We start from the raw sequence: 108,566 nt of genomic DNA, 5'->3' as shown, positions 1-108,566 counted from the left end.
CCGTCAATTCGGCACGAGACATGGCGGTGCTGCGCCGGCTCGTCGCCTCACGCAAGCCTGTTCGAAAAAGCGAACTCGAGAATCCCGCACTCGAACTGAAGCGCTTACTCGCCGCCTAGGGAAGAGGAAACCACAATGAACGCAGAACAGCCACAGCCCGCGCTGCTCGTCGATCCGGCCCAGCGCATTTTCAAGGTCGCGCGCCGCAATTTCGTCGAACCCGACATCTTCAGGGCCGAAAAGGAAATGATCTTCGACCGCTCGTGGCTCTACCTCGGGCACTCGTCCGAACTCCCGAAACCCGGCGACTTCATCACCCGCAAGGTCGCTGGCCGCGGCATCCTGTTCACCCGGGACAGCAAGGGACAACTGCGCGCCCTGCTCAACACCTGCCCGCATCGCGGCGCCCAAGTCTGCCGCGAGCGCAAGGGCAATGCCAAATCGTTCCAGTGTTTCTACCACGGCTGGGTGTTCGGTGCGGACGGCAAACTGCGCAGCCAGCCCGGCGAGGCCTCCTACCCCGAGGGCTTCAAGGGCCGCGACACCTCGAACATGCAAGCGGTGCCGCGATTTGAAACCTACCGCGACTTCAACTTCATCTCGTTCGACAGCAACATCATGCCGCTTGTCGATTATCTCGCCGGCGCAAAGGAATTCCTCGACGTCATCTGCGACCAGACCGACGCCGGGCTGTCGATCGTCGCCGGCAGCCAAGAATACTCGATCCGGGCGAACTGGAAGCTGCTGACCGAGAACAGCATCGACGGCTATCATGCCGCGACCACGCATGCGACCTATTTCGACATCCTGATGAGTTCGACGGACAACCTCGCCACCGGGATGGGTTCCGGCGGCTACGGCTACGACCTCGGCAACGGTCACGCCGTCCTCGAATACGGCGCTCCCTGGGGACGACCGGTCGCGCAGTGGATCCCCGGATGGGGAGAGGCTGGCAAATCCGAGATCGGCCAGATCTACGACAACCTCGTCGCACGCCACGGGCAGGAGCGCGCCGATCGGATCGCGCGCAAGAACCGCAACCTGTTCATTTTCCCAAATCTCGTCGTCAATGACATCATGGCGCTGACCGTGCGCACCTATTTCCCGATGGCCCCCGACTACATGGTGATCAACGCCTGGGCGCTGGCGCCAAACGACGAATCGGCATGGGCGCGGAAGTACCGCCTCAACAATTTCCTCGAATTCCTCGGCCCCGGTGGCTTTGCCACGCCTGATGACGCCGAGGCACTGGAGCACTGCCAGCGCGGCTTCGAGAACTCCAAAGAAGCCCTTTGGAACGACATCTCGAAGGGAATGGGCAGGGACAAGCCGCTCTACGACGACGAACTCCAAATGCGCGCGTTCTGGACGCAGTGGAACAAGCAGATGTTCCCTGCGCCTGCGTCGGGCATCAAGAGCGTCGCGGCCTGAGGAGGACAAGATGCAATCCGCCAACCGAGCCGAAGTGGAAGACTTTCTGTTCAACGAGGCCGAGCTGCTCGATCAGTGGCGATTGCCAGAGTGGCTGACGCTCTTTACCGAGGATGCCAGGTACGAAGTTCCCTGCACGGACCTACCCGCGGATGCCTCGTCGGACACCAATCTCTTCTACATTGCCGACGATCGCATGCGGCTCGGCGAGCGGGTCAAGCGACTTATGAAGCGCACCGCGCATGCCGAGTTTCCACATTCGAAGACGAGCCGGATCGTCGGCAATGTCCGGATTCACGCACGGCATGAGGACGAGATCGACGTCACCTCAGTGTTCCACACGCTGCGGACCAAGGACGGCGTCACCGATCTATACTTCGGGACGAACAAGTATCGCCTCGCGCTGCGAGACGATGGCTTCCGCATCCGCGAAAAGCGCTGCCTGCTCGGCGGCGAAGGCCTGCGGCCGAGCGGCCGCATCAGCATCGTGCTCTGACGGATCAATCAGATGGGTTCTCGTTTCGACGGACAGACAGTCGTGGTGACCGGCGCCGCCAGCGGCATCGGCGCCGTCATCGCCCGCCATTTTGCCGATGCCGGCGCCAACCTCGTGGTATCCGACGTTGACGAGGGCGGCCTCGGTACGGTTGCCGACGAGATCGCCGCAAGCGGCGCCAGGCGTCCAGTCGTGAAGGCCGGCGACCTCTCGCAGGAGGACGTTGCAGGCAGCGTCATCAAGTCGGCGGTCGACAATTTCGGTGCGCTCGATATCCTGGTCAACAACGCAGGCGGCGGGATCATCAAGCCGTTTCTGGATCACACGCCTGATACGTTGCGGACCACGATTGATCGCAATCTCTGGACCGCGCTGTGGTGCACCTGGCACGCCGTCAAAGTCATGAAGGCCCGTGGCTACGGTCGCATCGTCAATATCGGCGCGGACTCGGTCCGCAACGGTCTCTGGGATCACGCCGCCTACAACGCCGCTAAAGGCGGCGTGCATGCAATGGCGACCGGACTGGCGCGTGAATTCGCCAAGGACGGCATCACCGTGAATGTCGTCGCTCCCTGCATCGTCGAAACGCCCCAGGTCAAGCAGATCACACTCAAGGCGCCGAAAGCGCTGCAGCGCTTTGTCGACGTGGTGCCGATGGGGCGCCCGGCCGAGATGGACGAGGTGGCATCGATGGTGTGCTATCTGGCTTCGAAGGAAGCCTCGTTCGTCACGGGACAGGTCATCAGCGTCAATGGCGGAAGCACGATGCTATGACAACCACGATCAACGGCATTCTCATCGGCCCGGTCCAGGACTTTCCGGAAGGCGAGATCCGTCCCGCGACGATGCCCGATGGCACGAACCTTGCGGTTTACAATGTCGGCGGCACGATCTACGCGACGGCCGATCTCTGCACGCATGGCGAGGCTTCATTGTCCGAAGAAGGTATCCTGACCGGAAATATCGTCGAATGCCCTTGGCATTTTGGTACATTCGATGTCACCAGCGGCGCACCGACCGGCATGCCGTGTACGGTTCCGTTGAAGACCTTTCCGGTCAAGGTGATAGATGACAGCGTCTATGTCGAATTCTGACGAACCAAAGCCCTCCTCCCGCCGTGGCGCCCCGGCATCGCGCGGGCCTGCAACCCGACAGAAGCTGAGATCGCGCCGGGACAGCACTGCTGAGCCGAAATACGCGCCGCGACGAACCCAGGCTGAGCGCAGCGAAACCACGCGCAAGCAAGTGATGGATGCCGCGGTCAAGCTCATTCGCCGCAACGGCTATGTCGGGCTGCGGACGATCGAGGTCGCCGACCTCGCTGGCGTTTCGCGCGGCGCCTTGATGCATCATTTCCCCAGCAAGCACGAGCTTGTCGTGGCCGTGCTGGCCTATGTCAACGAAATCACCTTCACCCAGAGTATGCGCCGCGCGCAGTCGGCGCGGCATGACTGTGGCGATCCGATCGACAGCATCATCAAGGACGCAGAGGACTTTTTCTTCGGCGATTATTTCTTCATCGAGCTCGCCATCGCGATGAGCGATGACAGCACCCGGCAGATCAAGCGCGAGACCCGGCAGTTCGCCCGGCAGACGCGCTTCTCGATCGAGGCGACCTGGCTCGACACGCTGATTTCGTCCGGAATTCCTGAACAGCTCGCCAAGGATGTGCTCGCTTTGACGCTGAGTGTGGTCCGCGGTTTCTCGGTCAGAATGTTGATCGAGAACGATCCCGAGCACTTCTCACGGCTGCTCGGTGTCTGGCGCCAGATCGTGCGGCAGCACATCGAGAGTTCGATGCCAAAGCAGTCGAGAAAGCGGACATGACGGGTCAAAGTTCATTCGAGGGGGCGCTACAACGCTCCCTGATCGGGCTCTGCTACGTAAGATTGGCCGTCCGCGAGCCGCAACCGGCAGCGGCGTTCGCCACCGATATTCTGGGCTTGCAACCAGTACCCGACAAACAGGCCCTACTCTTCCGATCGGACGATCGCTATCACACGCTGTCGCTGATATCGGCAACGAACTCGTCCTCAATCGGCATCGAGGTTTCCGACGAAGCGGTGCTCCAACGCGTCGAGCACGCGCTACGGAACGACGGCTTCACCGCACGTCGCGGAAGCGCCGACGAGTGCAAGCAACGGTTCGTCCGAGATGCACTGATGGTGCAGGATGCCAGCGGCAACGAGATCGACCTGGTGCTGCGGCCCGCGCAAAGCGGTCGTCGCTATTTCCCTAGCCGCGACGCCGGCATCACCGGGCTGGAGGGCGTGGGGCTACGCAGCGTCAAGCCGAAGGACGACCGGAAATTCTGGACCTCGATTCTCGGTGCACGCATCAGCGATTGGGCCGGCGACGTCACTTATCTCAGGATCGACCAGAAGCATCACCGCATTGCCCTCTATCCATCCGATCGGCCCGGCATCCTCTATATCAGCTATGGCGTCGAGAGCCTGGATGCGATCATGCAGGGCCACTATTTCGCGCAGGAACGTCAGATCAAGATACTGCACGGCCCCGGACGCGAGCCGGCGTCCGGACAAATCTTCCTCAGGTTCGAGGGGCCTGAAGGATACGTCTTTTCCTACACGCACGGGATCAAAGATATTGAACCCGATCATCGTCCCCGGCAATTCTCGGCTCATCCCTCCTCGCTGTGCGAGTGGGGCAGCCAGTGCCAGGGCATTCCCGAACTGCGGCCAGCCGGCGACTGACAAAGCCAAACAGAATGGAGACGCCACATGATTGAACTGCGCGATCTCGCCTATGTACGGCTCGGCGCCTCAAACCTCGAGGACGCGCGGAGCTTTGCCACCAGAAGCCTCGGCCTGCAGGTCGGCGAGCAGGCAAAGCAAGCGCTCTATCTGCGCTCCGACGATCGGGCGCACACGCTCTGCTATTTCGAGGGCGATCCGCAGGACCAGACCGTCGCCTTTGAAGTCGACGATTCGGACAAGCTCAACGTCGCCGGCGCAACGCTCGACGCGCTCGGCCATGCCGTCCATGGCGGCACACCGGGCGAATGCGCGCTCCGCAAGGTCAAGGCCTTCATCGCGTTCAAGGACCCGACGGGCAACCAGATCGAGCTCGTCGTGCGGCCCGAGCGCAGTGGCAGGCGATATTTTGCGACCCGCGATGCCGGGATCACCGGCTTCAGCCATGTGGGCCTTTTCACGACGGACCCTGTACGCGACGAGCAGTTCTGGACTCAGGTCTGCAACGCCCGCGTCAGCGATCGCATCGGGGACATTGCGCTCATGCGAGTCAACGCGATCCATCACACAGTGGCGCTGGCCCCCGGCCGTCGGCCCGGCGTGCATCACATCAACCACCAGGTCGAGAGCAACGACGACGTGCTGCGCTCGTACTATCATTTGGCGGGCCAGCGCGTCCCAATCGTCTTCGGTCCGGGTCGTCACCCAACATCCGGCGCGCGATTTCTCTATTTTCAGGGTCCCGACGGCATGGTGTTCGAATATTCCGTCGGAGTAGATGAAATCGAGGACGAGGAAACCCATCGGCCGCGGCAGTTCGGCTTCGAACCATCTAGCCTCTGCATGTGGGGCGCGAAATCAGCACGTCCGCGTTAGCTCGTCCGGCGGCGTCTCAACGCCCCTACTCGCCTTCTGAAGGCCCGCCCAAGTTGGCAGCGAGATTTTCCCAGATCTCCCGGTGCACACTTGACCTTTTAGCCAATTGAAAAACTGAACTCTCGCTCCAATCCATCATGGGCCGATTTGGGCTAGCTAGCTCCCAGCAAAAAGATCAGGGCGAGTAAATGGTGGTCAACTTTGCCCCAATTGCTGGACTCTCTAGTCAGGGCTTCGCCTCTCGGGGCTCTGGCCGTTCTGCACGCTATAATGCGCCACAATACTCTGGTCGCGGAAGCACGTGGAATTCACACACCGAACCGGATTAAGTGGAGGCCACAACTCGGGTCAACGCTCGGATATGGGAGGAAGTGAGAACAGCCTCACCAAACTACGCCAAATTGCGCGACGGCCGCCGGCCATCCTGCTCCCACTCGATCATTTGGGACGACGCTTCGTCGTTGATCTACAAGTACAATTCCTCGAACTTGACGGACAAATCCCGACGGCATATCCGCCGCAATCTTTTTCACAGAATAATTTTGCACCTCACAAGCACCAGCAGTTCCGCTACCTATCGGAGTGTATCGACTGGATGGCGCGCCGCACGCGCAACAAGCACTGACAGTGCTCGCACTGACACAAATCTTCAAATAACGTCAGATGTCTAGGGACACCTCCGGGTTGTTAAGTGCCACAGCAGTTCGATCCGTTATCGGAGGGCGAGTTCGATGCGGCTGTATTCTGATCGGATAGACAGTGTGGAGATTGCCCTCGCCGGCATGGTGGCGGTGTCGTTCATCGCGCTTCTTGCCAGCATGTCGTGGCTACTGATGGGATGACCCAGGAGGGGAAACGAGGACACTGTTGCCCGCAGGCTATTGCGGGAGGATCAGAGAGGGTCGCAATATCGAAGCTGCCGACCTCCAAGAGATAAATCGGCGGATCAGGCAACGGCCCCAGCACCGGCCCTCCCCAGGCCCCCCAGAGGTGCTTGGGGCCGTTTCTATTTGGAACATGGGAGCGTGATTACGGTTATCTTGGGTTCGGTGCCCGGCCTGCGGTGCCGGACGGATTGAAACACCTTGGCCCCGGCGCGTTCCCCGCGTTGGGGCCATTTAGTTTGGCACTGGCGACGGGGGAAGGACACTAACTCCGGGAACAAGTGCCAATCCCAAAAGTTGTCCACGTCGTTATGGAGTGGGATACTTGCGACGGCCTCAGCGCTCTCCCCAGGGTGCTGGGCCGTTGTTTTTTGCGCGAGTGTCACGCCCGCCGGATATTGAACCGGCGGGCCAAAATATAATCCTCAAGCCCGCCGTCGTCCTTTTTCTCCGCCGGAGGGCGTAGCCCGGCGGGCGGCTTGGTCATCGGCCTGTGGCATAGGCCCTGCAATCTAAGCTGTGCTGGGGATTTCAGCGTCCCAGTTTAGGAAGAAAACGCCGCCGGGCGTGTATTTGTGAGACCGGCTGCGTCTTTTCTTGGGACTCGGATCAGGCGCAGTCGCCGTCCCTGATCAAGGTGACAACGGGTGCGGACTTCTTCGGCGGCTCGTCGACGGAGAGAAAGTTCGTCACGAGCTGAGTTGCCAAGCGCAATACGGTCAAAGCGTCATCAGTCTTTTCCGGTAGCTGAGCAGCCAGCATCACGGCCTGACGGCGATGCCAAGATTCCTCTTGCGCCATCAGACCATTCCCCCGGGCTGCAGCGCTTCAACGGCTCGCGCTGCGGTTTGCCGGAGTTGGTAATGCCACCCATCGGGGCCGATCGCATCGGTGCACGGCCACTCGTCGCCGTTGTCCTCAAATTCGTTGGCGTATTTAAGCAAGGCAGCGACACCAGCCAGGGACGTTGGCATGGTATTGGCCAACGTCCACCCTAGTTCCCAGCAAAGGTCGCAAAGCTGTTCGACGCGCTCTTCGGCGTCAGTTACGCCGATTTCTTCCAGCGTCGCGAAGAGCTCAGTCCTGTCGCGATCGAGCTCGGCATGAAGCCGAGCCTTGATCTCGGGGGAGTGGCGATCTCCGGCGACTAGGCAATCGTCGATCGCCTCGTGCGAATGCAAATAGTGCGGCTTACCCGCCTTCATGCCCCACTGAACCCGTCCCGAGGGCCGCTGGAATTCCTCCGGTACGATTTGTCCGAGTTCGTCACGAGCCACAAGGGCGTCACTGTAGGCCTGTTGCTCGGCACGGTGCCGGGCGATCACCTCGAAGACAGGGTCGGCTTCAGGGCGTGCTAGCGCGGCCACAGGCTCCGCGGCATCGGCCGTGGCTGAAGCGGTCGCCAGCGCCAGAATGGCCCCACCAGCGGCTACGCCAGCGGCCTGGGATATGAAGCGACGCCGCGACGTGTCGGTGGGCGGCGCCTGGTCAATTGCAGACGTGTTTGCGGGTGGCGTGCTATGCACGCTATCAGCCTGGGTCATTTGGATTTGCGTCCTTCGTGGTCTGGGTTGGAGCTGAGGCGGAAGCTGAACCCTTCCCCTCAGCTTGCTTTTAAGCTAGCATATAATCAGAATGCAGCAAGATAAAAAGATAGCAAAAAAGCGCGGACGACCGGCCACCGGTACTGGCCGGACAGTCGGCGTGCGCATTCGGCCGGATTTATCAGCTCAGATCGAAACATGGCGGGCACAACAGCGGCCAATCCCCTCTGAGCCGGAAGCCATCCGCCGGCTGGTCGAGATCGGGCTAAGGGCAAAGAAATGACGATGACCGAACCTTCGGGAGCTCGAAGAAATGGCTGTGAAGCTAGAAGCCGGCGCTCGCAAGCTTCCGCAGGGCTCCGGCCGCGATGATCTACTTCGGGATATCGCGAATTTTCGCGCTCAGTTAGTCGCCCGGCTATCAAGCGAACGGCTCAAGGTGAAGCAGTAGATTGGATACGATCAAGACTGCGATGGGATGGCTGGAATTACCGCACTGGCCGATGCTCGCGGGACCCGTGCTGGTAGTGGTCGGCCTAATTGGCCTTGCGATCAGCCGCAGGCGCCGGGCCCTCGAGGGCCTCTATCGCGACTTAATTAAATAAGACAAGCTGGCTGACCTTCATATTTTAATGCGAACGTCCGAGCGGAAATGTAAAATGGCGTTGTGTCTGATCGTCACCCTGGACGTGGAGTACGGCTTCCTCGGCTTTGCCGCGGCGTCGTTCCTCCGCACTTGTCGTCAGCGTCGGCTGGTCGGGTGACGATCCATCGTCATGGATGACTGTACCTTTGGCCTCAGCTTGTTCCCCCTCACTGGGCCGCTCTTTGGTAATGAGACCCGCATGTGAACTGGTGGAAAAATTTTGGGCAGCAAAGGTTGACGCTGGCCAGCGAGGCGCCCCAGTCTCAGATCAAGGCGCCGTATCAAATCACTAGCGCGAAGATCACCAGCAAGACGATGGTGATGATTTGTTCACCGATGGGTATTGGTTGTTTAGCCATGACCCGCGCTGAATCGAAACGGCCCCGGCAGGGCTTGGGGAGCGCACCGGGGCCGCTTCGTGGCGCGCCCCTTTCCGGAGAAGCGCTATTCACAGTATCGGGAAAAGTGGCAATCGGTACTGCGCTAGCGGGCTACTCCGGAAGGTGTCCTAGTTCGCGCCGCCAGTGCGATAGAAAGAGCCTCAGGGCGTTGGAGCACTGGGGCCAAGTTTTCCTATGCATCAATGAAAATCGGGGCGTGACACCCGAAAGGCAACTACGACAGAAGGCTGAAATTCGCCGCTGTGACCGAGCCAGCGGTCGCTCCGTTCAGCCAGACCGCCGTGGCGCCGTCAACTTGGATGACGAAATAGGCGCCGTTCTGGTAGGAGTGTGACAGCAGATCGGAGAATGAACTGAAGCCGCTGCCGGTGAACTGCACGACGTCCGTGGCTGAGTTCCAGTCTTGAACGACTTGGACACTCGGCACTCTTTGGGAGACGAATGTATTGCTGCCGCCGCCACCGAAATAGTAGTTCACGCCGCTGCCGCCATCGAAGTAATCATTGCCAGCACCGCCGATCAGAACGTCGACGCCGTCACCGCCATACATGGTGTCGTCGCCATTGCCGCCGTAGAGGTAGTCGTTGCCGAACTGGCCGTACATGACGTCGTTGCCGTCGTCGCCGATCATGATCGCCCGACCATTGGCGACGATGACGTCGTTGCCTGCTCCGCCGTAGGCCGTGCTGCCGTCGCGGACGCTCATGTAGATCCAGTCGTCGCCAGCGTCGCCTTCGAGCAGATCGACGCCGTCATCTCCGGAGAGCGTATCGTTGCCGTTGCCACCATACAACGTATCGTTGCCGGTGCCGCCATACATTAGATCACTGCCGTCGCCGCCGAACAGGAGGTCATCGCCGCCGCCACCTGCCAGGACATCGTTGCCGCCGCCGCCGTACAGGCCCGGCGCAATGCTGATGCCGAGCGCGACCGTGATGTTGGCCCCGCTGTCGTTGCCATCGCCGCCATAAATCGTATCATTGCCGGCCGAGCCATACAGTGCGTCGCGCCCGAGACCGCCGTCGATGTAGTGGGACTGCGTTGTCAGCGTGCCGCCATCCTGAATATAGTCGTCGCCGTTGCCGCCATACTCGTATGACGTGTTGACCGAATTGCCACCCTGAATCCAGTCATTGCCAGCGCCGCCATACATTTCGCCAAAGGCCAGGCTGGTCCATTCCGCACTCAGGAAATCATCGCCCTGGCCGCCGTCCCAATAGTCGTTGCCGGCAATGCTGCTTCCCAGCGCGTCATTGCCCTGACCGCCATAGAGCGCGTCGAAACCAGCGGATGAGAGGACACTGTTATCGGTGCTATCGCCGTAAAATGCAGTCATGAAATACTCTTCCCGTCTAGGCGCGCGAATGGACACGCGACCTTTGTATAATCACATCGTAAATCGACAAAAGACCGCGGCAATTGCCATTCCGAACTAGTCCTAACCAACAGAGAGGCGGGGCAGATCGCGTGCGCAAAAGTAGTAGCGCCCCGCAGCAATAGCGAATCCCAGTGGAAAAGCCCGCCAGGGATGCAGCCGGCGCCGGACGGATCGACAAAAACGACGGTCGCGCCTCCTAAATGACTGGGGCGGCCAAACATCGCCGCCGGTGCACCTGATGCTGCACCGGCTGGGAAAGCAGCAATCGACCTCTGGCCATAGTGGCGGAGAGCCTCGGCGACGAGGTTGCCGGACGCCGCAGACAGACAATTGACCAACCAATAGCGCAACGGCCGGTTTGACCGGCAAATCCTGGCGGGCTTGCTTCGTACGCGATCGGCGCGATCATGGGCGCATGCCCTGGCGCACGAAGCCCGCTTGTTTCCTCAGATATTGGTCCGGCCCCGTCGACCGAAACGCCGGCTTCAACATCTTCGCCAGCGAGGAAAGCGGCGAACCGGTGGCTCGCGGAGCACGATCCCGAAGGCGTCGCGTTCCGCTACGAGGTCCGGGACTGAAGCGCCCAGGATTGCAGGTGCTGTCCAGGTAGGACCATGACACCGAGACGTGCAGTCCAATTCGGTCGCTTTCGCAGGGGAACTTAGACACTTGTCAAATGTAGGTAACTCGAGAGGGGCCGTCTACCGTTCGTGCTTTCCCTGTACGGTGACCAGCGATCTCGTCTGGAGCAACGCCTAGTATGGCGTTCCGGATCGGTGATCGCGAAGAGGCTCTGGCGCGCTAGCCCCGTCGGGGCTTTTTCGTTTTGCTGGGCCGCCAAACGCACAAACGCCGCCCGCTTAAAATACATGCGAGCGGCGTTAGCTCTAGCCCCAGGATGGATGTGCAAAATCCTGACGAGGATAGGTCGCGCAGGACGCACAAAGGTTTAATCGTCTGAAGAGGTAGTCCGGATGGATGGGCGGAACTAGCTACGGCTACGCGCGTTCATTGGACGTTGAATTAAGCTTGCCTTCCCTCGTCGCCTGCCGTCAAAAAGGGCGATATTTCGCGCTCATCAGCGAACCAGGAAGTATCACCTTAGGTGATTGGAAAGTCCCGATCGACTCCCGCCGAAAAATCTTAGGCAAACAACTATCCGGCGGCGCTGGCGTAAGCGCGTGGCATTTCCCCTTTCCCACTTTGCGCTGCCAGTCGCGTCTGTCGGCGGAGCAAACAACACCCGTCGTTGCAATCGTAACGTAGCGCGGCCCTTGGCCGAATAGATCCTGCAGCCAGCCCATTACGCGGCAACCTTTTGGATTTCATCAGCTGAGGCGTCACGCCACTGCCTCGCGGCAAAATCGTAGATCCGGCACCCTTCTTTGGTTTCGCCGCCGATTTGGCGCTCCTCAACCCGGAAAGGCAGTTTGTCAATCGGCTTGCAAATTTGGCCCCTCATCGGCGTCCAATTTTGACCCCTTTGCGCGGCGGGGTTTGCTGGTAGCGCTCGTCTCGTCGGAGCTGGCCGGGATAGCGGAGGCGAGACGAGCGCGGGTGGCGTGATCGTCGTCTCGGCTTTTGAACCGCCAGCTATCGTTGCCGGTCTCGACGATGTCGCAGTGATGGGTCAACCGGTCGAGCAGCGCGGTGGTCATCTTGGCGTCGCCGAACACGGTCGGCCATTCGCCGAATGCGAGATTGGTGGTCACGATGACGGAGGCGCGCTCATAGAGCCGGCTGACGAGGTGGAAGAGAAGCTGGCCACCGGACTGGGCGAAGGGCAAATAGCCGAGTTCATCCAGCACGATGAAGTCCATCCGGGTCAGATGCTCGGCGAGCCGACCTTGCCGTCCATTGCGAGTCTCGGTCTCGAGGCGATTGACGAGGTCGACTACGTTGAAGAAGCGGCCGCGGGCACCGGATCGGATGCAGCTTCTGGCGATGGCAATGGCCAGATGGGTTTTGCCTGTGCCGGTGCCGCCAACCAGCACGACGTTGCGTTGTTGGGCGATGAAGCCGCCGCCAGCGAGATCATTGACGAGAGTCTGATTGATCGGCGTGCCGTCGAACTGGAAGTCGGCGATGTCCTTGATGAAGTGCTCGCGCCGGATCCGGGCAATCGTCTCCACGATCAGCATCCCCCACCACCTGCTTCGTTCCAAAGCAGGCAGCGCAACAGACCAATCTGTAGGGGGTCAATTTTGGACGCCGATCCCCCGGCTTAGGGGGTCAATATTGCAGGCCGAATGACAGGGAGAAAAGAAGAAGCGCACGAAGTTCGCTTCGAAGCGGTGAAGACCGGCCGATGAAAGCAGCCGGTCAAAGAGGGTCGGGAGCAACCGTAAGAAGGTCGAACGTCGGCTCAGACGCTGGGGGCAGGACAGCGCTAAGGGAGGCCTTGACCAACCTTAGGGGGCGCCGCGGAACGCTCATCGCTCCAGCGATGCTTACGGCCAGTCGTTCCAGATATATGAGGACTGAATGCGGCAGCGCCATCGAGAAAGCGAGCGACCACGCCGACTTTTCGCGTCGATTGCGAACAGGGCATCGCAAGCGGCCGGCCGTGCATCGGCCTTTATTCTGGCCTGCACGGTGATTGTCATCTGGGCTGTTACAGGGCCTCTGTTTCGATTCTCCGACACTTGGCAGCTGGTCATCAATACCGGAACGACCATCGTGACGTTTCTGATGGTCTTCCTGATCCAGAACTCACAGAACCGGGACAGCGCAGCCATCCAGGTGAAGCTAGATGAACTTATCCGAACAGGCGCCGTCCAGAATTCATTCGTCGGAATCGAGCATTTAACCGCGGACGAACTCGAGGATCTGCGCAAGCGTTGCGAGGAACGCGCGAAGGCTGTCGCCGCGAACAGACAGGTCGAGCGGAGAACCGAGAGAGCACGCAAGGCGCACCGTGGCGCGACGGATTAGTGTGCTGTTCGCCTCGTCGTCGGCTTGTGGAGCGGGTGTTCCTTGGACTTCGCGCGCCACTTGCTCGGCGTGTTTTTAAACCTTGTTCGGGCGTAGGAAGACTAGGTTATGCGACGGCGCAAGCCGAAAATACCGTTGAGCAAGCGGCCGCCCGAATTCACGCATGCGACTGCTTTCACGCGGAAAGACGTGTGAGGTCAAGAAGCAGAGAGCTCTCATCGTCGGGATTAAGACCGCCGATCCAGACTTGGTAGATTAGCCGCCCGCCAGATGCTCGAGTCCATCCTGCCCGAACAGACGTAGGCGAGACGACGGTGCCCGCCCCTTTGGAACAAACGCCTCCAGCTACGGTTGGTCGGCACAATCCAACGGGCCGCGCGCACGCGCGGCATGGCTTAAGAGGATGTGACGCATGAAACGCACCATGATCGTCCTGGGCTGCATTCTGCTGGCAGGCCCGGCGCTCGCTCAGTCGGTCGGCGAAAAGACCGGCGTGAACTCCGTGCTCGGGGTCGCACCGACAACGGCCGATTTCGTCAAGGAGGTCGCGATCAGCGACATGTTCGAGATCGAGTCCAACAAGCTGGCCGAGCAGAAGGGCAATGCGCAGGAGAAAACATTCGCGCAGCAGATGGTGACCGATCACACCAAGACCAGCAACGATCTGAAGGGACTCGTGACGAGCGGCAGGGTCAAGGCCGAGCTGCCGACCGTGATCGACAGCTCCCACCAGAGCAAGCTCGACAAGCTCAGGGGCGCTTCGGGCAAGGATTTCAGCTCCGACTTCGACTCCTATCAGGTCAGCGCCCACAAGGACGCGGTATCGTTGTTTGAACGCTATGCCAAGGGCGGCGATAATGCCGATCTCAAGGACTGGGCCGGCAAGACGCTTCCCGCCCTCAGGCACCATCTCGAGATGGCCCAGGAGCTCGGCAAGGCCCCGAGCGTCGGCCAGTCCAGCAAGTAATAGTCTATCGGGACGACAACTTGGTGCCGGCGATCTGCCGGCATCTTTCTGCCGGTAGCACCCGCGCAACTCCGCCCACATCGACGGCGTGACGCGTACAGAGATCCCTCATGAAGACCAGGCAACCATTCTCGCGGCGGACGATGATTGGCGCGACCGGGGCCACTCTCCCGCAGCCGTCGGACAGCATTGACACGATGACATGTCTCGCCGAGATTGCCGTTGCGCACGGAGCCAGCATCAGCCAGGTCGCACTGCACGTGCTTCCCATCCCCGGCGCGACCGATCGCGCCGGGGCCAAGCTCGATGCATTCGGTTGGCGCTGATGCGCGCCGCGCACGGACCGGCAGCCTGTCACCACCATTCGCAACTCTCATCGCCGCACTGGCGCGGCTGGTTCAAGCCTGAGAACCGGCTGTCCAACCAGGTGGTCTTGCAAACCAATAGGTCGCGCCCACCTTTCTCGAATTTTCCAAATTCGATTAGGAATGAGCCGTCGATTACTTCTCTTTGATAACGGTCGTGCTGCTGCTACCAACCGTGCCTTCCTCGCAGACCTTGGTCTGCTTGATGCGGTCTTCAGCTTCCACGCGGCTCTTGAAGGCCATCGGACCGATCTGCGTCACGACTTCCTTGTCCGCCGGGCGTGTGGTGGTAATCGTGCATTGATGGCTCGGACCTTGTACGACGTAGTACTCATCGGCTAGTGCTGGGGCGGCGCATCCGATGATTAATGCGCCAGCGAGCAGAAGTGGTGCTTTCATGGTCGTCTCTCCATTTAAGTACTACCGAACAGAGGACGTGCGGGATCACGAGAGATGCCGCGTGCCACTGCGGCTCACGACCGCTCATCCTTCAATCCTTTCGGCGGTTCTGTAACGCGTCCGAGAGTTCAGAGTTCCCCGATTTCCGGTGCATGCAGGCCAGCACCAACTCTGCTGAGAGGTTGGTGCGACGATCTAAAATGGACCGCCTTCGTGTCCAAGCGCTGCGAGGCGGCGTGGCGACAAGAGCGCGATTGGGCGGCGCGGAGGTCACCTTGCCGGACAGACGTAGAGATCGCGTTGCTGATCGTAGGCGAAGTCTTCGCGGGAGAACGTCCCATCCTCGCGGGGCCGATTTATCGAACACTAGAATATGCGGCTTGATCGCAAGCTCGTTAACGAGCCGCCCCAGCATCTCGGCCGAACCGTAAGCACTGTCGGCGGCTAGGCGAGCCGAGGCGCCTGTCGGTGCGTTCAATCATTGGGCGCGCCGCACCGACCTCGGCCTGCTGATAGCTCGCGCCGCCTCGACATCGATGATGATCGCGGCCTTCGGGTCGATCAGGTAGTTGTCGGCGTAGGCAAAGTAAGGCATGCCCTTTGCAACCGCCGGTCCATTGTGCGACTGGATCCGACTTGGAGATAAAGTTCACCTCGCTCGCCGCGCCCCACACAGCCTCATCTAGGATGTCGAGACATTCGCGGACGGATCGGCGCGTCCTGGCGATTGCCTCCCAGTCAACATCGTCTGACCCAGCAGCAGAACGCTCTTTATTGGGATCGGCGGCAATCAGGCTGGCATCGACCGCAAAAGCGGCCCCCCACCCCTTCTGCCATGCAGGGCCGGGACCACGGTCGCGAACAGCTTTCGTAGCAGATCGCAATCGCGGAAGCGGCCATCTACTCTCGGTCGGGGTTAGTTGGGGGCTTAGGCCGGTGGATCAGATTCCCCCTCAATCGCTTAGAGGCTTGTTCACGCACGACTAGCTACGCAGCATGACCGATTTCGCCCGCGGCATCTGCATCGATATCGCTCCGCTTGAGCAGGTAGTCGAGGCCGCCGACACGATACCAGCGATAACCATAAGCTTCGAGCAGCAGCGTATGCCGGCCGTGTTCAGTGGCGCGGCTGTGGTCTTCCGTCAATAAATTGACCAAAAGATTACCAGCCTTGCCGGGAAGACCTACGGCGAAGGAGACCTCGCGCGGCGCCTCGTCGAGATTGTGCACGAATAGTACCGAGTTGTTGCGCCAGTCGTAGCGGATCGCCAGCACGGCCGGGTCACGCGTCGCGATTATCTTGAAGTTGCCCCAGCCAACTTCCGGGACCTCCTTGCGCATGCGGATAATGCGCTCGGTCCAATTTAGCATCGAGTTGGGATCGCGCCGTTGCTTGGCCGCATTGACGTGTTTGTATCCGTAGGTCCCATTGTCGATCACGGGCGTGCATGGATGGTTACTTTCGGTGAAGCCGGCCTGCGGTTCGGTCGACCATTGCATCGGCGTGCGCGCGCAAGCTCGCTCGGGCAGATCGAGACTGTCGCCCATCGCGATTTCGTCGCCATAGCGAATGACCGGCGTTCCCGGCAGCGTGCACAGCAGGCTGTAGGCGAGCTCGAGCCGCCGCCGGTCGCCCCCGAGCATCGGCGCAAGCCGCCGCCGGATACCGCGGTCGTAAAGCTGCATGCTCGTCTCAGGAGCGAACGCCTTGAATACGGCCTCGCGTTGCGCCTGGGTCAGGCGACCGAGATCGAGTTCGTCATGGTTGCGCAGGAACAGGCCCCATTGGGCGGTCGCAGGCCGCGGCTTGGTCGCCGTCAGCGATTTCGCAAGCGGCCGGGAGTCCGCGGAGGCGAGCGCATAGAAGAGATGCTGGTTGACGTGAAAATTGAACATCATGTGCATCCGATCGCCGTCACGGCCGAAATATTCCATGTCGGTTTCCGGCAATACGTTGGCCTCGGCGAGGATGATGGCGTTGCCCTGCCGCCATTGTAGGAATTCACGAAAGGCGCGCAGCATGTCGTATTGCTCAATGGGCTTGCGTACCTTGGCGCCTTTGGTCGCGATCACGAACGGCACGGCGTCCATGCGAAAGCCGGAGACGCCGAGCTGGATCCAGAAACCCATGATCTTGAGGATCTCGGCCTGCACATACGGGTTCGCGGTGTTAAGGTCAGGCTGGAAGTCGTAGAAGCGATGAAAATACCAAGCGCGGGCTTCCTTGTCGTGCGTCCACGTCGATTTCTGGACGCCGGGAAACACCATGCCCTTGTCGGCATTCGCGGGTTTCCTGTCGGACTAGACGTACCAGTCGCGATAGGGCGAATCCTTGTGACGCCGCGCCTGACGAAACCATGAATGCTGGTCGGACGTGTGATTGACGACGAGATCGATGATGACGCGAATACCGCGCTGCCGGCAGCCATGGGTAAATTCGACGAAGTCACCGAGCGTACCGTAGCGCGGATCGACGCCGTAATAATCCGAGATATCGTAGCCGTCGTCCCGGCCGGGCGAGGGCTGGAACGGCATCAGCCAGATCGCTGTGATACCGAGCCCATGCAGATAATCCAGCCGCCGCAACAGCCCTTTGAAATCGCCGATGCCGTCGCCATTGGCATCCATATAGGTGCCGACGGAAAGGCAATAGAAAACGCCATTCTTGTACCAGAGGTCGTCGATCAAAGGCTGCCTCGTTGGTCCAGCCGGATGTCTTGGCGGCCACGGGACAATCAGTGGCCGGTCAATGGGTTCCGCGCGAACCAGTCCCGCTCCCGCGCAAGCTTTCTCGCGAGAGGTTCCGGATAGGACAGGAACTGGGGCGGCAATTTCGACATTTTATCATCTTATAATCGGAGGAAATCACATGGACTGGAACCAAGTGGAAGGAAACTGGAAAGAGGTCAAAGGTAAGGTCAAGGAGAAATGGGCCAAGCTGACGGACGATGATCTGACCGAGATCAATGGCAAGCGCGATCAACTCGAAGGCAGCCTACAGAAGCGGTACGGCTATGCAAAGGATCAAGCCCGCAAGGATGTTGATACTTGGATTTCGACATTGCCGTAAGGATGGTCTGAAACGCCCGATCTGTGAGCCGCGCGGGGTTCGGGTGTAGCGTCCTTGAGCTATCGTGTGGGATGTCTGCCGCCGCGCTCCAAATTTCGAAGCGAAGTCATGTCTGCTTATTCGGCACGTGCAGTTTTCCCGCATCCAGCTTTCCGACAGGCTTCCTCGCGAGGCACGCGTCGGGGACATTTGCGCACGCATTTCAGCATGAGCACGCCAGGGTTCCCATAGATTTCACGAGAGAACGGTCTGACGCCACGGCTGGGCGTACTTGGCGAAGCCCATTGACGAGGTCTGCCGCCGGAACGTGGCACCCCCATCGAGGAGGCCAAGGATGGACAATCTTAACAAGAAAGGACAGTCCGACCGCAGCAAGATCAACATGAGTGAAGATTACGAGGCCAAGCACTGGACGATGACACAACTGCAAATGGCGATCGGGGAGGAGGCGCTGGACTGGTGCAAGCGCCACGTCGCGGACGTGCTGGTCACCGACGTCAGGCTGCCCGGAAACATCGATGGCTGGCAGATCGCGGAGCGCTGCCGCGAAAGCGATCCGGAACTGCCGGTGATCTACGCCACAGGCTACTCGCCCTCTGCACCTCACCCCGTGCCGGGCAGTCGAACCCTCAACAAGCCCTACCATCCGGACGGAGGTCGTCCGCATGGTGAGGGAGCTCGGCGGGCAAAGGGGGATGCCGCCGAACTAGGAGCATTCCCCGGCATCAACCGCCGGGCTTCCGCATCACTTGCGATCGGACTCCTTGGCCGGCGGACCGCTCTTGTTTCCCGGCAAGCCTTTGATGTTGGAAGTGTCCTGCTGCCGCACCGTCGGATTCTGCTGGCTCGAGCTCGAGCTGGCGCCGACGGTCTCTCCCGGCTTGGCGGCTGGACCATTCTTGTTGCCTGGCTGACCGGCGATGCCGGCACCCGAGTTCTGCGCGCTCGGAGCGCCGGAGACGTCCGGCTTCGTGGTCTGGGCAAGTGCGACGGGGCCGGAAAGCGCCAGAGCAAAGACCAGCGCGCTCGCGATGGATCTCATGGTGAACCTCCTCTGAACGGAATTCGGAAGCGCGGGGTTGCGGCTACCTTCAAGTGGAACGTCGCACTGGCTTGCGCGTTCCTGGCATTCGCCGTGAGCCAGTTCTTCCTTGCGCTGGGCCGTCAGCCACCACCGGCGTCGTCCTTGCGTGGGCGGCACCCGCCCGAGCCTCTTCTCTCTGCCGCGACCGCCTTGGCGCGCTCCTCGCAGCGGGCGCGCAGCTCCTCCAATTCGTCGGCGGAGAGATGCTATATGCCGACGAAGGAATTCTGGACGCTCCCGGTTCGGATGAGCTCATCCAGCTTGACCTGGACCGCAGCGCTGTCCCGGTTCTGCGAGTTCTGGATCAGGAAGACCATCAGAAAGGTCACGATGGTCGTGCCTGTGTTGATGACGAGCTGCCACGTATCGGAGAATCGGAACAGAGGTCCCGTAACGGCCCAGATGACGATCACAGCGCAGGCCATGACGAAGGCCGATGCCCGGCCGGCCGCCTGCGAGGCCTTGTTTGCGATGGACGCGAACCACCGCCGCGGGTGCCGCTCGCTTTCCTGGTGGCGCATGCAATCCTCCTTCTATCGAACCGTAACCACACACCCTGAACAGCGCCGCTCAGGGGACGAGCGGAGACGCGGGCGTGCCGAGGTGTTCGGAGACGACCGAGAGGTGCGCTGGCCTGGCGGCGAGAAGCCGCCGATAGTGGGTCTCGTAGGCTCGCGCCATCCGGTCGGACGTGAAGCGCTCCTCGAACCGGGCCCGGACCTTGCGTCGGTCTAGACCTGGCAAGTCTTTGACCGCCTGTACCGCTTCCGCTTCATTCTCGAGGATGAAGCCCGTCAGCCCCTCATCGACGACCTCGGGCACCGATCCGGCCCGGTAGGCGATGACCGGAGTGCCGCACGCCATGGCCTCGATCATCACCAGGCCGAACGGCTCCGGCCACTTGATCGGAAAGAGCAGGCCGCGGCATCCGAGAGAAACGGCTGCTTGCCGCGTTCGTCCACCTCGCCGACGAGCTCGACCCGCGTCCCGTCGATCTCTGGCTGGATCTGCCTCTTGAAGTAGCCGGTTTGGCCGCGAGGTACCTTCGCAGCGATACGCAACGGCATGCCGGCCGCCCTCGCGATCCGGATGGCGTCCTCGGGCCCCTTGTCCGGCGTGAGCCGTCCAAGGAAGGCGAGGTATGACCCGGGAGCGTAGGACGGCCGAAACAAGCCGGCCGGCAAGCCGTGATGCACTGTCCCGCACCGTTCGCGTCCTCGAGCGGAGCGGGCTGGTTGTCGGAAATCGAGACGAAGCACGCCTCGCGAAATTGCCGAACCACCTCGCCTATGCCAGGCAGGTCGAGGCGCCCATGCAGGGTGGTGAGGAACGGCACCCCGCTCCGGCTGAGTGCCGGCAGATGCAGCCAGTCGATGTGCGCATGGACAACGTCGAACTCGCGGGCACGACGCGAGACCGCTTCGATCAGGAGCGCGCAGGCCGTGTTCGGGTCGACGCGCGGGCGCCCGAGGCGCAAGGCGCGCGGCCACACCGCATGCAGCTCTCCGCGCGTCCTGGAATCGGAATCGCCGCTCGCGAACAGGGTCACGTCATGGCCGAGCTCAACCAGCTCGTCGACCAGCCAGGCCACGACCCTTTCCGTGCCGCCATAAAGTTTCGGAGGCACGCTTTCGGCTACTCACCCGGCGTGGCCACGACTGGACGCACCGCTTCAAGAAGGTCGCCCACGATGCCTGGCGCATCAAGGCGAGCTCGGCCGTCATCGACGGCGAGATCGTCGTCCCCGCCGCCGACGGCAGCACCGATTTCTCGGTGCTGCAGAACGAGCTCAAGGGCAAGTCGACCAAGATCGTGCTGGTGGCGTTCGATCTGCTCTATCTGAACGGCCGCGATCTCCGGAAGCTGCCGCTCATTCAGCGCAAAGCCGAACTCAAGAAGATCCTAACCGGCACCGACGTCCAGTTCAGCGAAAGCTTCGAGATCGAGGGGCGCGAGATGTTCGCGCACGCCTGCAAACTCGGCCTGGAAGGTATCGTCTCGAAGGTGCGAGACGGTCCCTATCCGAAGGGCCGTACAAGCGACTGGGTCGGCCGCCTCAAGGGCGACGATCTGATCTATGCGGGCAAGGTCGATCATGGCTTCGACAAGACGTCCGCCGCTGACCTCCAGAAAAGACTGAAGCCGCTGATCCGGAAGACACAGCCGTATACCAAGCGCATTGGACACAATGGCATCTGGGTCGAACCAAAGTTGCTCGCCGAGATCGAATACCGCGCGAAGTCGGCCGAGGGAAAGGTCCGGCACCCATTCTTCCGAGGCGTGCGCGAGGATTTGTGATGGATGCCTTCGATCGCTTGGCAGTGGGCGAACAAGCCGCTGGGTAGTCTAATGACGCTGCCTGCTGACCTGCATCGGGCGGTCATGGAGCTCGCGCCCGAGGACAGGCGGGACCGGGGAAAAGTGAACCAGGCCGCAGGGCGTGTCGATCGCCGATTATGAATGCTCGGCGCGTCATGTGGCGCTCGCCTCCAGCGGTACATCAAGCCGGACGGTCACGCCCGTTGGCGTGTTGGAGGCCACATCAATGCGTCCGTCGAGTTGAGCGAGCAGGCTCTTGATCACCTTGAAGCCCAGGCTTGCCCGGGGCTGGTCGATATCGAAATCCTTCGGAAGGCCTATTCCCCGGTCCGACACCTCCACGTGCAGGTCGGTGCCGCGCCGCTCGCCCAAAACCTCGATTTCCCCGGGGCCATAGGGGTAGGCATGCTTGGCGGCATTCGTCACAAGCTCGTTGATCAAAAGCCCGAGCGGGATCGCCTGGTCGGCCGAAATCATCAGGTGGCCGAAGGTATAGCGAACCGTGTGAGAAACCGTCTCCTGTAGCTTCCGGCAAAGCTCGCCGGCGAAATCGGCGATATCGACGTATCCGATCCTGGCGCTGCGCCATAAGTGGTCGTGGACCTGCGCGATCGTGGTGATGCGCGAAGCCGCGTCCTTGAGCGCGTCCCGGACTTCCTCCGACTGCGCGCTGCAGCTCTGTACGCGCAGCAGCCCTACGACGGACGCCAGGCTGTTCTTGACGCGGTGGCTCATCTCCCGCGTCAGCATGGCCTGGTGGTCAAGGGCCTGGCGGAGATCAGCGTCGGCATGCTGGCGCTCGATGGCGATGCCGAGCAGCCCGGCGAAACCGGCGAGGAAGTCCGCATCGGCAGGGTCGAATTGCCCGGGTTCGGGACTGTCGACCTCAAGGACTCCGAACGGCAGACGACCTTCGCCGCCGCGCGCGATCAGCACATTAATGGCGCGCCGGATCCCATGATCCGATAGGAGCTTCGGCGTCCGAAACCGGGTTTCCTCCTGGAGGTGATTGGAAATCACTATCTGTCCGGTTTGGAACGCGTAGCCGGCGGGGGAATCCAGATCGACGCCAAGTGACACCTGGCCAATCACCTCCGATTCCCAGCCGACGCCGGCACGCAGCAGCAGCCGTTCGTCGTCGGGCATATACTCCAGGACCTTGGCGAACGGGGTTTCGAGGCCTTGGGCGCAGAGCTCGGTTGCGCGCTGCAGGATTTGCTCGATGTCGCGGGTCTGCAACGCGGAACGGCCGAACGCTCCCAACAGGGACTGCTGTCGCAGGCGATATGGAAGTTCCTGCCTGGTCGCGTCGGTCGCTTTGGCAGGGGCCGACATCGACTCTTTCCCAGATGGAGCTGGCATGAAAATCCTTCAGGCAATCGAGGTCGAGCTCTCGGCGTTCCGAAACCTAGCACGATGCCGATGCGACGGCAGGGATTTCGGGTTCTGGACCGGTCCTGCGCGGCCTTCCCCGGCCCGTGGAACGATGCACCCCCGGCGCACTTAAGCTCGGCAAAGGAAGGTGCTGTGGATGGCGTCAGCAGTCGGGCGGCCGGTCGTTCTCGTTGTGGAAGACGAGTCGCTGCTCCGGACCAGCGGGGCGGAGATGGTCGCTGACGCGGGCTACGAGGTGGTCGAGGCTGGCAACGCCGACGAGGCGATCGCCATCCTCGAAGCCCGAGCCGATATCCATATCGTCTTCACTGACATCCAGATGCCTGGATCGATGGACGGCCTCAGGCTTGCGCGGTTCGTGCGCGACAGATGGCCCCCGATCAAGCTTGTCGCCACATCGGGACGCGTGACCATCAGCGATGGCGATCTTCCGGAAGGCGGGGTGTTCATCCCTACACCGCCGCAACGATCGCCGAGGTCCTCGGGAGCCTGACCACCCCACCTTGACGACCGTCAATCCTGACGGTTCACGGAGCCTTCACGTCCGCAGTTCGACGTCGCGTGCTGAGCGAGCGGAGTATCGCACGAAGATCCGGACCTACGTCACCGAGCACAAGATCCGTCCGGCCGAGAGCCGGGAGAAGATCGTCGTCGACTCGCCTTTGACGTCACGTCGAGCTCGAAGCGGTGCCGACCAAATAGGGCCCCTCGCTCACCAAATATCGCTATGTCTATTCCGGCGAGCCCGTTCTGCTGGGGATCCGAGAGCCGGACCGTCGTCTAAGAGATGGAACGATTCCACCGTTTGCTGCGGAACAGGCGGCCCAACATTCGTTGCGCCGACTCAAATTGACCGCGCCGCCGCAACGCGCCGCGAATTCGCCCACTGGCGACTCTCCTCGATCGGCTCGGTAATCTCAGGCCGCCGGCCAAGTCAGGCCCCGGTCAAACTCGAGTGTTCTATCCGCCTTCGGCGGCCGCAGGGATCCCTCCAACAGCCGCCGGACCTGCGGTGATCGGATGGGATCTTCGTTTCCGCGGCAGTACCGTGCAACCGGCTGTGGCCGGCCGTCCAGCATCTGCGCGAACATGGCCGTCCATCGGCGCTCGAACCGGTTCACGACGTGATGCGGCACTATGATTTCGTCCATCGCGTCCCTCCCTCACTACGCGGCCAGGGCCCTGGACGTCGAACGCAGACGATTTGGCTTGCCGCCCGGCGGATTGCGGGGACCGCCATCCAGTTCGCACAAGGCCTCAAGAATCTCGTCGATGGAGACGGGCGCCTTGAGGCCGGCTGGTGCCCGCAAGGCGGGGCACGAAGCGATCGCCGATACGCCCGATGCCCAGGATGCCAGAATAGCGCGCTTCTCCGAAACCGACAGGGAAGGATCCGCGAGGACGTCCTTCGGATGATCGAAGACCGTGCCGGAATGCAGCAGCGCGTTGATGTCGAAGACGTTGTCGTGGAAAGCGGTCGTCGGCCGCATGTTCTCCTCCATTCCTAACGATGTCCGGTGCCGCGCGTCGGGCGACGCGCGGCAATCCTGCAGTGGATGGATCAGGCCGCCTTGGCCTCTATCTGATGGACGCTGTCGGCAGTCGATGCGCCGTTGATGGGGATCCGCCGCGGCTTCATGGCCTCGGGGATTTCCCGGACCAGTTCGATCTTGAGCAAGCCGTTGTCGAAGCTCGCGCCCTTCACCTGGACATAGTCCGCCAGGTTGAACTGCCGCTTGAAGTGCCGGGTCGAGATTCCCCGGTAGAGGAACTCACGCTCGGCTTTTTCGCTTTTGCCGCCTTCGATCGTCACCACGTTCTGCTCGGCCGTGATCGAAACCTCGTCGGGCGAGAAACCCGCAACCGCCAGCGTGATCTGGTAGCGGTCTTCGGCCAGGCGTTCGATGTTGTAGGGCGGGTAACCTTCTTCCGTGGCCCGCTGCGCCGTCTCGGCGAGGTCGAACAGGCGATCGAAACCGATGGTCGATCGGAACAGGGGAGAGAAGTCGTAAGTGCGCATAGCCAAATCCTCCAAAGAGCAAGATGGATATGAGGCACCGGACACGACCGGTGCCCGTCTCGATCCCGAGGCCCAGAAGGCACCGCGGGAGCCACTTCCAAGGTGGCGCCAAATGAATTAGCAAAACCGTTTTTTGTTTCAAGTGCAGGAACGAAAAAATTTCGAAGATGCGGGTCGGGCCGGCGCCGGGGTGGTTATCGTCTCCTCCAGCGGCTTCGACGTGGGACGCAGACGATCACGAAGCTTGCCCACCAACCGTTGCCCGCCCCCATCAGTCTCGGGCTCGCCGGAGAACTTTTTCGAGTTGACGTCTCTCCTTCTCCTAGCGGGCGTCCTCGGCCTGCGATCTTCTTTCGAGAGCCTCCATCTGGGCTCGGATGCTCTCCGCCTGCTCGGCGTGCTCCCGCGCGGCTTCGTCCAACGCCGCCTGTGCCTTGTCGACGGACGCCCGCCGTCGTTCACGCTCTTTTTCCCTGGCGGCCTCTTCCTTTTCCCGTTCGCGATCGCGGCGCTCCTGCTCGCGTTTGTACGCGAGTGCCGCCTTTCGCTCCGCCGCTTTGTCGGCGGGCCGCGATGAACTCTTCTTCGGTCTGCGGGCTTTCGACTTGCGGGTGACTTTGGCCGGTTTGTCGGTGTCGTCCAGATCGGTTGGTCGTTCGGCATGCTCTCCGAAGGGGCCGTCGGATCCGACGGGGCGCTTGAGAACGACGCCCGGCTTCGCCATGGTGGCGGCGACGACATCCGGATCGTAGCTTTCCCTGGCCGCGCCCTGATGGAAGAGGTTGCTGTGAGCGCCCCACGCCTGCAGCGCCGCCTTCATTGGGGGGAGCGGCCATCGCCAGATCAAAGAAGCCCAGCGAAGTCTGATAGGTTTTCAGTTTTCTGGCCATCCGACTGATCCGCCCTCCCCGATCGATCGTCAACGTCGCGCACGCCACGGCGCCTGCGGAACATGTCGAGGCCTCGTAGCGTTCCCTAATCCTTGAAGGACGTCTACCCATGAGAGGCGCCCGTCACTCGATAAGAAGCATGCCCACGCCGACAACGAGGGCGACGAAAGACATTCCCGCGAGGGAAAGAAAGCAGAGGTCTAGGCCGTCAATGCGATGCTTAAACATTTGCGAGGATTACGCCTTTGTACCAGTGGCCCGCATTAAAGCATGCATGTCAGTGCGGTTGTCCTAATCCCCGAGTGCTGCTGGGTTTAGCGGGGTCGCGTCCGTCACTGGACCGGAATCTTGCTGTTTCACTGACCGGAAAAGTGGGAGACAGGGCCGCGATCCCAGCTCGGGGTTGAGCTGGAGCTAAAGCGGGCATAGGAGGCTGAGCGGCCAACCTCCGCCACGATGTTACGACTTTTCCGAATTTCAACTACATTGATCGCAATTGCCGCAGCGCGCTACTACTTGTGCGCTGATGGCTTAGCGCTATATCGCTATCTCGAAGTGAAGTGTCTCGGCTGCGAGACCGTCAGACGGTCGAGCTCGATATCGTGTGGCGACCGAAGTGGACGCCTGTCCACGAGCTTGAGCGCCACATGAGGTGCAAGGACTGTTCACGCCAGCAGGGCCATCCATTCAAGCGGAGCCTTGTGGTGCTCCGGACCGACAAGATCTCGGCAATGAACCCGCCGTCTACATGGTGACTTGGGGAGCGGTAGGTCGCGCGTCCGACCGCACAGCCTGCACCATGATGAAACAGCTAAGATGCTTGATCTAGGAGCAGCACATCGAAAGAATGCAATCCTGCTGGCCGGGGGCGCGCCGAGGCGGGACTTCGAAAAATGACCGACAAAAGACGCGGGAAGCTGGCGACCGAGTACAGCCCCGCCTTCGTCATTTTGGTGGATGGCTATATCACCCAAGGCAATTTAACCGCGCTTCAGAGCCTTCGGTCTATCTACACCGCGGCCACGCGCAGGCCACTGGTCTCCAATCGGCAAGACAACCTGGACCTAATGTCGATCTTCAAAACTCGCCTCGATCTCCTGGACGAGGCCATCACAACAGTCAGTCTCGACGCTCTCAAGCTGCATCTCACTCAAGAATGACCATTGTGAAATACGTCGGTGACCGCCCCTACTCCGACCCAGCAAAAGCCTCGCGCAGGATCAGGAGCATGCCCGGCATTCGAACCGATCCAGGATGGCCGGGTCTACATCGAGAAGCTGAACGACCCGTTCTTACGTGACGACAGGGGCCCCGCCGGCTGAGTACGTCGCCGGGCTCAAACTGGCGATCGCGCATGGTTGGCTGGAGCCCTTGCATGAGAGCGGCACCTTCACGCGGATGACTCAGGCAGGCAAAGACCTGTCCGCATAAGCTGTTGCTAGGAACGAACCGGATTTGCAGCGTTTATTTTTGTAGGTTAGCACGCAAGCTAAAATACGACGAACGATGTACAAAGACGCGATCATGGACGAGCTAAGGCAGATTGAGCTCGATGTGGTCGAAGGCGAAAGGCGGCTCGCGGACTATGAGGCGCGGCTCATCGAAGTGAAGCGGCTGAATGAAGACACGACTAAACTTCAGGCCGAGCTTGAAATATTGCGCAAGAATCAGCTCGACCGGGAGCAGAGCCGTCAACGCCTACTTTCGCTTCTGCATCCCTAGCGGTTCGAAAAGAAACGGCCCCCAGCTAGCGGAGATCAGCTGAGGCCGCGCTTCCCATTCGTCCAGAACGCTGGGCGCATGACAACCGTCATCGAACGCGCTTCGTTCCTGCTCTCAAATTGATCGCTCCGCAAAGGTCCTGACGTCTGCAGGGCGCGTCGGCAAAGGAAACGGCCCGAGCACCTTTGGGACCGTGTGGGCCGGTGCTAAGTCCGTTGCCTGACTTCCGAGCCGAGGAGTTCGAGACAGGCGTGGCCAAGCATGCTCACGTCAGCGATCTAACCTATGTGAATCGTCTTGGTCCCGATACGGAGTGTCCTAGCTGCGCCCACAAAGTGCCTCAAACCCAACCCCTCTTCGATGGAACTTTTGGTTTCGTTGCGCCTTCTAATTCCGTTTTTGGATAACCACCAGCTTTGGAGAGAGGAGCCATGAAGCGACGGCGCCGGATTAAGCAAATTTTCCCGCTTGAAGAACGTCTTGCCATAGAAGCCAAAGCGCTACGACAACAAGCTAGGCAACTTCCCCCAAGTCGTGAGCGAGAGGTATTGCTGAGGAGAGCTCGACAAGATGAAACTGCGGCTCATTTGACCGAGTGGCTAACGTCTCCTGGCCTCCGCGGTCCAGAATGATCAAGCAGTAGTCCTTATCCATTACCAATGTATCGAACTCCGATGCTTGGTGAACTACCGGGCGAACGCGCTGGGTGCTGGGTGTGGCGGACAAGGCTTGGATAATTGCACACCTTGTGGACGCGCGATCCGTTAACGAGCAGTAGTCTGTTTTGAAATGGCGAGTGGCCTATTTCAGCCAATCGCCGCCGGTTAGGAACCAGGCACCGGGAGCCTCCGTTATTGGTCCGGCCGCGTTGCTTGGCAACAGCACAGGTTGTGGAAGCTGGCCTTAGCGCGCGCCTCTCGCTGAGGCTGGTCTCCGATGAGCGGTGTCGGCTATGCAGGACGAGCTTCAATATTGCGGTCATCGACTTGTCGTAGTTGAGCAACCCGGCGGTGGATATCTGGTCGAGATTGTCACCCCTTCAGACCGTCAAACCATCAGAACGATGACCTATCAAAGTACGCGGGAAGCGATCGCTGCAGCCAAGAAGACCATCGACAAGCATCCCGAAGACAGGCGATTGGATCGAGGCCGATTCACACCGAGATCGCTTTAGGAACGATCTCAAACACCCGCTGTTTTCCAGTCTGATCTATTAAAGCGGGAAGGAAACGACCAAATGAAAATTGCAAAAATCGCCTTGGCTACCGCATTCATGCTCGGCTCAATTGCTGCAGCAACTGCACAGGGCGCCGGTGGTGGCGGAGGCGGAGACTCACCGTCCGCGACGACCGGTCAGGGCGCGTCCAGCAGCCCGAGTGCGGCAAATCCGGGCGCGACGCAGAATGACCCGAAGATGAGGGAAGGCACGACGGGCAAGAGTGGCACGATGTCCAAAGGCGGCACGATGCCAAAGGACGGCACGACGTCCAAGGACCACATCAAGAAGTAAACCACACGTCGCAAATGGCTCGGCGTGCATGAAATTCGGCCCCAGCATGTCCTTCCGCGGGGCCGTTTTCTTTTCGGAGTCGAAAAAACGGTTTCGGATACTTAGTTCCAGTAGTGCCTATCATGCGAAAGCCGATCGAGATCCCACCCGCGGTCGCCCGCCAGTTTGCCGCCAAGATGCGGCTGTTCCATGCCGAGTGTGTGCTCTGCTTTGACGCTCTTATAGTCTGCTCAGCCTCCTCAGCCAGCGCGCGGTGGTGCGCGGCCAGCTTGGCGAACATCTCCTTCTTGATCTCGTTGGTTGCGAGTTTGCTGATTAGCTCGCACTCCTCAGCCTCAATCCGAAGCTTTTCCAGGCGCGTCTGCATATCCTTCATAGGAAAAAGGATTATTCCATGTGAAAGCTGCCTGGGTACAGATGGTTTTGCGGGGAAGAACGGATACACACGCCCGGTCCTGACGGGCATCAATCACAACAAAAGTGAGACGTTCAATGGCGAAGAAGTCGAAGAAGCCCCTGCGTCTCCCCTATTCGAAGGATGATTTGAAGGCGCTCAAAGCGCACTCCCGGGCGCGAACTCCTGTAGGCAAGATCCCCAAGGAAATGAAGCGCAGCATCCCGGCGCTCCGCGCCAAGGCTCACCTTTTGGGCATCGGGCTTGGAGAAAATCAGCGCTGATGACGTTCAGCATGCGTTGGGGGAGCGGCTTGGTTTAACGGCAAGGTCACTCCCAGGCGTCGGCCGCCACCCAGTACCCCCGTGAGGCGCTCTCACTGTCTCGGTGCTCTCCTAATTAGGACACTCGCGACGGGGAATTAGGACACTTGTCAAATGGAGGTAGCCCGGGAGGGGTCCATTTCCCGGTCGCGCTTTCGCAGTACAGTCAATAGCGCTGCCGTCCGGAACGAGCGCTGAGTATGGCGCTCCGGATCGATGAGCGCAGAGGCCCTGACGCGCTAGCCCCCGTTGGGGCCTTTGCCGTTTGCGATACCCCCCAAACGAACAAACGCCGCCCTCTTAAAATACATGCGGAGCGGCGTTAGCTTCTAGCCCCAGGAAGGATGTGCAAAATCCTGATGAGGATAAGATGCACGAAAACGCGTAAAGGTTTAATACGTCAAAAGAAGTAACTTTGGCGCGCGCATAGGGAGCGAGGTGCAGCGCGGCCAATCTCGGCGGAAACCCTCACCGTTGCCAGAGGGACGCAGTATCGAAGCTGCCGACCTCCAAGGGATAAATTGGCGGATCAGGCAACGGCCCCAGGCCCCCAGAGGTGCTGGGGCCATTTCTATTTGGAACACGGGCGGGACGACTACGGTTATCGCGGGTCCGGCGCCGTGTGGTTTTTGCAGCGCTGGGAAGATCGAAGTACAACTCGGCTCCAGCTGGCACCTCGCTGGGGCCGTTTCTTTGGGACGCTCGCGACGGGGAATTAGAACGCTAGGCTCGTTGTTTTCTCCGGTGCTCAACGAAGCGGCCCCAACCTGGGGGCCGCCAACCCGAACTGATACGGGTTTTCTTCCAGCAGTCGGGGGGCAGCCTTGGCTGGCTGGAAGCTTCGAATAGACGTTCTGTCCGTCCAATCGTTCCTTACCTACCCGGGTGCATCCCGGAAAAAGTGGCAAAGTTTTCCGCCCTACTTGAACGCGCGGCCGACGCCGAGATCGACCTGATGACCCAACCGAGCTGGTCGAGGTGACTTTGTTCGTGCTCGATATCCTGGCGCGGCGGCCGACCCGTGGCGCCAAGCGACCGGCAGCGAGGGTCAAAGGGGGCGGCGCAGCCGCAACGGCCGGCGGCGCACCTGGAATCGTAGCTTGGCTGAAAAGCCGACATTCGTCGGCCCTGATCGGCGAACAGCCACGAGCACCGCACCGCCACAGTCCACTGAACCTCCTCGGCGCGGACGAGGATCGTCCGCAGCATTGCAGCGAAAGGCTGTCGCGACAAATTTATTCTTGCCCTGTACGGTACCCGACAGACAGATTTTCGACAACTGATCAAAAAAAAACGTGTCGAGTGAGGAGACGGATGATGGGCACAACGGGAGCAGGTTTTCAGCCGGAGTTAATCAAGCTAATGAAAGCAGTCCTCGGCGATGCTGCCGCGACGCTTCCGTCATCGAAGCGCACATCGACGATGATGGCCGAAATGGCTTCGCGGATTCTTGCTTGTGCCGCCAAGGGCGAACGAGACCCGGCGGCGCTAAAAATTGCGGCACTGTTGGCCGTGGTTGAGTGTTCGTACTATTTCGAACGACATCTCGCCCGAACGACGTGCAGTATGAGAAGGTAGAGCGCGAGGTGTTGCCTTGAAGACTTGAGATTGAGCCGATTGACTGGCATCAATAATTGAGGTGTCAAATGACCAAAATCGGTGAACGGACAACCGCGAACATGGACATAGTGCTTGAGGAAGCCTGCCGACGTTTGCCGCACGGCGGCGACCACGAAATCCGAAAGTACGTCGCTAAAAAACTCCTGAAAAGCGCAAAAAAGGAAACGTCACCCAGGAAGAACTGCGGCCTGTGGCTAGCCGCGCGTTTTCTGTCCTGTCGAGGCGCAGATCGGTCTAGTCGCAAATCGGCCTAAACAAGCCGGATTTCCAGTCTGGGTCCGGGCTGTGTGAAAATCGCGCAACTTCGGGCGCACCGGCGCATTACGCGGCCGCCGAGCTTCTCATTCGGTGGAATCGACCTCCTGTCGTCTCAGTGGCACCAGGAGCTTCATGTAGGCGCTGATTCGGTCACGCAGAGGCCGGCCTCACGCCTGCATCGCCTCCAGCAATCCGCCTACGCCCACGATCATCATCACGCGCTTCATGTTGTAGGCGAGCACGTTGAGCGCCATCTCGGTGGCCACCTTTGGCAGCCTTTTCGTGAGAAAGTGCGTTGCTCCCATCCAACACTTCATCGTGCCGAACGGATGCTCCGCTGTCTGACGGCGGACACCGACTGCATCGGGGTTGTGGTCGAGCCGATCCTGAACTTTCTCCAGAACGGCCTCGTGCTCACAGCGTGAGATGCGGCGCTCAGGGCCTGTCGTGCGCTGAGCTTTTAGCGCGCAGGTTTTGCAGGTGCTTGTCCAATAGCGGCGCAGTGTCTTTCCGTCCTCTACGTTCGTATAGTGATAAGTCAGCTCCGGGATAAGCATAATCAATGGCTTGCCGGGCGCACCGCAGCGCTTATCCGGTTAAAAATGGGCATCCCGTCGCACGGTGATTGATAGTGGCGCCTTTGCAAGCCAGCTGCTGGTTTGATTCCTCGCTCGAATTTTGAGGTCATCGAATGAAGACAGATGCGTCGCTAGCATAAGGCCCACGATTCTCCTCTCATAAGGGTCGCTTCCTTCGGTAACGACCCGAATATCCGATTGAGCCCCACTGGCCGAATGCAAGGGTAGTTCCCGCTGGAACCGACTGTACCCTCCGTCGATTGACAGTTCGATTGCGAGTCATCGGATGCGCCACTCACGGCACCCTTTGCGTTTCATTCTTGCTCCGATGGCAAGCGTGCTCCTTGCGCTTTCGCTGCTGCCTGTAGCGGGGTCCGCGGCCGTGACGTCGCCGCAATTCGAACAGGCCACCCTTCTGCCTCGAGTGGGAGAGCGATTGCCTCTGCGAGTGCCCCTCACCGACGAATTCGGTGCGACCAAGCCGTTGAAGGCTTGGCTGGGCGACGTGCCGACGATCTGGATCGCTGCCGACTATACCTGCAAGACCCTTTGCGGACCGATAATATCAATCGTCTCCAGGGCGCTCGCCGATACCGGTCTGAAAGCTGGAGCCGCTTACCGCCTGATCGTCTTCGGGCTGGATCCAAAAGATACGGCAGCGGATGCGCAAGTGATGAAGAGTTCGCAGATCGGCTCCCAGACCAATCTCTCTAGCCAGTCTGTCTTCCTGCGAGCAGCTCCGACCGACGTCGCCGACCTGTTGGCGGCATTTGGCATACAGGCGACCTATGATGCCGAGCATGATCAATTCGTACATCCTGCCGCCGCTTTCGTGTTGACGCCCGAGGGACGTATATCGCGGACCCTTTCCGGCATCGCTGTCGAGCCAGGCAATCTCCGGCTGGCGCTTGTTGAAGCAGGCCGCGGTCAGGTCGGTGGATGGTCCGACCAGGTACGCTTGCTTTGCTATGGGTTCGATCCAGCAACCGGTGTCTACATGCTTGCAGTGCGACGAATACTGCTCGGCGCCGGGGTGATCACGATGATCGCCGTCACGACGCTGGTGGCGATCCTGATCCGGCGGGATATCTCGCCCAGGTCAGGCTGAACATGCGACCGTCATTCGCAACGAGCGCATCGTAGGTCAGCCATAGCAGGCCGCCCAGTAAAAGCAGCGCGGCAAGCAGCATTAGAGTTGTCGTCAGCGGTGCAATACGGTGAATCGCCGGCAGGATGAGAACCGCCGCCTCGCAACCGCGCATCGCCAGTGTCACTCCGCACAGCATCATCAGCACGCGGGGATCGGATCGAACCCTTGCGCTCAGCAGTGCGCAGAACGGTAGGACGAGCTGCCCAAAAGCGACCACTGCAAGCAGGTATTGCCACCCTTGCTCCGACCTCGCCTGATACCAGGACACTTCATCGGGGATGTTGCCCGACCAGATCACGATATACTGCATGGCATGGAGGTAGGCCCACAGCAGGATGAGCGAGAGCAACAGGCCGCTGTAGCCGGCGCTGCGGCCGATCCGGCGTCCCGAGAGCAGGCTGACGCCGAGCACGAATGCGAAGCCGCTGAGCAATGTAAAGCTGAGGAAAAGAAGGCCGTAGACCGAGGAATGAAAGTCCGGCTCGAGTGATTCCATCCAATCGATGCCGGCGAGCGAGACGGTCAAAGCGTAGACGACCAATCCGACCGACGCCGCGCGCACCATGGTGGCTTCGTCACGCCATGCCCGGCGGAGCCACACCGCGAGCCCGATCCAGAGCCCAAAATAGATCGCGCCGCGTAAAACAAAGAACCATGGCGCAAGGTAGTACGCTTTGAACGGCGGCAATGCAGACGGTTCGGCCATTGCCGGATAGATATGCTTCATGAAAAGCAGGATGGGCAGCGATGCCAGGGCCATGACCGGCAGCGTTGCCGCCGCGGCGGCGAATTGCGCGTGGAGCGCTTCCGTCCAGACGCGACGGACCAGATAGCTCGTCATCCACAGTGCCAGCGCACCGATCGGGACCGCAGCCCACGCCACCCAGGCCACGAGATAGGCCGATGCCGTGGATCGGCTGTCGAGGATGAAGCCGGCCACAAGGGCCAATCCCGTAACGAGCAGAAAGGCCATCCCGAGATCACGGCGCATGCTCATGGCTGCCCCGTGAGCTTTGCGCGCTCATCTGGCGGCACATCCTCGATCGAGGCGCGGCGGCTGAGCTGCAGGGCGCGGATATAGGCCACGATGGCCCAGCGATCCTGCGGACCAACGCGCGCGGCGTAGGAGTACATTGCGCCATAGCCGTTGGTGATGACGTCGAAGAAATGCTGGTCGTCAGCTGTCACCAGACGGTCGACATGGTAGCTGGTCGGGTGCGGCATCCCGCGATGAACGATGATGCCATCGCCGTCGCCGCCTGCGCCGTGGCACGGCGAGCAGAAGATCGCAAACCGCCGCCGGCCGCGATCCAGCAGCTCAGCCGATAATGCGGGCTTGGTCGTCGCCCTCTCCCGCTCCAGATCGCCGCGCGCCACGGTGTTGGCCGGCGAAGGGCGCAACATGCTGCCGCGGAACAGTGGCGCGCGGGAGTACTCGCTGTATTTCGGCTGAACGTCCATGTTCTGGTCGCAGGCTGCGAGCAACAAGGCGAGCGCGACAGTGAGCGCCCATCTGGTCATGGCGGCACGCGCTCCACCGAGGAGGCGCCCACGCCGGCCAGGAACGCCGCCGTCTCTCGGTCGTCGAACATCGGATCCTCGCTTTTGACGCAAAGGAAGAAGCGATCCTTGCTGGCGAGGTGGAAGCGCGGCGCCGCGAAAACGGGATAGTTGAGCCGCGGCAGACCGTTTTGCCAGAGCATGGCGACCGCCATAGCAAGCGCGGAGAACAGGATGGTCAGCTCGAACGTGACCACGGCGAACGCCGACAGCGCGTAGACCGGCCGGCCGCCGACATTCAGCGGATAGTCGTAGTTGACGAACATCTGCATCAGGAGGGCCGTGCCCGCTCCTGCAAAAGCTCCAATCAAACCGACCAGGGAGATCCATGGACGCTGAAGCTTCAGGATGCGCGCCAGTCCCTCGACGGGGAATGGCGTGAACGCGTCGATGTCACGGTAGCCGGCCGCACGCGCCTGGCGTGCGGCAGCCAACAATGCTTCCGGGCTATTGAACTCTCCAAGCATTCCATAGGTGCGCTCAGCCATGCTGCGCCTCCCGCTTTTCCTCATGGAGAAGCTCCTTGGTCTCGAAGATCGAGATCATGGGGACGAGGCGCACCGCGATCAGGAACGGCACCAGGAACAGGCCGATCGTGCCGAGATAAGTCGACCAGTCCCAGAAGGTCGGCGTGAACTTGCTCCACGACGACACTAGGAAGTCACGATAGAGGCTGGTGACCAGGATCATATCCCGCTCAAGCCACATCCCGATCGCAACCGAGATCGATATCAGCAGCAGCGCCCAGCCGGAGCGCCGCACGCCCCTCCACCACAGCGCCTGCAACGGCACGAAGTTGAAGAGCACGGCACCCCAATAGGTCCAGGCGTAGACGCCGGCGACGCGGTCGATCAGCGTTCGTATCTCATGCGCCTCACCGGAATAAAGCGCGTCGAACACCTCGAACACGTAGCCATAGGCCGTCATCAGCCCTGTCGCCAACAGGACCTTGCCGAGCACGTCGAGATGATCGTCGGTGACGAGATTGCGCAGCCCGAACCAGGAGCGCAGCGCGACGGCGATGATCGCGACCACGGCGAAGCCGGAGAATGCCGCACCGAGCACGAAATAGGGCGGAAAGATCGTCGAGTGCCATCCGGGGATCTGCCCGGATGCGAACAGCAGCGACACCTCGCTATGCACGGACACGACCAGCGGCACCGCGAGCGCAGCGGTCACCCGATAGGCCTGCGACCAGCGCAGCCAGTGCACCGCCGAGCCGCGCCAGCCAAGCGAGGTGATGCCGAAGAAGATCTGCCAGCCGCGCCTGGTTGCGCGGTCGCGCGCCGCGGCAAGATCCGGGATCAGCCCGGTGTACCAGAACACCAGGGAGACCGTGAGATAGGTCAGCACCGCCCAGATGTCCCACTCCAGCGGGCTGCGAAACTGCGGCCAGACGCCCATGGTCGCGGGATAGGGAAACATCCAGTAGACATACCAGGGTCGGCCGAGGTGCAGGATCGGGTAGATGCCGGCGCAGATCACGGCGAACAGCGTCATGGTCTCGGCGAAACGGTTGAGCGAGTTGCGCCATTTGCTGCCAGTTAACAGCAGCAGCGCCGAGATCAGTGTCCCGGCATGGCCGATCCCGAGCCACCAGACGTAATTGTGGATTGCAAATGCCCAGTTGACGGGAATGTTGATGCCCCAGATCCCGACGCCACGCGTAAACAGCTCGGTGACCGAGATCATCAGCAGCAACAGCAGCGCACTCGCGAAGGCCATCGCGATCAACCAGCGGCGCTGCGCCGGGAAGTGCAGCGGAATGCCGGTGAGCTGGTCGGCGATGCCGCCCATGCTCTGCCGCCTCGGCAGGATATCGGAGTGATCGCTCATCCCTGTCCGCTCCCCGACCCGTCATCGCGCCAGCGCGCCAGATAGGTGGTGCGCGGCCGTGTCCCGAGTTCCTCCAGCAGGACGTAGTGCCGGCCGTCGCGCTTCAGCCGCGCCACCTCGGAATTGGGATCCTTGATGTCGCCGAACACGATCGCCTTGGTCGGACAGGCTTGCTGACAGGCGGTCACGACCTCGCCGTCGCACAGCGGCCGGCTCTCCTTGTCGGCGGCGACGTGGGCCGCCTCGATCCGCTGGACGCAATAGGTGCACTTCTCCATCACACCGCGCGAGCGTACGGTCACCTCGGGATTATGCGCCGCCTGCGTCGGGGACTCGACAGGCGCCCGGTAGTCGAAGAAATTGAAGCGCCGCACCTTGTAGGGACAGTAGCTCGAGCAGGTCCGGGTGCCGATGCAGCGATTGTAGACCATCTGGTTGAGCCCTTCCGGGCTGTGCGTGGTCGCATGCACCGGGCATCCCATCTCGCATGGCGCGTCCTCGCAATGCATGCAGGGCACCGGCTGGAAGAAACTCCTGGGCTCCTCGATGCTGCCGTCATAGTAGCGGGCGATCCGCAGCCAGTGCATCTCGCGGCCGACCTTGACCTGATCGGCCCCTACGACCGGAACGTTGTTCTCAGCCGTACAGGCGGCGACGCAGGCATTGCAACCGATACAGGCATCAAGATCGATCACCATGCCCCAGGCGTTCTCCGATGACGCCCATTTCGAATAGAAGCTCGCCTGCTCGGACGATGCCGGTTTCGCGGCCTCACCGGGGGTTAGCTCTCGAACGAAATCAAAGCCTTCCATGCGGTGATGGAGCTGCGTGACCGCGAGCGCTTCGCTACCGCCGATCTTGCGCAGGCTGCCCTTGGCGAGCCACGGCCGGTCCGGCGGCCGCACGTGGTAAGCATCATAACCAAGACCGTCGCCGACCCGCCCCGCCCGTGTCCGGCCATAGCCGAGATAGAGCGCCACCGTGTTGCCGGCCTGTCCCGGCATGATCCAGACCGGACCTGTGACGCTGCGATCGCCAATCCCCACCTCCACGTGATCGCCGTTGGCGACCGCGATGCGTTTCGCCAGATGAGGGGCGATCGCGACGACATTGCTCCAGGTGACGGTCGTCAACGGCTTCGGCAGCTCCTGCAGCCAGCCGATATTGGCGAATTGACCATCCCATACGGTCGGATCGGGCCGGAACACAACGTCGATTTCGTCAAGCATTGGCGGTGCGGCGACGGCTCCGCTGACGGGCTTTGCGTCCACAAAGGCGGCAGCGCCCTCAATGAAACCATCGTTGAGTGCTTGTTTCCAGCGCGTCGAAAACGCGTCGCCGAATGCGGCCTGCCAAGTCGCGCGCACGGCGGCATCGGACGTGGGATCGATCTCGCCGAGCAGCATCGCGAGGATCTGATGAACGGTCCTCACGTCATAGAACGGCGCGATCAAAGGCTGGATGATGGTGGCCGTTCCGTCAACCGCTCGCGCGTCGCTCCAGCTCTCAAGCGCATGCGCGAGCGGAAGTTGCCACTCGCAGATCGCGCCGGTCTCGTCGCGCTGCAGACCGAGATGAAGCGATGTCCGCACGCGCTGTAACGCTTCCGCCGCCTTGAGTTCGCCAGGGGAGCTGTACGCCGCGTTGCAGTCGATCACGATCACGGAATGAACTTGTCCCGCGTTGGTGTCGGAGACCAATTCTGCAAGCGTCCCCGCACCCGCCGGGCCGGCGATCGGGTCGGTGAATTTCAGCGTCCGTCCGGCATTGCCAAGGGCGTCATTGATCCGCGCGCTCCAGATCGCAGCCGCCTCGCCGCCGACCGCGCCGGCGACGACCAAAGATTTACCGCGCGCCTTGTCGCAGGCATTAGTTACGCGCTTGATCCAATCGCGCTCACGCTCCGCGAGTTCTCCCGTGGCAGCGCCGGAAACGCCTAACGCATTTGCCAGCGCTTCCGCTAGAACGGGCATGCGCGACGCATCTGCGATCAGCCGGTTGCCCGCCACCGCGCCGGTGGCCGTCGGCGCGCATTCCGCCATGAACAGGCGATTGCCCGGACGATCGGCAAAGCGATGCCGGGAGGCTGCCCAGGCACGTGCATTACGCACCTGATCGAGGCCTGGGCCGAGAATGTCATCGTCGAGGCTGACAATGACGTCGCACTGCTCGAATGCGTAATGCAGATTCAACGGCTTGCCATACGCCGCGCCGGCAAGTTGCTGCTGCGCGGCAGCCTCCGTGGGAGCATGGAGATGAACGCGAGCCTTGGGAAACTGCTTCAGCAGCGCATCCAGCTGTCGCAACAATGTCGGCGACGTGATCGGGCCGACCAGCAGCCGCAGTCCCTCGCCTCCATCCCGGCCCCATCCCTCGCGGAGCACGCCGATTGCCGCGACCACGTCCTTCCAGCTCACGGGTTCGCCGCGGCGAGTCGGTGCGCGGGCACGGTCGGGATTGTAGAGCCCAAGTACCGCGCTCTGCATGAAGGCGTCGCTACGGCCACCTGTGACCGGGTGCTCGGGATTGCCGTCCAGCTTGGTCGGGCGCCCCGAATAGGTCGTCGCTATCACCGGCTGCGCATGTCCGTCGAACACGACCGCGGTGGCGTAGATGCGTGGGGTTCCGATCGTCGCGCCGTCGGGTTGGTCGACATAGGGCAACGCCGCCACGAACGGGCTCTTCTCGCAGCCGGCAAGCCCGGCAAGCGCGAAAGACGCCCCCATCAGCTTGAGAAACTGGCGCCGGGCGGTCGGCGAAAACTGCTGCGCGGCCGGATATTCGGCATCGACGAAGGCCCGGAACGCTGGATCGTCAGACAGTTCCTCGATAGCTGACCATTGGCGTGGTCCGCCTTGCGGCGGCACCACGTGATTATTGAACCGTCGAAGGTCGCGCTTCATCGGTGACACACCGTGCAGTGGGTGAGTTCGCCGAGGCGGATCTTTTCATGCGCCGCGATCGCCTCGCCTTTGGCGCGAGCGTCCGCGGGCGGCGTCCACGCCATATCGGTGATGTGGTCCGGCGCCCGCAGCCTCGGTGCGGGGTCGCGATGACAATCCAGACAGAACTCCATGGTGAACGGCTTGGCGCGATAGGTCAGCGCCATCTGGTCGATGCGGCCGTGACAGCTTTCGCAGCCGACGCCCTTGGCGATGTGAATGTCATGGCGGAAATAGACGTAGTCCGGCAGCTTCGCGACGCGGGTCCATTGGATCGGTGTGTGGCGAGCAAGGCTTTGTCTGACCGGTTCCAGCATCGCCGCATTGGTCCAGATCTGCGAGTGGCAGGTCATGCACGTTTCCGTCGGAGGCAAGCCGGCCTGCGGGCCCTTTTCGACGTCGCTGTGGCAGTAGCGGCAATCGATCCCAAGTTCGCCCGCATGGTGACGATGGCTGAACGGCACCGGCTGCTGCGGGCGGACATCGGTCGAGGTCATGTAGGCGGACCGCGCAAAACCGATGATGCCAACCGTGCCACCGGCCATCAGCGAAAGACTTCCAACGAGGAACAACCGCATCCACGTATCGGCGGCGGGTGAAAAGAGCTGAGCCATCCGGGCCGACCAGCTGGCGGGTAACCTGATCGTCAATCTCGCCTCAGCCGATTGGTTCCTAGCGGAGGAACACCGGGACCCGTTCCGCATTGACTATGGGCGCAAGGACCCGGGAACACGGCTCAGATGAGCGGCTTCGACTTCGAGCGGTCGGACATCGCAACCAATGCCATCGCCTGGATCGCAGCCGGTCTTGGCGCCTTCGTGTTGATCGTTCCGCTCGCAATGCCGCTGATCTTTCCGCAATCGTTGCACTACGCCAGCCCCGTTGCGCGACCGGCGCTGAGCTCGAACGCTCCACCGCTGGAAGTCGCACCGTCTGAAGAACTTGCACGTGCGCAGCGCGACGATGCCGAGATCATCGGCACCTATGGCTGGGTCGATCGCGACCACGGAATCGTGCGCGTGCCGGTCAAGCGCGCCACCGAACTACTGCTGCGAAAGGGCCTGCCGGGATGGCCTACCCCGTGAATTGCGATCGCTCCGCCAGGCCCCCCGCGGTAGCCTGAGCATGTGGCGCCAGTGGATTCCGTTCTGGCACCCCGGCGTGTCCCCGGAAGGCGGCGACGTCGATCTGCTGTTTGCCGGCCTTCTCATCGCCAGCGCGCTCGTGCTGGGTCTGCTGTTCTTCCTGCTCGCGCTGTTCTGCGTGCGCTATCGCGCCGGTAACGAGGTCGACCGCGAGAACCACGAGGCCAAGAGCTGGCACTGGGAGGTCAGCTGGACCGCGGCATCGCTGCTCTGCTTTCTGGCTCTCTTCGTCTGGGGGGCCAGCGTCTACTTCGAGCTCTACCGCAGGCTCCCCGACGAACTGACGGCTTTCGTGGTCGCCAAGCAGTGGATGTGGAAGGTCCAGCATCCCGGCGGTCAATCCGAGATCAATGCGTTGCATATGCCGGTCGATCGTCCGATCCGGCTGGTGATGGCTTCCCAGGACGTCATTCACAGCTTCTTCGTTCCTGCGCTCCGGCTGAAGCACGACGTGGTCCCCGGCCGCTACCAGGATCTAGAACTCACCGCGCAGAAGACTGGGCACTATCACCTGTTCTGCGCCGAATATTGCGGCACCGCGCATTCCGGAATGATCGGTGAGGTCGTGGTGATGGAGGAATCCGATTTTGCCAACTGGCTCGCACAGCAGGCGCCTGTAAGCGCGCTCGCCGATGAAGGCGGCGCGCTGTTTCGCCAGCTCGGATGCAGCGGCTGCCACAGCGCGAGCAGCAAGATCCATGCCCCGCAACTAGAAGGCATCTACGGCAGCCCTGTCCCGCTCTCCGACGGCAGCACCGTGATCGCCGACGACAAATACATCCGCGATTCGATCCTGCTGCCGCGCAGCCAGATCGCCGCGGGTTACGAGCCGCTGATGCCATCCTTCGAGGGCAAGGTCACCGAGGATCAGCTGCTGCGCCTGGTCCTTTACATCAAATCGCTGGGCCGACAGCCATGACGGAACCCGATTACCTCAACGCCAACTACACGCTTCGTTCGTGGTTCTTCACCACGGACCACAAGCGGATCGCGATCCTCTATTTCGCAAGCCTCACGATGTTCTTCTTCATCGGCGGCGCGGCGGCGACCGCGATTCGGATCGAGCTCGCTACGCCGCAGGCGGATCTGGTCAGCGACGACATCTACAACCGCCTGTTCACCATGCATGGCATCATCATGGTGTGGTTCTTCCTGATCCCGTCGATCCCCAACACGCTCGGCAACTTCATTGTACCGCTGATGATTGGCGCGCGCGACCTCGCTTTCCCGCGGCTCAACCTGCTGAGCTGGTACATCTTCATGCTCGGCGGCAGCGTAACGCTGTTTGCGATCCTCGCCGGCGGCATCGATACCGGCTGGACCTTCTACACCCCATTCTCGACACTCTATTCCAACAGCTACGTCATGGTCGCCGCTGCCGGCGTCTTCATCGCCGGGTTCTCGTCGATCCTGACTGGCTTGAATTTCATCGTCACCATTCACCGGCTGCGCGCGCCGGGATTGACGTGGTACAGGCTGCCCCTCTTTCTGTGGTCACTCTACGCGACCTCGGTGATCCTCGTGCTTGCCACTCCGGTGCTGGCGATCACGCTGGTGCTGATCGCAGTCGAGCGCTTCTTCGGCGTGGGCTTTTTCGACCCGCGCATCGGCGGTGATCCGCTGCTGTTCCAGCATTTGTTCTGGTTCTACTCGCACCCGGCGGTCTACATCATGATCCTGCCGGGCATGGGCGTGATCAACGAGTTGGTCTCGTGTTTTTCTCGCAAGCCGGTGTTCGGCTACAAGTTCGTGGCCTGGGCGAGCCTTGCGATCGCCGCGCTCGGCTTCCTGGTCTGGGGCCACCATATGTTCGTGACCGGGCAATCCCTGCTCGCGAGCCTCGTGTTCTCCTTCATGAGTTTCGTCGTCGCGGTCCCCTCCGCGATCAAGGTGTTCAACTGGACAGCGACCCTGCACAAGGGATCGCTGCGGTTCGATGCGCCGATGCTGTATGCACTGGCCTTCATCGGGCTGTTCACGATCGGCGGCCTGACCGGCCTGTTTCTCGCCTGCCTTGCCTTCGACGTCCACGCCACCGACACCTACTTCGTGGTCGCGCATTTCCACTACATCATGGTCGGTGGCATGGTGACCGCATATTTCGGCGGATTGCACTACTGGTGGCCCAAGATCACGGGCCGGCTCTACTCGGAATACTGGGCGCGGGCCGCCGCGATCCTGATCTTCCTCGGTTTCAATCTGACATTCTTCCCGCAATTCGTGCTCGGTGCCGAGGGTATGCCGCGGCGCTACCACGTCTATCCGCCGGAATTCCAGGTCTGGAACGTGCTGTCGTCGGGCGGCGCCACCATCCTGGCCGCCGCCTACTTGCTGCCGTTGTTCTACCTTGGCTATTCCGCGTTCTTCGGCTCGCGCGCGCCGGCCAATCCCTGGGACGCGCCGGGGCTCGAATGGCAGACATCGTCGCCGCCGCCCGAGCACAATTTCGACGTCCAGCCTGTCGTGACGCGCGCGCCCTATCAATACCGCAACTTCGAGGCGGAGCCGCAGAATGCCTAATAGCCCCGCCGTCGCTCCGCAGTTTGCTTCCGCCAGCCATCGCGATGAGACCGCCGAGCTCGGCATGTGGGTCTTCATCGCGACCGAAGTGCTGCTGTTCGGCGGTCTGCTGCTCGCCTATTTCGTCTATCGGCACGCTCACCTGCAGGGCTTTGCGGCCGGCAGCCGCCACACCGAGATCGTGATCGGAACGGCGAACACTGCGATCCTGCTCACCTCCAGCTTCCTGGTCGCCTGGGCGGTCGAGATCTTCGCGGCGGAGACACGCAGGTTGACCGCTGGGCTCCTCGCCGGCGCGATCTGCCTCGGGCTTGCCTTCATCGTGCTGAAGGGCATCGAGTATCACGGGGAGTACGAGGAACATCTCGTGCCGGGCATCGATTTCCGCTTCACAGGGGACCTCGCCAACGGCGTCCAGCTGTTCTTCATTTTCTACTTCATCGCGACTGCGATCCACGCGCTCCACATGATCATCGGCATCGGGCTGTTGGCGGTGCTCGCGCTGCTTTGCCGTGGCGCCCCTTCGACCCGACACCGCGCGGCACTACATAGCGCGGCACTGTACTGGCATTTCGTCGACATCGTCTGGATCTTCCTGTTCGCGCTGATCTATCTGCCGGGAAGGTCGACCTCATGACGCAACGGCGCCCCTCGCTTCCGCTTGTCGCCGCCTGGCTCGGCCTGCTGGGCTTGCTCGCACTGACCGTAACGGTGGCCTATGTGCCGCTCGGCGCGGCGAACGCCGTTGTGGCGCTCGGCATCGGTATCGCCAAGGCGGCGCTGGTCGCCGCGATCTTCATGGAGCTGCGGCATCGCAATGCGCTGACTCTGGTGTTCGCCGGCGCTGGATTGTTCTGGCTCGGCATCCTGCTCTGGCTCGGCCTGATGGATTTTATGACCCGCACGTGAATCAGTTTGTCCTAGCGTGGAGTGCCGCTCGCTCCGTCCTGACCTGCTCCTCGCTGACCGCTGGACCCTTGCCCCAATGATTGCGGACATAGCTGGCGACGGCAGCGACCTGCGCGTCGTTGAGCTGCCAGGCGAACGCCGGCATCGCCGGGCCTGTCGGCTCCTGATCGGTGGCGACGCTCTGTGCGCCCTGCAGGATCACCCGCAACACCGTCGTCGGGTCGCCGGTATCGACCGTAGCTGCGCGCGAGAGATTGGGGATCAGGTTCGGGACACCGGTCCCGTCCGATTTGTGACAGGCCGAGCAGAGGTCCTGGTAGATCGCGCCGCCGGCAGCGAGCACCTTCTGGTCGGCCGAGCTATTCGCCGCAGCCTTTGGTCCGGTGACATCCTTCAGATACGTCGCCATCGCCTTGACGTCGGCGTCAGTCAGCTTCGACGTCGAGAGATCGACGACCTCACCCATCAGGCCTGCGGCCGCCGCGAACCGATTGTGGCCGGTCTTGAGATATCGCGCGAGATCGTCTGTCGACCACGACGCGAGCGGTCCCTCTCCGCTGGTGATGTCGGGCGCCACCCAGCCCTGCAGCGTGTAGCCCTGCAAGCTCGCTGACGCCTTGTCGCCGCCGAGGAACGTCTTGGGCGTATGGCAGGCACCGCAATGGCCCGGTCCTTGCACCAGATACGCGCCGCGATTCCACTCCGCGGATTTGTCGCGATTGGCGTGAAACTCGCCCGGCGAAAAGTAGAGCTTGTCCCAGGCCAACATCGCCATCCTGATGTTCAGCGGAAATGGCAGCTTGTTGGAAGCCACGGCGTTGTGCACTGGCGCGATCGTCGAAAGATAGGCGCGGATATCCTTGGTGTCCTGGCGCGACATCCGCGTGAAGTAAGGGTAGGGCATCGCCGGATACAGCCGCTTGCCGTCCCGGCGGATGCCCTGTCGCACGGCCGCGTCGAACTCCTCATCGCTCCAGGCGCCGATCCCGGTATCGCGATCGGGCGTGATGTTCGGCGCGACCAGCACGCCGAACGGCGTCTCGATCGGCCGTCCGCCGGCGAAGGGATGCTCGCCGCCCGGCACCGTGTGGCAGCTGCCGCAATCAGCAGCGTTGGCCAGGTAGCGGCCGCGCTCGACCGCCGCGAAGTCCTGCAGACCCGCGCTGACAGCCGCCCCGCCGCTTGCGACGAGCGCGGCAACCATCAGCGCGAGCTGCAGCCCTCTAGCCATTGATCAACTGTCCTGGAGTCTTGAGGTACTTTCCACGGATCGCGTCCGCGGCCCAATAGGCCAGCGCCGCGACCGTACCGGTCGGATTGTAGCCGGCGTTCTGCGGAAAGGCGCTTGCGCCCAGCACGAACAGGTTCGGCACCTCCCAACTCTGCAGATAGCGGTTGAGCGCGCAGGTCGCGGGATCGGTGCCCATGACCGCACCGCCGCACAGATGCGTGGTCTGGTACTTCGTGATGTCGTAGGGCCCGTTGCGATATTCCTTGTGCACCTGCCGCGCGCCCATCGCCTGGAAGATCTCGGCGAACTTGTCGGTCAAGAACCTGTTCTGCTTGATCTCGTTGTCATGGAAATCCATGGTGATGCGCGCCAGCGGACGGCCGAACCGGTCCTTGTAGGTCGGATCGAGGTCGACATACACGTCGCGGTAGCTGTACATGCTGCCGTGCACGCCGGTGCCGGGCTTCAATGCACTCTGATAGTTCTCCTTGACCGCCTTCTTCCACTGTGCGCCCCACAGCGGCGTTCCCGGCGGGATCGGCGTCGTTTCGATCGGCCGGCCGTTGGTCTGCACCTGCCCCATATAGCCGCCGCCGACGAAGCCATGCGGCCCGTGATCGAAATTGTCGCCATTGAATTCGTCGATGCACATCCCGATCGCTCCTGATGCGATGAAGGGATTGAAGACGAACTTGGCCGGGTCGAAGAAGCTGACGACGTCGGAGATCGTCTGATGGGTGAAGTTGCGGCCGATCACGCCAGTGTTGGCCTGCGGATCGTAGGGCTTGCCGATCCCGGACAGCAGGAGGAGCTGCACATTGAAGATCGTGTAGGCCGAAAGCACAACCAGATCGGCCGGCTGTTCCCATTCGTTGCCGTCGGTATCTACGTAGGTGACGCCGGTCGCGCGCTTGCCGGAGCTGTCGAGGTCAATCCGTACCACCTCGCTGTTGTCCCGCGCCGAAAAATTCGGCTTGCGGATTAGCGCCGGCAGGATCGTGGTCTGTGGCGAGGCCTTGGAATAGTTGCCGCAGCCGAACCACTCGCAGAACCCGCAATAGGTGCAGGGCCCGAGGCGCACGCCGAGCGGGTTCTGGTAGGCACGCGACATGTTGCCCGACGGCTGGGGAAACGGCTTGTAGCCGAGGCCGCGGGCCGCTTTGGCAAACAGCGTGGGGCCGAATGGCTGGTCCTGCGGCGGATTTGGATAAGGACTCGAGCGCGGTCCCTCGAAGGGATTGCCGCCTTCGATGATCTTGCCTTTGACATTGCCGGCCTGCCCCGATGTACCGCACAGATATTCGAACCTGTCGTAATGCGGCTCGAGTTCATCATAGGTGATGCCCCAGTCCTGGATCGTCATATCCTCGGGCAGGAAGTTCGCGCCGTAGCGTTCGGTCAGATGCGTGCGCAGCACGAAATCCGAGGGCAGGAACCGCCAGGTCTCCGCATTCCAGTGCACGCCGCCGCCACCGACACCATTCGGCGGCATGAACGCGCCCCAGCTGCGGATCGGCAGCGCCGTCTGGCTCATCTTGTTGCGGAAGGTGAAAGTGGTTTGGTCCGGACGGAGAAACAGCTCGTGACGGATCCGGTAGCGCAGTTCGTCCGCAGCGTAACCCGGCGGGAAATCGGTCGCGGTGTTGCGCCACGGGCCGCGCTCGATGGCGATCACGTCAAGCCCGGCGCTCGCGAGTTCGTAGGCCATGATCGAACCGGTCCACCCCAGACCGACAATCACGACGTCCTTGCGCGGCAGCTTGCGGGCCATTGGTTGGTGCTCACGATTTTGCAGGGGTCCAGTCGGCGCGGCCGGCGATGCTGACCGGTGGATAGGGATAGCGTTCGTTGTGCCGCTGCACCCAATCGCGGTAGTCGTAGCGAATGCCGGGGAAGCCGATCATCTTCCAGCCAACCATGTCGCGGTTGCCGCCATGGATCGGATCCGAGAAGAAGCCTTCCGGAACGTCCTTCAACAGCGCATCGAAAAACCCCTGCGCTTCGACGCCGTCGAATTTGGCCTCGCCGGCCTCGACCTTCTTGAGCACCACGTCCTGCTCGTCGGCGCTCAACTCGGCAAATGGCTTGTCGCTGTGGTTCGAGCGGCAGAAGGCGTCGAGGCCGGCAAGCCCCTTTCGATAAAGCTCTGCATGCGAGATCGGCGATTGGGGCCCCTGCTCTTTGGTGCCCTTGATGTAGGGACCGAGCGTGTACAGACCCTCATTGACGCCGTACGCGCCCTTGAGCTGCCGATCGATAAACACGGCACACCCGGCGTCCTTGCCGCCTGGCGTCTCGGGGTCAGGAGGGATGATCCGGTCGACGATCGCTTCCATCGCGCGCGCCTCGTCCGCCGTGAAGAACTGCCAGGGACCCAGCCGCTCGATCTCCGGCGTCGAGGTCGGGTATGGAGCCCACGGCATATGATCGTGGATCAGGGCCGCTCGGCTCAGCGATGTCGTGCTCACCAAGGAGACTGCAAGCGAAAGCAGGAATGATCGACGCCGCATGGGAAACCTATCGCCCCCTTCCCGGCAACGTGCGTCGCTTGCAGTGGTTCCTATGGCGCGGCTGTCTCAGGGTGATGCCTTCGAACCATGCGAGTTGCGGAGGCCCAGGCGTCGACCGCGCGCCCGACCTCAGTCGTCGAGCCTCCACATCCGCAGGATATCGGTTGTGGACGTCACCTCGATCTGGAGGCTGAATCGTTCGGCATAAAGCCGCAACAGCGCGTCGTGGCTCCGATCGGATGAGCTGCACAGCGCGTCCTCGGCCACGATCACGCGATAGCCGATATCGACCGCCGCGAGCACGGTAGCGAGTACGCACACGTCGGTCTCGCCACCGGAGACAATGATCGTATCCACTCCAAGCGTATGCAAATGGGCATGCAGGCGGCCATTGCCGAATGCGTTGTAGACTTGTCGGTCGACAACGGCAGCCGGCGGGACATAGGCGGCGAGTGCCGGCACGAGCTCAAGCAGCCCCGGATCGAGCTGCTCGCGGGTGACGCATTCCCATTTCTCATAATAGGCACGCCATATCCCGCGCGCGTCATGCTTGGAGCGCGGAGGAATGAAGCGGGTGAACACGGCACGTTCAGGTGCATGTCGTGCCAATTCGACGATCCACGGCAGCACGCGGTTCATCCAAGGTGTTGCCCACGGTGCGCCAGGCTCGAATAGCCGCTGCATGTCGATGCAGAGATGCACCGCATGCGGACCTGGTTGGCTGTGAAGCTGCCCCATCGATCACACTCGCTTGCGGCGGCCATACCCGGTGGCGCGCCGGATCAGCCGCTCAAGCACCACCCCGATCGCCGACCCCACGACGACATCACTCGCCCAGTGCGCCAGCAGCAGCACGCGCGTCGATATCAGGCACGCTCCGATCACTCGAACCATTCGGCGCTGCCCCTCCGGAAGCTGGCTCGCGGCCGAGCTGATGGCGCCGACCTGAATGGCGTGGCCGGACGGAAACGCATCCTTCGCCCTTCCGGAGATGGGAATGCCGTGCAGATGCCCGAGAACGGTGAGCCGGTCAGGCCGCTCCTGGTCGAAGACCGATTTGAGCAGATGTGGAACGAGCGACGCGGCCAGCGCCGTGATCAGAAGATGGTCGCTCGCCAGGCACTGCGGCTCGGGCTTGCGGCGGCACCACAACCACCACCCCAGTGTCAGGGCACAAACCACGTGCTCATCGGCCACCCATGTCAGGATAGATGCGGCGCGCTCGGCCGGCGGCGTCGTGTTGCGCGAGACGGCGCGCGCAATCGCGATATCGGGCTTGGTCGGTCGGACCGTGATCGGCATTGATATCCACGGCTGAATTGATATCCACGGCTGAAGCGACAACAGCATTTTCCAACGTCTCGTATCGGCGTCCGTTCCAAACCGCACAAAGCAAAAGGCCCCGCTAAGGGCGGGGCCTGCTGCGCGGTCTCGCTTACCATTTCTGGCGGCCGTACCAGTCGTTCACTTCCTTCGCGGCCTGGTCCTTGGCATAACCGTAGCGTTGCTGCAGACGGCCCTCGAGCTGATCTTGCTTGCCCGCGATCACGTCGAGGTCGTCGTCGGTGAGCTTGCCCCATTGCTCCTTGACCTTGCCCTTCATCTGCTTCCAGTTGCCTTCGACACGATTCCAGTCCATCGCGATTCTCCGTTTGAAAGGTGAGACCGTCCAACGGATGCGCAGACGCTTCGTTCCTTGATAGCCTTGCGGCAAAGCTGCGCAGCCGCCGGTGACCTACGTGCATCGCAGATAGGAACGAGGAGCCGGAGCGCAGGTTGTGGGTGCATATCAACCCGCACGGAGCAACCCGATGCCGGAGAAAGACCTCAGTGCCCTCTTCCTCGATACCCTCAAGGACATCTACTACGCTGAAAAGCAGATCCTCAAGGCGCTCCCGCGCATGGCCAAGGCCGCCGGCTCCGACCAGCTGCGTGCCGTCTTCGAGAAGCATCACGACGAGACCGAAGGCCAGATCGATCGGCTCGAGCAGATCTTTGATCTGATCGGTAAGCCGGCGCGCGGCAAGAAGTGCGACGCCATCGAGGGGATCCTCGACGAAGGCAAGGAGATCATGGAGGAGTATGCCGACACGCCAGCGCTAGATCCGGGCCTGGTCTCCGCGGCCCAGGCGGTCGAGCATTACGAGATCGCCCGCTACGGCACGCTAAAGGCATGGGCGGCCCGGCTCAGCATGAAGGACGCCGTCAAGCTGATCGACCAGACCCTGGCCGAGGAAAAGAAAACGGACGAAACGCTGACCGAGCTCGCCGTCAGCGCCATCAACGCCGAAGCGGCCTGAGGAGACGCGCGATGAAGGGAACCGTTCTGGCAATTACCATCAGCTGTGTGCTGGCTTCGCCCGCACTAGCCCAATCGGTGAGTGAGAAGACCGGCGTTAATTCCGTACTTGGCGTCGCGCCGAAGACCGAGGACTTCATCAAGGAAGCCGCAACCAGCGACATGCTGGAGATTGAGGCGGCCAAGATCGCCCAGCAGAAAGGCAATGCGGCGGAGAAGAAATTCGCCGATCAGATGGTGACTGACCATACCAAGACCAGTACAGAGCTTAAGGCGATGGTCAGCGGCGAGATGAAGTCGGTGCTGCCGACCGGGCTGGACGACAGTTCCCAGAAGAAGCTCGACGTCCTGCGCAACACCAAGGTAGACGATTTCGCCAGCGAATACGATCCGATGCAGGTCAGCGCCCACAAGGACGCGGTCTCGCTGTTCGAACGCTACGCCAAGGGCGGCGACGATCCGAAGCTGAAGGATTGGGCCGGCAAGACACTGCCGGCGCTGCAGCACCATCTCGCAATGGCGCAGGACCTCGACAGGGACCGAAAGTAGCGATCGACCGCCGGCAGCCGCCGATCCGGCTGCCGGCGGCTGGAGCCTGGAACGAACGGTCCGATCGTGGATGGCCCGCTAATCCGGCTTTATGAGGCAATTCGAATGGCGCATTTCGCCGCCGTGCGCAACCATCGGTTGGAACTTCGGAATACAGCTGCACTAACCGTGGTCGGGATGCTGCTTGCCACGGCCTTCGGCCTCAGCACCCTGATCACGCCGCTGTACCTGATCTATCAGAAGGCATTTGGCTTCTCGCAGATCACCCTGACACTGATCTATGCGGTCTATGCGATCGGCAATATCGCAGCGTTGCTGCTGTTCGGCAGCGCATCCGACCGCGCCGGCCGGCGGGCCACGGCACTATCAGCGATCGCGGTCCTGATCGGCGCAGCCTTGGTGCTCCTGTTCGCCCGCGGTACCGCCTGGCTCTATGCCGGCCGCATCCTCAGCGGTCTCGGCGTCGGGCTTGCCAGCGGCACCGGCAATGCCTGGCTCGCCGAGCTGGTCGGCGAAGCCGACAAGGGACGCGCGGCCATCATCGGCACCAGCACCAATTTCCTTGGTCTCGGTGTCGCGGCGGTGCTGTCGGGGCTGCTCGCGCAATATGCGCCATGGCCGCTGCAGCTGTCGTTTGTGGTCTATCTAGTTATCGCGTGCGCGGTCGCCGGGCTGATCTGGTTCACCCGGGAAACCGTGCAACATCCGGATCGTGGGCAGATCGAGATTCAACCGAAACTGGCTTTGCCGCGTAAGATCCAAGCCCAATTCGTAGCTCCTGCCATCACCGGCTTCGGCTTGATGGCACTGGTCGGCTTCTATGCCTCGTTGATGCCGTCGATCCTGTTGCACGACCTTCGCATCGAAAACCGTGCCGCCGGCGGAGCGCTGCTGTTCGAGCTCGCCCTCGTTGTCGCGCTGGTCATCGTAGCGACGCAGATGCTCGCCAGTCGAACCTCGATGCTGTGGTCGCTGGCGCTGATGATCCCCGCAGCCGCGGCAATCGTCGTCGCGCAGGTTTCGGCGTCTCTTTGGGTCATGCTGGCGGCGACGATTGTCGTCGCCGTGTCCACCGGACTCGGCTATCGCGGCAGCCTCCAGGTGGTCAACCAGATCGCACCTGCGGATCAGCGCGCCGCGGTCGTATCGACCTATTTCGTCTGCTGCTTCATCGGCAACGCGCTGCCGGTGATTGGCGTCGGCGTGCTGTCGAGCCTCACCAATACGACGGTCGCCGACATCGCGTTTGCCTGCACGATTGCAGCGTTCGCGGCGATCGCGCTGACCTTCGGCCTGCTCTATCAGCGTTGATCCGCTGCGATTGCGATCCGTTAGGGATTCCAGCCGCCACTGCCATAAGGACGCGTTATGATTTCGAGCAGATGACCGTTCAACTCCTCGAAGTAGAGCCCGCGTCCGCCATCGTGGTCGTTGATCTCGCTAGCTCTCTGTTGACCGGGATCCGCCCAGTAAGGCAGCTTCCGCTCACCAATGCGTTTGAAGATCGCGTCGAAGTCATCTTCGCTGACGAGGAAGGCGTAATGCTGACGCGAGAAGTCGGCTTGGGTGTCCTTATAATCAAGGTTAGCGCCGTTGGCGGTCGTCACCATCTGGAAGGGTCCCCAATGCCGTGGCGCCGGCAACCCCAACATCTCGGCCAGGAAAATAGCCGAGGCCTTGCTGTCGCGCGCCGACAGGATCGTGTGATTGAACTCGATCGCCATGATGCTCGCCCCGTGGCTTGCTCGGCACGTATGCCCGACGCGTTTGAACTCGAACGCCGCTTTGGACCGCTTGTTCCTATAGCGCGACCGAACCCGCATCGTCCGGCACATTGGAACACCTCGCGGGCCAGGCGGTTCAGGATTGCAAGCGCAACCTTATCCAGCGAGTTTTCATGCCCCAGACCGTCAGCGATTTCGTCGTCCGCCGTCTCCATGACTGGGGTGTGCGGCACATTTTCGGCTATCCCGGCGATGGCATCAACGGTGTGTTCGGCGCGCTCAATCGGGCAAAAGGCGATATCGAGTTCATCCAAGCGCGTCACGAGGAGATGGCCGCGTTCATGGCATCGGCCTACGCAAAGTTCTCCGGACGTCTCGGGGTATGCATCGCGACATCCGGCCCGGGTGCCTCGCATCTCACCACCGGCCTCTATGACGCGCTGCTGGATCACCAGCCCGTGCTCGCGCTCGTCGGTCAGCAGGCGCGCAACGCGCTGGGTGGCCAGTATCAGCAGGAGCTCGACCTGGTCTCGATGTTCAAGGACGTCGCCAGCGCCTATGTCGCCCAAGCCTCCTCGCCGGCGCAGGTTCGCCATCTGATCGACCGCGCCGCGCGTATCGCGCTGGCGCGACGTACCGTGACTGCCGTCATCCTTCCCAACGACCTTCAGGAGGAGCCTTACGACGACCCGCCCCGCGCCCATGGCACGCTGCGCTCCGGCATCGGCTACGCTCCGCCACGTGTCGTCCCGCATGAGACAGAGCTCGACCGCGCCGCCGGGGTTCTCAACGCCGGCAAAAAGGTCGCCATGCTGGTCGGCGCCGGCGCGCTTGGTGCGGCCAATGAGGTTATCGCCGTGGCGGACCGGCTATCGGCAGGGTGTGCAAAGGCGCTGCTTGGCAAGGCCGTGTTGCCAGACGATCTCCCCTGGGTCACCGGCTCGATCGGGCTACTTGGCACCGAGCCGAGCTATGACCTCATGATCGAATGCGACACGTTGCTGATGATAGGCTCCGCCTTCCCTTACGCCGAATTCCTGCCGAAGGAGGGCAGCGCCCGCGGCGTTCAGATCGACATCGACGCCAGCATGCTATCGATCCGCTTTCCGATGGAGGTGGGCCTGGTCGGCGATGCCGCCGAGACGCTGCATGCTTTGCTGCCAAGGCTGAAGCAGAAGCCCGCGGACGGCTGGCGCAACTCGATCGAGAACAACGTTCGTGAATGGTGGAAGACGCTCGAGGATCGCGCCCGACAGCCCGCCAAGCCGGTCAATCCGCAGCGCGTCACGTGGGAGTTGTCGCCCCGGATTCCTGACCGCGCCATCATCACCAGTGACTCCGGCTCCTGCGCCAACTGGTTCGCGCGGGACCTCAAGATGCGACGCGGCATCAATGCCTCGCTCTCAGGCGGCCTGGCATCGATGGGAGCAGCCGTCCCGTACGCGATCGCCGCCAAATATGCCGATCCCGACCGTCCGGTGATCGCACTGGTCGGCGACGGCGCGATGCAGATGAACAACATGGCCGAGTTGATCACGGTCGCAAAATACTGGCGACAGTGGAAGGATCATCGCTGGATCGTCTGCGTGTTCAACAACGAGGATCTCAACCAGGTGACCTGGGAGCAAAGGATCATCAACGCTGATCCGAAGTTCGATGCGTCGCAGCGCATCCCTAACGTCTCCTATTCGCGGTTCGCGGAGATGATCGGGCTATGCGGCATTTTTGTCGATCAGCCTGACCTCGTTGGACCGGCCTGGGATCAGGCATTGGCGAGCGATGTCCCCGTGGTTCTGGAGGTGAAGACCGATCCGGAGGTGCCACCGCTCCCGCCACACATCACGCTGGAGCAGGCCAAGAACTTCTCCATTGCCTTGGCTAAGGGCGACCCCAATGAGGTTGGCGTGATTCGTGGCGCCGCACGGCAGGTGCTGGAGACCATCCTTCCAGGCAAGGAGTAGACGGTCTCTGAACCATTCGCCGCGAACGAAGGCGACGCCCGCTTCTGGCGCTCGACCGCCGCTCGATGCCCGGCTGCAAAGGCTTGGCTGGCAAGCCGGCCTGTGACGCGGCGCGGGTTGCGGCGGCGTGAAAGACAGTTTGATCCAGAGCTCGGACCACAGCATGGCGCGCGTATTGATTGGCACATCCGGCTGGCACTATCCGTCCTGGCGCGGTCCGTTCTTTCCCAAGGGATTGCCGCTCAAGCGACAACTCCACTACTACGCGAGCCAGTTCCGCACTACGGAGCTCAATGGCGTCTTTTATCGCACGCCGACGGAAAAGGCGGTCACGGGCTGGCGCGCTGCCACTGACGAGGATTTCGTGTTCGCCTGGAAGGCGTCGAAGTTCATCACACACTGGAAGCGTCTCTCCGAGAATTCGGTCAACAGTCTCAAATTGCTGGAAGACCGCCGGTCACTGCTGAGCGACAAGGCCGGTCCGGTCCTGTTTCAGCTGCCACCGAATTTTTCAGTCGATGCCGACCGGCTGGCGTCGTTCCTCAAGCTGCTGAAGCGACGGCGACGCTATGCCTTCGAGTTTCGTCACCCGAGCTGGTACGAGACACGCATCCTGAAGACGCTGGCGGCGCGCAATATCGCGCTCTGCATTTCCGATCACCACGACGCGCCCGCGCCCTGGAAACGCACAGCTGATTTTGTCTATGTCCGCGGCCACGGTCCGGGCGGCCGATACCGCGGCCACTACAAGCCGGCCGAGCTCCTGGATTGGGCAAGGCGCATCCGCAGCTGGAAGCGGCAGGGATGTGACGTCTACGTCTATTTCGATAATGATCAGAAGAGCGCGGCGCCAGCCGACGCCAAGATGCTTTGCAAGTTACTCGGATCGGCCGGTCCGCGTCCGAGCGGGGCATAGGAACCAATATTTGCGTCCGGCATTGGCTCTCGAGAAAATGGAACCGATGCGGTGCCGTACGATACGCGGAAATCCACTGTCCTGAACCGCACGCTCAAGCGGCCGGGCAAGGCCCCCTGCTCCATCCACGCATCTTAGGCCCGGAGCGGGACATGCCGCTTCATCCAACCTGGACCGACATCGCCATCCGCCTCGCTTTGACAGTTCTCGCCAGCGCCATCATCGGGTTTGACCGTGGTGCCCGCGGACATGCCGCGGGCCTGCGAACCACGATCCTGGTTGGCCTCGCCGCCTCTCTCTCGATGATCCTGGCCAATCTGCTTCTCACCCTCGAAGGGAAGGATTCGGGCTCTTTCGCGGTCATGGACCTGATGCGGCTCCCGCTGGGGATCTTGACGGGTGTCGGCTTCATTGGCGGCGGCACGATCCTCAAGAAGGGCGACCTCGTCACCGGCGTGACCACTGCTGCTACACTCTGGTTGATCACCGTGATCGGCCTTTGTCTCGGCGCTGGGCAGCTCGCGCTGGGCTGCGTCGCGACCGCCATTGGGGTCGTCACCCTCGCGATCCTCAAATGGGTTGACGTGAATATCCCGCGACGCCACCGCGCGGCCCTGACCGTGAGCTGCGAAGCCAACTTCGACGTGATCGACGCGCTGCCGGCATTGATCAAGCCGCTGCACTACAAGGGCCGATTCCAGGAACAGCGACGCCACGATGGCTCGGTCAACGCAGATTATCTCTTTGAGATTTCGTGGCGACGTCCGGAAAACGCCGCTCCGCCGGTCGATCTGCTGCGTGTTGTCGAGAAACACTTTGTCGTCAGGTCGTTCGAGTTGACCACCGAGAACGGCAGGTAGCGCGGCATAAAGTTAGGAACGACGATCCTGCCCGCCTCGTTGGGCCGTTGAAAAACCAGCCAAATGGAGAGGCGATCATGAAGATATCCGACGCGATGACACCGGAGGTCCAGCTGTGCACGCCCGACGACACGCTCCGCGACGTCGCCGAAGCCATGGGAACGCTGGGGGTTGGCATGCTGCCGGTTGCCGACAATGATCGCCTGGTCGGGATGATTACGGACCGCGACATCGCGGTTCGTGGCATCGGCATGGGCCGAGGTCCGGAGTCACGGATCGGCGACATCATGACCACCGAGGTGAAATATTGTTTCGAGGATCAGGAGATCGAAGATATCGCCCAAAACATGGGGGCGATCCAGGTTCGCCGCCTGCCCGTGCTGGATCGGGACAAGCGCCTCGTCGGCATCATTGCACTTGGGGATATCGCCCAGATCCAGCCGAACGATGGCACGGGCGCGGCTCTGAGCCAGATCTCAAGACCGACGACCCAACACGCGCAACTCTAGATTCCGGATTTGCGCCCCGCTTCGCGTGGCTTTTGCCCGCGGAGCGGGCGCGGAAGGTGAGCCAATGGCCGACTACGTACCGTGGATCGCGATTGCCGCCGCGATCATCGCGCTGATCGTCATTGTGCTGCTCTGGCGCGCCAACTATGTCAGCTCAGATTGAGTTGAACTGACCAGACCGCCCTTAGCCAAGACGGCCACGGCCTGCGTACGGCATCACGTCTCGTTCCGCTCATATCGCTTGCGAACGATCTCATCACCTCTCTGCACCGCCCGCTTATTGCGGAAGTGATGTTGCAGCACCGCGAAAATCAAGGCCGTCAGGAGTATGAGCGCTCCGATGCCGTAGATAATTTCCAAGCCCATATCCATCGGATTCCTCACCCGCTCTTCTCGGCACTGTCGATGCTCTCGCGGTGAATTTCCCGTGCGTCGATACCAATGACGGAGACAAAGTAGCCACGCCCCAAATATTCCTGGCGGGTCTCGGCCAGGTCGATGGCTAGGCGTTTTGCGATCGCAATCGCTTGGTCACGATCGTCGACCGGCTGGCCGGTCTGGTCGATCACACGCTTGTCGTTGACGATCGCGAAGTGAAAGGCAGCCATCGTATCCTCGCCGATTAATGCGTGTTCGATTCATGCCACTTTTCCAGGTCCGGCTTATCGTCTCCGGAGCGCTTCGCGTCGCCGGTGCGCGCGTGTCCGGAGCGCTGCTCCTTCTCGGGATTGCCCTTCCAGGGCTTGTCGGTTTGCGCATGCGACCCCCAGTCGCTCGAACGGCCGGAATCCGGCGTCACGGGTTTTCTGTTCATATCGATCTCCTTGGGAACACAAGCGCAGGCGCGGCGATGGGTTCCTAAGTCGCTCCCGTCATGGACCACCCGCAACCGAGTCTGCGATCACCGTGACCAAGCATCCAGATCGATCGTGCCGTTGACCGCCAGTTCCCCGGCATCCGGCACGCGAAGCAGATCCGGCCGGCCGGCCGCCTGCCGCTTCAATTCGCCGGTGATCGCTTCCCATGGCTGGTTAGGAACACGTGCCGAAATTGCCGGTTGGCCTTTCGGCAATGAAAACCGAAAGGAGAACCGCATGAACCTATTGCACAAAGGGCTAACAATCGCTGCGATCGGCGCCGGGGCTTTGTCGGCGTCCGCGATGAGCGCATCGGCCGCCGTCGTCTGCAGCGGGAACGTATGCTGGCACACCCACGAGCGATATACCTATCCGTCGACAGCCGGCGTGGTCGTTCATGACGATGACTGGCGATGGGGTCCCAACGAGCACTACGTTTTTCGCGAGCACGAGGGACGAGGCTATTGGCGCGGCGACACTTGGGAGGAATGGTAGACCCAGGCACGGACATCGCTTTGGAGGCCACTCCACCCGTGGCCTCCTTGCCCTGCTTGAGCAAAACCCGGCTCGATCCCCAAGGTGGATCAATGTCGCAAGTTGCAAGGTGTCGATCGTTCGTGCGTCCTCCGCTGCGGCGCAAACCTCGATCGGTAGCCGACCGCTATCGGACCCTTGCGCGCTCTCGGAGTCCGCTGAATTTGGATGAGGGATTGAAAATGTCAGTCTGAATGACGATATAATGTTCTTGACGGAGAGCGCAGCGGAAATTGCGCTCGAATATCTCGATCGCGCGGGCGCAATCGATGACTACACCGAGACGCGCGCGCTCGTCGTCAACAACCTGCAGTTCTTGATCGCGCAAGGTCAGCGCAACAAGCTGCTGCTCGCAAATCGTGCCATCGCAGCCTACCAACGTTATCGAGATTCGCGAACGATCGAACTGTCGCCGGGCTCTGGACCAGCGCGAACGGCTAGAGCCTGATGGCCGCGATGTTCTCTGCTCGAAACTCGACACCTACCATCACGGATCCGGAACTGCGCCGATGGGTGGCGATGCCGACGCCTCCGCTGTCGTGGACGGCGGCGGAGCGGTTCGGCGCGTGCAAAGTCTGAGGGTTGTTGATGCTTCGACTTTTCCGGAGATCCCATCGACGCCGACCAACCTCACCGTGATTATGCTCGCGGAGCGAATGGCAAGAGCGATCATCGCAACACGATGACGAATGCAGATGCGAGCGGATGGCAAGATCCGGAATTGAAGGGTTGCGCTTACTTACAGACGATAACTTGATCGCGCAAAGAGCGGGCCCCACGAACCATTGAACCTTGCTTCCCTCCCGCAAGGTTGAATAAGGCGGGAAGGAATTTAGGAACGATCGCGGTTTGGACCGCGTTCGACCAGTCGATGAGCGCCTCCTCGGACGAGGTCGAGTTGCGCTGCGCAACGCGCATCTGACGCGAGGGACGCGTGTGCGGATGTCCAGCGGCGTCAGCCACAATGGGCTGCGCGGCAGTCGCTCACACAGAATCAAGGCTACGCCGGCCCCCGAACCCCGGGCGCGCCGCAACGTGAGTTCACCATGGCGGAAGCAGGCCTTCGGAATTTCACCATCAATTTCGGTCCGCAACATCCCGCGGCCCACGGAGTGCTTCGTCTCGTGCTGGAACTCGACGGCGAGGTCGTCCGTCGCGTCGATCCTCATATCGGCCTGCTCCATCGCGGCACTGAAAAGTTGATCGAGCACAAGACCTATCTGCAGGCGATCGGCTACTTCGACCGGCTCGATTACGTCGCGCCGATGAACCAGGAGCATGCGTTCTGTCTCGCGGCAGAGAGGTTGCTCGGAATCGAAGTGCCGCGGCGCGGGCAATTGATCCGCGTGCTTTACTGTGAAATCGGACGCTTGCTTTCGCATCTTCTCAACATCACGACCCAGGCGATGGACGTCGGAGCGCTTACACCACCGTTATGGGGATTCGAAGAGCGTGAAAAGCTCATGGTATTCTACGAACGCGCATCCGGCGCTCGCATGCACGCAAACTACTTCCGGATCGGCGGCGTGCATCAAGACCTTCCGCTGAAGCTGATCGACGACATCGACGCATTCTGCGATCCGTTCCTTCGCGTGGTGGACGATCTGGACCGGCTGCTGACGCCAAGCCGCATCTTCAAGCAACGTAATGTCGACGTCGGAACGGTAACGCTGGAACAAGCCTGGGGGTTGGGCTTTTCCGGCGTCATGGTGCGGGGCTCCGGCGCAGCATGGGATCTGCGCAAGGCTCAGCCTTACGAGTGCTATCCGGAGATGGATTTCGACATTCCTGTCGGCAAGAACGGCGACTGCTACGATCGCTATCTGATCCGCATGGAAGAAATGCGCCAGTCGGTGCGCATCATGCGACAGTGCATCGCAAGACTCCGGGCTCCCGACGGACAGGGGCCGGTCGCCGCGGAAGACAACAAGGTCTTTCCCCCTCGCCGCGGAGAGATGAAACGCTCGATGGAGGCCTTAATTCATCACTTCAAGCTCTACACGGAGGGCTTCCGCGTCCCTGCCGGCGAGATTTACGCCGCGGTGGAAGCCCCCAAGGGCGAATTTGGCGTCTATTTGGTCTCCGACGGCACGAACCAGCCTTACAAATGCAAGATCCGCGCTCCCTCATTCGCGCATCTGCAAGCGATGGACTTTCTCAGCCGCGGCCATTTGCTGGCAGACGTCTCGGCTATCATCGGCTCGCTGGACATCGTGTTTGGAGAGATCGATCGATAATGTCGTGAAAGGAGATCGTCATGCCGCAGAACCAAGCCGGCCAACAGCCAGTCACCCAAATTACCATCATCGAGGCAGAACCGGGCAAACAGACCGAAGCCTTGTCGCTCATGAAAGAGCGAGCCAAATTCATGCGGGGTCAACCGGGGTTCATTTCGATCAGCCTGCATCGCAGTCTCGATGGTCGTCGTATCGTGAATTACATTCAATGGAAAAGCCGCGACCAGTTGCAGGCCGCGCACCGATCCCCAGAGTTTCGCAAGGCGTGGGGCCAGTTCGAACGGCTAACCGACGACATCGATCCTCATCTGTACGAGGTCGCCGAGTTTCTCACTGACAAATAGCAAGGCGATGCCTGCTGAGCGCGGCTAAAACGCTAGGCGCGGCTTGCCGCAAGAGCGCAGACGCGGCGATGGGTTCGTAGGTCGGGTTCCTAAGTCGCTCCCTCAGGGGCCACCCGCAACCGAGCCCGCGATCACCATGACCAGCGCATCCAGATCGATCGTGCCGTTGACCACCAGTTCCCCAGCATCCTGTACGCGAAGCAGATCCGGCCGGTTGGCCGCCTGCCGCTTCAATTCGCCGGTGATCGCTTCCCTGAGCTTTTCCTCGAGCATGTTCGACACTGTCTGCCTCTAGGATTGGACCTCGTCGCGGCCATGCACCTGCGCCGGCGGCGCGGTGGCTTCGACCGCGGTGAACGGTTCGAGAATGCGATATCGGTGCTGCGCTCCTGCAGGCACGAGCCAGGAATCGCCCGGCTGCAGGCGGATGGTTTGTCCCTCCAGGGTCAATTCGGCGCTACCGCTGATGACATATCCAACCGTCTCGTAGTCGCGCTGATCGGAAACGCCTGGTTGCGGCTGTTCGCTGTCCCAGAGCCGCATCGCAACCCGCTTGCCCGACACCAGATAGATCTGGCCCATAGTCCCCTTCGGGGACGTGCTGACGGAAACTTTCTTGATCGTGCTATCGTTCATGGTGTTCTCCAATCGCTTGCAGGTGCGGGCGAGACCGCCGATGAGCGGTCAGAGCCGCCCCGAGCCGGTCACGCGCCACACCGTATTGCCGACGTCATCCGCGATCAGCAGCGCGCCGGATTTGTCGATCGCCAATCCAACCGGCCGGCCGCGGGACTTCTCCTCCTCGCTCAGGAATCCGGTGACGACGTCCTGCGCCGGCCCGTTCGGATGGCCGTCTGCGAACGGCACGTAGACGACCTTGTAGCCATTGAGCTGCGGCCGGTTCCAGCTGCCGTGCTCGCCGATGAAGGCGCCGTCCCGGTAGGACGACGGCAGGCTATCGCCGGTGTAGAAGGCAAGCCCGAGCGGCGCGACGTGCGAGCTCAACGCATAGTCCGGAACGGTTGCCTTCGCGACCAGATCCGGCCGCGGCGGCTGCACCCGGGGATCGACGTTCTGGCCGAAATAGCTGTAGGGCCAGCCGTAGAAGCCGCCATCCTTCACCGACGTCAGATAGTCGGGCACCAGGTTGGAGCCGATCTCATCGCGCTCGTTGACCACGGTCCACAGCGCCTGGCTCTGCGGCTCGAAGGTCAGGCCGTTGGGGTTTTACGCAGCCCGCTGGCGAAAATCCGCCAACGGCCGGTGGCGCGGTCGACCTCGAGGATCGCGGCGCGGTTCTTTTCCGCCTCGATGCCATTCTCGGTGATGTTGCTGTTGGAGCCGACACCGACATAAAGCAGCGTCCCATCCGGGCTTGCCACCAGGCTCTTGGTCCAATGATGGTCGATCGGCCCGCCGGGCAGCTGGGTCAAGGTCTGACCCGGCTCGGTGATCTTGGTCTCGCCTTCGTGATAGGGGTATCGAACGATGGCATCGGTGTTCGCGACGTAGAGATCGTTGCCGACCAGCGCGACACCGAACGGCGAATGAAGATGGTCGAGGAAGGTGCTCTGCATCTCAGGCTTGCCGTCGCCGTTGGCGTCGCGCAGCAACGTGATGCGGTTGCTTTCGCCGGTATCGCCGCCGGAGGTCGCCCACGACTCCACCCATTTCATGATGAAGTCCTTTGGCCGCTTGATCGGCTCGGTCCCCGGCGCCTTGGATTCGACGACCAGGATGTCGCCGTTGGGAAGCACGTAGATCGAGCGTGGGTGCTGCAAGCCAGTCGCGAGCGCATTGATCTGCGGGCTGTCCGGTACCCTGGGTTTCTCGCCCTGCTTCCAGCCAACCACGGAGGCCACGTGCATGGGCGGCATCAGATACTGCTCCAGCGCCGGCAAATCGGGACGCGCGCCGATCTGGGTTTTCGGGTCTGGCGCTGTCTCCTTGCTGCACCCTGCAACGCACATTGCAGCCATTAGTGCTACCGCGAGTCTGCCAACGCCGTTGTGTGTCAGATCAATCTGCATCACTCTGCCACTCCGACTCGATGACGATAGACCATGGCCCAGCCAAGCCAGCCCGTGCACAGCATGACGAGCACCGTCAGTACCGACAGCACCAGTCCCGTGGGCACCACGGAGGTCCAGGCGTCGCGGCTGTGGATGAAGGCGTTGAACAGCGCGAGCAGCATCACGATCACGTTGCCGATCATGTGAAGCCAGGCATATGTCAGTCCGCGGATCAGGCGACTGCTCAGGAAGTCGATCAGGCCGGCGCTAGCGGCAAGGCCGCCCATGATCAGCCCCGCGAACAACAGCCAGGCGGAAAAATTGGCCCATTGCATCTCGGCCGTGTGCCAGTAGGCAATATCGGTCACCAACGCGCCGACGAAGCAGGCGATCGGAAACGGCACCAACATCGGATGGATGGGGTGCGTGCCAACCCTCGCCGTCGAGGCCGGATTGAGCGAATGCGCTGTGACTGTGACGACCTCTTGCATTGACGTGCCTCCGAAAAGGCCTCAACGGCGTGTTCGGAGCGATGTTCCTAAGCGCAGCCGGCTGGCGCGATCGCTGCGAGAGAAAGACCGACGGTCAGGCCGCCATCTTCCGGCAGGATTCCGCGCACGCACGGCACGTCGCCACGCACTCGTCCATACCGCCGACGCGCTCGCAATCTTCGGCGCATTCGCCACAAATCTCCGCACATTCGCGGCAGGTGTGCTTGTGGTGCGGGGTGTTGATCAACATGAAGTGGGCCGCCGTCCGGCACATTTCCGCGCAGGCCATCATGAGCCGGAAATGAGCTGGCTCGACATGCTTGCCGCCAGTGACGAGGCAGTGGTTCATCGCGGTCGCGAGACAGGTTTTGTAACAGGATAGACAGGTCTCGATGCATCGGTCCATCTCTTGCGAAAATGCCACGGCTGCCTCCTCACGCCGCACTACGCTTGGTATGCCGTCCTTCCCTTACCTCCTCGATGATCTTGGCGCTGAAGGCCTCGAGATCCCCGGGGTTTCGGGATGTGATGACTCCCTGATCGACGACGGCCTCGGCGTCCTGCCAGGTCGCCCCGGCATTCATGACGTCGGTCTTGATCGACTTGTACGAAGTCATCTTCCGGCCCTTGGCGATCCCGGTTTCGATCAGGAGCCATGGCGCGTGGCAGACCGCGGCGACGATCTTCTTCGCGTCGAAAATATCCTTGATGAACTTCAGCGCCTTGGGCTGGACCCGCAGCAGGTCTGGATTGATCTGCCCGCCCGGCAGGACGATCGCGTCGTAATCGGCGGCGGTAGCCTGATCGAGCGTCTTGTCGACCTTGACTGGACGCCCCCAGTCCTTCTTGTCCCATCCTTTGATCTCGCCCGCGGCGAGCGACACGACGTCGACAGCGGCACCGGCCTTCTTCAGGTGATCACGCGGCACTTCAAGCTCCGACTGCTCAAAACCGTTAGTTGCGAGGATAGCGATCTTCTTGCCTTTCAAATCCATGAGCTGCTCCGTTGGCGCTTGCTTGAAGGTTCGGGATCAGCGCGATACGACGGCCACCAATCACCGACGAGCCGCCTGACAGGCACTACGCCGCCGTCAGCAGCCGTCGCAGGTAGCAGAGCCCGTCAAAGGTCAGCTTCGACTCGCTTATCTCGCCCTGCGCGACCCGCGCCTCGAGGAAGGTCTCGAGCTGGGGAAGCGCGCGATCGAACTTGTCCGCGATGCCTGTCAGCTCGCAGGTTTCCTTGATCCGCTCGATCGGTCGTTCCAGCACGTTGATCTCAACCATTCTGGCTAAGCCGCAGCCATGTCGTTGGTTCCTACACAAGGTGCCGCATACAGAGGTCCGGCTAAGGCACCTTGCCGAGCGTGTCAGCCATTCTTGCTCCGCGTGCACCCAAGGGCTTGCGACCCCCCTCGGTCGAATCGACCGCGGTCTGATGCTCGATCTCTGAGTTCAGCTCGGCGCCGCACAACACGATGATGGCGGACATCCACATCCAGGTCATCAGGCCGATGGCTGCGCCGAGGGTGCCGTATGTCGCGCTGTAGTTGCCGAAGTTCGCTAGATACCAGGAAAGCAGCGACGAACCGATCAGCCAAAGGACGGCAGCCGCGACAGCGCCGACGCTCAGCCATTGCCAGCGCGGCTCGGCCCGGCTCGGGCCATAACGGTAGAGCACGGCGAGCGCGATGAGCAGCAGCACCATCAGAATGGGCCACCGCCCGAACCGGACGATGAGTTCGGCCCGCGTACCCAGTCCTAGCTGCTGCAGCAAAAGCGGGACCACGACTACGGCACCGACCATCAGCATGATCGAAGCGAGGGCTGCGATCGTGAACGAGAGAGAGATCAGGTTGAGCTTGAGGAAGCCACGCTTTTCCTTCTCCTCGTAGACGACATTTAGCGCATCAAACACCGCTTTCATACCGGCATTGGCGCTCCAGATCGCGATCAGCAGACCAACCGCAAAGGTAAGCCCGAGCGTCGAGCTACCCTTCGCGAGCACGCGGGCAATCTGGTCCTGGACGATGGCGAATGAGCCTTCCGGCAGCATCAGCGCCAGGCTTTGCAGATTGGACGAGATCGTCGATGGATCGGCGAAAAGGCCGTAGCTCGACACCAGCGCGGTGATGGCCGGGAAGATAGCCAGCAGGCCGTAGAATACGACGCCGGCGGCGGTCGCCAGCAGCCGATCCTCGTCGATCTCCTGATAGGTACGCAGCAGAATGTCCTTCCAGCCGGCGGCCGGAATCTGCAGCGGCGTCTCGGCCAGCCGTCCGCGATCGACCGTTTCCGCCGGCGCGGGCTCGGGGCCCTGCGCTCGTTGGACCGGCGGCTCCGACCGGGACACATGTCGATAGATCGCCAGGGTCGCCAGAGCCGTTGCACCGGCAAGCATCAGGTCGTCTGACCAACTGGAGCGCGGCGCCATCGCTACTCCTGGGTCGCGTCCGGCCGCCGCCTGAAGCGCGATGCGGCGAACCAGCCGACAAGCAGAACAGCAGCTGCGGCCGCCAGTGCCTGTGTCGTGGTATCGACGCCCGTCCCCGCTGCCGACCGGGAGGTAGCGATCAACCGTGCCGCGACGGGCACTGCGATAGCGCGCTTGAGCATTTCGGCCTGCCGGCCGGGCCGCGGCACAGCGGGCGTGGGACGTGCGAGCAGCACACGACCCACTACCAGTCCCATGAGCCCAAAAAGTAGAAAGGCGCCTCCGACTACGGCGTATACGATCCAGATGTCGTAACGCACCTCAAGGGCATGAAAGCCGGCCGCAACGCCTATCCCGATCGCAACCAGGAGCGATGCCGCGCCGACCAGCAGGAAGCCGCATGCCAGCGCGTAGCCGGTCATCACCTGCCCGATCCATTGCCGCAGATCTGCAAGGTAGGAGCGGAAGACCAGGCTCAGCGAAGACGAACGGCTGTTGGCGCCCATAGCGATATCCTTGGCAATGTGCTTGGCGATATCAATTGCAAGTCGGCATCCGACAACCCGGCAGGATGAGCGACGTTCCCTAGCCGGCCGCGCGTGACGGCTCGGGCCAGACAGCGCCAGTGTCGGTAAGCATCGTGCTGACGAGGTCCATGAGTCGCTGCTTCACCGCGTCGGCATCGGCCGGCTTGGCCTTGGCGCTGACCGTGAGCTCGACGATCGGATGCACCGCATCGGAGATGTCGACCACCTTGGAGACATGCACTTCCGGCGGGGGCCGCGGCTCGATCCGGGAGTCCTCGCGCAGGCGCGTCAGAATCTGCTCGCCGATGCGCTCGATCGGTCGCCCGGCGCGGACGGGGAACGAGACCTTGACCTCACCCGTGCCGGGATAGGCGCTGTGATTGATGATCGCACTGCCCCACACCGAGCCGTTGGGCAGTAGGATCTGGGTGTTGTCAGCCGTAATCAGCTCGGTCATGAACAGCGACAGGGCCTGCACCTTGCCGGCCTTGCCGGCGACCTCGACGTCGTCGCCGATCCGGAACGGCCTGAACAGCAGCAGCATCACGCCGGCGGCGAGGTTCGACAGTGTCCCCTGCAAGGCGAGCCCGATGGCTAGCGACGTCGCGCCGAGAACCGCGACCAGGCTTGCCGTCTGAATGCCGAACAGCTGCAGCACGGCGATGCCGACCACCGCGAGCACCGCATAGCGGGCGAGGCTCGACAGGAATACCGTAACAAGCGCGTCGACACGATGCGTGGCGGTCAGCACACGCGACACAAAGCGCTGGGCGATCCCCGAGGCATACCATCCGAGAACCAGGAGCAGGATCGCAAAGACGGCGTTGAGGCCGTAAAGGACCAGCGTCGCCTTCAATGTTTCGAAATTGAGCGCCATCTGCCCTCCATTTGACGAAACCGACCGGTGTGGCCGCCGCAAGCAAGCCAAACCCACCGGAGAAAATCGCGTTCCCGATGGCTTGGCCGGCAGGCCCAATGCCTCTAGCCGGCTGGGCCGAAATGTGCGCGTGGTGGAAGGGAGCTGGGGAACGGCTGAGCCACCCTGAGCGTCGCACGCTCATTGGTTTCCAATGCGATCTTCTGGGCAAGCATCACGTCGCCGGGCACCAGAGAACCGACCGGCCGGAAGCACCAGCCCAGCACAACGCGGTCTCGGCCGTCCATCTCATAGACATTGGTCGATGTCCCGTAGCAAATCCGGTAACGCTTGCCGGAGTCGGAGCCGGTGACGTCGAAACGCCGGTATTTCTCGAATTGCGACCGCTGCTCCGGCGAAAGCCATGCGGACAACAGCACGATCCCGCGTGCCTGATCTTCTCATAGGCATTCCAGCGATCCCGGATCGCAACCAGGATCGCGTGCACCGTGCTGGGGCGCGCCCGAGCAACGACCGCAGGGATACGTCGCACAGACGGACCATCATGGGGTCAGCCGCCGACCAGCCTGGGATAGAACAGGGTCTCCTCCGCGGTCGGATCCAGCGCGCGGACCAGCGCGGCTTCGCCGGATGATCGCCGCACGGCAGCAGTGTAGCCTTCCGCCGTCAGTTCGTTGAACCGCGCGTTCGCCCAAGCCAGCTGTTCGCTGTCGTTCGGATCGAAATGCTGCGTCGTGTCGCCGGTGTGATCCATGACCAAGATCGCTGCCATCATCATCTCCCTTGAAGCACCTTCACCACTTCATCACACGACCGGCACGGCCGTCGTGGGCGCGCCGCCCATCCACTCCGGCAACCAGGCACCGTCGCGGTGCCGGCCGCCCGCGCAGGCCGCCGCCCAGGCGGCGACCGCACCGAACAGCAGCGCCGCGGCAACCGAGAACGCCAGGATCACCGCGCTGCGTCGCGACCGCTGGATGGCGGTCCTGGCATCACCGATGACGCTGTCGACGCGCTTCTCGGCCTCCACAGCGGCCACCCCGGTCGAGGCCGCCACCTGCTGGACCAGATAGGCGCGATCATCGGCGCTGACGCCTCCGTGGCTTGAACTGGTCAGCAGGATGCGCCCTGCTTCAGCGCGTTCGTAGCTGAGATCGATATTGGCCGGACGCCGCAGCGACCGATACAGGTGATCGAGCTCAGCACTCAGTAGCGGCTCAGCAGCCGTCGTGGACGGCCGGTTCTGTACCATCGGGCGCGCGGTCGACAGGCCGACCAGTGCGACAATCGCCGCACCCAGAATGATGGCGAACGCCCACGCTGTCAGGCCATGAAGTCCGTCGCGGCCTTCGGTCACATCGGAAGGTGTCGCACCAATCGCGCGCTGCGCGCGGCCGGCGATGTAGCCACCGGCGCCAAAGCTCACCAGCGCCTGCAGGATCAGATAAAGCCCGGACAACAGCGCGAGCGCGGCCGATGCATCGCGCCATGACGGCGAGCTCGAACTCACGCCCAATCCAACTGCCGCGCCGAAGCTGATCAATATCACCGACAGCGCCGCCGCGACCAGCGCACCGGCGAACACCGGACTCCATTGTAGCCGTAGGCCGGTCCTGTTGTCGGCGGACCCGGCAAACCCTTGCTCGTTATCCATGACGTGCCTATCGAAGTCCGAAGAACGACAGTATAGCGAGAATGACCACGATCAGTCCCACCAGATAAATCAACTGGTTCATGCAAGCCTCCTCCGGTCAATCGTTCTGACAATCTGCCAAAGGAGCCAAAGTTCCTACCGTATAAGTGAGCGCAATACGGACAAGAACGTGGCAAGCGGAGCGTGAGATCTGCGCGGAAAGGTTCAATTCATCTACCTTGATCCACCATATGGCATCAGGTTCAACAGTACTTCCAATGGTCGATGACAAATCGCGACGTGAAAGATGGGAAAGCTCACCACAGCAGGTTAAGGCGTTCCGCGACACTTGGCGTGACGGAGTTCACAGCTACCTCAACTATTCGAGCAACCGGTTCACGGTCGCCCACGATGCGGGCCCACGGAGAGCGCGTGCTTGCAAATGCTATCATTCACGCGGCATGGCCGGTTTTACCCGCGGCATCTGCATCGATGTCGCTGCGCTTGAGCAAGTAATCGAGACCACCGACACGATACCATCGATAACCATAGCCTTCGAGCAGTAGCGTATGACGGCCGCGCTCGTCGGCGCGGCTGTGGTCTTCCGTCAATAGATTGACCAAAAGGTTACCGGCCTTGCCGGTCAGCCCGACCGCAAAGGAGACCTCGCGTGGCTTCTCGTTGAGATTGTGTATGAATAGTACCGAGTTGTTGCGCCAGTCGTAACGGATCGCGAGCACGGCCGGATCATGCGTTGCGATTACCTCGAAATCGCCCCAGCCAACTTCTGGGACTTCTTTGCGCATCCGGATAATGCGCTCTGTCCAGTTCAGCATCGAATTAGGATCACGCCGTTGCTTGGCGGCGTTGACATGTTCATATCCGTATGGCCCCTTGTCGATCACAGGTGTGCATGGACGGTCGCTTTCGGTGAAGCCGGCATGCGGTTCGGTCGACCATTGCATCGGCGTGCGCGCGCATGCGCGCTCGGGCAGATTGAGGTCATCGCCCATCGCGATTTCGTCGCCGTAGCGAATGACCGGCGTTCCCGGCAACGTGCAGATCAGGCTGTAGGCTAGCTCGAGCCGCCGCCGATCACCCTTAAGCATCGGCGCAAGCCGCCGCCGAATGCCGCGATCGTAAAGCTGCATGCTCTTTTCGGGAGCGAACGCATTGAATACAGCCTTGCGTTGCGCCTGTGTCAAACGGCCGAGATCAAGTTCGTCATGGTTGCGCAGGAATAGGCCCCACTGCGCGGTCGCTGGTCGTACTTTGGTTGCCGTCAGCGATTTTGCAAGCGGCCGGGAGTCCGCAGAGGCGAGCGCGTAGAACAGATGCTGGTTGACATGAAAATTGAACATCATGTGCATCCGGTCGCCGTCGCGGCCGAAATATTCCATGTCGGTTTCTGGAAGCACATTGGCTTCGGCGAGGATGATGGCGTTGCCCTGCCGCCACTGCAGGAATTCGCGAAACGCGCGCAGCATGTCATATTGTTCAACGGGATTGCGCACCTTGGCGCCCTTGGTCGCGATCACGAACGGGACGGCGTCCATGCGAAAGCCGGAGACGCCGAGCTGGATCCAGAAGCCCATGACCTTGAGGATCTCGGACTGCACATACGGGTTCGAGGTATTAAGGTCAGGCTGGAAGTCGTAGAAGCGATGGAAATACCAAGCACCGGCTTCCTTGTCATGCGTCCACGTCGATTTCTGAACGCCCGGAAACACCATGCCCTTGCCGGCAGTCGCAGGTTTCCTATCGGACCAGATGTACCAGTCACGATAGGGCGAATCCTTGTGACGCCGCGCCTCACGAAACCATGAATGCTGGTCGGACGTGTGATTGACGACGAGATCGATGATGACGCGAATGCCGCGCTGCCGACAGCCATGGGTAAATTCGATAAAGTCGCCGAGCGTGCCGTAGCGGGGATCGACGCTATAATAATCCGAGATGTCGTAGCCGTCGTCCCTGCCGGGCGAGGGCTGGAATGGCATTAGCCAGATTGCGGTGATGCCGAGTCCGTGTAGATAATCCAGCCGCCGCAACAGCCCTCTGAAATCGCCGATGCCGTCGCCATTGGCGTCCATATAGGTGCCGACGGAAAGGCAATAGAAAACGCCATTCTTGTACCAGAGGTCGTCGATCAAAGGCTGCCCCCGTCCGCCCTGGTGTCTGGGCGGCCTGTGTTGAGAAACCCATCGCACTTCCACGGGACAATCGGTATGGGGTCTATGGGTTCCGAGCAAGCTGCCAAACAGCGGCGGCGTCTGTCTTGGAGGGCTACGGTGGTCCATTCCTGCTGAGGGTATGAAAAAGACCAAAATCCCTCGGGGCCGTGCAGCGATCGCCCTGCCCTACCAGCCGGTCGCGAGACGCTGATCCGCCGTCTCCTGGTAAACCAGCACAACGATGCGGTTCGGCCGATGTCGCCGACGAGCTTCCTCGGCGCTTGCCCGAGTGCCGTTATCTCAGGAAATGAGGAGCGAGGTTGCAGGATGACCGTTTGGCTTTGCGTGGCTTTGGTCCCCACGGACTTCATTCGCGGGAAGATTTGACCCGACTGTTCAACCTTATCCAGCGCCCGGTGTCGGCCCGTTCGCGTCGCACCGAGCAGGACGTTCGCACCCACCTGACTGGTAGCCTACGATAGGAACTATTCCGCAATTCGCCACTTTAGCTTATCACAACGACTGCGCGAGGCGCGCGATGCTGTCGACGATCCTCATTATCATTTTGATCCTCTTGTTGATTGGAGCTTTGCCAACGTGGCCTTACAGCTCTGGCTGGGGCTACTACCCGGGCGGCGGTATTGGTTTGATCCTCATTATCGTGCTCGTTTTAGCGCTCACCGGGCGCGTTTGATTTTGGCTGCTCTGCAAGCTCAAGCCGGCTAGCTTCTCGCCGCCGCCGGTGTTTGCACTGATCTAAGTTGTGAGACTGCTGTTCATTGCTATGGTCCCAGAGACCGCCAATCAGCGAGACCGCCAATCAGCCGCTCGCGCGATAGCTCCAGAGCAGGGACCCGTCCAAGGATCTCATCCGAAGGCGGCAGCCATGAGGGAGCGCCAGCGCGACTAATGAGACTAATGAAATGATTCTGTCGCACCTTCAGCACCGTTCGACAAGTGATAATGCGTATCATAATGCGTGCTCCCGTCGTGGACCGACAAACCCGACAAGTGCGGCATCGCGCCCCTCTCGATCCCATGTCCGGCCAGTGGCATGAAACCCTGCACGATATTTGCTGCTGGAAATTCAGTGTCCGGTTCAGGAATAAACGCCGCCGGCCGGTGTATTTTTGAGACCGTCGGCCCGACCAATCGGGAGGTATCCTTGAACAGCGCAGCACCACTGCAGGCCAGGTTCCTCGCTCGGAGAGGAAGCACCAACTGGATGGTTTATGATCGAGAACTCAAGGGACCAGCGCAGCTAAAAAAGGATGGACGCTTCGCCGAGAGCCTGACGCGAGAACAGGCTGAGCACGTAAGGCAGGCGTTGACGGACGCCCTCGTGATGCAGCCGGGAACGCGCTCGGTCGCTCAGCCACCGCCGACGCCTACGGGTAAGCCTCGGCCGTGATCGGGTATACCATCTCTGCGCGCCTCAAGCGCCGCCACGCGGCAAAGGTCGGCTGGATATCCGCCGCTGCATCCGTTTCGTAGAAAAAGAGCAGCTATTCGGAACGGAGCGCCCTAACCGGCTTGCAAGAGATCGAAGCCGAATGCCACCGCGACGTCGATTAGCTCGAGGATATCGAGCCGGCGGCGCCCACCCTCAGACCCCGAGTTCCCAAGAGCGACTAGCTCAACTCCGTTGTCAGGACCGAGAGCGGTTGTACTCGGCCCACCATCGAGCTATCGCGCAAGTTTGTTCGTCCCAAAGCGCCGTAGGTAGATCTGGGACTGATATGCGGACGCTGAAATCGCCGGTCGCTACGTCGTGAAACCATTCCGCCGCCGCGAAGTCGAAGCCAAAGCTTCCGGCGTGACGTATCGGAAAGCCGGCTCGACCGAGATCCGCACTCATCTTTGAGGCCGCTTTCCTCGCCGTTTCTTCATCCAGCCGGTGCCTGCACTTCAGCGTGACGTAAAGTCCATGGGCGAAGTTTAGCTCGCCGGTGAGCCCGTCGAGCGCGCCTCGGAAAAACCGAGCAGTGCGGCGCTCGTTGCGAAGGATGGCAGCCACTCTCCGGCTCGTCAGCGACCGATAATCAGAGCTTCCGACATAGGGCGGGAAGTGAGCCGGCAGTGCGGCGCCTCCGAGTAGCCTGACCGCATTCCGCGTCTCATCCGGCAGCTTCCTAAGGTGCGAGCGGCTCCATGGATCGTCCTTTGGATGCATGAAGGCGGTGGACCCCAGCCGTCCATATTCCGCCCCGAGCGAATCTAGCTTGGTATGGCTTCGGATCATCGCCGTTGGCACCTCGGATTTTCGTGCCCGTCGTAGGACCCGCCTGATGCGGCCAGATCCGCCAGAAAAGCAAGTGGTGTCGAAGATCAGAAGGTCGAACTCTGCCCAACACGATCGCATGCAGGCTTCGAAATTTTTCGCCGTCGCGCAGGAATCGAGCAGCAGGAGTCGGGGCAATCGCGAGCGAGGGACGGACTCATCCAATGCTCCCTCGGCCGTGATGATCCCTAAGTGGGGGGCGTATGCCTTGATGAACTCCAAAGTTTCACCGTATGTCCCAGGCAGGACCACGATAACCGCTCGATCGAATACATGAGAGGAGGCCAAGAGCAGCGCCGAAATGGAGGCCATGCCCGAAGAGGTGTAGACGGTTTCGCATCTGGCTACCCCTTCGACCCCGTAGAACGATGGCCCTGTCACGTCGAGATCGGCGCGCTGATAATCATATCGGAACTTGAACGGGCCATCGCCGCCTGCTTCCCAAGTGACCATGCAGTTTCTGTCGTGGCCCAATCCTTCAGATCGTGTTGAGCTCGAAGAGCAGCCGTTAGCCTGAATTTATGTTCGATCACTTGATCGATCGATCGCGGGGGAGCCAATGCGAGCGGCTTGTCCAAGCAACCATCGAGGAGACTGAGCTCATTGGATTTCCGACGCAGATAGGCTTCAATCGTCTCCATGTTACTCTCGCCGATCGTCCAGTATCTCGAACGTTCGACTCCGGCTTTGGCTCCTAATTTGCCTAGCCTCGGGTTTCCCTGGGATAGCGAGCGGCCCCGGCTCCCGATTCGGATCGGGTCTATGCTGGAAGCTGCAGCCCGGGACAGTTCAGCCATTTCTCAATTTGCATCGCTCGATCGATTTGGCCGAGCTTCTGCAAAAGAAGATCGCGCTCCGGCCCAGACGGAGAAAATTTCGGCCTTGCCTTTAACTCTTTCGCCAAATGCGATGTTGCCGATGAGCCAAGGCAAAAGCTCCAGTGACTGATGTCTCGTCCACGCGGACCTGCGCAACGCGCTCGCGCGCGTCAGCGTTGGGAGGATGCTGGCCGGCCTGAGGGCCAGGACTTGAATTTTCAGGCCGAGCGCGAACTCGCGGATAATGAGATGATCGACTGACGCAGGTTGTGCTGCTGTTGATCGTGCGGCGGCCGAAGTGGACCTCGGTTCACGAACTATCGCTACATGCGTTGCAAAGAACCCTGCTCGCCTGTTCACGCTGCGCGGCGTTTGCGAGTTCTCGCGGCCTTTTTGGCTGACCTGGAACGTTCAGCTGTCGGCCGACTAGCTGATGCCTTCCCGCCGAGTTTTCCACCTTTACGCGATGGCGAATGGTCTTCCTTGGCACCTCTGCCGGATCCGCTCTTCTTGCCACCATGCGTTTCTTTATTGACCGTTGCCCATGCCCGCCGTTCGGCTTCCTTATCGTCAACGCCTCTGGCTTCGTACCCTTCCTCAATGTGTTCGGCCTTTCGCTTCTGCTTGTCAGTGTAGCTGGATTTGTCTCCACGGGGCATTACCGCCTCCTTTGCCAAGTTTCGTGTGCGGTATCTTCGACGCCCGCCTTCCTACGTAATTCATCAATTAGCTTAAACGCCTCAGCCTTGGTGAGATCCTTCCCGAGAGTGAAAGGCAGGCGTGCTTGTTCTGAGAGGATTTGCAGGTCAGACGCCAGGGCATCGGTCATTGGCTCGTTTCCCGACAACCAGTCATCACAGTCCTTGTTGCTATTTGTGGCGCCTTCCTTGGTGCTCATGAATACCTCCTTGCGCTAGAAACGGCAGAGTTCATGAGGTGTTCCTGCAGGACCACGAATCCTTGACTGCACTCATCCCAGAGCGCCGGACACGGTTGCGAAGGCCGGGTTCCGGCTCTACTCGCCATCGTCCGCGGCGACTGTCGATCCCGGTCGGCGATGACGTTTGGTTCCTGAGACGCGCTACGCCGGCCCATCGAGGAGAGGAAGGTCCCGCACGGCATGTTCGTCTCGCTATCGTTATCCTCGGCCGGCCTCCAGGAACGCTCGCTTAACTGGGCAATTGAAATCCATCAGTTTGCGGAGAGAGCTATGTCGGACTATCCAAAGCCGCCCTACCCCGACCAGAAGCAGTCGATGCCCGGCGTCACCGCCAGAATGAATCCGCATCCGGACCACGGCGAGTCCAGTTATCGGGGCTCCGGCAAGTTGGCGGGCAAGCGAGCGGTGATCACCGGCGGCGACAGCGGCATCGGCCGCGCCGTGGCCATCGCCTACGCCCGCGAAGGCGCCGACGTTCTTATCTCCTATCTCAATGAGCACGACGACGCGCATGAGGTGAAGGCGCTGGTCCAGGCGGAAGGGCGCAGGGCCCTCCTCGTCGCCGGAGACCTTCGCAGCCCCGAGCATTGCCGCGCCGTGATCGAACGGGCGGTCGAGGATTTCGGGGGACTAGACATCCTCGTGAACAACGCCGCTCACCAGGCCAGTTTCAAGGATATTGCTGATATCTCCGACGAGGGAGTGGCGGCTGACCTTCGACGTCAATATCCACGCGATGTTCTATCTGGCAAAGGCGGCGGTGCCGCATATGCGGCCCGGCAGCGCGATCATAAACACGGCGTCGATCAATTCGGACATGCCGAATCCGATTCTGCTGGCCTATGCCACGACCAAGGGCGCGATACAGAATTTTACCGGAGGACTTGCGCAGATGCTGGCCGAGAAAGGCATTCGCGTGAATGCCGTCGCGCCGGGGCCGATCTGGACTCCGCTGATCCCGTCGACATTACCAGACGAGTCAGTGAGGCATTTTGGCAAGCAGGTTCCGCTGAAGCGAGCAGGCCAACCGGCCGAGCTTGCGACGGCCTACGTCATGCTCGCCGATCCGCGCTCGAGTTATACGTCTGGGACAATGGTCGCGGTCACCGGCGGAAAGCCGTTCATCTAGGACCTTGAACTCAGCGGCATTCAATCGCAAATCCCGTCCGGGTGGGTGAAAACTCAAACGGTCCGCCGCGCGCGACCGCAACGAGTGTCATTCCGCAAGATTGAGCCACGCGAACCGCGAGCGCCGTCGGCGCCGATATCGCGAGCAGCCGTCCAACGTCCTCGCGGATCGCTATCAAAGTATTATCCGGAAGAAGCAGGCCGGCCGCATGCACAGCGTGGGTCGCCTGGTTGAGGAGCTGCCCATCCGAGAGTGCGTGCAAAGAGCTCTCGATCTGCCCGCATCAAAAAAAGACGCGACGCAGCAGGCGCGGGAGCGGGCGTGAGGCCTCGGTGAGGCTCTCGATGTCACACAGGCCGCAGCCGGTCGGGCTGGGCTCGAGGTCAAAAAAAGCAATGAACAAACGATTCAGGTTGCCGTTTGCAGACCCATGACGAACCTAATGAAGCTCCCGACGTGGGCCGACGAGAAGAACATCTACTCCGTGATCGAAACGCCCCGCGGAAGCACCTGCAAATTGGAGTCCGACCCGGATCTGAAGGCGTTCACGCTTGCGAAACCTTTGATGGTCGGGCTCACATATCCCTATGATTGGGGCTTCATTCCCTCGACGAAAGCCGACGATGGCGATCCACTTGATGTCCTCGTCATTCACGATTCCCAGACATATCCGGGCGTCGTGCTGCCATGTCGGCCGATCGGAATCCTCGAAATCCTCCAAACTCGCAAAGGCAGAAAGGAACGGAACGATCGCGTCTTTGCCGCGCCGGATCGTTCACCATTCGAGACCAATCTCAAGGATGTAAGGCACCTACCGTCCCGTGCCGTGGAAGAGCTCGAGCAGTTCTTCCGCGCCACAGACGCGCTCGAAAACAAGGAGCTTGAGTTTTTGGGGTGGCGCGGACCCGGCACGGCTGTCAGGGCGATCAAGCGCCTATCGGTGTGAGGCGCATGGAGCCCTGGCTCCGCGACAGAGCCAGTATCCCTTCGAGACCATGTTGCACGCTGCAAGGAACGCCGAGTCTTCGCGGCGCTCAATGGTTGACGAACATGCCTTCGGGGCGCCGCAAAGAACGTCAAATCACGGCGCGTCAAATGAATGGCCGAAGAACAACCACGGCAGGATGATCACACCGCGTCCGTGTTCCTAACCTGCTGCAGGTCGCTGATCGCGTTCACATCAGTGAGGAGAAACAGTCGTGTACGTAGTGTCGGCGGGAATCTGCGCTTCGTACTGCTTAGCTTTTTCCAAGAGTGCATCGCGAACTGGACCATCCGGTAAAAGCGCGGCTTGATGGCGTGCCTCTCTCGCGCATTGCGCGGCTTTACTTGCCAGCTCCTCAGTCTCGCGATCCATCATCATCCCTCCACTCGATTCCGAGCTCCTTACGTACGACGGCCGCCGAATTGCCGACCTTATCAACGGCCTGTCGAAGCTCTTCCTCAGACACGCCGAGGGCGTGCGTCCAGTATTTAACTTCAATGGCTCGATCGATATTGATATGCAAACGGTCGGGTTGCTCCTTCTTGGTCAGATTGCCCACGACGGCTCCTCCTAGCGAAGAAACGACAGCAAACTCGCGATGTTCCTATCATCGCGCTGGCGCTTCCCCATGACTTGGGCAATGCGTGGTCGGAAAGCGATCAGCCGAAGGCAATGGGTCCGATGCTGCGTGTCGTACTGATGGAAGCTGGGGGTGGTTTACCGCCCAACTTTGCCGTTGCGGTTGGTGAAGCGAGCATTGCCGAGACCGGTGCCGATCGTCAGAACGCCCCAGCGCTTCACGTCCTGCATGAAAGGCACCTCGGACAATCCCTGCACGACGCCGTCATTGTGCATGACGATGGTGGTATCGTGATCGCGGATTTGCGGGATGGCCTCAACCAGGCTGGCAGGCAGGTTGAACTTGCTGCTCTCCCAGTTGCCGGGCAGATTCTGCGCACCTTTCTCGATCGAGCCGTCGCTCTTGATGACGCCGGGACAGCCGATGCCGATGAACGGCGCAAGTTTGAGCCCTTCTTTGTCCGCCTCGGTAACCAGGTCCTTGAGCATCTTGATCAGGCGTTTGACTGCCCCGTCGCGGCTCGGGTCGTCGTCGGCATGACGCCAGAACTCGGACTTCCAAACAGCGGCCTTGGAGAAGTCCGAGGACTTTTTTCGGCGCGTTTCCACGACACCGCAGCGGATGTTCTTTCCGCCGATGTCGACGGCCAGAATCGAGTCGTGGCCATCGAATATCCAGGACGGAGCAAGGTGCAACGCGCCGATCAGCCCCGCCTCATCCGGATGATGGCGAATCGGAATCATTTCGATTTTGAAGTCCTCCGACTTGAGGATGATGTCGGTGCGGGCGATCGCGAGCTCACCGAGCCGGCTGTCGCGGAAGCCACCACCCAGGACGATTCGTTCGGTCTTCTCCCACGCCTTCGATTTCAGGAACCGTCGGGTCACGTGCGCGAGCTCGTGGGCGAAATCTTCAACAACGCTATGCACGACTGCGGACGCTTCGGTGTCGTCGCCGACCAGTATGGCGTCGAGCACCTTCTTGCTGATGCTCTCGGAAGGCTCCTTCCCGAACGGGTCCTCACCCGTCTTGCGCAGCGGCTTCCGCCACTTGTCCAGGATCGCCCGGAAGGCGCCCTGGCTGGCGCGGTCCCCAATAAATCCCTCCTCATCCTTTAGCTCAATGTTGAAGCTGTCGATCTCCACCAACGGCAGGTGCGAGGCTCCGTGGCCAGCGATTCCGGCGGGGCCGATCGTTTCGTCTGTCATCCTGAACCTCGAACAAGTCACTCGTGCCGGCCCGCATTAACACGCGCCGCCAAATCCTCAGTTCCTCAGCCGGGCTTCGCCGGGTGCAATGTGCGCGGGTGACGATCGTGCAGCAAGCGCGCAAGGTTCTCGCGCTCCGTCTCACGCCCCTTCATGGCCAGCTCGAAGATAGCCTCCTGGATGTCGCGCGGCATACTGCCCCACACGTCCATCGCGGCCTTTCCAAGCAGCTCGGCGAAGTGGTCATGCGTCATTTCGGCGTTCCCTATCGGAGGAATAGAGAGGAACGGCGGCCGGCAGGCGGCGTTCCAATGCCATCATTTGCGAAAGGAGAGGATGATAATGGGTATCTTCACCAAAGACATCAAATCGATGGAGGACCTGCTGACCCACGGTCTGGAGGACATCTACTACGCGGAGCAGCAGATCCTCAAATCGTTGCCCAAAATGATCGACAAGGCCACGAACCGGGATCTCGCAACGGGCCTGAAGAACCATCTCGAAGAGACCAAAAACCAGGTCGAGCGGCTCGGCAAGGTTTTCGCCAAACTCGTCAAGCAGCCAAGCGGCGCGAAGTGCCCGGCAATCGACGGTATCATCCAGGAGGCGGACGAGACCGCCGCCGAGATCGAAGACAAGGCCGTCCTGGATGCCGCGCTCGTCGCGGCCGCGCAGGCCGTGGAGCACTATGAAATATGCCGGTACGGGACGCTGATCGCCTGGGCCGAGCAGCTGGGCCACGAACAGATCGTGCGCTTTCTCACGACCAACCTGAACGAGGAGAAGGCCGCAAACACCAAACTGAACACGGTGGCGCTGCGCAAGGGCGTCAACGCCAAGGCATCGGCTTGAGACATTCACCCGAACGGTCCTATCGGCTCCGCGGGCTCGCGGGGGCGGCGGTTCGTCCCGCTCGACGCACGAAGCGCACCCTGCGCCGGACGAACCAGGCCGCAACCGAGACCAGCAGCCACGCCAGCGACGCCCCGATGAACGCGCCAGCCACGCTCCTTTCGATCGCCACCCAGAATACGGCCGCGAACGTCAGCATGCCGAGCGCGCCGAGGGCGGCGCCCGCCGCATCGAGCGCAGCCGCGCCCTGCCCGCGCCGCGCGCCGTCAAGGCCTGCCTCCCGCTTGTGGCGGACTTCGTGCTTCTCGATTAGCGTGGCGCTGGCGCAAAAGATGGCGGGAAGCGCGAGAAAAAGGCCGCCCATAGGGGCACCGTAGCGGCTGCTGATGATACCGGTGAACACGGTCGCGGCGCCGCCGAGCACGAAGCGGATCAGATATTCGTACCAACGGCCCTGCTTCAGCGAAGAGGTCGATAAGCGGATCGGCGTCGTCACGTCTGTGCTCCGGCGAAGGTCCACAGGCCGAAGGCTGCGGTCAGCCAGACGACGAGCGACAGAACTGTGGCGGGCAACGCCCGCATGCGCGCGCGGACGAGAAGGTGGCAGACCACGACGCTGTAGACCGCCAGCGCAATCGCGCCCGCCATCATCGAGAGACTTTGCGAGCCGGCATAAGCGACGCCGTGCTGATAGATCGCGATTCCAAGCGTCGCAAGCGCGACGGATGGCGCGGCCCCGAACAGCCCGGCGAAGCTCTTCGGACGCAGCACGTCTCCAAGCATCGCAAAGGCCGATACAACGGCGCCGCCGACGAGGAATCGCACCACGTATTCGGTCATCTTGGTTGCTTCCAGAGTTTCTCCAGAGGCCCCCCGGCCCGCAGACCGGATCATCCTTGCGCGGTCGCGGCACCTTCGGAATGGTCTTCAGAGCCCGCGGGTGATCTTCGACGGTTCTGCATTCATTGTACACTCCGGCCGACGGGTATGCGCCGGCGACGAAGAAGTCATCATCTGCCGACAGGCATCCGTCGCCCGTGCCGGCCGGCAGGACAGCGACGTCGCCGGCCTTCATAGTGAAAATCCGGACCCTTGTTGCCGCCAAAGCGGACGCGTCCAGGGGAAAGTCCCGGACGGGCCTGAATTATTCCCACTCAATCGTCCCCGGTGGCTTGGACGTCACGTCGTATACCACCCTATTCACGCCCTTCACCTCGTTGATGATGCGGGTCGCGGTTTCCCCTAAGAACTTCATGTCGAACTGGTAGAAGTCGGCGGTCATGCCGTCGGTCGAGGTGACGGCGCGCAGGCCGACGACGTGTTCGTAGGTGCGGCCGTCGCCCATCACGCCGACGGTCTTGACCGGCAGCAGCACGGCGAACGCCTGCCAGATCGCATCGTAGAGGCCGTGCTTGCGGATCTGGTCGATATAGACCGCATCCGCATTGCGCAGGATGTCGAGCTTCTCCCTGGTGATGTCGCCGGGGCAGCGGATGGCGAGGCCGGGGCCCGGGAACGGGTGGCGGCCGACGAACACCTCGGACAGGCCGAGCTCGCGGCCGAGCACGCGCACCTCATCCTTGAACAGCTCGCGTAGCGGCTCGACCAGCTTCATGTTCATGCGATCAGGAAGGCCGCCGACATTGTGGTGCGACTTGATGGTCACCGACGGCCCGCCGGTGAAGGAGACGCTCTCGATCACATCAGGATAGAGCGTGCCCTGCGCCAGGAATGCAGCGCCGCCGATCTTCTTCGCCTCCGCCTCGAACACGTCGATGAACAAACGCCCGATGGTCTTGCGCTTCACTTCGGGATCGGTGACGCCTTCGAGCTCGCCCAAAAACTCTTTCGACGCGTCAACGTGGACCAGCGGGATGTTGTAGTGGTTGCGGAACAGGTCGACGACGGTCTTGGCCTCGTCGAGCCGGAGCAGGCCGTGATCGACGAACACGCAGGTGAGCTGGTCGCCGATCGCTTCATGGATCAAGACCGCCGCCACGGCGGAATCGACGCCGCCGGAGAGGCCGCAGATCACCTTGCCCTTGCCAACCTGGGCGCGGATCTTCTCGATCGCCTCCTCGCGGAACGCGCGCATGGTCCAGTCGCCGGTCAGCCCGGCGACCTTGCGGACGAAGTTGCGCAGCAGTTTTGCGCCGTCGGGCGTGTGCACCACCTCGGGATGGAACATCAGCCCGTAATACTTCCGCTTCTCATCCTGGATGATCGCGAACGGCGCGTTCGGCGAGGTGCCGGCCACCGAGAAGCCGGGCGGCATTTTTGTGATGCGGTCGCCATGGCTCATCCACACCTGGTGCTTTTCGCCGTAGCCCCAGACGCCGTCGAACAAGGAACTATTCGTCTTGACCTCGACATCGGCGCGGCCGAATTCGCGATGATGCCCGCCCTCGACCTCGCCGCCGAGTTGGGCGGCCAGCGTCATCTGGCCATAGCAGATGCCGAGCACGGGAACGCCGGACTCGAAGATCAGCTGCGGTGCGCGCGGCGAGCCGGTCTCATGCACCGATTCCGGGCCGCCCGAGAGGATCACCGCCTTCGGCTTCATCTCCTTGAAGGCGGCCTCCGCCTTCTGGAACGGCACGATCTCGGAATAGACCCCCATCTCGCGGACGCGGCGGGCGATCAATTGCGTCACCTGACTGCCGAAATCGACAATCAGAATCTTGTCATGCGCCGAGGCCACCGAGGGCGCCGACGAGTCACGGGCTGTGTGCTGGGCTGTCATGGCAAGCAGATACGCGACGTCGCCCGCGCCCGCAACCGCGCCGAGCTGTGCGCCCACATTCTTCTTTGGGCATGGACAAATGAATAAAGGTCAGTATTATTGACCTAATTTGATCGCAAGCATCATGAAGGAAACCGATGCCGGAGTTTCACGACCCGTCGCGCCTCGCAGCCCTCGGCCGCGACTGGATCGCCGCCTGGAACGCGCGCGACCTCGAGCGCGTGCTGGCGATGTATGCGGAGGATACCGAGATGACGTCAGACCGGATTCCGGCGTTCGGCTTCGGTCCTTCCGGCACGGTGCGCGGCAAGGCGAGCTTGCGCGCCTATTGGAGCGCCGCGCTGGCAAAACTGCCCGAGCTGCATTTCGAGCTGATCGACCTTTATGTCTCGCCCGACAGCGTCGTCGTGTTTTATCGGAACGAACGCGACAAGAAGATCTGCGAGTATCTGCGGCTCGATGTCGAAGGCAAGATCCGGCAGGGCTCGGCGAACCATCTGGTGGGGTGAGGCGTTGCGGCACTCCGTCACCCTGAGGAGGTCGCGAAGCGACCGTCTCGAAGGGCGACAGCCCGGCTCCAACCATCCTTCGAGGCTCGCCGAGCGCTGCTTGCGCACCGCTCGACGCGCACCTCAGGATGACGCCAGTATTTGTGAACGCGAAGGCGTAAGGTGAGAAGAAGACTAGGACGCCGCCCATGAAAATCCCGACCCTGCCCTTCACCGTCACCGACTGGAGCAACGTCGAACCTTCAGTGCATCCCGGCGAGACCGGGCAAGCGTTGTGGCGCACGCTCGACATCGGCGAGCTGCGGGTGCGGATGGTCGAATATTCACCTGGCTATCTCGCCGATCACTGGTGCGATCGCGGCCATGTGCTCTACGTCGTCAAGGGCGAGCTCGACACCGAGCTGCGCGACGGCCGCACCTTCACGCTGAAGCCGGGCATGAGCTACCAGGTCTCCGATTTCGGCGACGCCGCGCACCGCTCCTCGACCTCGACCGGTGCGACGCTGTTCATCGTGGACTAGAGGCGCTCACCGCCGGCGCCCCGCGACCTTCTTCACCCTCGTATCCGCCCAGCTCAGCGGCCGCCCGGTCTTCGACGGCAGCACGAGTTGCCCGACCGCCTGCCCGGCCTGGTCCAGCAGCACCGAATGCGCCTCGCCGCGCGCATAGAGATGGGCCTCGCCCCATTGCCTTAAGGAGACCACGATCGGAAACAGATCGTGCCCCCGCTTCGTCAGCACATATTCCTGATAGGCGCTGCCGTCGGACGCCGCGACCTGCTCGAGCACGCCTGTTTCGACCAGCTTGCGCAGCCGCGCCGTCAGCATGCCCTTGGCGATGCCGAGATTCTTCTGGAAGTCGCCGAACCGGCGCAAGCCGTCGAACGCGTCGCGCACGATCAACAGCGACCACCAGTCGCCGATCGCATCCAGCGCGCGCGCCACCGGGCATTCCGCTTTTGCAAATCCGGTCCGCTTCATCGCGGCCAGCCTCCCTCGATCACGATTCCGAAACTGGTCTTAAAATAGGACTAGACAGCGCCAAGCGCAACTGGTCTCATTATGAGACTAGATTGGACCCGATTGCTGCGGAGGCGATAATGACCAGCCACAATTCAACGATGGCCGGACCGGCGAAACCCGGCGACACGACGGCAGGCGCGCTTTCACCCGCCGTGGTCCTGCTGTTTGCGGTCGCCTGCGGGCTGAGCGTCGCCAACATCTATTTTGCCCAGCCGCTGCTCGACACCATGGCGCAGGATCTCGGAATCACGCCCGCCGTGATCGGCATCGTCGTGACGCTGACCCAAATCGGCTACGCCTTCGGCCTGATGCTGATCGTGCCGCTCGGCGACCTCTGGGACCGCCGCCAGCTGATCGTCGGCCAGACCGTGCTGTCGGCGATCGCGCTCGCCGTCGTCGGCATGGCGTCGAACGCCGCCGTGCTGCTGGTCGGCATGGTGCTGGTCGGGCTACTGGCCGTCGTCATCCAGGTGCTGGTCGCGTACGCCGCGACACTGGCTGCGCCAGCCGAGCGCGGACGCACCATCGGCACCGTCACCAGCGGCGTGGTCTCGGGCATCCTGCTCGCCCGCTTTACCGCCGGTGCGCTGGCCGATATCGGCGGCTGGCGCGTGGTCTATCTGACATCGGCCGCGCTTACGCTGGTGCTGGCGGCGCTGCTCGCACGCGCGCTGCCACGGCACACGCCGCAGCCGATGGCCGGAACATCCTATGCGAAGCTCCTGCGCTCGACCGCCGCGCTGTTCGTCCAGGAGCCGGTGCTGCGCGAACGCGCGGTATTCGCGCTGTTGATCTTCGCGAGCTTCAGCGTGTTCTGGAGCTCGGTCGTGCTGCCGCTGGCCGCGCCGCCGCTGTCGCTGTCGCACACCGCGATCGGGATGCTCGGCATTGCCGGCCTCGCCGGCGCGCTGGCGGCGCGTAATTCGGGCCGCCTCGCCGATCGCGGCTGGGGGCAGCGCACCACCGGATTGTCGCTGATGCTGATGCTCGCCGGCTGGGCGCCGATCGCCTGCCTGCACTCTTCGCCGTGGCTGGTGCTCGTGGGTGTCCTGATGATCGACTTCGCGGTGCAGGCGATTCATGTCACCAACCAGAGCCTGATCGTCGCGGCGCGCCCGGAGACGTCGAGCCGCTTGATCGGCGGTTACATGGTGTTCTATTCGATCGGGACCGGCTTCGGCGCGATCACATCGACGATGGCCTATGCGGCGGCCGGCTGGCTCGGGGTGTGCGTGCTCGGCGCCGCGATCAGCGCGGTCGCCCTGCTGTTCTGGGTCATCGTGGTGAGCAGGACGCCGGTGCCGGCGGGCGTGGCGTACGATTGCGGGCGATCGTAGCAGCGATCGTCATTCCGGGGCGTCCGAAGGACGAACCCGGAATCTCGAGGTCCCCCGGTGCGCAATTGCGCACCTGAGGTTCGATGCTGCGCATCGCCCCGGAACGACGAAATCCACCTCACGCCTTCTTCAGCACCGAAACGAAGAACCCATCCGTGCCGGTGCGGCGCGGCGTCATCAGCAGGCCTTCCGCCGACTGCAGCGCGGCCTCTGCAAATTGCTCGGCCTTGTCCCACAGCACCGATGCGGTCTGCTCCGGCGGTTGCACGGAGAACTCCGGATGCCGCGCGATGAACGCCCGGACCTGCTCGCCGTTCTCCTCCCACAGCACCGAGCAGGTGATGTAGGCGATGCGGCCGCCCGGCTTCACCAGCGGCGCCGCGCGCTCCAGCACCTCGGCCTGATCCTTCAGCCGCACCTCGAGCGCGCCGGGGCGCATGCGCCATTTGGCGTCGGGATTGCGGCGCCAGGTGCCGGTGCCGGTGCACGGCGCGTCGATCAGCACAAGATCGGCGGAGGCCTTGATGTCGGACAGCACCTCTTCCTCGCCGCGCGGCGTGCGCACATCGCAATTGTGCACGCCGGCGCGCGACAGCCGCTCATGGATCGGCGCGAGCTGGCGCTTGTCGCTGTCGGTCGCGATCAGCCGGCCCTTGCCTTCCATCATCGCGGCGATTGCCAGCGTCTTGCCGCCGGCGCCGGCGCAGAGATCGATTACCTGCTCGCCGGGCTTGGCCGCCGAGAACAAAGCGGCAAGCTGCGAGCCCTCGTCCTGGACCTCGATGGCGCCCTTGATGAAATCCTCCTCGGCATGGATGCCGGGATTGCGTGCATCGGCGCCGAGCTCGATGCGCAGGCCGAGCGGCGACCACGGCGTCTCCCTCGCACCCAGATGCGACAAGCGCGGCAGGACCTTCTCGCGCTTGCCCTTCAGCGTGTTGACGCGCAAATCGAGCGGCGCGCGGCTCGCCATCGCGGTCGCTTCCGCTGCGCGGTCGTCACCGAACACCTTTGCAAGGTACGGATCGAGCCAGTCCGGATAATCGCCCGCGACGTGCGCCGGCGCATCCACGAGCGAACGCGAGGCCAGCGCGGCCTCCTCGTCCGTGGTCAGCGGATCCGGCGCGAACCGGCCGCCGTCGCACAGCGCCGCGATCGTCGGAACATCCATGCCGCGCTCGAGTTTGAGCATGCCGAGCACCCGCGACCGGGCGCTGGCGTCGTCCATCAAATAGGCCGCGGAGGATTGCCGGCGCAGCACGTCCCAGATCAGGCCGGAGATCGCGGCGCGATCGCCGGAGCCGGCATAGCGGTGCGCGGTGCCCCATTCCTTCAGCGCCTTGGCCGCGGGAATGCGCTGTGCATCGATGGTGGCGATCAGCTCGATCGCGGCGGAGAGCCGGGCAGCGGGGGTCATTGATCTCTTTCGGTTGGGCGCATCAAATCAGCAGCAGGAGCCTGAGCGCGAAATACAGCCACATGGCCGCCAGCACCAGCACGCCGGCGAACCAGGCGAGCGAGCGAGGCCGCACGTCGTTGGAGGTAACGAATATGCCGGCATGGGCAAACCGCGCCACCACGAATAGCCAGGACATCAGCACGACGAACAGATCGGCGCGGCGCAGCGGCAGCGCAATGGCGATCAGGACATAGAACAGCACCGGGAGCTCGAACTGGTTGGCAAAGCAATTGCCGAGCTGGGTGGCGCGCTCCGGCCAGTTCGGCTCGCGCAGCGCGATATCCTTGATCTTGGTCTCGCCGCTCGACAGCGCCCTTGTACGCATCGTCGCCATCCCAAACAGGAGCGCGAAGGTGAGCCCAATCTGGATGAAGACCGGTAACAGAACCATTTGAACCGACATCAAAAATCTCCCTCAGCCGCGGCGCCCGGCTGCCCTCTTAGCCGCCACGCGGGCCCCTGACAATGAAGCGTCCCAATAATGCGCCTGGGTAACCCGTTGAACCATCATCCGAGCCTGGGTGACCAACTCACAGGAGCAATGGCGGTTTCAGTTCCTTACGGATGACGCGATGAGCATCATCACCCCGATCCTGGACGGCGCGGCCCTGGCGGCCGCAACCCTCGGCGATCTCCTCACAGCCCTGCTGAAGCCGATCGATCCCGGCACCGGCTGGTTCGACGACGCAGCAGATGGCGGGCTCGGCATGGTGATGGCGGGGCTCGCCGGCGGCGCGGCGGCGCTGCTGGTCGCGATCCTGCTCTCGGCCTATTTCCGCAGCGGCTATCGCTCGACGCGCGACATCGTCAGGCACACTCTCGCCGCGGCGCTGGCGCTCACCCTGCTCGGCTTTGCGGCCTACGACGTCAGGCACGACGCGCTCGCTTATTTCGGGCTCAACGCGTCACCGGCCGCCACGGGAACAAATCTGCCCAATACGGGACTGCTCGGACGCGGCGTCAGTCCACCTGCCCCGCCCGCCCGCTCGATGCAGCAGCTAGCGATCTAGCGCTCGCACCAAGGCGCAAAACCAAACAAGACATCAAACAACGCATCAAACAAGACATCGAATTAGACACCGAAATCGTCATCGTTCCGACTTCGCGCCGACCTATGCTCCGGGCGAAAGGATCGATGCATGCCCCAGTTTCGCCTGACGCAAATCTCCGACACCCACCTCGCGCGCCGCTTCAAGCCGTTGATCGACAATTTTCATCGCGTCAGCGAGCACGTCGACGCGACGCGGCCTGATCTGGTGCTCAACTCCGGCGACGTCTCGTTCGATGGGCCGACCAGCCGCGACGACCTGGTGTTCGCCAAGGAGCTGCACGGCGTGCTGCCGGTCGATTGTCTCTATCTGCCCGGCAATCACGATATCGGCGACAATCCCACCGCAGTCGGCCCGGTGCCGGCGCAACTGCCGACCGAAGCGACGCGCGGCGCCTTCACCTCGGTGCTCGGCGAGGACCGCTGGCATTTCGATGCCGCCGGCTGGTGCTTCATCGGGCTGAACTCGCTGATCATGAACACCGGCCTCGACAGCGAGGCCGAGCAGTTCGACTGGCTCGCCACAGCACTCGACAAGGCCGTCGGCAGGCCGGTCGCGCTGTTCCTGCACAAGCCGCTCTATCTCGACGTGCCCACCGATGCCGAGCGCGTCGAGACCGCGATCCGCTTCGTGCCGCAGCCGGCGCGGCGGCGCCTGATCGAGATGTTCGGCAAGGTCGATCTGCGCCTGGTCGGCAGCGGCCATGTGCATCAGCGCCGCGACTATACGTTCGAGCATGTCAGACAGATCTGGGCGCCCTCGGCCGGCTTCGTCATATCAGACGCGAGGCAGGAGGTGATCGGCATCAAGGAAACCGGCCTCGTCGAGTATCGCTTCCAGCCCGACAGTTTCGAGGTCCGTCACGTCAGGGCCAAAGGCCAGGTCGATGTCGACCTGGACATGCTGCTCGGCAAGCAGACGGCAGCTTGAGCGGCGTCAACTTCGCGCGGCGTCGTGCAGGTCCCGCTTGATGACGGTGAGCAGCGCCTGCAGTGAGTCCTTGTCCGGCTGCGGCGCCGGCGAGCGAGGCATGTGCGGCATGAAGCGCACCGGCTCAACGTCCGGTTCGGGCTCCACAAATTTTCCGTGCAAGACGTCGTCGCGGCGGCCCATGACGAACATCGTCGCCCAATAGCCGACGGCGAGGAGGATGACCCCGAAAGCAATAAGTTCAAAAACCATGGCTACACCTGAAATATAGCCATATTGAATCAACTGGTCCGGGTCCCCGTCAAGCAAATGGGGGCCGGAAAGCCCCCAAAAGCCCGCCATTGTGGTGTTTTTGATACTTTGTTGCGCGGAATAAGAGCCGGAACGCTCTGGTTCAGGTCTTGTCCGGCCCGACCCTGACCAGTTGCTTGCCGAAATTGGCGCCCTTGAGCAGGCCCATGAAGGCTTCGGGTGCGCTGTCGAGCCCCTCAGTCACGAACTCCTTGTACTTGACCTTGCCCTCGCGCACCCACTGCGACATGTCGCGGAGGAAGTCGCCATGCATGGCGGCGAAGTCGCTGACGATGAAGCCGCGGAAGATCAGCCGCTTGGTCAGGATGTTGCGCATCATAGCGCCGGCCCATTTCGGTGCGTGCGCTTCGGTGTCGTTGTAATGCGCGATCAGGCCGCAGACCGGAATGCGCGCGAAGGCATTCAGGAGCGGAAACACCGCGTCGAACACCGCGCCGCCGACATTCTCGAAATAGACGTCGATGCCCTTCGGGCAGGCTTCCTTGAGCTTCGCCGCAAGATTGGGATCGCGATGGTCGAGGCACTCGTCGAAGCCGAGCTCGTTCTTGACGTAAGCGCACTTGTCCTTGCCGCCGGCGATGCCGATCGCCCGCGCGCCCTTGATCTTGGCGATCTGGCCGACCGCCGAGCCGACGGCGCCGGACGCGGCCGCGACCACCACCGTCTCGCCCGCCTGCGGCTTGCCGATCTCGAGCAGTCCCGTATAGGCGGTCATGCCGGGCATGCCGAGCACGCCGACGGCGGTCGAGATCGGCGCGATCTTCGGATCGATCTTGGCGAGCCCCTTGCCGTCGGACAGCACATGCGTCTGCCAGCCCGCGCGCGACAGCACGATATCGCCCTTGGCAAAGCCCGGGTTGTTGGACGTGATCACCTCGCTGACCGTGCCGCCTTCCATCACCCCTCCGACCGGCACCGGCGCGGCATAGGACGGACCGTCGGCCATGCGGCCGCGCATATAGGGATCGAGCGACAGCCAGATGGTGCGCAGCAGCACCTCGCCCGCGCCTGGCGTCGGCGGCGTGTAGTCCTCGAGCCTGAAATTGGCCGGCGTGGGCTCGCCATGCGGGCGCGAGGCCAGAACGATGCGCTTTCCTTGGGACATTTGGATTTCCTCTTGAGGTGACTTTTGGGATGATTGGTTCGTGGCGCACACGTAGTCACGCAATCCACCTCCCTGCAAGGGAGATGGATTTTGCTCTTCCGCGCGCGCTTGTTTGAAACGGTGTTTGAAATGGTGCCCGTCATGCCAGGCACGTTGCCGACAAGCGCCCTGCTCTCATTTCGGGGCCGTCCGCAGGATCGCCCCCCCGAAATCTGGTGGCAGCAAGTTTGTCATAGCGCACCACCAGCGAACGAAGCGGCCATACTCAATTTTCCTGATCCGACCTCGGCATCCGGCGCGATGGAGCTAAAGCGGTTAGGCGGCCGTCGATAGGTCGCAACGAGGGCGGCCCCGCAGCAAATCGGCGATTGGTTTACGGCCCCCTCGAAATCTGAGTGGCGCAGGACTTCGGTCGGTTCCGTGGGACAGCCCGACGAATGTGAGGCCTTCCGAAGCATTGGGATTACCTCTTGAGGAGCCGACCAGCTTCTTCGCGCTGCAAGGTCTCTCTGGACTGGTTTGGCGGCGGGATTCACCTTCGGAGAGTGGCAGCCGGTAGATCCATCCCTGTCGCGCGCCCGCGCAGGAACGCCATCTATCAATCTGCCACTTGTCGGACTTTCGATCCGTTGTAATGTCGGAGCGTGCGGCACTCGCATGGCTGCTGCCCAAAACGGGCCGGCATCACCACAAGCAGGGGCGAACCAACGCGCCGGTTTTTGGGATCGAGACCGACATGGCCGGCGGATCGTTTGATACGTTCCCCAAATTGCTGCTGCGAAATGCCGCGCAGTTTGGCACGCGTCCGGCGTTTCGGCACAAGGATCTTGGCATCTGGCAGAGCTGGACCTGGGCTCAAGTTGCCGAGATCGTGCGCGCCTACGCCGCGGGCTTGCATCGCCTTGGCTTGCGGCAAGGCGATACGATCGCCGTAGTTGGCTCAAATCGGCCGAAGCTTTACTGGACCATGATGGCAGCGCAGGTGCTGCGCGCCATTCCCGTTCCGGTCTATTCAGATGCCGTGGCGGATGAGCTTGCCTTTGTTCTCGCTCATGCCGACGCGAAGCTCGTCGCAGCGCAGGACCAGGAGCAGGTCGACAAGGTCTTGTCCGTCTCCGACCGACTGCCGCAACTCAACAAGATTGTCTACGACGAGCCGCGCGGCCTTGACGCCTATGACCACAGTCGACTGATCGCAATCGGCGCCATTATCGAGGACGGCCGCGCCGCGTTTGCGGCCGACCCAGCGCTTGGCGTACGGATCGATGAATCCATCCGGGCGGGCAACGGTTCGGACATCGCGGTCATCCTCTACACGTCGGGAACGACCGGCGCACCGAAGGGCGTCATGCTGTCGGCGCGAGGCTGCATCGATGCTGCGACCGACACCACGCGGTTCGACAAGTTGACCGACCAGGACGTGGTGCTCGCCTATCTGCCGCTGGCTTGGGCGGGCGATCATTACGTCAGTTATGTGCAAGGCGTGGTGGCCGGATTCTGTATAGCGTGTCCCGAGAGCGGCGACACAATCGAGCAGGATCGGCTTGAGATAGGACCAACCTTCTACCTGGCCCCGCCACGCGGTTTCGAGGCCATGCTGACGCGGCTGATGGTCCGGATGGAGGACGCAGCGCCGATCAAGCGGCGATTGTTCAGCTACTTTCTAGACGTCGCGCGGCGGTATGGCGAGCAAGTCTTGACGGGACGTCCGGTGCCGCTGTCAGGCCGATTGCTCTATGCGCTCGGGCGCTGGCTGGTCTACGAGCCGCTCAAGAACGTTCTTGGCCTGTCGCTGGTGCGCGTCGCATACACTGGGGGCGAAGCTATCGGTCCGGATCTGTTCGCGTTCTACCGCTCGATCGGACTGAACCTGAAACAGCTCTACGGCCAGACCGAAGCGTTCCTCTACGTAACGTGCCAGCCCGATGGCGAAATTTACTCGGATACGGTCGGTCCGCCGGCGCCCAACGTTGACATTCGCATTGCGGAGTCGGGCGAAGTGCAGTTTCGCTCGCCGGGCATGTTCCTCGGATACTTCAAGGATCAGGCAAGGACCGCGGAAGCTATGACGTCCGACGGATACGTCAGGACCGGCGATGCGGGCTTTTTCGACGAGAAGACTGGGCATCTGAAGATCATCGATCGTGCGAAGGATGTGGGTCGGCTGACCGACGGCACGATGTTTGCCCCGAAATACCTTGAGAACAGACTGAAGTTCTATCCCAATATCAAGGAAGCGATCACGTTCGGCGACTCCAGAGAGTTCGTTTGCGCCATGCTCAACATCGACCCGGTCGCCGTCGCGAATTGGGCCGAACGCAACAATGTCGCCTACGGATCCTATCAGGAGCTTGCCGGGCATCCGCTGGTCTATGACACGGTCGCGAAAGACGTTGCCGCGGTGAACCGCTCTCTGGCCGGGGAAGCGGTGCTTGCGGGCGCCCAGATTCGCCGCTTTCTCATTCTGCACAAGGAACTCGACGCGGATGACGGCGAACTGACCCGCACGCAAAAGGTGCGCCGCCGCTTCGTTGCCGAACGCTATGCACCGTTGGTCACGGCACTCTACAGCGGAGCGCAAGACGGCGACATTTCCACGGAAGTGACTTTTGAGGACGGCCGGAAGGGCACGATCGCGGCACGGGTCAAGATTCGCGACATGCAAGCCGTCGGTCCGGCAGAATCCCTGGGAAGAGCAGCATGAGAGCGCCGGACACCAACGAAATCCTGCTGCAGGTCGAGGGCGTGGCACTGGCGTTCGGCGGCGTCAAGGCGCTGCGGGACGTTTCGTTCAACGTCAGAAAGGGTGAAATTCGAGCCATCATCGGCCCCAACGGCGCCGGCAAAACCTCGATGCTGAACGTCGTCAACGGCTTCTATCATCCCAACCACGGCGCCATCACCTTCAAGGGGCGCACCCGGGCCAGAATGCAGCCCTTCGAGGCGGCACGCGGCGGCATCGCACGCACCTTTCAGAATGTCGCCCTGTTCAAGGGCATGAGCGCGCTCGACAACATCATGGCAGGCCGCAGCCTGAAGGTGCGCCGGGGGCTGTTGTGGCAGGTGCTGCGTTATGGCCCTGCCCTCGCAGAGGAGGTTGAGCATCGGCGCAAGGTCGAGGAGATCATCGACTTTCTGGAGATCGAGACAATCCGCAAGGTACCGGTTGGGCGTTTGCCATACGGCTTGCAGAAGCGTGTCGAACTCGGTCGCGCCCTAGCGATGGAGCCCGAACTTCTTCTCCTCGACGAGCCGATGGCAGGCATGAACCTCGAGGAGAAGGAGGACATGTCGCGGTTCATCACTGATGTGAACAACCATTACGGCACGACCATCGCCCTGATCGAGCACGACATGGCCGTGGTCATGGATCTGTCGGATCGCGTAGCGGTGCTTGATCACGGCGTAAAGATCGCCGACGGCACGCCTGATGAAGTGAAGAGAAGTCAAGCCGTCATCGACGCGTATCTTGGCGTCGCGCATTGAGGTGCGTCCATGATCGCACTGGGTCAGTTTCTCGAGGTCCTTATCGGCGGATTGATGTCCGGCGTGCTCTATTCGCTGGTCGCGCTCGGCTTCGTGCTGATCTTCAAGGCATCCGGCGTATTTAACTATGCTCAGGGAGCAATGGTATTGCTGGCGGGATTGGCGCTGGTTCGCTCCCTCGACCTCCTGGTCGCCAACGGCCTTCCGCTTTGGGTCGCGGTCGTCCTCGCTATCGGCTTTGCCGCCGTGATCATGGCGGCAACGGCCTGGCTCATCGAGCGGTTCGTGATCGGACCTCTCGTCAACCAGGACGGCCTGACGCTGTTCATGTCGACGATCGGCGTGACATTCGTCATCGAGGGCGCCGCGGAGATGATCTTCGGATCGGATGTCTACCCGTTGCGGCTGTTCCCGACCGACGCCTGGTTCTTGTTTGAAGGCCTGTTCCCGGGTGGGATTCTGGTCAACAAGCTGGATGTCTGGGGCGCGTTGATCGCAGGCGTCCTGGTCGCCGGCCTCGCAATTTTCTTTCAGCGTACCAAGACTGGTCGCGCACTCAGGGCCGTGGCCGACGACCATTTGGCCGCGCATTCAGTCGGGATCCCGATCAGTTGGATCTGGTTCGTCGTCTGGCTTGCCGCCGGCCTCGTTGCGCTGGTCGCGGCGACCGTGTGGGGGACCAAGCTCGGCGTGCAGTTCTCCATCACTTTTCTCGCGCTGAAGGCGCTGCCGGTTCTGATAATCGGCGGCCTCACCTCGATTCCGGGAGCCATCGTTGGCGGGCTCATCGTGGGGGCGGGCGAGAAGCTTGCCGAGGCGTATCTAGGGCCATCAATCGGTGGCGGTATCGAATATTGGTTTGCGTTTGTGCTGGCGTTGGCGGTGCTGCTCGTGCGGCCGCAGGGGCTGTTCGGCGAGCGGATCATCGAACGTATCTGAGAAGAGGAGTTCGTTGTGCTTTATCGCGAGGCCGGCCAGTTCAAGACGAGCTACGCGGAGGACATGGCGATCTTTCCGATCCGTCAGGACCGTATTGCGCTCGCCGTCTTGCTCGCGATCGCTTTCGTCGGCGTGCCGCTGTTGGCCTCCCTCCATATCTGGCCGTTCCGCACCGACTATCTGTTGTGGGCGATCCTGCTGCCCTTCCTTATCCTGGCGCTCGCCGCCATCGGGACCAACATTCTCGTCGGCTATTGCGGCCAAATTTCGCTCGGCAGCGGCGCGTTCATGGCCGTCGGCGCCTATTCCGCCTACAAGATGGCGACAGGCGTTCATATCCCGCTTGCCTGGCTTGGCTTCACGATCTCGATGCCGCCGCTGCCCGTGCTGGTATCCATTCTGCTTGGCGGGTTCATGGCGGCGGGTGCCGGAATCCTGTTCGGCATTCCCAGTCTGCGGATCAAGGGTCTCTACCTTGCGGTCGCAACGCTCGCCGCGCAGTTCTTCTTCGATTGGGCGTTCCTGCGAATTCCGTGGTTCACCAACTACGCCCCGTCGGGATCGGTCAATGCACCGTCGCTGGATTTCTTCGGTATGGTCGTTCGCACGCCGGTCGAGCGCTACCTGCTGTGCCTGCTCTTCGTGACCGTGATGGCGGTGTTGGCAAAGAACCTCGTTCGCGGAAATCTCGGCAGGCAGTGGATGGCGATCCGCGACATGGATATTGCCGCCGAACTGATCGGCATCCGGCCGCTCTACGCAAAACTCACGGCTTTCGCGGTCTCTTCGTTCATCATCGGGGTGGCGGGTGCGCTCTGGGCGTTCGTCTACCTCGGTTCATGGGAGCCGCTTGCCTTCTCGATCGACCGCTCGCTGGAGCTTCTGTTCATGGTCATCATCGGCGGGCTCGGATCGATCATGGGTTCGTTCATCGGGGCGGCCTTCATCCTCGTCGTGCCGATCATGCTGAATGTGATTCCAAGCGAACTCGGCCTGCCACTGTCGACGCAAACGATCACGCACCTCGAATTCATCATCTTCGGATCGTTGATCTGCTATCTTCTGATCAAGGAACCCCGTGGCTTCGCCCGGCTGATATCGATCGGCAAGGAGAAGCTCAGACTTTGGCCGTTTCCATATTGAAGCAGCGATCGCGCCTTTATCGCAGCGCGGATAGCGACCGCTAGCAGAGAAGGAAGGACAACAAAGCCCCCGGATGGAAAAAGAGGGGTTCAAAAGAGGAGAATTATCAACATGGCAGCTATTGTACGCAATGTATTGATACTGACGGCGGCCATTCTGTCTGGCGCGCCGTTCGCCGCACCGGCCGCAGCGCAAAACGAGCAGTTCGTCCCGATTCTGTCCTACCGGACAGGGCCGTACGCCGTGAACGGCGCGCCTTATGCAAACGGCGTTGCCGACTACTACAAACTGATCAACGAACGCGACGGCGGCATCAACGGCGTCAAGCTTCTGGTCGAGGAGTGCGAGACCGCCTACGCGACCGACAAGGGGGTCGAGTGTTACGAGCGCCTCAAGGGCAAGGGGCCGACCGGCGCGGCCTTCATCAATCCGCTGTCGACCGGCATCACCTTCGCGCTCACCGAAAAGACCGCGACCGACAAGATCCCGATCATCACGATGGGGTACGGCCGTGCCGATTCCAAGAACGGCGCGGTATTCCCGTACAACTTCCCGCTGCTCGGCACCTACTGGTCCGCGGCGGATATCGCGATCCAGCACGTCGCCAAGGAGCTCGGCGGGTTCGACAAGCTGAAAGGCAGGAAGATTTCGCTACTGTATCACGACAGCCCGTATGGCAAGGAGCCAATCCCGATGCTGCAGGTGTTGGCCCAGAAATACGGCTTTGAGTTCACGCCGATCCCGGTCACGCACCCCGGCGTCGAGCAGAAGTCGCAATGGCTGGCGATCCGCCAGAATCGGCCGGACTATGTGCTGGTCTGGGGCTGGGGCGTCATGAACAGCACGGCAATCAAGGAAGCGGCGTCCGTCGCCTATCCGCGCGACAAGATGATCGGTGTTTGGTGGTCTGGCGCAGAGCCGGATGTGACGCCGGCAGGTGATCAGGCCGCCGGCTACAAGTCGCTGATGCTTCAGCATGGCGCAGGAAAATATCCAGTGCACGCCGACATGGAGAAGTACGTCTACGCCAAGGGCAAGGGTTCGACGGAACCTGGCAAGATCGGCGAAGTTCTCTACAACCGCGGCATCACGAACGCCATGCTCGGCGTGGAGGCGATCCGCAAGGCACAGGAAAAGTTCGGCAAGAAACCGCTGACGGGCGAGCAGGTCCGTTGGGGGCTTGAGAACCTCATCCTGACTGATGCACGTATAAAGGAACTCGGCTTTGAGGGTATGTTGAAGCCGGTCAGCATTTCCTGCTCCGACCACGAGGGCGCGCGCTACGGGCGCGTCCAGCAATGGGATGGCAAGGGTTGGAAAGTGATCTCCGACTGGTACACGGCTGACGAATCGCTCATCGAACCGCTCGTCGCCGATGTGTCCGCGAAGTATGCCGCGGAGAAGAAGATCAAGCCGCGCGACTGCGCGAAGGAAACCTGAGCCCGTGTAGGTGATCCGGGAGGCAGGTTTGCCTGCTCCCGGATCCCGGAAGGTGCAACTGCTTGGAGGTCCACGCGTGTCAAACGCCAAGGCGGTCACCGCTGCGACGGAATCGGCAGCCCTGATTCTATCGGTCAACAATATCGAGGCTGTCTACGATCATGTCATCCTCGTGTTGAAGGGCGTCTCGCTGGAGGTCCCGCGGGGCCGCATTGTCGCGCTTCTCGGCGCCAACGGCGCCGGCAAGACGACGACGCTGAAGGCGATCTCCAATCTGCTGCATGCAGAGCGCGGCGAGGTCACCAAGGGGTCGATCCTGTTCAACGGCATCGAGGTGAAGTCCCTGTCGCCAAACGACGTGGTGCGACGCGGCTGCATTCAGGTGATGGAGGGCCGGCGTGCCTTCCCTCATCTTACGGTCGAGGAAAACCTCCTGACCGGCGCCTTTACGCGGACGGATGGCAAGTTCGCGATCGCGCAGGACCTTGAACGGGTCTACGCCTATTTTCCCCGCCTCAAAGAGCGGCGCAGTTCCACCGCCGGCTATACGTCGGGCGGCGAACAGCAGATGTGCGTGATTGGCCGCGCGCTGATGTCGCGCCCGAAGATGATCCTGCTCGACGAACCGTCGATGGGCCTCGCGCCGCAAATCGTCGAAGAGATCTTCGAGATCGTGAAAGATCTCAACGCCAAGGAAGGTGTATCCTTTCTTCTCGCCGAGCAGAACACCAATATGGCGCTCAGATATGCGAGCCACGGCTACATCCTCGAAAATGGCCGCGTGGTGATGGACGGCGAAGCGCACGCGCTCGCCGCAAACGAGGACGTCAAGGAGTTCTATCTTGGCGTCGCCGGCGACAAACGAAAATCATATCGCGATGTGAAGCACTACAAGCGACGCAAGCGTTGGCTCGCTTAGCATTTGCACGGGCCGGTGATCGGCGGCCTGGTGGTCCGCTTGCGGCCCTTCGCTTCCGGCGAAAGCCGTGATCCACTGCGACGGCGTGAACTCGAGACCGTTTCTGACGGCAAACTCATTGTCCGCTCAATCCCCGGAATCTCGAGATTCTCAGGCGCGCAAGTGCGCGCCTGAGTTCGATAATTCGCATCGCCCCGGAATGACGTGGAGTAGGCTTACGCGCCGCCCGGGTAGTTCGGGGATTCGCGCGTGATGGTCACGTCGTGGACGTGGCTCTCGCGCAGGCCGGCGCCGGTGATACGCACGAACTCGGCCTTGTCGTGGAAGTCCCTGATGTCCTTCGCGCCGACATAACCCATCGCGGCGCGAAGGCCGCCGGCGAGCTGATGCATGACGTTGCCGACCGGACCCTTGTAGGGCACCTGGCCCTCGATGCCCTCGGGCACCAGCTTCAGCGTATCCTTGATATCCTGCTGGAAGTAGCGGTCGGCCGAGCCGCGCGCCATCGCGCCGACCGAGCCCATGCCGCGATAGGCCTTGTAGGAGCGGCCCTGCCACAGGAACACTTCGCCCGGCGTCTCGTCGGTGCCGGCGAGCAGCGAGCCGACCATCGCGATGTCAGCACCGGCGGCAAGCGCCTTGGCGAGGTCGCCGGAATATTTGATGCCGCCGTCGGCGATCACGGGCACGTCGGCCTTCTTCGCCGCCGCGACCGCATCCATGATCGCGGTCAGTTGCGGCACGCCGACGCCGGCGACGATGCGCGTGGTGCAGATCGAGCCGGGGCCGATGCCGACCTTGATGCAGTCAGCCCCCGCATCGATCAGCGCCTGCGCGCCGTCCGAGGTCGCGACATTGCCGGCCACGACCTGCACGGCGTTGGAGAGCCGCTTGATGCGGTTGACGGCATTGAGGACATGCCGCGAATGACCGTGCGCGGTATCGACCACGACGACGTCGACGCCGGCATCGATCAGCCGCTCGGTGCGCTCATAGCCGGTCTCGCCCACCGTGGTGGCGGCGGCGACGCGCAAGCGGCCGTGCTCGTCCTTGCAGGCGAGCGGATGGGCGACCGCCTTCTCGATGTCCTTCACGGTGATCAGTCCGACGCAGCGATATTGGTCGTCGACGACGAGCAGCTTTTCGATGCGATGCTGGTGCAGCATCCGCTTCGCCTCGTCCTGGCTGACGCCCTCGCGCACCGTCACGAGGTTCTCGTGCGTCATCAGTTCCGAGACCCTCTGCCTGGGATCGCTGGCAAAGCGCACGTCGCGGTTGGTCAGGATGCCGACCAGCTTGCCCGGCACGTTCTTGGCCGCACCCGTGACGACCGGGATGCCGGAGATGCCGTGATCCTTCATCAGCGTCAGCGCGTCCGACAGCGTGGCGTCAGGACCAATGGTGAGCGGATTGACCACCATGCCGGATTCGAACTTCTTCACCTGTCGCACCTGGGTAGCCTGACCTTCGGGGTCGAAATTGCGATGGATGACGCCGAGGCCGCCGGCCTGCGCCATCGCAATCGCCATGCGCGCCTCGGTGACGGTATCCATCGCGGACGCCATGATCGGGATGTTGAGTTGGATCGCGCGGGTGACGCGTGAGCGGATATCGACTTCCGAGGGAAGGACGTCGGACAGACCGGGCTTCAGAAGCACATCGTCGAACGTGTAGGCTTCGCGGATAGCCTGAAATCCCGTGGCCATTGCCAACTCCTTTCGGCGGCCGCAGCCGCGATAATCTTACGGATGAACGCCGCCTGCGGCGACGCTCGCTGCGTCACCGTCGAATCGGCGCCCATCGATGGGGTTGACGCTGGTCGATAGCATGGCGGCATGACGAATCAAAGTGTTTGCCAGCCATGCACAGGCTTTTTACGGGGCCCGGTAGCCGGGCGGCGGCCCGTGGCGGCGGATCGCCTCGACCATTTCGCGGTGGCGCCGGTCCTCCCGCTTCATGTGGACCGCGATGACAGCATGGGCCGACGGCACCAGCAGCAATACGTGGAAAAACAGCCCGAAAACCGCGCAAAATACGATCAGAACCAGATTGAAAATGGCCGAAAACGGCTGTCCGTTCAGGAGCAGCCCGATCGGCGGCAGCAGAGCGGCAAGGACGTAGATCACGGCACGACACCTCAAACGCTGGCGGATGCATACCAGCGTCACGCAGGATCTAGGTGGTTTGGCCGGTTCCGCAATAGCGTGGCCGGGGGCAGGATGATACAGCCCCCTCGCCCGCCTTTTTCAGCACAGCCGTCCCATTTTGATGAACAAGCAACGCCTGATCCCGCTCATCGTGGCCACCGCTCTCTTTATGGAGAACATGGATTCCACTGTGATCGCGACCTCGCTGCCGGCGATCGCGGCCGATATCGGCACCAGCCCCCTGACGCTGAAGCTCGCGATCACGTCCTATCTGCTGTCGCTCGCGGTGTTCATCCCGGCGAGCGGCTGGACAGCGGACCGCTTCGGCGCCCGCATCGTGTTTGCCGGCGCCGTCGCCGTGTTCATGCTCGGCTCGATCGGCTGCGCGCTGTCCTCCTCGGTGACCGATTTCGTGTTCGCCCGCATCCTGCAGGGCCTCGGCGGCGCGATGATGACACCGGTCGGGCGGCTGGTGCTATTACGCTCGGTCGACAAGAGCGCGCTGGTCAATGCGATGGCCTGGGTGACGGTGCCGGCGCTGATAGGCCCGGTCATCGGGCCGCCGCTCGGCGGCTTCATCACCACTTATTTCTCCTGGCACTGGATCTTCCTGATCAACATCCCGATCGGGCTGCTCGGCATCTTCCTGGCGCTTAAATACATCGACCCGATCAAGAGCGAAGACCCTGAACGCTTCGATCTCATGGGGCTGGTGCTGGCCGGCGTAGGCCTCGCCGGCATCGCCTTCGGGCTTTCGGTCGCCGGCCTCAATCTCTTGCCGTGGCCGATCGTCGCCGCATTGGTCGGGGTCGGCACGGTGTCGATGACGCTCTACGTCCTGCACGCGCGGCGCACCGGGTCGCCGGTGCTCGATTTCGGGTTGCTGCGGCTTCCGACCATGCGCGCATCGATCGTCGGCGGCTTCATGTTCCGGCTCGGCATCGGTGCGCTGCCGTTCCTCTTGCCGCTGCTGATGCAGGTCGGCTTCGGCCTGTCGCCGTTCCAATCCGGTCTCGTCACCTTTGCTTCGGCGGTCGGCGCCATGGGCATGAAGACGCTGGCGGCGCGCATCATCCGCGCCTTCGGCTTCCGCAACATGATGACCGTCAATGCGGTGGTCAGTTCGGCCTTCCTCGCCGCCTGCGCCCTGTTCACGATCTCGACGCCGCTGATGCTGATCTTCATCATCCTGGTGGTCGGCGGCTTCTTCCGCTCGCTGCAGTTCACCGCGATCAACACCGTGGCTTATGCCGAGGTCGAGGCCCCGCAGATGAGCCGGGCCACCACCCTCGTCAGCGTCAATCAGCAGCTCGCGGTGTCCGCAGGCGTCGCGGTCGGCGCGTTCTCTGTTGAAAGCACGCTGGCGCTGCATCACCAGACCGAGCTCTCCGCCGATGTGTTCGCGCCGGCTTTCATCGTGGTCTCGTTGATCTCGGCGGCCTCGGCCTGGTTCTTCTGGCAGATGCCGGTCGACGCCGGCAACGAAATCGCCGGCCGCAAGGCGATCGACATCTCGAGCCGCAAGGGCGCCGAGAAGCGCGCCGCCACCGAAGCCGTCAAGGTCGCGACGGAGGACACCCAGAACGCGCGGGATCAGCGGCTCGGCTAGCTAGTCGAGCACGAGCTGCTCGCGAGGCACGGCACGAGTACGCTGTCCGGTCTCGGCCGGGCCCTTACGGGTGGCCGGTCATTCCGGTCGTCTGTCGTCGATCCGGACGTTCAACAAGTTCGTATGTGGGAACGTGGGTCGCTTCCAGCCACGATTCCAGCGCAGCTCCGCAGACCGTGCAGATCGCGTCACCCGTATGCGGCACCAAGAACTTCTCTTCAGTGCGTCTGTACCTGGCGCCGCAATTGCATTGAACAATTGTCGCCATTGCCGAACTATGCGCTTGGGAGCGCCGGTTTTCCAGCCCTATTCCAGCAAACGGCCCCGGTGCGCCACAACCGATGCTGCACCAAGGCCGCCAACCCAGTGGGGGGTTTTCTCCCGGAGGGGCTTGGGGGCTCGGGCCGGGAGCAGAGATTCGACTCCGGCCGCCTGTCGAAGTTCCAATCGATCGCGTTGAAATGTTCGCCTGCGCGTGTCCCGATCAGGACGGCGCCGGGCCGCCAAATCTGCGGATGCAAAGCAGTCGAGACGTCCGGCCGCAAGCGCGTCGCCAACGCTGCGATCGGCGAGCGCCGGAACGGCCAGCGGCTGGCTGGATGCACCGCCGCCTACCATCCCGGCAAAAATTTTTTCCCGAGTGTCAGAAAGCGAACGGAAGCACGGCCGCCGATCGTACATAGTTCGCCTCGAGCGGACACGCGGTGACCGCGCATCGGCAGAAATCATGCAGGAGGAAACGCTTCAGCTTCTCTTCCGTGGCGTCCGTACGCCAGGGAAGGTCCGGATTTTCCTTTGATTGAGTTTCGCTTGAAGAGGATCAGAGCCAGTGAGTGACGCACATACGAATGAAGTGAGCGACAATTCGAAAGTCGGCTTCGGCCTGCCCCTGTTGGCGCTGCCCAGGGCCTTCCAGGGCATCGCCGAGCAAAATGCAGCGCGCGCCAAAGAACAGTTCGAGAAGGCCAAGGAGGCCTCGGCGGAAATCTCCCTCCTGCTCAGGGAAGCATATTCGATCAACACCAAGGGCACCGCGGATTATGCGGCCAAGCTGGTCGATATCTCGAGCGCCAACGTCAGTTCGGCCCTCGCCTTCATGACCGATCTTGTCGGCACCAGATCGCTCTCGGAAGCGATCCAGCTTTCGGCCGACCATGGCCGCAGGAATTTCGAGGCCACCACCGCGCAGAACAAGGAGCTTTGGGAGCTCGCCAGGAAGGTCGCGACCGAGACCTCCGAGCCACTCAAGAAGAGTCTTGCAAGGGTGCTGAAGACGCCTTCCTGAGCGAGCCCCTCGCCCCTGAGCCCGTCTGGACAAGCGCCTCCGACCAGAAGAGGCGCCGTCCAGCCGAAGGGGCGCCAAACCAGCAATCCCTGACATTGGAGGAGGACGAGGTGGGCGTGATCATGATCAGATGTCCACGGACAGGCCGCGCGATCACAACCGGCATGAAAGCCGACCGCGAGACATTCCGCTGCAGCGCGGTGTTCTTTTCGCGCACCTACTGCACGATTTGCCGGACCAACCACGAATGGTTTGCCAAGGAAGCCTGGGTCTTTGAGCCCGAAGAGAGGATGCGCAAGGCGTCCTGACATCTGCGCCCGCGTGACAGGCCGATCAATGGCTGCGTGATCGCGAAGTCCCCACCGCACGCGGATGTGCGTGAACCTTGTCGCCATTGGTCCACGGTTGAGCGTGAGAACGCTGCAGCCCATGCGCCGCCGCACCGCGGCCGGACGGTTTCGTTCCTTCGGCCGGAATGATGCGATCGATCCGGTCCCGCATGATCTCGTAGCATTCGCAGGCCGCAGCTTCGAGGCGCGGCCTGTCCACTTCGATCGAACTCCGCCGGTTGGACCGGATCGCGCCCGACGCGCGAAGCTTGTGCACAGCGTGGGTTACAGTCGTTCGCCGCACGCCCAGCAGTTCCGACAGGGTCTCCTGCGTCAGCGGGAGTGTGTCCTGGCCGATCTGATCGTGAATCTGCAGCAGCCAGCGGGCCAGCCGGGTTTCCACCGAGTGCAGCGCATTGCACGCCGCGATATGCTGGAATTGTATCAGCAACGACCGCATATGAAGCTGCACCGTATCCGCGAGCGCGTGGCTTCGCACGAGCGCCGCCTGAAACCGTGCCGGCGAGATCTGCCATGTCGTGCCGGCGATGCGAACCACCGCCGTCATCGGCGAACGTACCGGCCGCACTGTCGACAAGATGCCGGCCGCCCCCTCATTGCCGACCATTGTGGTCGCCACGGCCTGTCCATTCGGCATGTCCATGACGAACGCGATCAATGCCGTACAGGGGAAATGGATCTGTTCGACGGGATCGCCCGATCGCACCAGCACGAGGTCACGTTCGAGCGATACTTTGCGGAGATGAGGCACAAGCAGATCGAAATCTGCGGACGGCAGCGCAGCCAGAAGCCGATTGCCGATCTTCGTCCTATGCTCCATCACGGGAAAACTCCCCAGACGGAGGCGCGGCTCGCTGCATAGATCCTGCGGTGGCATCAGGCCGAGATACACAACGAACAGACTGCGCCGGGAAAATAGAATACGCCGCACGGGAAAGAGTTCCAACAGATTCAGGTTGGCCGCATCTTGCCGAGCCATCGCGCCTCGCCGTGCCCGGTGGCCACGAAGAGTAACTCTGCTGAGGCTTGCCTAACAATTCGGCGCCGTTCGCGGCCGGCTCAAGCATTGTTGAACGCAATGCCGAAACCGCGCCTGCTTTGCGGGATAACGCAGCATTGCCCCCGCAGAGAGACGCCCCATGAATTCGATCGAATACACCAAGAGCAAGGTTCCCGAAGTCACGCTCGTCTTCTGGATCATCAAGATCGCCGCCACCACGCTCGGCGAAACCGGCGGCGACACCGTCACGATGACATTGAGCTGGGGCTACCTGGCCGGGACCATGCTGTTCCTGTTCGTGCTCGCCGCCCTGATTGCCGCGCAGATCGCCGCGAAGGCGTTTCACCCGGTGCTGTATTGGGCCACGATCGTCGCATCGACGACATTCGGCACGACCATGGCCGATTTCGCCGATCGGTCGCTCGGCATCGGCTACACCGGCGGATCGACCCTGCTGCTCTGCCTGCTGCTGCTTACGCTCGGCCTCTGGTACTGGTCGCTCGGCTCGATCTCCGTCAACACCGTGAGCACGCCCAGGGTCGAGCTACTCTACTGGACCGCAATCACGTTCTCGCAGACGCTCGGCACCGCGCTCGGCGACTGGATCGCCGACTCCACCGGGCTCGGCTACGAGGGCGGCGCGCTGGTGTTCGGTGTGGCGCTGGCCGCGATCGCGGCCGCTTACTACTGGACCTCGATCTCGCGCGTGACGCTGTTCTGGGCAGCCTTCATCCTGTCGCGGCCGTTGGGTGCCACGGTCGGCGACCTCCTCGACAAGCCGGTCAGCGACGGTGGTCTCGCGCTGAGCCGCCCGATCGCGTCGGCGGCTCTCGCGGTCTTCATCATCGCCTGCGTGCTGGTCCTGCCGCAGCGCGCCGGATCACACCCGGCGGTGTCCAGAACGACGGCATGACCGTGAGCAATTAGCTGCGCGCGGCGCGAAACCCCGTCGCCAGCACGTAGCGCTCGGAGGAGTCCTGTCGGCTGGCGGCCGGCTTGACGTGGCGAACGGCGGCGAAATCGCGCTTCAGCTGCGTCACCAGTTCGGCGTCGGCGCCGCTCTGGAACACTTTTGCCAAGAACGTGCCGCCAGGGTTGAGCACCTCGCCGGCGAAATGCGCGGCGGTCTCGACCAGGCCGATGATGCGCAGCTGGTCGGTCTTGCGGTGGCCCGTGGTGTTGGCGGCCATATCGGACATCACGAAATCGGCGCGGCCGCCCATCATTGCGATCAGCCTCGCAGGCGCGTCATGGTCGAGGAAGTCGAGCTGCGCGAAGGTGACGCCGGGGATCTCGCCCATCTCCAGCAGATCGATCGCGATCACCTTACCCTTGCCGTCGGCAGCGCCGGTGCGTTTCGCCGCGATCTGGCTCCAGCCGCCGGGCGCGGCGCCGAGGTCAACCACGGTCATGCCCGGCTTGAGCAGGCGATATTTGTCGTCGATCTCAGTGAGCTTGAACGCCGCGCGCGAGCGATAGCCCATCGCCTTGGCCTTGGCGACATAGGGATCGTTGAGCTGGCGCTCGAGCCAGAGTTTTGACGACAGTTTTCGTTTGCCGCCGCTCTTGACCGTGACGTGCAGCCGCCCGGTGGTGTCTTTCGCCATATTGCTTCTCTGCTCCCTCGCCTCGCTCTTGCGGGGAGAGGGTTGGGGTGAGGGGCCGCTTCCGCAATGAAGGTGAGAGATGCGCTCGTGGAGAGTGCCCCTCACCCGGGTTGCATCTTGCGATGCAATCCGGCCTCTCCCCGCAGGCGGGGCGAGGCTAAGGACGCTCTAGCACGCCCGCAGCGCGCCGTCCTCGCGCATCATCTCGACCAGCATGCCCTCGCGCAGGCCGCGATCGGCAACCCGGAGCCGCGGCATCGGGAACGCGTCGCGGATTGCATCGAGGATCGCGCAGCCGGCGAGCACGAGGTCGGCCCGCTCGACGCTGATGCAATTGTTGTGGACGCGCGCCTCGTAGCTCATGCCGAGCAGTTTCTGGATCGTCGCGGTGACGTCGCAATCGTTCATCCAGATGCCGTCGATGCGCCGGCGATCGTAGCGCGACAGATTGAGGAAGACGCCGGCGAGCGTGGTGACGGTGCCCGAGGTACCGAGCATGTGCATGTCGCGCAAATCATTGCCATGCTCGGCCGCGAACGGCGCGACATAGCGCGCGACCTCATCGATCATCCGCGCGTACAGATCCCGGGTGACGTTCTTGCCACCGAAATGTTCGGCCAGCGTGACCACGCCGAGCGGGATCGACATCCACGCCTTGATGCGCGGCGGCGCATCGGGCGCGTCGGGATCGCGCTCGATCCGCACCAGCTCGGTCGAGCCGCCGCCGATGTCGAACAGGATGGCGCCCCGCCCCTTCGGATCGAGCAGCGGCGAGCAGCCGATCACGGCAAGCGTCGCCTCGGTCTCGCGGTCGATCACCTCGAGCTCGATGCCGGTCGCGGCCGCGACGCGCGCGCGAAAACTCTCGGCGTTGCCGGCGGCGCGGCAGGCCTCGGTAGCGATCAGCCGCAGCCGGCGGGCCTTGCGATAGCGGATCTTGTCGCTGCAAATGGCAAGCGCGGCGATCGCCCGCTCGATCGCGGCCTCGCTGATCGTGCCGGTCGCGGCGATGCCCTCGCCGAGCCGGATGATTCGCGAAAATGAGTCGACGACGCGGAACCCGTCGCCGGTGGGACAGGCGATCAACAGCCGGCAATTGTTGGTGCCAAGATCGAGTGCGGCGTAGACGCCGCTTTCCGCGGCTACCGCAACCAACCCTGACGGGGCTTCGCCGGCCGGAGGGCCGTCGCAAAGCCGCACATGGTCATTCATCAAAACTGTCTTTCCGCAGGGCCCAAGGGGAATCCGGGGGCCCGCCGAATATTTGTCGTTCACGGAAACTTTAGCAGCGTCAAAGCCCTGCGCAAACTCCGTTCACATTGGGTCCATGCCCAATCGGGCGTTGTCGTTAAGGGGGGTGTGCGTTATCTCCTCAGCGCCCCCAAACTCCAGCGAATCCGGGCATTTCAGGTCATTTTCCGATGCAAGATCACACGCCGCCCGCCTCCCTCGAAAACGCTATCGCACTGCAAAAATACGGTGTCGGACAGCCTGTTCGACGAAAGGAGGACGACACCCTGGTGCGCGGCAAGGGCAAATACACCGACGATTTCTCCCTGCCCGGCCAGGCCACCTGCTGGATGGTCCGCTCCTCCCATGCCCACGGAATCATCAAGGGGATCGATACGGCAGCCGCCAAGGCGATGCCAGGCGTGCTCGGGGTGTGGACTGGCACCGACCTTGCGGCCGCGGGCTACAAGCCCTTCACCTGCGGCCTGCCGCTGAAGAACCGCGACGGCTCGCCGCTACTGCAGACCAACCGCCCGGCGCTCGTGACCGACAAGGTGCGCTTCGTCGGCGATCCCATCGCCTTCGTGGTCGCGGAGACCGCGGCGCAGGCGCGCGACGCGGCCGAGGCCGTCGAGGTCGACATCGAGCCGCTGCCGGCGGTGACCGACGCGGCCGAAGCGGCCAAGCCCGGGGCGCCGCAGCTCTACGACAACATCCCTGACAACGTCGCGCTCGATTATCACTATGGCGACACCGCCAGGATCGAGGCGGCGTTCGCCGCCGCCGCGCATGTGACCAAGCTCGACATCGTCAACACCCGCGTCGCCGTGGTCTCGATGGAGCCGCGCGTCGCGCTGGCGCATTACGACAACAAGGCCGAACGCTTCACGCTGCAGGTACCGACCCAGGGCGTCTCCGGCAACAAGGCGATCCTGGCGCGCCTGCTCAACGTGCCCGCCGACAAGGTCCGCATCCTCACCGGCAATGTCGGCGGCTCGTTCGGGATGAAGAACCTCAACTATCCCGAATACACCTGCATCGCGCACGCGGCGCGCGAGCTCGGCCGCCCGGTGAAGTGGCTGGACGAACGCTCGACCAGCTTCCTGTCCGACAGCCAGGGCCGCGCGCAGCTGATCCACGCCGAGCTCGCGCTCGATGCCGACGGCAAGTTCCTCGCGGTGCGGCTATCCGGATAC

At 62.1% G+C, this 108,566-nt stretch carries 117 protein-coding genes and 11 pseudogenes (2 of these 128 only partly in view); 60 read left to right on the top strand and 68 right to left on the bottom strand.

Annotated features, from left to right (window positions below):
• The 8 genes from ABIB78_RS04780 to ABIB78_RS04745 all read left to right on the top strand — a co-directional run.
• Positions 1-119, top strand: partial view of an NAD(P)/FAD-dependent oxidoreductase gene (locus ABIB78_RS04780; protein WP_429022051.1) — the end only. 1,093 nt of this gene lie to the left of the window's left edge; 119 of the gene's 1,212 nt are visible here — the last part of the coding sequence; the start codon falls outside the window, past its left edge; it ends in the stop codon at positions 117-119.
• Between the two features lie 16 nt (positions 120-135).
• A complete protein-coding gene (locus ABIB78_RS04775; RefSeq protein WP_429022048.1) occupies positions 136-1,431 on the top strand; it encodes an aromatic ring-hydroxylating oxygenase subunit alpha in 1,296 nt (431 codons plus the stop codon).
• Between the two features lie 10 nt (positions 1,432-1,441).
• Positions 1,442-1,927, top strand: coding sequence for an aromatic-ring-hydroxylating dioxygenase subunit beta (locus ABIB78_RS04770; protein ID WP_429022045.1), 486 nt, complete (start codon positions 1,442-1,444; stop codon positions 1,925-1,927).
• 12 nt (positions 1,928-1,939) lie between these two features.
• Complete coding sequence (locus tag ABIB78_RS04765) at positions 1,940-2,701, top strand: SDR family NAD(P)-dependent oxidoreductase (protein WP_429022042.1); 762 nt, start codon at positions 1,940-1,942, stop codon at positions 2,699-2,701.
• Positions 2,698-3,021, top strand: coding sequence for a non-heme iron oxygenase ferredoxin subunit (locus ABIB78_RS04760; RefSeq protein ID WP_429022039.1), 324 nt, complete (start codon positions 2,698-2,700; stop codon positions 3,019-3,021). The genes ABIB78_RS04765 and ABIB78_RS04760 overlap by 4 nt, the downstream gene beginning before the upstream one ends.
• 154 nt (positions 3,022-3,175) lie before the next feature.
• A complete protein-coding gene (locus ABIB78_RS04755; protein WP_429022036.1) occupies positions 3,176-3,754 on the top strand; it encodes a TetR/AcrR family transcriptional regulator in 579 nt (192 codons plus the stop codon).
• A complete protein-coding gene (locus tag ABIB78_RS04750) occupies positions 3,751-4,641 on the top strand; it encodes a VOC family protein (protein WP_429022033.1) in 891 nt (296 codons plus the stop codon). The genes ABIB78_RS04755 and ABIB78_RS04750 overlap by 4 nt, the downstream gene beginning before the upstream one ends.
• A gap of 27 nt (positions 4,642-4,668) precedes the next feature.
• Complete coding sequence (locus ABIB78_RS04745; RefSeq protein WP_429022030.1) at positions 4,669-5,517, top strand: VOC family protein; 849 nt, start codon at positions 4,669-4,671, stop codon at positions 5,515-5,517.
• Between the two features lie 1,493 nt (positions 5,518-7,010).
• Here ABIB78_RS04745 and ABIB78_RS04740 read toward each other — a convergent pair.
• The 4 genes and pseudogenes from ABIB78_RS04740 to istB form a co-directional block, all read right to left on the bottom strand.
• The gene (locus tag ABIB78_RS04740) at positions 7,011-7,202 is read right to left on the bottom strand and encodes a hypothetical protein (protein WP_429022027.1); all 192 of its coding nucleotides are present in this window, start codon (positions 7,200-7,202) and stop codon (positions 7,011-7,013) included.
• Positions 7,202-7,945, bottom strand: a complete 744-nt coding sequence (locus ABIB78_RS04735) for a hypothetical protein (protein WP_429022024.1) — start codon at positions 7,943-7,945, stop codon at positions 7,202-7,204. The genes ABIB78_RS04740 and ABIB78_RS04735 overlap by 1 nt, the downstream gene beginning before the upstream one ends.
• Positions 7,946-9,206: 1,261 nt before the next feature.
• A complete protein-coding gene (locus ABIB78_RS04730; protein WP_429022022.1) occupies positions 9,207-10,328 on the bottom strand; it encodes a calcium-binding protein in 1,122 nt (373 codons plus the stop codon).
• A gap of 1,475 nt (positions 10,329-11,803) precedes the next feature.
• A pseudogene (istB, locus tag ABIB78_RS04725) lies at positions 11,804-12,463 on the bottom strand (IS21-like element helper ATPase IstB); the annotation flags it as partial.
• Positions 12,464-12,854: 391 nt separating this feature from the next.
• Here istB and ABIB78_RS04720 point away from each other — a divergent pair.
• The 3 genes from ABIB78_RS04720 to ABIB78_RS04710 all read left to right on the top strand — a co-directional run bounded on the left by ABIB78_RS04720 (position 12,855) and on the right by ABIB78_RS04710 (position 14,597).
• Entirely contained in the window at positions 12,855-13,304 is a 450-nt protein-coding gene (locus ABIB78_RS04720) for a low affinity iron permease family protein (protein WP_429022019.1), read from the top strand.
• Between the two features lie 412 nt (positions 13,305-13,716).
• Complete coding sequence (locus ABIB78_RS04715) at positions 13,717-14,271, top strand: DUF4142 domain-containing protein (protein ID WP_429022016.1); 555 nt, start codon at positions 13,717-13,719, stop codon at positions 14,269-14,271.
• Between the two features lie 110 nt (positions 14,272-14,381).
• Positions 14,382-14,597: a hypothetical protein gene (locus ABIB78_RS04710; protein WP_429022013.1), complete on the top strand. Its 216-nt coding sequence runs from the start codon at positions 14,382-14,384 to the stop codon at positions 14,595-14,597.
• Between the two features lie 174 nt (positions 14,598-14,771).
• Here ABIB78_RS04710 and ABIB78_RS04705 read toward each other — a convergent pair whose 3' ends face one another.
• The 3 genes and pseudogenes from ABIB78_RS04705 to ABIB78_RS04695 form a co-directional block, all read right to left on the bottom strand.
• Positions 14,772-15,035 carry a hypothetical protein gene (locus ABIB78_RS04705; RefSeq protein ID WP_187435099.1) on the bottom strand — a complete coding sequence of 88 codons (264 nt, stop codon included), beginning with the start codon at positions 15,033-15,035 and terminating at the stop codon, positions 14,772-14,774.
• A gap of 276 nt (positions 15,036-15,311) precedes the next feature.
• Positions 15,312-15,933, bottom strand: a pseudogene (locus ABIB78_RS04700) (IS5/IS1182 family transposase); the annotation flags it as partial.
• Between the two features lie 89 nt (positions 15,934-16,022).
• Positions 16,023-17,723 (bottom strand): annotated as a pseudogene (locus tag ABIB78_RS04695) (alpha-amylase family protein).
• Positions 17,724-17,904: 181 nt separating this feature from the next.
• On the opposite strand from ABIB78_RS04695, the gene ABIB78_RS04690 reads away from it, so the two are divergent.
• Positions 17,905-18,105, top strand: a complete 201-nt coding sequence (locus ABIB78_RS04690) for a CsbD family protein (RefSeq protein WP_148753408.1) — start codon at positions 17,905-17,907, stop codon at positions 18,103-18,105.
• A 334-nt stretch (positions 18,106-18,439) separates the two neighbouring features.
• A pseudogene (locus ABIB78_RS04685) lies at positions 18,440-18,637 on the top strand (DUF3606 domain-containing protein); the annotation flags it as partial.
• A gap of 213 nt (positions 18,638-18,850) precedes the next feature.
• Here ABIB78_RS04685 and ABIB78_RS04680 read toward each other — a convergent pair.
• The 3 genes and pseudogenes from ABIB78_RS04680 to ABIB78_RS04670 form a co-directional block, all read right to left on the bottom strand.
• Positions 18,851-19,147, bottom strand: coding sequence for a hypothetical protein (locus ABIB78_RS04680; RefSeq protein WP_429022008.1), 297 nt, complete (start codon positions 19,145-19,147; stop codon positions 18,851-18,853).
• A gap of 122 nt (positions 19,148-19,269) precedes the next feature.
• Positions 19,270-19,710 (bottom strand): annotated as a pseudogene (locus ABIB78_RS04675) (low affinity iron permease family protein).
• A 49-nt stretch (positions 19,711-19,759) separates the two neighbouring features.
• Positions 19,760-20,816, bottom strand: a pseudogene (locus tag ABIB78_RS04670) (glycosyltransferase family 4 protein).
• Between the two features lie 5 nt (positions 20,817-20,821).
• Between ABIB78_RS04670 and ABIB78_RS04665 the strand changes: the two are divergent.
• Positions 20,822-21,487, top strand: a pseudogene (locus ABIB78_RS04665) (DNA ligase); the annotation flags it as partial.
• A 174-nt stretch (positions 21,488-21,661) separates the two neighbouring features.
• Here ABIB78_RS04665 and ABIB78_RS04660 read toward each other — a convergent pair.
• Positions 21,662-22,870: a sensor histidine kinase gene (locus ABIB78_RS04660; RefSeq protein ID WP_429022005.1), complete on the bottom strand. Its 1,209-nt coding sequence runs from the start codon at positions 22,868-22,870 to the stop codon at positions 21,662-21,664.
• A gap of 169 nt (positions 22,871-23,039) precedes the next feature.
• Here ABIB78_RS04660 and ABIB78_RS04655 point away from each other — a divergent pair, with 169 nt between their 5' ends.
• Entirely contained in the window at positions 23,040-23,396 is a 357-nt protein-coding gene (locus ABIB78_RS04655; protein ID WP_429022002.1) for a response regulator, read from the top strand.
• A 673-nt stretch (positions 23,397-24,069) separates the two neighbouring features.
• Here ABIB78_RS04655 and ABIB78_RS04650 read toward each other — a convergent pair.
• The 3 genes from ABIB78_RS04650 to ABIB78_RS04640 all read right to left on the bottom strand — a co-directional run bounded on the left by ABIB78_RS04650 (position 24,070) and on the right by ABIB78_RS04640 (position 25,743).
• Positions 24,070-24,393 (bottom strand): hypothetical protein, encoded by a 324-nt coding sequence (locus ABIB78_RS04650; RefSeq protein ID WP_429021999.1) that lies wholly within the window; start codon positions 24,391-24,393, stop codon positions 24,070-24,072.
• A gap of 71 nt (positions 24,394-24,464) precedes the next feature.
• A complete protein-coding gene (hspD, locus tag ABIB78_RS04645) occupies positions 24,465-24,923 on the bottom strand; it encodes a small heat shock protein HspD (protein WP_429021996.1) in 459 nt (152 codons plus the stop codon).
• A gap of 322 nt (positions 24,924-25,245) precedes the next feature.
• A complete protein-coding gene (locus ABIB78_RS04640; RefSeq protein WP_429021993.1) occupies positions 25,246-25,743 on the bottom strand; it encodes a cell envelope biogenesis protein TolA in 498 nt (165 codons plus the stop codon).
• Positions 25,744-26,353: 610 nt separating this feature from the next.
• Here ABIB78_RS04640 and ABIB78_RS04635 point away from each other — a divergent pair.
• From ABIB78_RS04635 to ABIB78_RS04620, 4 genes and pseudogenes are all read left to right on the top strand, one after another.
• Positions 26,354-26,568: pseudogene (locus ABIB78_RS04635) on the top strand (hypothetical protein); the annotation flags it as partial.
• A 138-nt stretch (positions 26,569-26,706) separates the two neighbouring features.
• Positions 26,707-26,973 carry a hypothetical protein gene (locus ABIB78_RS04630; RefSeq protein ID WP_429021990.1) on the top strand — a complete coding sequence of 89 codons (267 nt, stop codon included), beginning with the start codon at positions 26,707-26,709 and terminating at the stop codon, positions 26,971-26,973.
• 346 nt (positions 26,974-27,319) lie between these two features.
• Positions 27,320-27,535: a hypothetical protein gene (locus ABIB78_RS04625; protein WP_429021987.1), complete on the top strand. Its 216-nt coding sequence runs from the start codon at positions 27,320-27,322 to the stop codon at positions 27,533-27,535.
• Positions 27,536-28,772: 1,237 nt separating this feature from the next.
• Complete coding sequence (locus ABIB78_RS04620) at positions 28,773-29,045, top strand: hypothetical protein (RefSeq protein ID WP_429021985.1); 273 nt, start codon at positions 28,773-28,775, stop codon at positions 29,043-29,045.
• Here the strand turns inward: ABIB78_RS04620 and ABIB78_RS04615 are convergent.
• On the bottom strand, positions 29,035-29,421 hold the full coding sequence (locus ABIB78_RS04615) for a hypothetical protein (RefSeq protein WP_429021982.1): 387 nt from the start codon (positions 29,419-29,421) through the stop codon (positions 29,035-29,037). The two genes, ABIB78_RS04620 and ABIB78_RS04615, sit on opposite strands and share 11 nt — an antisense overlap.
• Before the next feature lie 116 nt (positions 29,422-29,537).
• Between ABIB78_RS04615 and ABIB78_RS04610 the strand changes: the two genes are divergently transcribed.
• Entirely contained in the window at positions 29,538-29,723 is a 186-nt protein-coding gene (locus ABIB78_RS04610; RefSeq protein WP_429021980.1) for a hypothetical protein, read from the top strand.
• A 1,356-nt stretch (positions 29,724-31,079) separates the two neighbouring features.
• Positions 31,080-31,340, top strand: a complete 261-nt coding sequence (locus tag ABIB78_RS04605; RefSeq protein ID WP_429021977.1) for a hypothetical protein — start codon at positions 31,080-31,082, stop codon at positions 31,338-31,340.
• A 467-nt stretch (positions 31,341-31,807) separates the two neighbouring features.
• Here the strand turns inward: ABIB78_RS04605 and ABIB78_RS04600 are convergent.
• Positions 31,808-32,161, bottom strand: a pseudogene (locus ABIB78_RS04600) (transposase); the annotation flags it as partial.
• Between the two features lie 505 nt (positions 32,162-32,666).
• On the opposite strand from ABIB78_RS04600, the gene ABIB78_RS04595 reads away from it, so the two are divergent.
• Positions 32,667-33,326, top strand: coding sequence for an SCO family protein (locus ABIB78_RS04595; protein ID WP_429021974.1), 660 nt, complete (start codon positions 32,667-32,669; stop codon positions 33,324-33,326).
• Here ABIB78_RS04595 and ABIB78_RS04590 read toward each other — a convergent pair.
• The 6 genes from ABIB78_RS04590 to ABIB78_RS04565 form a co-directional block, all read right to left on the bottom strand.
• Complete coding sequence (locus ABIB78_RS04590) at positions 33,271-34,209, bottom strand: hypothetical protein (protein ID WP_429021972.1); 939 nt, start codon at positions 34,207-34,209, stop codon at positions 33,271-33,273. The two genes, ABIB78_RS04595 and ABIB78_RS04590, sit on opposite strands and share 56 nt — an antisense overlap.
• Positions 34,210-34,361: 152 nt before the next feature.
• On the bottom strand, positions 34,362-34,889 hold the full coding sequence (locus ABIB78_RS04585) for a c-type cytochrome (protein ID WP_429021969.1): 528 nt from the start codon (positions 34,887-34,889) through the stop codon (positions 34,362-34,364).
• A complete protein-coding gene (locus ABIB78_RS04580; RefSeq protein ID WP_429021967.1) occupies positions 34,886-35,416 on the bottom strand; it encodes a DUF3341 domain-containing protein in 531 nt (176 codons plus the stop codon). The genes ABIB78_RS04585 and ABIB78_RS04580 overlap by 4 nt, the downstream gene beginning before the upstream one ends.
• Entirely contained in the window at positions 35,409-36,764 is a 1,356-nt protein-coding gene (gene nrfD / locus ABIB78_RS04575) for an NrfD/PsrC family molybdoenzyme membrane anchor subunit (RefSeq protein ID WP_429021965.1), read from the bottom strand. The genes ABIB78_RS04580 and nrfD overlap by 8 nt, the downstream gene beginning before the upstream one ends.
• Positions 36,761-39,667, bottom strand: a complete 2,907-nt coding sequence (locus ABIB78_RS04570; protein ID WP_429021963.1) for a TAT-variant-translocated molybdopterin oxidoreductase — start codon at positions 39,665-39,667, stop codon at positions 36,761-36,763. Before ABIB78_RS04570 ends, nrfD begins: the two co-directional genes overlap by 4 nt.
• Entirely contained in the window at positions 39,664-40,320 is a 657-nt protein-coding gene (locus tag ABIB78_RS04565) for a cytochrome c3 family protein (protein ID WP_429021960.1), read from the bottom strand. The genes ABIB78_RS04570 and ABIB78_RS04565 overlap by 4 nt, the downstream gene beginning before the upstream one ends.
• Positions 40,321-40,446: 126 nt before the next feature.
• On the opposite strand from ABIB78_RS04565, the gene ABIB78_RS04560 reads away from it, so the two are divergent.
• From ABIB78_RS04560 to ABIB78_RS04540, 5 genes are read left to right on the top strand one after another with little or no spacing between them, the layout of a single operon-like run.
• The gene (locus ABIB78_RS04560; RefSeq protein ID WP_429021958.1) at positions 40,447-40,791 is read left to right on the top strand and encodes a hypothetical protein; all 345 of its coding nucleotides are present in this window, start codon (positions 40,447-40,449) and stop codon (positions 40,789-40,791) included.
• A gap of 40 nt (positions 40,792-40,831) precedes the next feature.
• Complete coding sequence (gene coxB, locus ABIB78_RS04555; RefSeq protein WP_429021956.1) at positions 40,832-41,770, top strand: cytochrome c oxidase subunit II; 939 nt, start codon at positions 40,832-40,834, stop codon at positions 41,768-41,770.
• Positions 41,767-43,371, top strand: a complete 1,605-nt coding sequence (gene ctaD / locus ABIB78_RS04550) for a cytochrome c oxidase subunit I (protein WP_429021953.1) — start codon at positions 41,767-41,769, stop codon at positions 43,369-43,371. The genes coxB and ctaD overlap by 4 nt, the downstream gene beginning before the upstream one ends.
• A complete protein-coding gene (locus ABIB78_RS04545) occupies positions 43,364-44,008 on the top strand; it encodes a cytochrome c oxidase subunit 3 (RefSeq protein WP_429021950.1) in 645 nt (214 codons plus the stop codon). The genes ctaD and ABIB78_RS04545 overlap by 8 nt, the downstream gene beginning before the upstream one ends.
• The gene (locus ABIB78_RS04540) at positions 44,005-44,280 is read left to right on the top strand and encodes a cytochrome C oxidase subunit IV family protein (RefSeq protein ID WP_429021948.1); all 276 of its coding nucleotides are present in this window, start codon (positions 44,005-44,007) and stop codon (positions 44,278-44,280) included. Before ABIB78_RS04545 ends, ABIB78_RS04540 begins: the two co-directional genes overlap by 4 nt.
• A 1-nt stretch (position 44,281) precedes the next feature.
• Here ABIB78_RS04540 and ABIB78_RS04535 read toward each other — a convergent pair whose 3' ends face one another.
• The 6 genes from ABIB78_RS04535 to ABIB78_RS04510 form a co-directional block, all read right to left on the bottom strand.
• Positions 44,282-45,511 carry a c-type cytochrome gene (locus ABIB78_RS04535; protein ID WP_429021946.1) on the bottom strand — a complete coding sequence of 410 codons (1,230 nt, stop codon included), beginning with the start codon at positions 45,509-45,511 and terminating at the stop codon, positions 44,282-44,284.
• The gene (locus tag ABIB78_RS04530) at positions 45,504-47,282 is read right to left on the bottom strand and encodes a GMC family oxidoreductase (protein ID WP_429021944.1); all 1,779 of its coding nucleotides are present in this window, start codon (positions 47,280-47,282) and stop codon (positions 45,504-45,506) included. The genes ABIB78_RS04535 and ABIB78_RS04530 overlap by 8 nt, the downstream gene beginning before the upstream one ends.
• A gap of 10 nt (positions 47,283-47,292) precedes the next feature.
• A complete protein-coding gene (locus tag ABIB78_RS04525; RefSeq protein ID WP_429021942.1) occupies positions 47,293-47,979 on the bottom strand; it encodes a gluconate 2-dehydrogenase subunit 3 family protein in 687 nt (228 codons plus the stop codon).
• Between the two features lie 171 nt (positions 47,980-48,150).
• The gene (locus tag ABIB78_RS04520; protein ID WP_429021939.1) at positions 48,151-48,759 is read right to left on the bottom strand and encodes a cysteine hydrolase family protein; all 609 of its coding nucleotides are present in this window, start codon (positions 48,757-48,759) and stop codon (positions 48,151-48,153) included.
• Positions 48,760-48,762: 3 nt separating this feature from the next.
• On the bottom strand, positions 48,763-49,323 hold the full coding sequence (locus ABIB78_RS04515) for a phosphatase PAP2 family protein (protein ID WP_429021936.1): 561 nt from the start codon (positions 49,321-49,323) through the stop codon (positions 48,763-48,765).
• Positions 49,324-49,456: 133 nt separating this feature from the next.
• Positions 49,457-49,660, bottom strand: coding sequence for a CsbD family protein (locus ABIB78_RS04510; RefSeq protein WP_050420890.1), 204 nt, complete (start codon positions 49,658-49,660; stop codon positions 49,457-49,459).
• 172 nt (positions 49,661-49,832) lie between these two features.
• Here ABIB78_RS04510 and ABIB78_RS04505 point away from each other — a divergent pair, with 172 nt between their 5' ends.
• From ABIB78_RS04505 to ABIB78_RS04495, 3 genes are all read left to right on the top strand, one after another.
• On the top strand, positions 49,833-50,321 hold the full coding sequence (locus ABIB78_RS04505; protein WP_429021934.1) for a ferritin-like domain-containing protein: 489 nt from the start codon (positions 49,833-49,835) through the stop codon (positions 50,319-50,321).
• A gap of 11 nt (positions 50,322-50,332) precedes the next feature.
• Complete coding sequence (locus tag ABIB78_RS04500; protein ID WP_429021932.1) at positions 50,333-50,869, top strand: DUF4142 domain-containing protein; 537 nt, start codon at positions 50,333-50,335, stop codon at positions 50,867-50,869.
• Between the two features lie 177 nt (positions 50,870-51,046).
• Entirely contained in the window at positions 51,047-52,180 is a 1,134-nt protein-coding gene (locus ABIB78_RS04495; RefSeq protein ID WP_429021929.1) for an MFS transporter, read from the top strand.
• A 20-nt stretch (positions 52,181-52,200) separates the two neighbouring features.
• Here ABIB78_RS04495 and ABIB78_RS04490 read toward each other — a convergent pair whose 3' ends face one another.
• On the bottom strand, positions 52,201-52,593 hold the full coding sequence (locus ABIB78_RS04490) for a VOC family protein (protein ID WP_429021928.1): 393 nt from the start codon (positions 52,591-52,593) through the stop codon (positions 52,201-52,203).
• A gap of 173 nt (positions 52,594-52,766) precedes the next feature.
• Here ABIB78_RS04490 and ABIB78_RS04485 point away from each other — a divergent pair, with 173 nt between their 5' ends.
• From ABIB78_RS04485 to ABIB78_RS04470, 4 genes are all read left to right on the top strand, one after another.
• Positions 52,767-54,554, top strand: coding sequence for a thiamine pyrophosphate-requiring protein (locus ABIB78_RS04485; protein ID WP_429021926.1), 1,788 nt, complete (start codon positions 52,767-52,769; stop codon positions 54,552-54,554).
• 163 nt (positions 54,555-54,717) lie between these two features.
• Positions 54,718-55,470 carry a DUF72 domain-containing protein gene (locus ABIB78_RS04480; RefSeq protein WP_429021924.1) on the top strand — a complete coding sequence of 251 codons (753 nt, stop codon included), beginning with the start codon at positions 54,718-54,720 and terminating at the stop codon, positions 55,468-55,470.
• A gap of 152 nt (positions 55,471-55,622) precedes the next feature.
• Positions 55,623-56,330: an MgtC/SapB family protein gene (locus ABIB78_RS04475; protein ID WP_429021921.1), complete on the top strand. Its 708-nt coding sequence runs from the start codon at positions 55,623-55,625 to the stop codon at positions 56,328-56,330.
• A 77-nt stretch (positions 56,331-56,407) separates the two neighbouring features.
• Positions 56,408-56,839 carry a CBS domain-containing protein gene (locus ABIB78_RS04470; protein ID WP_429021918.1) on the top strand — a complete coding sequence of 144 codons (432 nt, stop codon included), beginning with the start codon at positions 56,408-56,410 and terminating at the stop codon, positions 56,837-56,839.
• 216 nt (positions 56,840-57,055) lie between these two features.
• Here ABIB78_RS04470 and ABIB78_RS04465 read toward each other — a convergent pair whose 3' ends face one another.
• From ABIB78_RS04465 to ABIB78_RS04450, 4 genes are all read right to left on the bottom strand, one after another.
• Positions 57,056-57,211 (bottom strand): hypothetical protein, encoded by a 156-nt coding sequence (locus ABIB78_RS04465; protein ID WP_429021916.1) that lies wholly within the window; start codon positions 57,209-57,211, stop codon positions 57,056-57,058.
• Between the two features lie 8 nt (positions 57,212-57,219).
• Entirely contained in the window at positions 57,220-57,447 is a 228-nt protein-coding gene (locus ABIB78_RS04460; protein WP_429021913.1) for a hypothetical protein, read from the bottom strand.
• Positions 57,448-57,461: 14 nt separating this feature from the next.
• Complete coding sequence (locus tag ABIB78_RS04455; RefSeq protein WP_429021910.1) at positions 57,462-57,653, bottom strand: hypothetical protein; 192 nt, start codon at positions 57,651-57,653, stop codon at positions 57,462-57,464.
• An 87-nt stretch (positions 57,654-57,740) separates the two neighbouring features.
• On the bottom strand, positions 57,741-57,935 hold the full coding sequence (locus ABIB78_RS04450) for a hypothetical protein (protein ID WP_429021909.1): 195 nt from the start codon (positions 57,933-57,935) through the stop codon (positions 57,741-57,743).
• A gap of 506 nt (positions 57,936-58,441) precedes the next feature.
• Between ABIB78_RS04450 and ABIB78_RS04445 the strand changes: the two genes are divergently transcribed.
• From ABIB78_RS04445 to ABIB78_RS04430, 4 genes are all read left to right on the top strand, one after another.
• Entirely contained in the window at positions 58,442-58,678 is a 237-nt protein-coding gene (locus ABIB78_RS04445) for a hypothetical protein (RefSeq protein ID WP_429023019.1), read from the top strand.
• Entirely contained in the window at positions 58,590-58,916 is a 327-nt protein-coding gene (locus ABIB78_RS04440; protein ID WP_429021906.1) for a GMC oxidoreductase, read from the top strand. The genes ABIB78_RS04445 and ABIB78_RS04440 overlap by 89 nt, the downstream gene beginning before the upstream one ends.
• A 360-nt stretch (positions 58,917-59,276) precedes the next feature.
• Positions 59,277-60,467 carry an NADH-quinone oxidoreductase subunit D gene (locus tag ABIB78_RS04435; RefSeq protein WP_429021903.1) on the top strand — a complete coding sequence of 397 codons (1,191 nt, stop codon included), beginning with the start codon at positions 59,277-59,279 and terminating at the stop codon, positions 60,465-60,467.
• 20 nt (positions 60,468-60,487) lie between these two features.
• Entirely contained in the window at positions 60,488-60,811 is a 324-nt protein-coding gene (locus ABIB78_RS04430) for an antibiotic biosynthesis monooxygenase family protein (RefSeq protein WP_429021900.1), read from the top strand.
• A gap of 102 nt (positions 60,812-60,913) precedes the next feature.
• Here ABIB78_RS04430 and ABIB78_RS04425 read toward each other — a convergent pair whose 3' ends face one another.
• From ABIB78_RS04425 to ABIB78_RS04360, 14 genes and pseudogenes are all read right to left on the bottom strand, one after another.
• The gene (locus tag ABIB78_RS04425) at positions 60,914-61,084 is read right to left on the bottom strand and encodes a hypothetical protein (RefSeq protein ID WP_429021898.1); all 171 of its coding nucleotides are present in this window, start codon (positions 61,082-61,084) and stop codon (positions 60,914-60,916) included.
• An 18-nt stretch (positions 61,085-61,102) separates the two neighbouring features.
• The gene (locus ABIB78_RS04420) at positions 61,103-61,447 is read right to left on the bottom strand and encodes a cupin domain-containing protein (protein ID WP_429021896.1); all 345 of its coding nucleotides are present in this window, start codon (positions 61,445-61,447) and stop codon (positions 61,103-61,105) included.
• Between the two features lie 48 nt (positions 61,448-61,495).
• Positions 61,496-62,790: pseudogene (locus ABIB78_RS04415) on the bottom strand (PQQ-dependent sugar dehydrogenase).
• A 50-nt stretch (positions 62,791-62,840) separates the two neighbouring features.
• Positions 62,841-63,314, bottom strand: coding sequence for a DUF2231 domain-containing protein (locus ABIB78_RS04410; RefSeq protein ID WP_429021894.1), 474 nt, complete (start codon positions 63,312-63,314; stop codon positions 62,841-62,843).
• Between the two features lie 94 nt (positions 63,315-63,408).
• Positions 63,409-63,720 carry a four-helix bundle copper-binding protein gene (locus ABIB78_RS04405; protein ID WP_429022991.1) on the bottom strand — a complete coding sequence of 104 codons (312 nt, stop codon included), beginning with the start codon at positions 63,718-63,720 and terminating at the stop codon, positions 63,409-63,411.
• 28 nt (positions 63,721-63,748) lie between these two features.
• A complete protein-coding gene (locus ABIB78_RS04400) occupies positions 63,749-64,309 on the bottom strand; it encodes a type 1 glutamine amidotransferase domain-containing protein (protein WP_429021892.1) in 561 nt (186 codons plus the stop codon).
• 85 nt (positions 64,310-64,394) lie between these two features.
• Positions 64,395-64,598: a hypothetical protein gene (locus tag ABIB78_RS04395; protein ID WP_429021889.1), complete on the bottom strand. Its 204-nt coding sequence runs from the start codon at positions 64,596-64,598 to the stop codon at positions 64,395-64,397.
• 61 nt (positions 64,599-64,659) lie between these two features.
• Positions 64,660-65,745: a YihY/virulence factor BrkB family protein gene (locus tag ABIB78_RS04390; protein ID WP_429021886.1), complete on the bottom strand. Its 1,086-nt coding sequence runs from the start codon at positions 65,743-65,745 to the stop codon at positions 64,660-64,662.
• 2 nt (positions 65,746-65,747) lie between these two features.
• Positions 65,748-66,251, bottom strand: a complete 504-nt coding sequence (locus ABIB78_RS04385) for a hypothetical protein (protein ID WP_429021885.1) — start codon at positions 66,249-66,251, stop codon at positions 65,748-65,750.
• Between the two features lie 79 nt (positions 66,252-66,330).
• Positions 66,331-67,149, bottom strand: a complete 819-nt coding sequence (locus ABIB78_RS04380; protein WP_429021882.1) for a mechanosensitive ion channel family protein — start codon at positions 67,147-67,149, stop codon at positions 66,331-66,333.
• A 104-nt stretch (positions 67,150-67,253) separates the two neighbouring features.
• Positions 67,254-67,568, bottom strand: coding sequence for a hypothetical protein (locus tag ABIB78_RS04375; protein ID WP_429021879.1), 315 nt, complete (start codon positions 67,566-67,568; stop codon positions 67,254-67,256).
• Between the two features lie 131 nt (positions 67,569-67,699).
• On the bottom strand, positions 67,700-67,921 hold the full coding sequence (locus tag ABIB78_RS04370) for a hypothetical protein (RefSeq protein WP_429021877.1): 222 nt from the start codon (positions 67,919-67,921) through the stop codon (positions 67,700-67,702).
• A 33-nt stretch (positions 67,922-67,954) separates the two neighbouring features.
• On the bottom strand, positions 67,955-68,803 hold the full coding sequence (locus ABIB78_RS04365; RefSeq protein WP_429021875.1) for a hypothetical protein: 849 nt from the start codon (positions 68,801-68,803) through the stop codon (positions 67,955-67,957).
• Between the two features lie 431 nt (positions 68,804-69,234).
• Complete coding sequence (locus ABIB78_RS04360) at positions 69,235-70,935, bottom strand: alpha-amylase family protein (RefSeq protein ID WP_429021873.1); 1,701 nt, start codon at positions 70,933-70,935, stop codon at positions 69,235-69,237.
• 559 nt (positions 70,936-71,494) lie between these two features.
• Here ABIB78_RS04360 and ABIB78_RS04355 point away from each other — a divergent pair.
• The gene (locus tag ABIB78_RS04355) at positions 71,495-71,650 is read left to right on the top strand and encodes a DUF3309 family protein (protein WP_429021871.1); all 156 of its coding nucleotides are present in this window, start codon (positions 71,495-71,497) and stop codon (positions 71,648-71,650) included.
• Between the two features lie 954 nt (positions 71,651-72,604).
• Here the strand turns inward: ABIB78_RS04355 and ABIB78_RS04350 are convergent.
• Entirely contained in the window at positions 72,605-73,690 is a 1,086-nt protein-coding gene (locus ABIB78_RS04350; protein ID WP_429021868.1) for a hypothetical protein, read from the bottom strand.
• Entirely contained in the window at positions 73,615-73,878 is a 264-nt protein-coding gene (locus tag ABIB78_RS04345) for a hypothetical protein (protein WP_429021867.1), read from the bottom strand. Before ABIB78_RS04345 ends, ABIB78_RS04350 begins: the two co-directional genes overlap by 76 nt.
• 121 nt (positions 73,879-73,999) lie before the next feature.
• On the opposite strand from ABIB78_RS04345, the gene ABIB78_RS04340 reads away from it, so the two are divergent.
• A complete protein-coding gene (locus ABIB78_RS04340) occupies positions 74,000-74,185 on the top strand; it encodes a hypothetical protein (protein ID WP_429021865.1) in 186 nt (61 codons plus the stop codon).
• A complete protein-coding gene (locus ABIB78_RS04335) occupies positions 74,185-74,316 on the top strand; it encodes a DUF2934 domain-containing protein (RefSeq protein ID WP_429021862.1) in 132 nt (43 codons plus the stop codon). Before ABIB78_RS04340 ends, ABIB78_RS04335 begins: the two co-directional genes overlap by 1 nt.
• A 95-nt stretch (positions 74,317-74,411) precedes the next feature.
• On the opposite strand, the gene ABIB78_RS04330 is transcribed toward ABIB78_RS04335, so the two are convergent.
• Together ABIB78_RS04330 and ABIB78_RS04325 are read right to left on the bottom strand one after the other, a co-directional pair.
• Positions 74,412-74,714 (bottom strand): plasmid stabilization protein, encoded by a 303-nt coding sequence (locus ABIB78_RS04330; protein WP_429021859.1) that lies wholly within the window; start codon positions 74,712-74,714, stop codon positions 74,412-74,414.
• Entirely contained in the window at positions 74,714-74,953 is a 240-nt protein-coding gene (locus ABIB78_RS04325) for a DUF3072 domain-containing protein (protein WP_429021856.1), read from the bottom strand. The genes ABIB78_RS04330 and ABIB78_RS04325 overlap by 1 nt, the downstream gene beginning before the upstream one ends.
• Before the next feature lie 312 nt (positions 74,954-75,265).
• Between ABIB78_RS04325 and ABIB78_RS04320 the strand changes: the two are divergent.
• Positions 75,266-76,124 (top strand): annotated as a pseudogene (locus tag ABIB78_RS04320) (SDR family oxidoreductase).
• A gap of 10 nt (positions 76,125-76,134) precedes the next feature.
• Here ABIB78_RS04320 and ABIB78_RS04315 read toward each other — a convergent pair.
• Complete coding sequence (locus ABIB78_RS04315; RefSeq protein WP_429021854.1) at positions 76,135-76,386, bottom strand: formate dehydrogenase accessory sulfurtransferase FdhD; 252 nt, start codon at positions 76,384-76,386, stop codon at positions 76,135-76,137.
• Between the two features lie 180 nt (positions 76,387-76,566).
• Here ABIB78_RS04315 and ABIB78_RS04310 point away from each other — a divergent pair, with 180 nt between their 5' ends.
• Positions 76,567-77,070: an inorganic diphosphatase gene (locus tag ABIB78_RS04310; RefSeq protein ID WP_429021852.1), complete on the top strand. Its 504-nt coding sequence runs from the start codon at positions 76,567-76,569 to the stop codon at positions 77,068-77,070.
• 394 nt (positions 77,071-77,464) lie between these two features.
• On the opposite strand, the gene ABIB78_RS04305 is transcribed toward ABIB78_RS04310, so the two are convergent.
• The 3 genes from ABIB78_RS04305 to ABIB78_RS04295 form a co-directional block, all read right to left on the bottom strand.
• A complete protein-coding gene (locus ABIB78_RS04305; protein ID WP_429021851.1) occupies positions 77,465-77,668 on the bottom strand; it encodes a DUF3606 domain-containing protein in 204 nt (67 codons plus the stop codon).
• Between the two features lie 158 nt (positions 77,669-77,826).
• On the bottom strand, positions 77,827-78,897 hold the full coding sequence (locus ABIB78_RS04300) for an ROK family protein (RefSeq protein ID WP_429021849.1): 1,071 nt from the start codon (positions 78,895-78,897) through the stop codon (positions 77,827-77,829).
• 65 nt (positions 78,898-78,962) lie between these two features.
• Positions 78,963-79,151, bottom strand: a complete 189-nt coding sequence (locus ABIB78_RS04295; RefSeq protein WP_429021847.1) for a hypothetical protein — start codon at positions 79,149-79,151, stop codon at positions 78,963-78,965.
• A gap of 88 nt (positions 79,152-79,239) precedes the next feature.
• On the opposite strand from ABIB78_RS04295, the gene ABIB78_RS04290 reads away from it, so the two are divergent.
• Positions 79,240-79,749, top strand: coding sequence for a ferritin-like domain-containing protein (locus ABIB78_RS04290; protein WP_429021845.1), 510 nt, complete (start codon positions 79,240-79,242; stop codon positions 79,747-79,749).
• Between the two features lie 19 nt (positions 79,750-79,768).
• Here ABIB78_RS04290 and ABIB78_RS04285 read toward each other — a convergent pair whose 3' ends face one another.
• From ABIB78_RS04285 to guaA, 3 genes are all read right to left on the bottom strand, one after another.
• Positions 79,769-80,245, bottom strand: a complete 477-nt coding sequence (locus tag ABIB78_RS04285) for a DUF3147 family protein (RefSeq protein ID WP_429021842.1) — start codon at positions 80,243-80,245, stop codon at positions 79,769-79,771.
• Entirely contained in the window at positions 80,242-80,589 is a 348-nt protein-coding gene (locus ABIB78_RS04280; protein WP_429021841.1) for a DUF3147 family protein, read from the bottom strand. The genes ABIB78_RS04285 and ABIB78_RS04280 overlap by 4 nt, the downstream gene beginning before the upstream one ends.
• 304 nt (positions 80,590-80,893) lie before the next feature.
• Entirely contained in the window at positions 80,894-82,492 is a 1,599-nt protein-coding gene (guaA, locus tag ABIB78_RS04275; protein ID WP_429022989.1) for a glutamine-hydrolyzing GMP synthase, read from the bottom strand.
• A 137-nt stretch (positions 82,493-82,629) separates the two neighbouring features.
• Here guaA and ABIB78_RS04270 point away from each other — a divergent pair, with 137 nt between their 5' ends.
• Positions 82,630-83,001, top strand: a complete 372-nt coding sequence (locus ABIB78_RS04270) for a nuclear transport factor 2 family protein (RefSeq protein WP_429021839.1) — start codon at positions 82,630-82,632, stop codon at positions 82,999-83,001.
• A gap of 188 nt (positions 83,002-83,189) precedes the next feature.
• On the top strand, positions 83,190-83,522 hold the full coding sequence (locus ABIB78_RS04265; protein WP_429021837.1) for a DHCW motif cupin fold protein: 333 nt from the start codon (positions 83,190-83,192) through the stop codon (positions 83,520-83,522).
• A 6-nt stretch (positions 83,523-83,528) separates the two neighbouring features.
• Here ABIB78_RS04265 and ABIB78_RS04260 read toward each other — a convergent pair whose 3' ends face one another.
• Complete coding sequence (locus ABIB78_RS04260; protein ID WP_429021835.1) at positions 83,529-83,981, bottom strand: winged helix-turn-helix transcriptional regulator; 453 nt, start codon at positions 83,979-83,981, stop codon at positions 83,529-83,531.
• 119 nt (positions 83,982-84,100) lie between these two features.
• Between ABIB78_RS04260 and ABIB78_RS04255 the strand changes: the two genes are divergently transcribed.
• The gene (locus tag ABIB78_RS04255) at positions 84,101-85,360 is read left to right on the top strand and encodes an MFS transporter (RefSeq protein WP_429021834.1); all 1,260 of its coding nucleotides are present in this window, start codon (positions 84,101-84,103) and stop codon (positions 85,358-85,360) included.
• 118 nt (positions 85,361-85,478) lie between these two features.
• Here the strand turns inward: ABIB78_RS04255 and ABIB78_RS04250 are convergent, their stop codons facing one another.
• Complete coding sequence (locus ABIB78_RS04250; protein ID WP_429021831.1) at positions 85,479-86,777, bottom strand: RsmB/NOP family class I SAM-dependent RNA methyltransferase; 1,299 nt, start codon at positions 86,775-86,777, stop codon at positions 85,479-85,481.
• 22 nt (positions 86,778-86,799) lie between these two features.
• The gene (locus ABIB78_RS04245) at positions 86,800-87,222 is read right to left on the bottom strand and encodes an MAPEG family protein (protein ID WP_429021828.1); all 423 of its coding nucleotides are present in this window, start codon (positions 87,220-87,222) and stop codon (positions 86,800-86,802) included.
• Between the two features lie 169 nt (positions 87,223-87,391).
• On the opposite strand from ABIB78_RS04245, the gene ABIB78_RS04240 reads away from it, so the two are divergent.
• Complete coding sequence (locus ABIB78_RS04240) at positions 87,392-87,829, top strand: hypothetical protein (protein ID WP_429021825.1); 438 nt, start codon at positions 87,392-87,394, stop codon at positions 87,827-87,829.
• A gap of 129 nt (positions 87,830-87,958) precedes the next feature.
• Positions 87,959-88,798 (top strand): metallophosphoesterase family protein, encoded by an 840-nt coding sequence (locus tag ABIB78_RS04235; protein WP_429021822.1) that lies wholly within the window; start codon positions 87,959-87,961, stop codon positions 88,796-88,798.
• Positions 88,799-88,804: 6 nt separating this feature from the next.
• Here ABIB78_RS04235 and ABIB78_RS04230 read toward each other — a convergent pair whose 3' ends face one another.
• Positions 88,805-89,140 (bottom strand): hypothetical protein, encoded by a 336-nt coding sequence (locus ABIB78_RS04230; RefSeq protein WP_429021820.1) that lies wholly within the window; start codon positions 89,138-89,140, stop codon positions 88,805-88,807.
• A gap of 52 nt (positions 89,141-89,192) precedes the next feature.
• Positions 89,193-90,215, bottom strand: coding sequence for an NADP-dependent oxidoreductase (locus tag ABIB78_RS04225; protein ID WP_429021817.1), 1,023 nt, complete (start codon positions 90,213-90,215; stop codon positions 89,193-89,195).
• Positions 90,216-90,951: 736 nt separating this feature from the next.
• Here ABIB78_RS04225 and ABIB78_RS04220 point away from each other — a divergent pair.
• The 6 genes from ABIB78_RS04220 (at position 90,952) to ABIB78_RS04195 (ending at position 98,142) form a co-directional block, all read left to right on the top strand.
• On the top strand, positions 90,952-92,919 hold the full coding sequence (locus ABIB78_RS04220) for an AMP-binding protein (RefSeq protein WP_429022987.1): 1,968 nt from the start codon (positions 90,952-90,954) through the stop codon (positions 92,917-92,919).
• Positions 92,916-93,701, top strand: coding sequence for an ABC transporter ATP-binding protein (locus tag ABIB78_RS04215; RefSeq protein WP_429021814.1), 786 nt, complete (start codon positions 92,916-92,918; stop codon positions 93,699-93,701). The genes ABIB78_RS04220 and ABIB78_RS04215 overlap by 4 nt, the downstream gene beginning before the upstream one ends.
• Before the next feature lie 9 nt (positions 93,702-93,710).
• Complete coding sequence (locus ABIB78_RS04210; protein WP_429021812.1) at positions 93,711-94,640, top strand: branched-chain amino acid ABC transporter permease; 930 nt, start codon at positions 93,711-93,713, stop codon at positions 94,638-94,640.
• A 15-nt stretch (positions 94,641-94,655) separates the two neighbouring features.
• Entirely contained in the window at positions 94,656-95,783 is a 1,128-nt protein-coding gene (locus ABIB78_RS04205; RefSeq protein WP_429021811.1) for a branched-chain amino acid ABC transporter permease, read from the top strand.
• A 111-nt stretch (positions 95,784-95,894) separates the two neighbouring features.
• Entirely contained in the window at positions 95,895-97,223 is a 1,329-nt protein-coding gene (locus ABIB78_RS04200) for an ABC transporter substrate-binding protein (protein ID WP_429021809.1), read from the top strand.
• Between the two features lie 76 nt (positions 97,224-97,299).
• Positions 97,300-98,142, top strand: a complete 843-nt coding sequence (locus ABIB78_RS04195) for an ABC transporter ATP-binding protein (protein ID WP_429021806.1) — start codon at positions 97,300-97,302, stop codon at positions 98,140-98,142.
• 215 nt (positions 98,143-98,357) lie between these two features.
• On the opposite strand, the gene guaB is transcribed toward ABIB78_RS04195, so the two are convergent.
• Both guaB and ABIB78_RS04185 read right to left on the bottom strand, forming a co-directional pair.
• The gene (gene guaB, locus ABIB78_RS04190) at positions 98,358-99,848 is read right to left on the bottom strand and encodes an IMP dehydrogenase (RefSeq protein ID WP_429021804.1); all 1,491 of its coding nucleotides are present in this window, start codon (positions 99,846-99,848) and stop codon (positions 98,358-98,360) included.
• Between the two features lie 168 nt (positions 99,849-100,016).
• Positions 100,017-100,268: a hypothetical protein gene (locus ABIB78_RS04185; RefSeq protein WP_018271177.1), complete on the bottom strand. Its 252-nt coding sequence runs from the start codon at positions 100,266-100,268 to the stop codon at positions 100,017-100,019.
• Between the two features lie 142 nt (positions 100,269-100,410).
• Here ABIB78_RS04185 and ABIB78_RS04180 point away from each other — a divergent pair, with 142 nt between their 5' ends.
• From ABIB78_RS04180 to ABIB78_RS04170, 3 genes are all read left to right on the top strand, one after another.
• A complete protein-coding gene (locus ABIB78_RS04180) occupies positions 100,411-101,898 on the top strand; it encodes a DHA2 family efflux MFS transporter permease subunit (RefSeq protein WP_429021801.1) in 1,488 nt (495 codons plus the stop codon).
• An 829-nt stretch (positions 101,899-102,727) separates the two neighbouring features.
• Positions 102,728-103,183, top strand: a complete 456-nt coding sequence (locus tag ABIB78_RS04175; protein ID WP_429021798.1) for a phasin family protein — start codon at positions 102,728-102,730, stop codon at positions 103,181-103,183.
• A gap of 110 nt (positions 103,184-103,293) precedes the next feature.
• Entirely contained in the window at positions 103,294-103,491 is a 198-nt protein-coding gene (locus ABIB78_RS04170; RefSeq protein ID WP_429021796.1) for a hypothetical protein, read from the top strand.
• 25 nt (positions 103,492-103,516) lie between these two features.
• Here ABIB78_RS04170 and ABIB78_RS04165 read toward each other — a convergent pair whose 3' ends face one another.
• A complete protein-coding gene (locus ABIB78_RS04165; protein ID WP_429021794.1) occupies positions 103,517-104,512 on the bottom strand; it encodes a Crp/Fnr family transcriptional regulator in 996 nt (331 codons plus the stop codon).
• 160 nt (positions 104,513-104,672) lie between these two features.
• On the opposite strand from ABIB78_RS04165, the gene ABIB78_RS04160 reads away from it, so the two are divergent.
• Complete coding sequence (locus tag ABIB78_RS04160) at positions 104,673-105,446, top strand: COG4705 family protein (RefSeq protein ID WP_429021792.1); 774 nt, start codon at positions 104,673-104,675, stop codon at positions 105,444-105,446.
• Positions 105,447-105,456: 10 nt separating this feature from the next.
• Here the strand turns inward: ABIB78_RS04160 and ABIB78_RS04155 are convergent, their stop codons facing one another.
• Both ABIB78_RS04155 and ABIB78_RS04150 read right to left on the bottom strand, forming a co-directional pair.
• Positions 105,457-106,140 (bottom strand): RlmE family RNA methyltransferase, encoded by a 684-nt coding sequence (locus ABIB78_RS04155; protein WP_429021789.1) that lies wholly within the window; start codon positions 106,138-106,140, stop codon positions 105,457-105,459.
• 168 nt (positions 106,141-106,308) lie between these two features.
• The gene (locus tag ABIB78_RS04150; protein WP_429021787.1) at positions 106,309-107,352 is read right to left on the bottom strand and encodes a Ppx/GppA phosphatase family protein; all 1,044 of its coding nucleotides are present in this window, start codon (positions 107,350-107,352) and stop codon (positions 106,309-106,311) included.
• Between the two features lie 209 nt (positions 107,353-107,561).
• On the opposite strand from ABIB78_RS04150, the gene ABIB78_RS04145 reads away from it, so the two are divergent.
• Positions 107,562-108,566, top strand: partial view of a xanthine dehydrogenase family protein molybdopterin-binding subunit gene (locus ABIB78_RS04145; protein ID WP_429021784.1) — the start only. It continues 1,368 nt past the right edge of the window; the window shows 1,005 of its 2,373 coding nt (coding positions 1-1,005); the start codon lies at positions 107,562-107,564; its stop codon lies off the right edge, out of view.

This window comes from Bradyrhizobium sp. I1.14.4 (assembly GCF_050435825.1).
GTDB lineage: Bacteria > Pseudomonadota > Alphaproteobacteria > Rhizobiales > Xanthobacteraceae > Bradyrhizobium.
This window is presented reverse-complemented; position numbering and strand designations above follow the sequence as displayed.

Bases quoted from the DNA above. Each gene is read 5' to 3' on its own strand.
- ABIB78_RS04560 (WP_429021958.1), top strand. From the start codon at position 40,447: ATGAGCGGCTTCGACTTCGAGCGGTCGGACATCGCAACCAATGCCATC.
- ABIB78_RS04325 (WP_429021856.1), bottom strand. From the start codon at position 74,953: ATGAGCACCAAGGAAGGCGCCACAAATAGCAACAAGGACTGTGATGAC.
- ABIB78_RS04395 (WP_429021889.1), bottom strand. From the start codon at position 64,598: ATGGTTGAGATCAACGTGCTGGAACGACCGATCGAGCGGATCAAGGAA.
- ABIB78_RS04655 (WP_429022002.1), top strand. From the start codon at position 23,040: ATGGCGTCAGCAGTCGGGCGGCCGGTCGTTCTCGTTGTGGAAGACGAG.
- ABIB78_RS04150 (WP_429021787.1), bottom strand. From the start codon at position 107,352: ATGAATGACCATGTGCGGCTTTGCGACGGCCCTCCGGCCGGCGAAGCC.
- coxB (WP_429021956.1), top strand. From the start codon at position 40,832: ATGTGGCGCCAGTGGATTCCGTTCTGGCACCCCGGCGTGTCCCCGGAA.
- ABIB78_RS04370 (WP_429021877.1), bottom strand. From the start codon at position 67,921: ATGGCAGCGATCTTGGTCATGGATCACACCGGCGACACGACGCAGCAT.
- ABIB78_RS04350 (WP_429021868.1), bottom strand. From the start codon at position 73,690: ATGGTCACTTGGGAAGCAGGCGGCGATGGCCCGTTCAAGTTCCGATAT.
- ABIB78_RS04610 (WP_429021980.1), top strand. From the start codon at position 29,538: ATGGCGAAGAAGTCGAAGAAGCCCCTGCGTCTCCCCTATTCGAAGGAT.
- ABIB78_RS04720 (WP_429022019.1), top strand. From the start codon at position 12,855: ATGCGGCAGCGCCATCGAGAAAGCGAGCGACCACGCCGACTTTTCGCG.
- ABIB78_RS04500 (WP_429021932.1), top strand. From the start codon at position 50,333: ATGAAGGGAACCGTTCTGGCAATTACCATCAGCTGTGTGCTGGCTTCG.
- ABIB78_RS04640 (WP_429021993.1), bottom strand. From the start codon at position 25,743: ATGAAGGCGGCGCTGCAGGCGTGGGGCGCTCACAGCAACCTCTTCCAT.
- ABIB78_RS04265 (WP_429021837.1), top strand. From the start codon at position 83,190: ATGAAAATCCCGACCCTGCCCTTCACCGTCACCGACTGGAGCAACGTC.
- ABIB78_RS04630 (WP_429021990.1), top strand. From the start codon at position 26,707: ATGACCGACAAAAGACGCGGGAAGCTGGCGACCGAGTACAGCCCCGCC.
- ABIB78_RS04235 (WP_429021822.1), top strand. From the start codon at position 87,959: ATGCCCCAGTTTCGCCTGACGCAAATCTCCGACACCCACCTCGCGCGC.
- ABIB78_RS04650 (WP_429021999.1), bottom strand. From the start codon at position 24,393: ATGCGGCCGACGACCGCTTTCCACGACAACGTCTTCGACATCAACGCG.
- ABIB78_RS04455 (WP_429021910.1), bottom strand. From the start codon at position 57,653: ATGAACAGAAAACCCGTGACGCCGGATTCCGGCCGTTCGAGCGACTGG.
- ABIB78_RS04210 (WP_429021812.1), top strand. From the start codon at position 93,711: ATGATCGCACTGGGTCAGTTTCTCGAGGTCCTTATCGGCGGATTGATG.
- ABIB78_RS04390 (WP_429021886.1), bottom strand. From the start codon at position 65,745: ATGGCGCCGCGCTCCAGTTGGTCAGACGACCTGATGCTTGCCGGTGCA.
- ABIB78_RS04310 (WP_429021852.1), top strand. From the start codon at position 76,567: ATGAAGCTCCCGACGTGGGCCGACGAGAAGAACATCTACTCCGTGATC.
- ABIB78_RS04510 (WP_050420890.1), bottom strand. From the start codon at position 49,660: ATGGACTGGAATCGTGTCGAAGGCAACTGGAAGCAGATGAAGGGCAAG.
- ABIB78_RS04625 (WP_429021987.1), top strand. From the start codon at position 27,320: ATGTACAAAGACGCGATCATGGACGAGCTAAGGCAGATTGAGCTCGAT.
- ABIB78_RS04365 (WP_429021875.1), bottom strand. From the start codon at position 68,803: ATGGATAACGAGCAAGGGTTTGCCGGGTCCGCCGACAACAGGACCGGC.
- ABIB78_RS04765 (WP_429022042.1), top strand. From the start codon at position 1,940: ATGGGTTCTCGTTTCGACGGACAGACAGTCGTGGTGACCGGCGCCGCC.
- ABIB78_RS04380 (WP_429021882.1), bottom strand. From the start codon at position 67,149: ATGGCGCTCAATTTCGAAACATTGAAGGCGACGCTGGTCCTTTACGGC.
- ABIB78_RS04470 (WP_429021918.1), top strand. From the start codon at position 56,408: ATGAAGATATCCGACGCGATGACACCGGAGGTCCAGCTGTGCACGCCC.
- ABIB78_RS04690 (WP_148753408.1), top strand. From the start codon at position 17,905: ATGGACTGGAACCAAGTGGAAGGAAACTGGAAAGAGGTCAAAGGTAAG.
- ABIB78_RS04330 (WP_429021859.1), bottom strand. From the start codon at position 74,714: ATGCCCCGTGGAGACAAATCCAGCTACACTGACAAGCAGAAGCGAAAG.
- ABIB78_RS04680 (WP_429022008.1), bottom strand. From the start codon at position 19,147: ATGAGATCCATCGCGAGCGCGCTGGTCTTTGCTCTGGCGCTTTCCGGC.
- ABIB78_RS04570 (WP_429021963.1), bottom strand. From the start codon at position 39,667: ATGAAGCGCGACCTTCGACGGTTCAATAATCACGTGGTGCCGCCGCAA.
- ABIB78_RS04465 (WP_429021916.1), bottom strand. From the start codon at position 57,211: ATGGATATGGGCTTGGAAATTATCTACGGCATCGGAGCGCTCATACTC.
- ABIB78_RS04565 (WP_429021960.1), bottom strand. From the start codon at position 40,320: ATGGCTCAGCTCTTTTCACCCGCCGCCGATACGTGGATGCGGTTGTTC.
- ABIB78_RS04260 (WP_429021835.1), bottom strand. From the start codon at position 83,981: ATGAAGCGGACCGGATTTGCAAAAGCGGAATGCCCGGTGGCGCGCGCG.
- ABIB78_RS04340 (WP_429021865.1), top strand. From the start codon at position 74,000: ATGCTGGAAGCTGCAGCCCGGGACAGTTCAGCCATTTCTCAATTTGCA.
- ABIB78_RS04485 (WP_429021926.1), top strand. From the start codon at position 52,767: ATGCCCCAGACCGTCAGCGATTTCGTCGTCCGCCGTCTCCATGACTGG.
- ABIB78_RS04740 (WP_429022027.1), bottom strand. From the start codon at position 7,202: ATGGCGCAAGAGGAATCTTGGCATCGCCGTCAGGCCGTGATGCTGGCT.
- ABIB78_RS04535 (WP_429021946.1), bottom strand. From the start codon at position 45,511: ATGGCTAGAGGGCTGCAGCTCGCGCTGATGGTTGCCGCGCTCGTCGCA.
- ABIB78_RS04715 (WP_429022016.1), top strand. From the start codon at position 13,717: ATGAAACGCACCATGATCGTCCTGGGCTGCATTCTGCTGGCAGGCCCG.
- hspD (WP_429021996.1), bottom strand. From the start codon at position 24,923: ATGCGCACTTACGACTTCTCTCCCCTGTTCCGATCGACCATCGGTTTC.
- ABIB78_RS04515 (WP_429021936.1), bottom strand. From the start codon at position 49,323: ATGCCGATCACGGTCCGACCGACCAAGCCCGATATCGCGATTGCGCGC.
- ABIB78_RS04620 (WP_429021985.1), top strand. From the start codon at position 28,773: ATGAAAATTGCAAAAATCGCCTTGGCTACCGCATTCATGCTCGGCTCA.
- ABIB78_RS04255 (WP_429021834.1), top strand. From the start codon at position 84,101: ATGACCAGCCACAATTCAACGATGGCCGGACCGGCGAAACCCGGCGAC.
- ABIB78_RS04230 (WP_429021820.1), bottom strand. From the start codon at position 89,140: ATGGCGGGCTTTTGGGGGCTTTCCGGCCCCCATTTGCTTGACGGGGAC.
- ABIB78_RS04750 (WP_429022033.1), top strand. From the start codon at position 3,751: ATGACGGGTCAAAGTTCATTCGAGGGGGCGCTACAACGCTCCCTGATC.
- ABIB78_RS04545 (WP_429021950.1), top strand. From the start codon at position 43,364: ATGCCTAATAGCCCCGCCGTCGCTCCGCAGTTTGCTTCCGCCAGCCAT.
- ABIB78_RS04385 (WP_429021885.1), bottom strand. From the start codon at position 66,251: ATGGGCGCCAACAGCCGTTCGTCTTCGCTGAGCCTGGTCTTCCGCTCC.
- ABIB78_RS04420 (WP_429021896.1), bottom strand. From the start codon at position 61,447: ATGAACGATAGCACGATCAAGAAAGTTTCCGTCAGCACGTCCCCGAAG.
- ABIB78_RS04430 (WP_429021900.1), top strand. From the start codon at position 60,488: ATGCCGCAGAACCAAGCCGGCCAACAGCCAGTCACCCAAATTACCATC.
- ABIB78_RS04435 (WP_429021903.1), top strand. From the start codon at position 59,277: ATGGCGGAAGCAGGCCTTCGGAATTTCACCATCAATTTCGGTCCGCAA.
- ABIB78_RS04295 (WP_429021847.1), bottom strand. From the start codon at position 79,151: ATGACGCATGACCACTTCGCCGAGCTGCTTGGAAAGGCCGCGATGGAC.
- ABIB78_RS04495 (WP_429021929.1), top strand. From the start codon at position 51,047: ATGCTGCTTGCCACGGCCTTCGGCCTCAGCACCCTGATCACGCCGCTG.
- ABIB78_RS04770 (WP_429022045.1), top strand. From the start codon at position 1,442: ATGCAATCCGCCAACCGAGCCGAAGTGGAAGACTTTCTGTTCAACGAG.
- ABIB78_RS04615 (WP_429021982.1), bottom strand. From the start codon at position 29,421: ATGAAGGATATGCAGACGCGCCTGGAAAAGCTTCGGATTGAGGCTGAG.
- ABIB78_RS04660 (WP_429022005.1), bottom strand. From the start codon at position 22,870: ATGCCAGCTCCATCTGGGAAAGAGTCGATGTCGGCCCCTGCCAAAGCG.
- ABIB78_RS04245 (WP_429021828.1), bottom strand. From the start codon at position 87,222: ATGTCGGTTCAAATGGTTCTGTTACCGGTCTTCATCCAGATTGGGCTC.
- ABIB78_RS04335 (WP_429021862.1), top strand. From the start codon at position 74,185: ATGTCTCGTCCACGCGGACCTGCGCAACGCGCTCGCGCGCGTCAGCGT.
- ABIB78_RS04425 (WP_429021898.1), bottom strand. From the start codon at position 61,084: ATGCTCGAGGAAAAGCTCAGGGAAGCGATCACCGGCGAATTGAAGCGG.
- ABIB78_RS04605 (WP_429021977.1), top strand. From the start codon at position 31,080: ATGGGCACAACGGGAGCAGGTTTTCAGCCGGAGTTAATCAAGCTAATG.
- ABIB78_RS04755 (WP_429022036.1), top strand. From the start codon at position 3,176: ATGGATGCCGCGGTCAAGCTCATTCGCCGCAACGGCTATGTCGGGCTG.
- guaB (WP_429021804.1), bottom strand. From the start codon at position 99,848: ATGGCCACGGGATTTCAGGCTATCCGCGAAGCCTACACGTTCGACGAT.
- ABIB78_RS04580 (WP_429021967.1), bottom strand. From the start codon at position 35,416: ATGGCTGAGCGCACCTATGGAATGCTTGGAGAGTTCAATAGCCCGGAA.
- ABIB78_RS04760 (WP_429022039.1), top strand. From the start codon at position 2,698: ATGACAACCACGATCAACGGCATTCTCATCGGCCCGGTCCAGGACTTT.
- ABIB78_RS04300 (WP_429021849.1), bottom strand. From the start codon at position 78,897: ATGACAGACGAAACGATCGGCCCCGCCGGAATCGCTGGCCACGGAGCC.
- ABIB78_RS04400 (WP_429021892.1), bottom strand. From the start codon at position 64,309: ATGGATTTGAAAGGCAAGAAGATCGCTATCCTCGCAACTAACGGTTTT.
- ABIB78_RS04590 (WP_429021972.1), bottom strand. From the start codon at position 34,209: ATGACGAGCTATCTGGTCCGTCGCGTCTGGACGGAAGCGCTCCACGCG.
- ABIB78_RS04460 (WP_429021913.1), bottom strand. From the start codon at position 57,447: ATGGCTGCCTTTCACTTCGCGATCGTCAACGACAAGCGTGTGATCGAC.
- ABIB78_RS04710 (WP_429022013.1), top strand. From the start codon at position 14,382: ATGAAGACCAGGCAACCATTCTCGCGGCGGACGATGATTGGCGCGACC.
- ABIB78_RS04480 (WP_429021924.1), top strand. From the start codon at position 54,718: ATGGCGCGCGTATTGATTGGCACATCCGGCTGGCACTATCCGTCCTGG.
- ABIB78_RS04540 (WP_429021948.1), top strand. From the start codon at position 44,005: ATGACGCAACGGCGCCCCTCGCTTCCGCTTGTCGCCGCCTGGCTCGGC.
- ABIB78_RS04745 (WP_429022030.1), top strand. From the start codon at position 4,669: ATGATTGAACTGCGCGATCTCGCCTATGTACGGCTCGGCGCCTCAAAC.
- ABIB78_RS04775 (WP_429022048.1), top strand. From the start codon at position 136: ATGAACGCAGAACAGCCACAGCCCGCGCTGCTCGTCGATCCGGCCCAG.
- ABIB78_RS04450 (WP_429021909.1), bottom strand. From the start codon at position 57,935: ATGCGGTTCTCCTTTCGGTTTTCATTGCCGAAAGGCCAACCGGCAATT.
- ABIB78_RS04705 (WP_187435099.1), bottom strand. From the start codon at position 15,035: ATGAAAGCACCACTTCTGCTCGCTGGCGCATTAATCATCGGATGCGCC.
- guaA (WP_429022989.1), bottom strand. From the start codon at position 82,492: ATGACAGCCCAGCACACAGCCCGTGACTCGTCGGCGCCCTCGGTGGCC.
- ABIB78_RS04730 (WP_429022022.1), bottom strand. From the start codon at position 10,328: ATGACTGCATTTTACGGCGATAGCACCGATAACAGTGTCCTCTCATCC.
- ABIB78_RS04200 (WP_429021809.1), top strand. From the start codon at position 95,895: ATGGCAGCTATTGTACGCAATGTATTGATACTGACGGCGGCCATTCTG.
- ABIB78_RS04220 (WP_429022987.1), top strand. From the start codon at position 90,952: ATGGCCGGCGGATCGTTTGATACGTTCCCCAAATTGCTGCTGCGAAAT.
- ABIB78_RS04160 (WP_429021792.1), top strand. From the start codon at position 104,673: ATGAATTCGATCGAATACACCAAGAGCAAGGTTCCCGAAGTCACGCTC.
- ABIB78_RS04355 (WP_429021871.1), top strand. From the start codon at position 71,495: ATGCTGTCGACGATCCTCATTATCATTTTGATCCTCTTGTTGATTGGA.
- ABIB78_RS04520 (WP_429021939.1), bottom strand. From the start codon at position 48,759: ATGGGGCAGCTTCACAGCCAACCAGGTCCGCATGCGGTGCATCTCTGC.
- ABIB78_RS04165 (WP_429021794.1), bottom strand. From the start codon at position 104,512: ATGGCTCGGCAAGATGCGGCCAACCTGAATCTGTTGGAACTCTTTCCC.
- ABIB78_RS04530 (WP_429021944.1), bottom strand. From the start codon at position 47,282: ATGGCCCGCAAGCTGCCGCGCAAGGACGTCGTGATTGTCGGTCTGGGG.
- ABIB78_RS04225 (WP_429021817.1), bottom strand. From the start codon at position 90,215: ATGTCCCAAGGAAAGCGCATCGTTCTGGCCTCGCGCCCGCATGGCGAG.
- nrfD (WP_429021965.1), bottom strand. From the start codon at position 36,764: ATGAGCGATCACTCCGATATCCTGCCGAGGCGGCAGAGCATGGGCGGC.
- ABIB78_RS04735 (WP_429022024.1), bottom strand. From the start codon at position 7,945: ATGACCCAGGCTGATAGCGTGCATAGCACGCCACCCGCAAACACGTCT.
- ABIB78_RS04410 (WP_429021894.1), bottom strand. From the start codon at position 63,314: ATGCAAGAGGTCGTCACAGTCACAGCGCATTCGCTCAATCCGGCCTCG.
- ABIB78_RS04240 (WP_429021825.1), top strand. From the start codon at position 87,392: ATGAGCATCATCACCCCGATCCTGGACGGCGCGGCCCTGGCGGCCGCA.
- ABIB78_RS04280 (WP_429021841.1), bottom strand. From the start codon at position 80,589: ATGACCGAATACGTGGTGCGATTCCTCGTCGGCGGCGCCGTTGTATCG.
- ABIB78_RS04490 (WP_429021928.1), bottom strand. From the start codon at position 52,593: ATGGCGATCGAGTTCAATCACACGATCCTGTCGGCGCGCGACAGCAAG.
- ctaD (WP_429021953.1), top strand. From the start codon at position 41,767: ATGACGGAACCCGATTACCTCAACGCCAACTACACGCTTCGTTCGTGG.
- ABIB78_RS04155 (WP_429021789.1), bottom strand. From the start codon at position 106,140: ATGGCGAAAGACACCACCGGGCGGCTGCACGTCACGGTCAAGAGCGGC.
- ABIB78_RS04215 (WP_429021814.1), top strand. From the start codon at position 92,916: ATGAGAGCGCCGGACACCAACGAAATCCTGCTGCAGGTCGAGGGCGTG.
- ABIB78_RS04345 (WP_429021867.1), bottom strand. From the start codon at position 73,878: ATGGAGACGATTGAAGCCTATCTGCGTCGGAAATCCAATGAGCTCAGT.
- ABIB78_RS04250 (WP_429021831.1), bottom strand. From the start codon at position 86,777: ATGACCCCCGCTGCCCGGCTCTCCGCCGCGATCGAGCTGATCGCCACC.
- ABIB78_RS04180 (WP_429021801.1), top strand. From the start codon at position 100,411: ATGAACAAGCAACGCCTGATCCCGCTCATCGTGGCCACCGCTCTCTTT.
- ABIB78_RS04270 (WP_429021839.1), top strand. From the start codon at position 82,630: ATGCCGGAGTTTCACGACCCGTCGCGCCTCGCAGCCCTCGGCCGCGAC.
- ABIB78_RS04475 (WP_429021921.1), top strand. From the start codon at position 55,623: ATGCCGCTTCATCCAACCTGGACCGACATCGCCATCCGCCTCGCTTTG.
- ABIB78_RS04505 (WP_429021934.1), top strand. From the start codon at position 49,833: ATGCCGGAGAAAGACCTCAGTGCCCTCTTCCTCGATACCCTCAAGGAC.
- ABIB78_RS04585 (WP_429021969.1), bottom strand. From the start codon at position 34,889: ATGACCAGATGGGCGCTCACTGTCGCGCTCGCCTTGTTGCTCGCAGCC.
- ABIB78_RS04290 (WP_429021845.1), top strand. From the start codon at position 79,240: ATGGGTATCTTCACCAAAGACATCAAATCGATGGAGGACCTGCTGACC.
- ABIB78_RS04405 (WP_429022991.1), bottom strand. From the start codon at position 63,720: ATGGACCGATGCATCGAGACCTGTCTATCCTGTTACAAAACCTGTCTC.